The sequence below is a fragment of the Bradyrhizobium sp. LTSP885 genome (genome assembly GCF_000938305.1).
GTDB lineage: Bacteria > Pseudomonadota > Alphaproteobacteria > Rhizobiales > Xanthobacteraceae > Bradyrhizobium.
In genome coordinates, this window is the sequence record NZ_JYMT01000035.1 from 72,422 (window position 1) to 186,447 (window position 114,026).

Genomic DNA, 114,026 nt, shown 5'->3' on the forward strand with positions numbered 1-114,026 from the left:
TGCCGATGCGTTTGCCGATGTGCATGGGAACGACGAGGGATTGAACGAGGCCGATCGATGTCGCCGTCCGTACCAGACAGGATTTGCGGGCGCGAGCGGATAGGCCGTGTCTGCACACAATCTGCATAAGAATCCTCAACTCCTGCAGATCGCGCTCGCACCGTTTGCACAAATTCGATCCAAAAGGCGATCCAGCTCCGCTACGCCGATCCCATTGTTGTCTCCCGCCGCAATTGCCTTGTACAACAGCAGCGCCGACAGATGGCCTCGTGGCGCAGCCGCTGGATAGCGGCGGCATCAGTTTCGGAGAGGACTTGTGACCCACCGCATCCTTATCGTCGACGACGACCTGCATATAAGGGAGGTGATCCGCGTCGCCCTGAAGAAGGCAGGAATGACCGTGGCCGAGGCACGTGACGGCAAGGAGGCGTTGGTCCGGTTCGCCACGGACCGTCCAGACTTGATCGTCCTCGATATCGGCATGCCGGAATTCGATGGCCTCGACGTCTGTCGCGAGATCCGCAAATCGTCCGACGTGCCGATCCTGTTCCTCTCGGCCCGCGACGAAGAAATCGACCGCGTGCTCGGGCTCGAGATCGGTGGCGACGACTACGTGACCAAGCCGTTCAGCCCGCGTGAGCTCGTCGCGCGGGTCAATGTCATTCTGCGGCGCCTGACACCGCGCGCGAGTACGACAGAGACCGCCGCGCTGTCCAAAGGACACCTCTCGGTCGATCCCGAACAGCACGTCGCGGCATTCGCCGGCACGCCGCTCCACCTGACTGCGATCGAGTTTGGAATCCTGCGGGCCTTCCTGACCCGGCCGGCGTCAGTCTTCAGCCGCGAGCAGATCATGAGCGCCGCCTATCAGCTCAACATCCAGGTCTCCGACCGCACCATCGACAGCCATATCCGGAATATCAGAGCCAAGCTTGCTGCCGTGAAGTGCGACAATATCATCGAGACCGTTCACGGCGTCGGGTTCAAGCTCGGCCGGTGCGAGCCACAGGCATGACATCCTTCCGCGCCCGCCAGAAGTGGCGACCGTCGCTCAGTCTCGTCATCTTCACTGTGCTCGCCCTGGTCGCGACCCTACCACTACTAGGGCTGTTCTTCTTTCGCCTCTACGACAACCAGCTCATTCACCAGACCCAGGCAGAGCTGATCGCGCAAAGCCGCGTGCTCGCTGCAATCTACGCTGAAGAAGTGAAGGCGCGCCTGGCCAATGGGATCCCGCTCGGCGCGGCGGTCCCACCGGAGGCCCTCCCTGATCCGGGTGACCAGGTGACACCGATCCGGCCTGCGCTCGATCTCGCCGGCAACGACCTGCTGCGACGGCGGCCCGATGCCCTGCCTGCGGCCAACCCGGCGGATCAGGCCTACATCGAGATCGGCGCCCGGTTGACGCCGATCATCCGCGAGACCCAGAAAGTTACGCTTGCAGGCTTCCGGATTTTGGACCCGCAAGGCGTGGTCATCGCAGGACGTCAGGAGGTCGGACAATCGCTCGCTCATATCGAGGAGGTGGCGACAGCACTGCGCGGCGAGTATAGCGCGGCGCTACGCATCCGCGTACCCGACAAGCCCCCGCCACCGATCTATTCGATCAGCCGCGGCGTCGGCGTTCACGTTTTCTCGGCGATGCCTGTCATCGTCAGCGACCGTGTCGCCGGCGTGATCTACACGTCGCGGACGCCCAGCAATATCTTCGAGCATCTCTATCAGGAACGCGGCAAGTTCTTGCTCGCCGGATTGGCCGTGATGCTGGCGACGATCGCGATCGGACTGGTGTTCTCACGTACCATTACGCGGCCGATGCGCGAACTGGTCGATCGCGCCGTGCGTATCGGCCGCGGCGATCGCAACGCGTTTCAGCCGCTGCAACACTACGGCACACGCGAGTTCGCCCAGCTCTCCGACAGCTTCCTCGACATGGCCCGTCAAATGTTGCGCCGTTCCGACTACATCGCCAGCTTCTCCGCGCATTTGACACACGAATTGAAATCTCCGCTGACGTCGATCAAGGGTGCCGCCGAGCTGTTACTGGATTCGCTTCAGAGCAAGTCGGATACGTTGACGCGGACGGAGCAGAAGAATTTTGTCTCCAATATCCTCGGCGACGCCGAGCGATTAGATGCGATGAGTCACCGGCTGCGCGAACTGGCCCGCGCGGAAAGTGCCCCGCAGAACGAGCAGACCCAACTCTCCACCGTCATCGAAGGCCTGAAGAGCCGCTTTCCGACCCGGATCATCACTGCCAGCGGTTGCCTCGAGCGCTCGATCGGCATGTCCGGCGAAAAAGCCGTGATCGTGCTGGCGCACCTCGTCGACAACGCCATCCGTCACAACGCGAGGTCGCTCCAGATCGAAGCGACTGATGAAGCCGCCACCATCAGGATCACGGTAAGCAACGACGGCGATCCGATCTCCGACGCTAACAGCGACAAGATCTTCGACGCCTTCTTCACCACCCGCCGCGATACCGGCGGCACCGGAATGGGGCTTGCGATCGCACAAGCCGTCATGGTGACCCACGGTGGCTCTATCGGACTTCTGCCGCCCGACAGAGGCGTCGCCTTCGAGCTGCAGTTTCCCGCTGTCTGATCGGGCTTAGACCCGCTCGATGATGATGGCCGGCGCCATGCCGCCTGCGGCACACATCGTGACCAGGCCACGTTTGAGGTCGCGCCGCTCCAGCTCGTCCAGCACCGTTCCGATCAGGATCGACCCGGTCGCACCGATCGGATGACCGAGCGCGATCGAGCCGCCATTGACGTTGACCTTGTCGCGATCGAGCTTGAGGTCGCGGATGAACTTCTCGGCGACCACCGCAAACGCCTCGTTGATCTCGAACAGGTCGATGTCGTCGAGCGTGAGCCCGGCCTTGGCCAGCACCTTGCGCGCGGCCGGCACCGGCGCGTTCAGCATCAGCGTCGGCGAGTCACCCATATTGGCCATCGCGACCACGCGGGCGCGTGGCTTCAAACCGTGCTTGCGGGCATAGTCCGGTGACGCCAGCAGGATCGCAGCGGAGCCATCGACCACGCCCGAGGAGTTTCCCGCGTGGTGGACAAAATTGATGTCGAGCTCCGGATATTTCTCCAGGATCAGCTTACGGTAAGTCGTGCCCTTATCATCGAGCGCGTAGTCGGCAATGGCGGGGAATGCCGCCTTCAGCGCCGCGAGACCTTCCAGGGTCGTCTGCGGCCGCGGATACTCCTCTCGCTCGAGCGCCAGCGAACCGTCCTCGCGATGAACCGAAACCAGGCTCTTGTCGAAATGGCCGCCCTTGATCGCCGCCGCCGCACGCTTCTGGCTTTCAAGGCCGAGTTCATCGACGTCCTGCCGGCTAATCCCCTCCAGCGTCGCCACCGCGTCGGCACAGACGCCCTGATGCGACTGCGGATGGCGGGCGCGCAGACGAAGATTTCCGTTGTCCATCATGAACGGCCCTTCGCCGCGGCGGCCTTCCATCGACATCATTTCCGTGCCGCCGGCGATCACGAGGTCCTCGGAGCCCGCCATGATGGCGTTGGCGGCCATGTTGACGCTGGTGATGCCGGAGCCGCAGAAGCGATCGAGCGTGACGCCGCTGGCGCGCACGTCATAGCCGGCATCGAGCGCCGACATCCGCCCGAGGTCGCCGCTCTGCGGACCGCGCTGCGAGCTAGTGCCCCAGATGATGTCGTCGACATCGGCCGTGTTGATACCGGTTCTATCAGCCAGCGCCCGCAACACCGTGGCGCCGAGTTGCTGCGGATGGATGCCCGAAAGCGCACCCTTGCCGGCCTTGCCGATGCCTCGCGGCGTCCTGCATGCATCGATGATCAGCGCGTCAGCCATGGTGATTTCCTCTCGGCAATATTGGTTTGAGGCATTTGCCGCCGATCCCCGATCGGAGTCAATTCGCAGGCACAGGTTAGACGCGCATGGCGCCCCGCGCCTTCGGGTTGTCGCGTCAGCCATGCTCAGCCGAGCCATGCTTGACGCGCAAATTCGTTTATGCGCAGCTACTTGGAACAATAAGAGATTTCCGGGAGAGGAAATATGGGCGGGGTTCGGCGGGCGTTGGTCGGTTACGGCTTCCTCATCGCATCGGTCAACCTGGCGACAGCGGAGCCGATCAAGCTGCGCGTGGCCGACTCCTTTCCGAAGGGCCATTACCTCGTCAAGCTCGTGCTCGAGCCCTGGATGGAGCAGGTCCAGAAGCGCACCAACAATGCGGTGACGTTCGAACATTATCCGGCTCAGCAGCTCGGCAAGGCTGCCGACATGCTGAAGCTGACGCAGACCGGCGTGGCCGATATCGGCTATGTTGCGCCCGCCTATGTGTCCGACAAGATGCCGGTCTCCGAAGTTGCGATGCTGCCGGGCGCGTTCGATCACTCCTGCCAAGGCACGCTAGCGTACTGGAAGGCCGCGCGGAGTGGCGTGATTGCGGAGCAGGATTATACCGCAAACGGCATCCGCCTGTTGCTCGCGGTGAGCCTGCCGCCCTATCGCATCCTGACCGTGAAGCACCCGGTTAAGGACGTCGCAGATCTCAATGGATTGAAGCTCCGCTCGACCGGCGGCGCGCAGGATCTCACCTTGCGCGCCATCGGCGCGGTGCCGGTGCGCATGGCAGCGCCCGATGCGTATGAGTCCCTGTCGCGGGGCACGATGGACGGACTGCTGTTTCCGCTAGAAAGCGTCGTCGCCTACGGTGCCGACAAGCTCGTGAAATATTCCACCGACGGCTTCGGTTTCGCGAGCTTCGTGGTTGCCTACTCGATCGGCGAGAACGCGTGGAAGAAGCTGTCGCCCGAAATCCAGAAGGCGATGGTCGATGCGGCCGAGGATATCCTGCCCTCTGCCTGCAAGGAGGTTCAGAGAGCTGATAGCGAAACCATGAAGTCGATGGAGGCCGCAGGCGTCCACTTCGAGACCTTGCAGCCCGATGCGGTCGCCAGGCTCACGGATTTGACGAAGGGCGTCGGCAAGGCGTGGGCCGACGGACTCGATGCCCGCGGCAAGCATGGCAGCGACGCCCTGAAAGAATTCAGTGCGGCCGTCGCCGCTGTACCCGCCAAGTAACGCGACGGAGCCAAACGTGATCAAGGCAAGCCTGAAGGCTTTGACCGCCATCGAGAAAGTAACCTCGGCTGTCGCCGCCGCATTCATGTTCGCGATCATGATCATCGTCTTCTCCGATGTGGTGATGCGTTACGTCTTCAACCGGCCGTTCTCCTGGGCTTACGACCTGATCTCGCTTTACATCATGGCCGGCGCCTTCTTCCTCTCCTTGTCCGGCACTTACGCGGTGAATGGGCATATCAGCGTCGATATCCTGCTACCGCGCTTCTCGGCGATCATTCAGCGCTTCTGCGTCATCATCTCCAACCTTGTCGGCCTCGCGATCTTCATTCCGATCACCTGGCTCGGCTATCAGCGGGCGCTCGACAATTACGTATCCGGCGACGTGATGGCCGGCGCGATTCCCTGGCCGACCTGGGCGTCCGCGGCCTTCGTCCCGATCGGAGCCGGGATTTTGGCACTGCGGCTCGCCGTTCATCTCCTTGCCAACACCGCAAGCCTTTTGACGGGCGAGAACCTGCTGCCGCTGCCGGCGATCTCGGGTCATTCGGAGAAGGCCGCCGGAGGTTTCGAATGATTCCCGCCTTTGTCCTTGCGCTGCTGTTTGTCCTGCTGGCGATCGGAACGCCGGTGGCGTTCGCGATGGCGTTCTCCGGCGGGCTCGGCCTCCATCTGACCGGCGGCCTGCCGATCCTGCTCGGCGTGCTGCAGACGACGCCGCTGTCGGCCGTCACCTCCTATGAATTGATCACGATCCCGATGTTCCTCCTGATGGCCGACCTCGTGCTGCTGTCGGGTGTCGCCGATGATCTGTTCAAGACGGCTGCGGCCTGGGTCGGACGCATCCCCGGCGGCCTCGGCATGGCGACCGCCCTTGCCGGCGCCGGCTTCGGCTCGATCTGCGGCACCAGCACCGCATCGGCCGCAACGCTCGCCTCGACCAGCCTGCCCGCGATGATCCGCCAGGGCTACGAGCCGAAAATGGCCGCCGGCGTCGTTGCAATCTCGGGCACGCTCGCCATGCTGCTGCCGACCTCGGTAGCGCTTGTCATCTTCGGCCTGCTTGCCGAGATGAATATCGGAAAGCTTCTGATCAGCGGCATCATCCCGGCGATCTTCGTCACTATCATCATCATGTCGACGATCTATATCCTGGTATGGCTGGATCCCTCGCGTGCGCCGACGGTATCGGCGGTGTCATGGTCCGAGCGCTTCAGCCTGTTGTGGCAGGTCAGCCCGATGGTGATCCTGTTCACGATCGTGACCGGCACCATCTATCTCGGGATCGCGACACCAACGGAAGCGTCGGCTTTTGGCGCGTTCGGTGCTTTCTGCCTCGCCTGCTGGAAGCGCAAGATCAACATGAAGTCGCTCTATCTGACGTTACGGCACGCGGCACAGGGCACCTGCATGATCGTGCTGATCATCATGTGCGCGCATATTTTCGGCTACTTCTTCACGCTCACCCAGGTCACGCAGAGCATTGTCGGCTGGGTCGGCGCCCTCGACGTCTCGCGCTGGGTTATCATCGCGCTGATCCTGTGCGGCTACATCGTTCTGGGCTCGTTCATGGACCAGATTGCGATCCTGGTGCTGACGGTTCCGATCGTGCTGCCGCTGATCAAGTCGCTCGGCTTCGATCCGATCTGGTTCGGCGTCATCAAGATCGTCACCGCGGAGGTCGGCATGATCACGCCGCCGATCGGACTGAACTGTTTTATCGTGGCGCGCTATGCCGGGCGTCCCGTGGGCGAAGTCTTCCACGGCACGTTCCCGCATTTCATCGCGCACTTGTTCGCGATCGCGATCTTCGTGGCATTTCCGGACATCATCCTCTGGCTGCCGAACCATATGCGACGCTGAAGAAGCCATCGGTTGAGATGGCCATCTGCTGGGAGATCATCATGAAGCTCTATTCTCGATTGCTCACACCTGCCGGCGTTGGCGCGGCCATGCTGGCGGTGTCTGCCTCGTCGGGTCTGGCGCAAGAGAAGATCACGCTGCGCCTTGCCGATAGCCTGCCATCCGGCCACGTGATTCACGAACTCGTCGGCAAACCGTTTTCGGAGCTCGTCACCAAACTGACCAACGGCCAGGTCACATTCCAGCATTTCCCGTCGGAGCAGCTCGGCAAGGCCAAGGACATGGCCCAGCTCACCGCACTCGGCGTCGCTGACGTCTCCTACATCGTCCCATCCTACTCGTCAGACAAGTTTCCGCTGACGGCAGTCGCCGAGTTGCCCGGTATTTTTGACAGCGAATGCCAGGGATCGCTCGCCTTCTACAAGATTTCGCACAATGGCGGCGTCCTGGAGACCAAGGAATTCGCTCCCAATCAGCTTCGCCCGCTGGTGACGCTGGCGCTACCGGCCTATCAGGTCCAGCTTGCGACCAGCCGGGAGATCAAGACCGCAAAGGACCTCGAAGGGCTGAAGATCCGCACCACTGGCGGCGCGATGGATTTGATGATGCGCTCGATCGGCGGCGTGCCCGTGCGGATGGCAGCTCCCGAAATCTATGAGTCCTTGACGCGCGGCACGCTCGACGGGCTGATCTTCTCCTACCAGAGCTCGGCGTCCTACGACTTCGGCAAGATCCTGAAATCCGGCACCGAGGGGCTGAACTTCGGCACCGCGATCTTCACCTATTCGATGGGTGAGGCGAAATTCAAATCGCTGCCGGAGAACGTCCGCAAGGCCCTGGTCGAGGCCGGCGAGCAGACCACGCGTGAGGCTTGCAAGCGCTTCGAGGACGGCGAGAAGGCCGCGACCGACAAGATCAAGTCGCAGGGCATGAAGGTCATCACCTTCGGCGCCGACGACAAGACCGTGTTCGACACCGCCTTCAAGTCCGTCGCACTGGATTGGGTGAAGGACGTCGACAAGCGAGGCAAACCCGGCACCGAGGTCTTCAAGGCCTTCACCGAAGCGTTGGACGCAACCCATTGAGCGGAACGCCCACCAAAGAGACGCCATCCCCGCCGGCAGGTCCGCTTGCCGGCGTCAGGATCATCGACCTTACCAGTGTGATGATGGGGCCCTATGCGACCATGATCCTCGGCGACTACGGTGCCGACGTGATCAAGGTCGAAAGCCCTGATGGCGACGTCATGCGCCACGCGGCCCCGATGCGCCATCCGGCGATGGGCGCGATGTACCTGCAGGGCAACCGCAACAAGCGTTCGATCGTGCTGGACCTGAAGAAGGCGGGCGGGCGCACGGCGTTGCTGCGGCTCGCCTCAAGCGCCGACGTGTTCGTCCACAATGTCCGTCCCGCGGCGATGGCGCGGTTGAAGCTCGGGGCCGACGACCTGCTCGCCGTCAACTCAAAGCTCATTTACGCCAGCCTGCACGGCTTCGGCGAAACCGGCCCCTATGCCGGCCGTCCCGCCTATGACGACCTGATCCAGGGGCTGACCGCCCTGCCCGCGCTAACGGGCACGATCACCGGTGAGCCGCGCTACTCGCCGGCGACAATGGCCGACCGCATTGTCGGCCTGAACGCGGTCCACGCCATCCTCGCGGCGCTGTTTCACCGCGAGCGGACCGCTGAAGGCCAGGCCATCGAGATCCCGATGTTCGAAACCATGGCGCAATTCGTGCTCGGCGATCACATGGCCGGCCGCAGCTTCGAGCCGCCGATCGGACCGCCGGGCTATTCCCGGCTGCTGTCGCCCGACCGCCGCCCCTACCAGACCAGCAACGGTTATATCTGCGCCCTGGTTTATTCCGACAAGCAATGGAACGCGTTCTTCGCCAAGATTGGGCTTGCCAACGGAGCCGACCGCGATCCGCGCCTCAACAGCATTTCGGCGCGAACCCGAAACTACGATTTCGTCTACGACTGGTTCTCGCAGATGATGAAGACCCGCACGACCGCCGAATGGATGAGCTTCTTCGCGGAAGCGGACATTCCGCACGCGCCCCTGCACGACCTCGACGGCCTGATCGACGATCCGCATCTGGCGGCCGTCGGACTGATCCAGTCGCTGGAGCACCCGACGGAAGGAACGCTACGGGTCGCCGGCCCCGCCGCTACCTGGAGCAAGACGCCGCCGTCGATCAGGAGCTACCCGCCGCGGCTTGGCGAGCACGGTGAAGAGATCCTGCGCGAGGCCGGGCTTGCCGAGGCAGAGATTGCCTCTCTCGTCGCCGATGGCGCATTGGTCATGCCCGAGAACTGATCATCGTCCGCGCGCCGCCAAAATCTTCTCGGCCGCGCGAAGATGCGGCTTGTCCAGCATCTTGCCGTCCATCTTGGCGACGCCGGACGGATTGCCCGCAAACACGGCCACAACGCGTTGCGCCCACGCGACCTCCTCATCCGTCGGCATGAACGCCGCGTTGACGATATCGACGTGCTTGGGATGGATCACGACCTTGGCCTGAAACCCGTCCTGGCGTGCGGTGATCGCCTCGGCCTTCAACGCATCGAGATCGTTGATGTCGGTCGCGATGGTATCGATCGCCACGACGCCCGCGGCAGTTGCGCCAAGCAGGCAGAGATCGCGGGCCAGAATGAACGGCGAATGGTAGCGGCCATCGGTGCGGTTGCGCGTGGCGCCGAGCGAAGCTGCAAGATCCTCCGCACCCCACATCATGCCCCACAGTCGCGGGCTCATATTCTCGAAATCGAGGATCTTGAGCACCGCCCGCGCCGTTTCGGTCGCGACAGTCACGATCCGCGTGGTCCCCAGCTCGATCCCGAAGGCAGCCTCAAAGGCGTCGAGATAGAGCGCGAGCTTGTTGACGTCGGTGGCTCCAGCACATTTCGGCAGCACAATGCCATCAGGCCTTCCCGACATCACGGCGGCCAGGTCACCGAGCGTCATGTCCGTGTCGAGCGCATTGACGCGGATGTAGAGTTTCTGGGCCGGGCCTCGTTGGTCGAGCATTTGCCGCGTGATGCCGCGCGCCACGACCTTCTGGTCCGGCGCAATGGAATCCTCGAGGTCGAGGATCAGCGCATCGGCCGCGGTCTTCTTCGCGCTTTCGTATTTCCGGGTGCTGTCGCCGGGAACGAACAGGAACGATCGCATCGTTTATGCCTTCGGTTTGCAGTGCATCAGGCCGGTCCGGCGGCAGCTTGCGACCACCTCGCCACGCTGATTGGTCATGGTGTGCTCGAATTCGACCAGTCCCTGGGTCGGCCGCGACTTGCTGGCGCGCTTGCTGATGATCTTGGTATGAGCCTTCAGCGTATCGCCATGGAAGACGGGCTTTGGGAACTTGACGTCGGTCATGCCGAGATTGCCGACTGTGGTTCCCAAGGTCGTGTCGTACACGCTCATGCCGATCATGATCCCGAGTGTATAGAGGCTGTTGAACAGCCGCTGGCCAAACTCGGTCTTCTCAGAGAAGTGCGCGTCGAGATGCAAAGGCTGCGGATTCATGGTCAGCAGGCTGAACATTGTGTTGTCCATCTCGGTCACGGTCCGGCTGAACTCGTGATGAAATTCCCGCCCGACCTCGAACTCTTCAAAATACAATCCAGCCATTTATCGTCCCTTGTAGTTGGGCGTCCGCTTTTCGACGAACGCATCGAGGCCTTCCTGACAGTCTTCCGTCGACGCGACCACCACGAAGCTTTCGGCTGCGTTCTCGACCGACCTACGGAAATCGGCATCGACCGCGCGCATAAAGGCATCGCGGCCGATCTTCACCACGATGGGCGACTTCGTCGCCAACTTCCGCGCGATCTCGCGGGCCCGGTCGAGCGCCGTGCCCTTCGGCACGACTTCACTGAGCAAGCCCATGCGATAGGCAGTTGCGGCATCGAAGGGTTCACCGAGGAACAATGGGCCGAATGCCTGGTGCTTGCCGACCAGTCGGGGTAACTGCACGAAATGAATCGCCGGGATCAGGCCGACATCGATCTCGGGGTAGCCGAAGGTCGAGGCATCGCCCGCGATGATCATGTCGCAGGAAATCGCGATCGTCATGCCGCCCGCCCGAACCGCGCCGTCGATCGCCGCAATGGTTGGCTTGCCCATGCGATATTGCGTGTCGTTCAGCGCGAAGTACAGACGCTCGAGGAATGCCTTGACTTCGATCGCGGGCTTGCCCCTGACGATGTCGAGGTCGAGGCCCGCACAAAATACCTTGTGCGCGCTGTGGATGACGACCGCGCGCACCGCACCGTCGTCGCGGGCTTTCGCGAGCGCCGCCAGCAGGGCGTCGATCAAGGGTATGCTGAGCGCGTTGACCGGGGCACGATCCAGCGTGATTTCCGCGATGTGGTCGGCGACCGCGTAACGAACAAGGTCTGTGCTCATGATATCCTGCTTTCTATCTCTTGGCCTGGCGCACGGCGCCTGACAGCAGCAGTTCGTCGATCTCGGCAGGACCAAATCCGGCCTCGGAGAGGAGCCCACGGCTGTCTTGTCCAACGTCCGGCGCCGGACAGAGGTGATCCTCGGACAGGCTCGCGATCCCCGGCGTGCGTGGCGTATAGACCGCTCCGACACCGGGCGTATCCTGACGGACGGCCGCCTTGGTCGCCTCGACATGAGCGTTACGCAGCCATTCGCCGGGATTGAGTATCCGTTCCGCGATGATGTCGGCGGCATGCAGCCGCGTCAGCCAGGCGTCGGTCGGCTGGGCGAGGAAGACTTCGCGCAGCTGAGTGATCAAGGCATCGGCCGAATCGGCACGCCGGGCGAAATCGGCGAAGCGCGGATCGCTGGCGAGATCGTCGCGGCCGATCGCGGCGCACAGACGCTTGTACTGCGGCTCGTTCACCAGCGTCACCATCATCCAGCCGTCCTGCGTCTGGTAGGTGCCGGCCGGCACGTTCAGCGCCCGCGGCGTACCGCCTTCGAGGATGAACTCGGCGACCTTGTGGCCAAGCAGGGCCGATGTCGCCTGGCAGAGATTGACGTCGATCCAGCGGCCGGTGCCGACCGTCGCCCGTGCGAACAGCGTCGTGGCAATGGCCTGGAAGGCGTAGACGCCGGTGACCACGTCAGAGATCGTGGTGCCGACCCGATGCGGGACGCCGTCGGTCCCGACATTGATCGAGACCAGCCCGGAAAAGGCCTGCGCGACCGAATCCGAGCCGGGCCGCTTTGAGTATGGCCCGCCCTGTCCGAAGCCGCTGACGGACAAATAGACCAGGCCCGGATTGTCGCGCGACAGGCTGTCGTAACCAAGCCCGAGCCGTTCGGCGACACCGGGCCGGAATCCCTCAATCAGAACATCGGCCTCTTTGGCCAGCCGCTGGGCGATCGCAATCCCGTCCTTGTGCTTCATGTCCAGACACAGGCTGCGCTTGCCGCGGTTATAGACAGCCGACAGGGTCGTGTGATTGCCGTAGGTCGTTCCGAGATAGCGCGACCAGTCGCCTTCCGGCGGCTCGACCTTGATGACATCGGCGCCATAGACCCCGAGCAGCATCGCGCAATAGGGCGAGGCGATGCCCTGCCCGAAATCCAGCACCTTCAGGCCCCGATACGGCGCCTCGTGCGTCGGCGTTAACTTGCCCGCCATTCGTCCTCCCACAGCTTTCGAAGAACCCTACAGCGCCAGATAGCGCTGCCGGATGTTGTCGTTGGCTTTCAGCTCTTCGATTGAGGATGTGTAGACGATCTGTCCCTTGTCGATAACCGTCACGTGGCTCGCAAGGCCAAGGCAAAAATGCATGTTCTGCTCGGCGATCAATATGGTAGCCCCGGTGCCGCGGAGCTGCCGCAACAGCTCGCCGATGCGCTGTACGATGATCGGCGCCAACCCCTCGCTAGGTTCATCCAGCAGGAGCAGCGCCGGATTGCCCATCAGGGTGCGCGCGATCGCCAGCATCTGCTGCTCGCCACCCGACAGCCGTCCGGCGATACGCTGCCGTAGCGGTTCCAGCAGCGGAAATACATCGTAGACGCGGCGGATCGACCATTCGTCCTCGCCGTTCGGCCCCTTCTTCTGGCCGATGACGAGATTGTCCTCCACCGTGTGCTCGGGGAATATCTGCCGGTCCTCAGGCACGAAGCCGAGCCCGGCCCGCGCGATATGATGCGGCTTCATCCCGGACACGACGCTGCCCCGCAAGGTCACCTTGCCGCGGCGCGCGGGCGCCAGACCCATGATCGCCTTCATGGTCGTCGACTTGCCGGCGCCGTTGCGGCCGAGCAACGCCATGGTCTCGCCTTGCCGCACCGACAGGCCGACGCCGAACAGGATCTGGCTGGTGCCATAGTAGACGTCGAGGTCCTCGACCTGCACCACCGGCTGCGCGCTCATGCAGTCGCTCCCGCATGGTCTTCGCTGCCGAGATAGGCCTCGATGACGGCATCATCTTTCCGGATCGCGTCAGGGGTACCGGTTGCAAGGATCCGGCCGTAGCACAGCACGACAATCTGTGGCGCGATCTTGAACACGATATCCATGTCGTGCTCGATGAACACGACCGTGATCTTCTGCGTCTCCCAGAGCTCCCGCACCTTGTCGATCATGCGCCAGCGCTCTTCGGTGCCCATGCCGGCGGTTGGCTCATCCAGCAGCAACACCTTGGGCTCGAGCACCAGCGCCAGCGCAATGTCGAGCAGCTTCTGGTCACCGTGCGACAATGTCGCCGCGGTCCTGCTCCGCTTGTTGGCAAGGCCCAGTAGCTCCATGGCATGCTCGGCGCGGTCGCGCGTCTCAGCCAGCGGAAAACGGCGATGCAATACGCTGGCGCGGCGCTGATCGGCGCAGACTGCGGCCAGCATGGTCTCCTCGACCGTCAGCGACGGGAAGATGCTCGCGACCTGGAAGGCACGCCCGATGCCGTGGCGCACGATCTCCGGCGGCGTCCGGCCCGCCATGTCGACGCCGTTGAGCAAGATCTGTCCGGCGTCCGGCTTCAACGCCCCCGTGATCAGGTTGAAGAACGTGCTCTTGCCGGCGCCATTGGGCCCGATCACGGCGGTGAGCGAACCATCGGCAAAGTCGAGCGAGACGTTGTCCGTCGCCTTGACGCCACCAAAGGATTTCGAGAGGGCGCGGATCTCCAGCATGGCTAGCCGTTCGCCTCCCGCAACCCGCCATAGCTGTTCCACGATGTGGCGACGAGCCAGCCGCAATCCACCGGCACATTGGCGCCGGTCATGGCGGACGCCGCGTCCGAGGCCAGGAACGCGACCACACGGCCGATCTCCGCAGGGTCGACCAGGCGGCGCAAGGCAGCGTTCGCGGCCAATGCGGAGACATCCCGCTCGCCGCGATCGATGGCATTCTTCAACGCCGGCGTCAGCGTGTAGCCGGGCGATACGGCATTGACGCGGATACCTGACGGTCCCCACTCGGCCGCCAGGCATTCGGTGATGGCGATCACCGCGGCCTTCGCTGGCGCATAGGCGTGCAGAGGCATCGACCGCATGCCGGCGATCGAGGCGATATTGACGATGATGCCGTGCTTGCGCGCGATCATCTGTCGCGCAAAGGCGACGCAGGCGACATAGGTGCCGCGCTGATCGACGCGCACGACGTCGTCCCAGGAGGACATCGGCAGATCGTGCGGCCGAACCGGCACCTGGATGATCCCGGCGCTGTTGACCAGCACTTCCACGGGGCCGCATTCCCGCTCGATCGCGGCCGCGCAGGCCTCGACATCAGTCTCGTTGCCGACGTCGGCGGCATAAGCCTTGCCGCCAATCTCCGCCGCTACGGCCTGAGCCTTGGCTATGTCGCGGTCGACGACCGCGACCAAATTGCCCGATGCAGCTAACTCCCGCACGCAGGCCGCCCCGATACCGCTCGCGCCGCCGGTGACGACGCTGATACGTCCCTTGCTCATGGCGTGTGCTCTCCGGCTTGCCCGCGACGTTGCGCGACCCATTCGACGACGAAATCCATCAGGCCTTTCCGCAGGCCGATGGCAAAGAACAGGATCACAATGCCGAGCACTATGCCGTGATACTCGGTCAGGCGCGTGACGGTATCGTTAAGGATCAGGAACAGCATGGTGCCGACCATCGGCCCGAGGAACGTGGTGACGCCGCCGAGCATGTTGATGAAGATGGCTTCACCCGAGATCGTCCAATAGGCAAATTCGGGATAGGCGCCGGACACGAACAGCGCCATGATCATGCCGCCGGTCGACGCGAACAGCGCCGCCAGCACAAAGATAGTCAGCTTGGCGCGCCAGACATCGATGCCGATGAAGCTCGCCCGCGTGGCGTTGTCGCGGACCATCCGCAGCGTGTAGCCGAACGGCGACTGGGCGATCTGGCGCATCAGCAGCAGCCCGATCACCAGCAACGCGCAGCTCGCGATGTAGAGATGCAGATGGTTCGACAGGTCGATGCCGAGAAATGGCGGCCGCGGAATGCCGCCGCGCAATCCCTGGTCGCCGCCCGTCAGCGACTGCCACGACAGAATCGTCGAGTGGATCAGCATCTGGAACGCCAACGTGACGAAAGCGAAGTAGATGTCCTTCAGCCGCACGCAGATCGCGCCGATGACCGCCGCAATGACGCAGGTGATGGCCAGCGTGGCGACAAAGGCCACCGGGACCGGCACACCGGTCTTCTGCATCATCAGGCCAAAGCCGTAGGCGCCAAGGCCGAAGAACATGCCATGGCCGAACGAGATCATCCCGGTATAGCCGACCAGCAGATTGAGCGACGTCGCAAACAACCCGTAGGCCGCACAGCGAATGATGAAATCGAGCAATTGCTTGCTGCCGAAGAACGCAGGCAGCAGCGCCAGTATGATAAAGGCCACGAGCGCGATCAGGGCATCGCGATAGCGCTGCGGCCTGGCATCGATACGAGGCACATCGAGGGTCCGCGCATCCCGGCCGGCCTGCAATTCGGTCATGCGACCTCCTTGCCGAACAGGCCGGTCGGGCGCGACACCAGCACGATCACCATGAAGAGATACATCAGCCCCTCGGTGAACAACGGAAAACCGAGCGAGCCAAAGGAGCGGATCAGGCCAATCAGGAGCGCCCCGATCAGCGCGCCCAGGATCGAGCCCATGCCGCCGATCACGGTGACGATGAAGGACTCGATCAGGACCGAGAACCCCATGCCCGGCGTCAGCGAACGCACCGGCGCAGCCAGCGCTCCGGCCAGCCCCGCCAGCATGCCGCCGAGCGCGAATACGCCGCCATAGATCAGGCCCGTGTTGATGCCGAGGGCGGAGACCATCCCTGGATTATGCGCGGCCGCACGGATCACCTTGCCGATCCGGGTGCGCGCCAGTCCCAGTCCGAGAACAAGGGCTACGGCCAGCGCCACACCTATGAGCAGCAGATAATATGGCGGCACCACGCCGCCCGCGATGAACAGCGGCGGCACCTGGAATGCGGCCGGCATGCCCATCGACCTGAATTCCGGCCCCCAGATCATGCGCACGACGTCGTCGAAGATCAGCACGAAGGCGTAACAGACCAGAAGCTGCATCAGGACGTCGGCGCCGTAGACGCGGCTCATGAACGCACGCTCGAAGACCAGGCCAAGGATCGCGGTCCCCAAGGCGCCGCTTAGCATCGCCAGGGCAAAGCTGTCGGTGAGCTGGTAGGCCGTCATCGCGAAATAGGCACCGAACATGTAGAAGGCGCCGTGGCTGAAATTGACGACCTTGAGCACGCCAAAAATCAGGGTCAGCCCGACGGCGACGAGGAACAGCAACATCCCGATGATCAGGCCGCTGGTGGTTTGCGTCACCAGGCAGGCGGGACTGGTGAGACAGCCGGCGAGCGCGTCGAGGTCCACGGAAAATCATCCATTACGGCGCGCCGCAACCCCGACGCGCGACAAACATCAGATGGCCGGCGGAGACAGCTGATCGCGGCCTCCGCCGTGCATGCGGATCAGGTGTAACCCTTGCTCTTTTTCCACTCGGCTTCGAGCTCGAAGATGGTCTTCCAGTCACCGGCCTGCACGTCAGGTACGTAAGGCTCCTGAGAAATCGTGGTGCCCCACCCGATCGCGTAACCGACCAGCGTGTGGTCGTCGGCCCGCATGGTGACGGTGCCGTCGGCGCCGAACGGGCACTTGATGGTCAGTCCGGTCAGTGCCTCGGCGACCTTCTTGCCGTCGGCCGAATTGGCCTTCTTGACGGCCTCGCTGAGGAACATGACCGCGGTTGCGTTCTGCCAGGACCAATTGGTGGGATACTCGTTGTACTTTGCCTTGTAGGCGTCACCCCACGCCGCATTCTCCGGTGTCGGGGGAAACGTCTTGATATAGCGGTCTCCAGAGTGAATGCCCTTCGGCAGGTTCTTCACCACAGTGAGCGCGGTGTAGTCGGCCATATTGACCGCGAACACCTCCATCTGAGCGAACATCGCATAGATGTTGGCCTGGTCGATATAAGAGGTGAGATCGCCGCCCCACAGGCAGGAATACAGCGCCTGCGGTTTCGCCTGCAGGATCTTGGTCACCACCTCGGTGTAATCAGGCTGGAACAGTTTTGGCCAGGACTCGCTGATGATTTCGACGTCAGGCGCGAACTTCTTCAGGTACAACGTGAACTCACCGGTGGTGTCGCGGCCGTAGGCATAATCAGGCGAACAGGTCGCCCACTTCTTCAGGCCCTTCGTCTTGGCGATCTTCGCCGCATAACTGGCGCCGACGATCGAATCGTGAATGCCTTGCCGAACGCAACGGAACGCGTTCGGGATATGCTGTTTGGGATCGGCGGTCAGCGACGAGGCTTCCGAGCAGGTGTGGATGCAGAGCACGCCGAGATCGCGCGCCACCTCGTGAACCGCAAACGATCCCGACGAAGCCTCGCCATCAAGCAGCATCTCGCAACCGTCGGTGTTGACGAGTTCGCGCGCGATACGGGCGGCTTCCTGCGGCTGCCCCTTGGAATCGCGGATCACCATCTCGATCTGCCTACCGGCAAGGCCGCCTGACGCATTGACCTTCTCGACTTCGAGCATCACCGCGTTGCGCGAGGATGTTCCGAGTTGCGCGACGCGGCCCGACAGAATGGTCGGCATGCCGATCTTGATGGTCTTGGCCTGCGCACGCGCCACCCATGGCGCGGCGAAAGTCGCCGCACCGGCACCCATCAGCGCAAGAGTCGCGCGCCGGCTGACGCCCGGTCTACGGGTTCTCGTCATTTTCCCCTCCCTGTGGGGTTTACGTTCCCAAATCCCTGTCGGAGATCGTTCCGTCTCCGTGTGCAGGATGTTTTCAGAGCAAGGGGGGTGACGTCAAGCCAAATATGAATTATGAGTCATAATTCATCGATGGAGAAAACGGCGCCGGAAATCGGCCCAACGGGCGGCGAATGATCAATCTTTCCAGTTTTATCGCGTTTCATGCGAGGCGGACCCCGGGGCGCTGTGCGCTGAAATATCGCGGGGAAGACATCTCCTACGCGAGCTTCAACCTGCGGATCCGGCAGGTCGGCGGCTGGCTTTCGACGCAGGGCATCGGTCCCGGCGATGTCGTTGCTGTGCTGATGAAGAACAGCACTGCTTTTCTCGAACTGGTGTTTGCGGCGAGCCATATCGGCGCGGTGTTCCTGCCAATCAACTATCGGCTGTCGGCCGACGAAGTCGGCTACATCGTCGGCAATTCCGGGACGCGGCTTTTGATCGCAGATGAGGAGTTTATGGCAATCGCAACCGGTGACGCGACTGTCGTACTGCTCGACGAGGTCGCGCAGTCCAGCGTCACGAGCCTCGCGTCCGACATCGCACCGGCGCCGATGCATGTGCGTCAGCCCCACGACCTGATGCGGCTGATGTACACGTCTGGCACGACCGATCGTCCCAAAGGCGTGATGCTCACCTACGAGAACATCTACTGGAAGTCGGCCGACCAAACGTTGGTGCTCGGATTGAATGCCGACACGCGACTGCTCGTCGTGGGTCCGCTCTATCACGTTGGTGCGCTCGACCTGCCGGGTATCGCCGTGCTCTGGCACGGCGGCATGCTGTGTATCCATCGGACTTTCGAGCCCGAGCCCGCGCTTGCCGCGATCGAGCGAGACAGACTCAGCGCCGCATGGTTCGCCCCGGTAATGACCACGGCCCTGCTCACCTGCCCGAACCGCTCGCGCTACGACGTCTCCAGCCTGAAATGGGCGATCGGCGGCGGCGAGAAGACGCCGGAGGCACGGATCCGCGCCTTCTCCGACTATTTTAGGAGCGCGCGCTACATCGATGCCTACGGCCTCACCGAAAGCTGTGGCGGCGATACCTTCATGGAGCCGGGCCGCGAGATCGAAAAGATCGGCTCGACCGGCCGCGCCATCGCCCATGTCGAGATCGAGATACGCGATGACGCCGGCAAGCGGCTGCCCGCAGGCCAGAACGGCGAGATCTGTCTGCGTGGCCCGAAGGTGACGCAGGGCTACTGGAAGGACCCGGAGAAGACGGCATCCGCTTTCTTCGGCGACTGGTTCCGCACCGGCGATATCGGCTATCTCGATGATGATGGCTTCCTCTATCTGACGGATCGCAAGAAGGACATGATCATCTCGGGCGGCGAGAACATCGCCTCCTCGGAGGTCGAGCGCGTCATTTACGAAATGCCCGGCGTACGCGAAGTCGCCGTGATCGGCCTGCCTGACGACCGCTGGGGCGAAAAGCCCGTTGCGGTCGTCGTGCTGGCCGACGATGCGAGGCTCGACCTCTCCGCCCTCACCGATCATTGCCGCATCCGCCTCGCCGGCTTCAAGATCCCGAAGCAATTGATCATCCGCGACAGCCTGCCGCGCAATCCATCCGGCAAGGTGCTCAAACGTGTTCTCCGCGCCGAACTCGAGGCCACTGCATGACGCAAGCGACATCCGCCAAGGTGGCCAAGCTCAACCGGGTCGAGCGCAACGCCTGGACCAAGCAGAAGATCTTTGACGCCGCGACCAAGATCGTCGGCAAATACGGCTACGCCGAAGCCTCCGTCGCCCGCATCACTGAAGCGGCGGGCGTCGCGCAAGGCACGTTCTACAATCACTTCGAGAACCGCCAGGAATTGCTCGATCAGCTGTTGCCAAAGATTGGGCTCGATATGGTCCGCTTTATCCGCGATCGCACCGGCACGGCCAGCGCGGCGCGGGAGGAGATCGAGCGTTTCGGCGCCTTCTTCGACTTTATCCGGGAGGTACCGGAGTTCCTGCGCATCCTCAACGAGGCCGAGTTCTTTGCGCCGGTCGGCTACCAGAAGCATTTCGATAACATCTCGAGCGCCTATGTCCGGATCCTCCAGCGCGCGCGGACCGCGGGAGCCACCAACGCTTTCAGCGACCAGGAATTCGAGGCCATCGTTCAGGTGTTGATGGGCGCGCGCGGCTATCTCAGCCGCCGCTATTCCTATTCCGAACACGGCGTCACGGCAGTGCCCGACTACGTCGTCTCGGCCTATCGGAAGCTGGTCACGCACGGCCTGTTCACCACTGGCGACAAGGAAAGAAAATCATGAGCGCTGACGGCACCATCCTCGTCACCGGCGGCAGCCGCGGCATCGGTGCGGCGACCGCGACCTTGCTCGCAGATCAGGGGCATCGCGTCGTTATCGTCGATATCGCGCCCGAACCGCTGGTCGGCACCAAGGCGATCCTCTGGCCTGATACATTCGATGTCGCGAGCGAGAGCGCCGTCGTCGCCGGTGTTGCCGACATCGAGGCAGCGCATGGCCCGATCACGGGCCTTGTCAATGCCGCCGGCGTATTCGGCAAGATGCACCCGATCGAGCGGGTGCGGATGGAGCAATGGGACCGCGAGGTCAATATCGATCTCCGCGGCACGTTTTTGGTCGCGCGCAGCGTCGGCATCGCAATGGCGAAACGCCGCCACGGCGCGATCGTCAATGTCGCCTCGGTTGCCGGCATGACGTCGGGTCCGATCCACGCCTATACCGCGGCCAAAGCCGGCGTCATCCAGATCACGCAGACGCTCGCCGCCGAATGGGGCCGTGCCGGCATCCGCGTCAATGCGGTGTCGCCGGGTTTCACCCGCACGGCAGCGCTCGAAGCTGGCATCGCATCGGGCGCCCTGAACAAGGACCTGCTGGCGCGCCCGACCGCGATGAACCGGCTGGTCGAGCCGATGGAAGTGGCGCAGGCGATCGCGTGGCTGCTCTCGCCGCTGAGCAGCGGCGTGACCGGCATCAACCTGCCCGTCGACGCGGGCTACATCGTCGGCACGACATGGGCCGCCTATGGCGGCCTGCCGGAAGCACCAGCGAGTTGAGGTTAGACCATGAACATCGAGTTCCCGCGCAAGACCCTCGATCTGTCCTCCGCCATCGCCGAGGGCGATATCCGCGTGCTGCTGATGGTGCTGGTGCACATGACCGGCGACGAGAAATGGCTGGAGCCTCCGTACAAGCCAAAGCGCGACATCCGCCTGATCCCCGATCCCGACGCCGGCGTGCCGAAGGAGATCCAGGACGAGATCCGCGCCGCAGTGCTGGACCTGTTTGCGCATGGCACGCCAAAGCCCGTCATCACCGATCCCGGCGACGAGCTGATGCTGAAGATGATGCGCGCAACCCTCGGCGAGAACGTCACGCCGGAATATGCGCCGCTGATGCGCGAGGAGATGGGCTTCATTCCCCGCGACGTCCGCTGGCAGACGCGCCCCTCCGATGAGAAGCTGACACAGCAGTACGTGCTGATCGTTGGCGCCGGTGTCTGTGCGATCGCGCTAGGCGTTGCGCTCGGGCGGCTCGGCATCCCCTACACGATCGTCGAGAAGCAGGACGAGATCGGCGGCACCTGGCACGTCAACCGCTATCCCGGCTGCGGCGTCGATACGCCGAACCACTCTTATTCCTTCTCCTTTGGTGCACGCAATCCGTGGACGCATTATTTCGCTCAGCGTCAGGAGCTGTTGGACTATCTGCTCAAGGTCGTGCGCGAATACGACATCCGTAAACATGTTCGCCTCAACACCGAACTCGTCGCCTCGCACTGGGATGAGAGCAAGCGGCGCTGGATCTCCACGCTCAAGACGAAGGATGGCGAAGCGACGTTCGAATCGACCGCGCTGGTCAGCGCCATCGGCCAGCTCAACGACCCCTCGCCCGCCCACTTTGAAGGAGACGAGGATTTCAGGGGCCTGAAGGTGCATTCGGCGCTGTGGTCCGACGACATCAAGCTCGACGGCAAGCACGTCGCAGTGATCGGCACCGGCGCGACCGCAATGCAGCTGGTGCCCTCGATCGCTGGTCGCGTCGCCTCTGTCACCGTCTACCAGCGCACCGCGCAATGGGCGCGGCCGGTGAAGGGCTATTCCGATCCGATCACCGAGGGCGCGCAATGGCTGCTCGCGCATCTGCCATTCTATGTGCAGTGGTACCGCTTCAACATGTTCTGGCGTTACGGCGACGGGCTGCTGCCGTTCCTGCGCAAAGATCCGTCCTGGCCGCATCCGGACAGCGCCGTCAACAAGGGCAACGACCGGCATCGCCAGGAGCTGACCGATTTCATCCTCTCCGAATTGAAGGATCGTCCCGACCTGATCGAGAAATGCGTGCCGACCTATCCGCCCTATGGCAAACGCATCCTGCTCGACAACAACTGGTTCAGGACGCTGACCAAGCCCAATGTCGAACTCGTCACTGAGACAATCGACGGTTTTGCACCCGACGGGATCGTCACCGCCGACGGCAGGCTGCGGCCGCACGACGTCATCGTGATCTCGACCGGCTTCAAGGTCTCCGAGATGGCGGCACGGCTCAACATCACCGGACGTGACGGCAAAAACCTCAGGCAAGCCTGGGGCACCGACAATCCGACGGCCTATCTCGGTCTCACCGTACCGGACTTCCCCAACCTGTTCCTGATGCTCGGGCCTAACTCGGGGCCCGCACATGGCGGCAGCGTGATCTTCCAGTCGGAATGCCAGAGCCGCTACATCTCGGCCTGTCTGGTCGAGATGATCGAGAACAACATTGCAGCGATCGACGTGCATCACGACGCGCATGATCAATATATCCGCGAGATCGATGCCGAGCATGAGCAGCTGATCTGGACGCATCCGGGCATGACGACCTACTACCGCAACAGCCGTGGCCGGGTGTTCTCGGCGATGCCGTGGCGGTTCGTCGACTACTGGAAAATGACTCACGATCCTGATTTCAATCAGTACCGCCAGACCAGAGCGTGACAGGGACGCTGACCTGAATCGGCCTCTCGTTAACTTGACAGACGGCGATATCTGCCGCAGCATTTCGACACTGCACCTGTTGAGGTGCCGGAGCGCTTGCTCCCCGCGTCGCAGGAATTGACGGCTGATTCTATGGTTGGCCGGCACGCAGCAGAAGCGGACGGATGTCCGTCGGCCCACCCTTGGAGAGGAGCATGACGCCACCGGCGCAAGCCAGCGACCTTGCTCAGCAGCAAGGTATCGGCGCAACTGAGGCGAACAGCAGCTGCTAGCCGCATTGCGCTGCCGACAATCCAAGCATATCCGCAGGACGAGAGCGCGAAGGCCAAGCGCTGATCGATCCCGAGATGATACTGGCATATCCCAGACATGCTTCGCTAAAACGAAGTTGCAGGGCCCCGCGATGCTTGAATGCACCGGGGCCCATTCGTTCGGCCTCCCCCTCGATCGCCGCGTCGCATTGCGTCACCGCTGCGGATCGGAAACAATTGTCCGAGCCAAGTGAGGATCCAAGTGAGGATCGACCTGGGGATCGATGATGGAAAAGCCGCGGGTACGAATTTACACCGACTACAAGAGCCCCTACGCCTACGTCGCCAACCAGCGTCTGTTCGAACTCGAGGACACATACGGCGTCGATCTGGAATGGCTTCCCTACACCTTGCGCATTCCCGAGTTCATGGGCACCGTCGAAGAGCGCACGCCGCACTTCTGGCGCAAGGTGCGCTACCTCTACATGGACGCGCGGCGCTTCGCCAACGCGCAAGGGCTCGTCATGAAGGGCCCGCGCCGGATCTATGACGCGTTTTATTCCAGCGCGGGCATGCTGTTCGCCCAGCGTCACGGATTGTTTCGGCCCTATCACGACACGGTCTTCCGGCGGTTCTGGAACCACGACCTGGAAATCGACGAGCTGTCGGATATTTCCGGCGTGATATCCGCGATCGGCGGTTCCGCCGCCGACTTCGAAGCCTATGTGCGCGGCCCGGCCCGTGCGGAGCATGACCGCATCATCGATGAAGCCGAGGCGCTCGGCGTGTTCGGCGTGCCGAGCATGGTGTTCAACGGCGAGCTGTTCTGGGGCGGCGATCGGATCGACATGCTGATCGAACGGATCGAAAAGCCGGAGACCATCGCGGTCGCGCTGGGAAGCAGGCATCGCAAGTAGACTCAGAGCTTGTGGGGCGAACCGCGATAGCCCTCGATGTCGACATATTCGAAAAACTTGCGCGCTTCCGCCAGGCATTCGTCATTGGTCAGCGCCCGCTTGGCGGGATCGTCGGGCACTGGATCCTGGATTGGAAACCGATAGCTCCCGAACTGCAGCTGAAGGCTGTCCAGATTGGCCGCGCCGGTCTTGAAGATGTCATAGGCATCGTCGGTGCACAGGAACGAGGTGATCGACGGATCGCGATCGGTGAAGCTGGCCGAACGAAAGAACGGCTCGTTGCCATCGTTCATTGTCTTGATGAAACCCAGATTGCCCTGGTTCAGCCGGTCGAACTCCGCGATTCCGACCTTCGATGCCGGGATCGGCACCGGAGCTCCGGCGAAGCTCCCGGTGACGTTACCGTCCTTGTCCTTGACCGGCGTGCGGTTCGCCAGATTATACATGATGTTACCGATCTTGTAGGCCGTGAAGTCGTTCTGCATGTAGACGATCTGCTTCACGCCGGCGAGCGACATCACGCCGGAGCACTGCGCACAGGATTCCAGCGACGTGTACAACGTCACTTCGCTCAGCAACGCGGCATGCGGCTTGGCCTCGACATGCGGGCCGGTCTTCCAGTCGTCGAAGATGTCAGTCAGACTGAACAGCCGCCGCACCAACCGCGCTTCGGCATGCTCCGCCGAGCTGCGGAAGAACGCATTGTGGTTGAAGTCGAAATCGATGATGTGGCCGAGGCCGTCGACCGCGACGCAGGCGATGTTGTGGCCGAGATAGCGATCCCAGCTGATGTGGCTGCGGTCGTCGCGCTCATTGAGATCGCCGCGATAGCGGTTTGGTGCGGACGGATCGATTTGCCTTGCTCGCTGCGGGTAGCTGCCGATCGGGCCGTTCTTGTTGCCGTTCCAGAAGCGCAGGATCAGCTTCATCAAGAGATAGCTGTAGATGCGGTGGCGCTCCTGGCTCTCCGGCCGTTCCAGCTCCTTTGCATCCTGACTGTAGTCGACGTGAACGATTTCACCGAGCGGCCTGGTCCAGTAGTGCTTGAGAGGGTCCTGCTGGTCGAAGCCGGGATCGAGCGGATCGGCCTGATCAGCCGCCGCAATCGAGGTGCCAGCAGCGAGCGCGCTTGTGGCCGCTGCCGTCGTCACGATGAAGTTACGCCGATTCAGTTTATCGCTGTCGCTCATCGACATCTCCCGCGGCAAATTGGACGGGGCAGTATCTCAAATGGATCCGCACAGGTCGGTTACGTTTAAAAAATGCAGTCTCGCCGAAGCACATTCAGGAAAAGAGAACATCGCATTCATCGGAGTAACGCCCCATACTAACATCCTATGGTTGCAATTGAAAGCGTCCGCCAAGACTTTCCGCACGGCCAAGTGATCACCTCCTTGCCAAAACGGCCCAGCACCCGGTGCGTTCGAGCACCGGCTTCAACGCAGCGCGGCTGGCGCCATCAAGCGCGGCAAATTTCTCGCGGATTTGCTGCAGGCATTTGACCTGGTATTTGAACGGTGCCAGCGCATAAGGCAGCCCCCACACATTGATCTCCAGCCGGTCGAGCCCTTTCGCGAAGGCATCCGCATTGGCTGCCAGGAACGGCAAATAGAGCTCGCCGGCGATCCGCAGCAACGCCTCGGTGAACCCGCCAAGCGCTTGCGCGCGCGGAGACCAGGCGCCCTCGACACCGGATGCGTCATCGAGCCGGCGCACCCAATGGTCGGTGAAGGGCGCCCGCTCCCGCATGATCCGCATCGGCGCCGGGTCGGTCGCCATTTCGCTGAGCTGGCCGAACCAGGCAAAGTCCGCCAGCGACGGCCGGCTGCCGAACAGATAGTTTGTCATGCCGACATGCGGCTCGAAGGCTGCCAGGATGCGGCGGTAGCTCTCCTCGAGCAGCGGCCTGTTCTCGGCGGTCGCGCCGAGAATGACCATGCGCGAGATCTGCCGCTGCCGGAATTCCGCGACCTCCTGTGGGCTGCCGGCCTCGGCCTCCGATGTCGACCATTCCTCGGCGCCCCAGCGCGAAACGTAGGCCTGGTCTTCCGCGTCCCACCAGCGATAGAGGAACAACGGCTTCACCGCCCATTCGTCGGCCAGATCTTCCAGCAGATCGCAGACGAATGCCACCGCCTTGTCGTCCGGGATCACCGAGCGCCCCCGGTGCCGGGCCTCGAGGTCGTAGGCAAGCGTCGTGGTCTCGCCGCGATAGCTGCCATCAGGATATTGCAGCACCGGGATCAGCATCGGCTTCAGATGCGCGGTCGCCGCCCGCAGCGCCTTGGTCATGATCACCCAGTCGTGCGGAATCCGCCGGTAGCGCATCAGCGCGCGCAGCTTGATCGCGTAGGGCGATGCGGTCGATCCGATCAGGCGGTAGCGGCCGTTTGTCATGGCAAGCCTCGGCTCTTTTCCTCGATGCCGACATCGTACCCGCCGCACTCCAACGGCGCATTCGGATTTTGCCCGCCAGACCTGCAAATAAGCAGACGAGGCGCGCCTTGCCGCCGTGCGAATTCTGCTATCTTCGCGGCCAATCAACGGGCTCCGGCCCGCGCCACGCTCAGGAGAGAACGCCATGAATCCGCCCGTCAGCTCGCCCGCGATCAAGGTCGTCAAATCGGTTCGCGAGCAGGTGAGCGCCGAGGAGTGGCAGGCCCGCGTCGACCTCGCCGCCTGCTATCGCCTGACGGCGATGTACGGCATGACGGAGATGATCGCCAACCACATCTCCTGCCGCGTGCCCGGCACCACCGACCAGTTCCTGATCAATCCCTACGGCATGCTTTACGAAGAGATCGACGCCTCCAGCCTGATCAAGGTCGACGTCCAGGGCAACACGCTGTTCAACGCTTCCGACTATGACGTCAATATTGCGGGCTTCGTCATTCACAGCGCCATCCACATGGCCAAGCACGACATCGACTGCGTCGCACACACCCACACACCGGCCGGCATGGCGGTCTCCGCGATGGAATGCGGGCTGCTGCCGATCGCGCAGACCTCGATGCGCTTCCTGCACATCGCCTATCACGATTTCGAAGGGATCGCCGACAATGTCGACGAGCGCGAGCGGCTGGTCCGCGACCTCGGCGACAACGAGGCGATGATCCTGCGCAACCACGGCCTGCTGGTTGTCGGCCAAACCGTACCGGCCGCCTTCAACGTGCTGTTCCGCCTCGAACGCGCCTGCCAGACTCAGGTGATGGCGCTGTCCTGCAACACCAAGCTGGTCTATCCGCCGAAAAATATCCTCGAAGACACCTATGAGCGGATGCTGCCCAAGCCCGGCCGCACCGCACGCAACGGCGAACTCGCCTGGCCCGCGCTGCTGCGCAAGCTCGATCGGGCTGATCCGTCGTATCGGGATTGAAGCCGAGCGTTTCGTTTCGCGCATCAGACAGCCCATTCGCGGTGTCATCACCCGCGCATGCGGGTGACCCAGTATTCCAGAGGCGCCTGGGTTCAACCTGAAAGGCCGCGGCGTACTGGGTCGCCCGGTCCATGTGAGCAATTGCGCACAGGCCGGGCGATGACACCGTGGATAGGACGCAGCTTCGCGTTCTCGCGACGTGTTTTGCCCGAGCTTTGCTCTTCGTTCCGCCCTCTCCTCAAACAGAGGGCGCAGGGAAAGCCGGGTGCGCGCTGCACCCGCGGTCCCGTGTGCAATAGTAGTAAGCAACGCACACGAGCATACAGGTTCAGCGGAGGCACTCCGGCTTTCCCTGCGCGATGGGTTACGGCTTATACGTGCTCTCCCCGGCGAGACTAGGCTTGCTTGTCACCGCCCCCGCAAAGACGCTGTCGCGTCTTGCGAGAGGACACCAACCACTGGGGCGTCCGAACCACACGACTTCACCGTCCGCTTCACGCGCTCTCGTCAGTCGCGCACTCAGCGTCCACCGCATCTCACCGCAACGTCCGTGACGATCGCGAGCGCCCCTCAATCGGGTGAGACGGGCGGATTAAACGGCTGAGTTGGGGGGCGTGTCAAGATAGAATACTGAAAATCCGAATCATTTTTTCCAAGGCAGATTGACGGCTCTTTGCTGAGTTGCCCGGTCGGGTTGAGTTGTCGCAGGCGCAGGATCCATTTTCGAGCTTGCGTTTCGGAGGGAGGGAGAATCCCCCAACGCTGTATCTGATCTGCCGATGGATCCCATCTGAACAAGCTGGCTTATCCGGCTACGGTACGATCCCTAGCTTCTCGTCATGTCCAATCCAGGCCTGTCGAGAAAGCCATGAACCAATCATTCACGCCCGTCCGTATCGGACGCCACACCCTGCCCAACCGCCTGGTCATGGCCCCGATGACCCGCAGCCGCGCGACATTCGACGGCACGCCGGGAGAATTGGCTACCGAGTATTATGCGCAACGCGCCAGCGTCGGCCTGATCGTCACCGAAGGCACCCAGCCATCGGACGACGGACAGGGCTATCTCGCCACACCGGGCATCTACACATCAGCGCATGTCGCGGGGTGGCAGAACGTGACCCGAGCCGTGCACGACAAGGGCGGCCGTATCTTCATCCAGATCATGCACGCCGGACGCATGTCGCATCCCGACAATACGCCGCATCATCGTCAAGCCGTGGCACCGTCAGCGATTGCGCCGGGAAGTCAGATGTTCACCGCGAAGGGGATGCTGGACATTCCCGTGCCCCGCGCGCTGACGACCGAGGAGGTGCGCCGGACCGTCGCCGACTTCCGCCATGCGGCGCGCAGCGCCATCGAGGCGGGCGCTGACGGCGTCGAGATTCACGGCGCGAACGGCTATCTCGTCCAACAGTTCCTCGCTCCCAACGCCAACACGCGCACCGATGAATATGGCGGCTTGATCGCGAACCGCACCCGTTTCGCCATCGAGGTCGCGACTGCGATTGCCGACGAGATTGGCGCGGACAGGACGGCGATCCGCCTGTCCCCCGGCATCACCATGTGGGGGATCGACGAAGGCGCGGAAGGTCCGGCGCTCTATCGCTATCTGGTCAACGAACTCGACAAGCTTGGTCTTGCCTATGTGCACGTCCTCCATGCCGGCAACGAGCAACTCGTGAGCGACATCCGCGCGCGGTGGAAGCAGGCGCTGATCGTGAACCGGCCTGGTCGTCCGCGCGACCAGATCGGTGCTGACATCGCATCGGGCCTGGCCGATCTGGAAGCCTACGGCCAGATGGTCCTTGCCAACCCGGACTTCGTCGCACGGTTGAAGACCGGTGCACCGATGAACGAAGCGGATCGCGCCGGTTTCTTTGGCGGCGACGCGCCGGGCTACACCGACTATCCCGCGCTCGAGGCGGCCACGGCGGCGTAAGTCTGCGTGCCTACCTTGCAGTGAACGAGTTGGAGGATGACATGAAGGTCGGTGTGAGCGGTGCCAGCGGCCATCTGGGCAGAGCCGTCATCGCAGAACTGCTGCAACGCGCCGGCGGACACGAGGTCGTGGCGATCACGCGCACGCCCGAAACCGTCTCTACACCGGCCCAGGGACGATTCGGAGACTACGACCAGCCCGAAAGCCTGGCGCAGGCCTATGCGGGTCTTGATCGTCTGCTCATCATCACAACCGTCGCTCCCGAGCCCGGAAAGCGCGGCGCACAGAATGTCGCGGCCATCGACGCGGCCGTGAAGGCGGGAGTCAAGCATATCGTCTTCATGTCGGCCGTGGGCACGCGGCAGGAGGAGGAACCGGCGCGCGGCGCCTCCTACTGGCGGGGCGAGCAGCATCTGATCGCGACGGCGCCGGCCTGGACCATCCTGCGTATGAACTTCTATGCCGAAGCCTTCCTCCAGATGGCGCAGGGGACGCTCGATCAGGGTGTGCTGCCCGGCCTCGCCGAAAGCCGGGCTGCTTTCGTAGCGCGCGATGACGTGGCGGCCGCGGCAGCGGGAATCCTGATCGGCGACGGCCATGCAGGCGCGATCTACAACGCGACCGGCCCCGAGCGCCTCTCGGGTGCGGAGCGCGCGAGCCTCATCGCCGAAATCACGGGCCGACCGCTTGCGTTCCGTGTCATCACGGAAGAGCAATTGCGCGCCGGACTGACGCGGGCGGGCCTGCCGGCGGGGGCCGTCAACATCGTCGTCGGCATCCAGGCGAGCTTCGCAGCGGGTGTGTTCGACATTGTCACCGGCGACGTCGAGCGCCTTGGCGGCCGGCCGCCCAAGCCTCTCCACGACGTGCTGGCCGGGGCGCTGACGTCTCCTTCGGCCTGAAGGCTTGCACCGCGCAAGCGCTGCATAACGCTCCAGGCCGATTTTGCAAGCGGAAGGGACGCGCTCCCCGCCGGTCAGATTTTGACGAAGTTGATCGCTGCAAGCGCGCCAAAAGGCAGCGAAGCAAGCGGTCCGCCGACGTCGAGCACACCGAGGTCGACGGGGAAATAGCCGGTCTGTTCGACAAGCTTGCGAACCTCGGCCTTGGCATCGGCATCGTCGCCCGAATAAAACAGCACCCTCTGGCCACCCGACACTGCCGGCTCCGGCAGGACGCTGACATCGAAATGATTGAACGTCTTGACGACGCGCGCACCGGGAACAAACTCGCGGAACATTTCGCTGGAATGCCGGCCCCCGAGATCGATGGCCTTGATGCCGTAGGCAGCGAGCGGGTTGCTCGGGTCCTTGGCATCGGGCGAATTCGGGTCAAGAAATTCGACCGGATTGGTGCCGTCGATCACAATGCGGCCGTTCCAGGCCGGCAGCCCGCCGAGCACCTTCTCGAGATCGACCCAGCGCAACGCCACCAGAACGATATCGGCGCTTGCGGCTTCCTCCACGGTGCCAGCCTTGATCGAAGGGCCAAGCTCCGCCACAAGCCCCGCCAGTGATTCCGGACCTCGGCGGTTGGCGATCGTCGCCGAGAGTCCGCTCCTTGCCAGCAATCGCGCCACGTTCGAACCGAGGGCGCCCGCTCCGATAATTCCGATACTCATCCATTACTCCTGTTGTTGGTGGGGTCGAGTAGCTTCGAAACGGCAGCCCCCAAATGCTGTCCGCTCCAACACGTCTTGCATCGACGTCGAATAAGAGATTATATGTCGATGACATAGTGACATTTTGATGCAAAAAGCAGCTCACCATGTCAGTGGCATAGTGAACCTCCCAAGGCGCGCCACCTCAGAGGCGATATCCCCGATTGTGACCTTTGCCAGTTCGTTCTCGAGCCCCTTGCGCGCGCGCATCAATGTCGGCTGCATCGCCTCCAGAATGTTGCCGCCGACCGCGCAGCTCTCGCAAGGCGGTGTCCGATGCAGTGAGAACAACTCAGTGTCCTCCACGGCCTCATAGACGTCGAGCAGCTTGATCTTCTTCGCAGCTCTCGCGAGCATCGTTCCACCACCCGCACCGAGCTGCGACCGGGTCAATCCCGCATCGCTCAGGCGCGACAGCAGCCCCCGGATCACGACCGGGCTCGTATTGGCGGAATAGGCGAGATCTTCGGAACGCATCGGCTTGCCATCGCCCACCGCAAGCGCGGTGAGGATGTGAACGGCGACGGCGAAGCGCGTACTCGTTGGCATGACACATTCCGAAAGTGTGTCGATGCTACTATTACATATAATCGACGCTGTCAATGCGCTTTTCCCCGGCACACCATCTATCGGTCTGACCGATATATATCATCTAAATAAATCGGCTATTGGCATGGCGGGCGGCGCCCTAGCTTCTCCTCACTTTCAACCCTCACCCAACGGAGACCAACATGAGTGCAACTTCCATCCAATCAGCCCGTCCCTCGCGCCGCATCGGTGCCTGGACGCTGCAGGGCATCCTCGCAGCAGCTTTCCTCGCCGCCGGCGTCGCCAAACTGGCCGGCGCTCCCTTCATGGTCGACATCTTCGAGCAGATCGGACTCGGTCAGGGGTTCCGCATCGTGACCGGCGTCGTCGAAGTCGCTGGTGCCGTCGCACTGCTCTTCCCCGGCCTGGCCTCGATCGGCGCGCTGTGGCTCGGAGGCACCATGGTCGGTGCCGTGGCGACCCATCTGTTCGTCCTGCACAGCAGCCCGGCCCCGGCGATCGTGCTGGGAGTGCTCAACGCGGTGGTCGTCTATCTGCGCCGCGATGAACTCGTTGCCCTGCTTCAGCGGATCAAGGGCTGAGCCTTGAAACGCAGCAACGGCCAAACCTTGGGAGAACGACAATGACGACCAATGCAGTGTTCACGCGTCCGATCCGCGCCGAAGAGACGTCCCGGAAGATGACCCTGCGCACGCGTGGACACTCGCATGGCCGCGTCACCCGGCTGGTCAGTCCGGGTGACATTGGCGAACGGATCAAGCCGTTCGTCTTTCTCGACTACTTCGACGCCGATCCGGCGACCGCGCCAAAATTCGGCTTTCATCCCCATTCAGGAATAGCGACGCTCACCCTCATTCTGTCCGGGCAGGCGTCCTACAAGGAGACCACCGGCCGCGAAGGCGTCATCGAGACCGGCGGTGTCGAGTGGATGCGCGCCGGCAGCGGCGTTTGGCATACCGGCGGAATGTTCGGCAACGAACGGATCAAGGGCTTTCAGCTCTGGGTCGCCATGCCGCCCGAACTCGAACTTTCCGACCCGCAAAGCCAGTATCTTGACGCCTCCGATTTCCATCTTTCCGGTCCCGCGAGGGTGATCGCAGGCGAGTATGACGGTGTGAAAAGCATCGTCGGCTCGCCTCAAGGCATCACCTACCTCGATGTGCGCCTCAAGGCCGGCGAGCGCTGGATTTTTCAGCCGGCCAAGGGACACGACGTCACCTGGATCGCAGCGCATCAGGGGATCGTGACGACTCCGGAGCAGGTCTCGATGGGCGAACTCGCCGTGTTCGAAGAGGGCAATCAGCCGATCGCGTTCGAAGCGCTCTCCGATGCCGGCTTCATCCTCGGCTCCGCGGTCAAACACCCCTACGACCTCGTGACCGGGCACTACTCCGTGCACACCAACGCGGAGTCCTTAAGAATTGGCGAGAGCAACATCGCCGAGATCGGCCGCCGGCTGCACAATCAGGGTGTCTTGCAGGGTGTCTTGCAGGGTGTCTTGCAGCGCACCCCGGCGACCGCCAGACGCTGAGGCCGAGAGAGTTCAATCCAGTTGAATACTCACGATGGAGGAAACGATGTTTGGATCAGATGGAGTTCAGCTTTTGCGACGTGTGGCCCATGCCCGGGAGTGCCGGGACAGGTCCGATCGACGCTTGCCGCTGCGACCGGACCACTTCCCGGTCGAGGCAAGAGGCCGCGAGATCGTCACGCAAGACGGCGTCACTATCGCGACAGCAGCCGATCCGGCGATGAGCGAAGAGATCGTCCGGCGCTTGAACCGAGGTTATTGGAGCGACCAGGAGGATCAGTGGGCGCTCTGACCAGAACGGGACGGCCGCTCCCGCTCGAGAAGTTGTCGTCCGGCCGACGCAGCCTCAATGGTTGATACGACCGCCCATCGGGCTGTACATTCGCGCGATTAGTATCGGTTTGGTCGATAGGTAGATCCCATGCTCGACGCCGTCTCGCTAGATCAACTGCGCACGTTCATCGCTGCGGTCGATCAGGGAAGCTTTTCCGCCGCCGCCCGCAAGCTGCTGCGCGCGCAGTCCGTGGTGAGCGAGACGATCGGCAATCTCGAGGACCAGATCGGCGTGCGGTTGTTCGACCGTTCCGGCCGCTATCCCAAACTGACCTCAGCGGGATTGGCGATCCTGGCCGATGCGCGCAGCATCATCACCGGGGTCGACTTGCTGAAGGCCCGTGCGAAGGGCATGTCGGGAGGCCTGGAGCCGGAATTGTCCGTGGTGATTGACGTCTTTTATCCGATCGACGCGATCACCCAACTGGCCAAGGAGTTTCGGGAAAAATACCCGGGCGTGGGGCTCCGCATCTATGTCGAGGCGCTCGGAGGCGCCATCAAACCCGTGCTCGACGGCCGTTGCAGCATCGGCGTCATCGGATCGCTCCCGGTGATTCCGGAGACGCTGACGTATGAGCGGTTGCCCGGTATCGCGTTTCTCATGGTTGCGGCCCGCGATCATGCCCTGACCTCCTATCGCGGCAGGATTCCCAGGGAGGTTCTCGGAAAACATACCCAGATCGTTCTCACCGACAGGTCGGAGCTATCATCGGGACGTGAATTCGGCGTGATGTCGGCTGCGACGTGGCGGCTTGCTGATCTATTCGCCAAGCATCATTTCCTGCTCAAGGGTCTCGGGTGGGGCGGAATGCCCTTGCATGCCGTGCGCAAGGATCTGGAAGAGGGGCGGCTTTCCGTGCTGCCAATCGAGGACGTGCCTCCGGATGGTTTGATCCTGCCGATGTCGGCGGTGTGGCAGACCAAGTCACCGCCCGGCCCCGCCGGCCGTTGGTTTGTCGATCGGCTCAAGGAAATTCCGATGGAAACGGGCAAGGTGCCGAAATCGCCGGTCACCAGGAAAACGGCAAGGCGGTCTGCGAAAGCCTAGCCGCCTTTAACGGTTTCCATCGCAAGGACGTCGCGGGCCAAAAGGGAGCCGACCGACTCGACGAGATGTTCATAGGCACGGTCGACAATCTCGTCCAAAGATCTGGTCTTTGCGAACATCTGCCGGGCTTCAGCCAGCAACCGGTCGCGGGTCGGCATATGAGGCAGACGCAAATCGACCCGCTGTTGCAATAGAACAAGCGCGTCCCGCACCGACAATCCGGTCTCGTAGACTGACGATTTGATATCCATCGCGATCGATTCAGGACTGAAACATGCAGCGAGCTGCTCGGCCGTTCGTTTGACCACGCGCGACGCCAGGGGATGCTCATTGCGCAGAACGCGCTCGGGCGGCTTCCTGAGATCCCAGACAATCCCGAGCCACGACAAGGCCACCAGAGCATAGTAGGTCACATCGACCTCCCACCAGCGGAAGCCTTGCCTGGCGCTGCTTTGGTAGGCGTGATGATTGTTGTGCCACCCCTCACCCATCGTAAGCAGGGCCAGCAGCCAGTTGTTGCGGGAGTCATCGCCGGTCACGTACCGCTTGCGCCCGCGAACATGCGCAAGCGAGTTGATGCAGAACGTCGCGTGATAGAGCAGCACGGTGCTCCAGAGGAAACCGACCACGAGCCCCGACCATCCGCCGATGAGGAAGCACAGACCCGCGATCACGAACGCCGGCAAGAGTTCAAACCTGTGCAGCCACAGTAGCTCGGGATAGGACGCAAAATCCGAAACCTTCACCAGATCGGTCGCGTCATGCTGCCGATAGAATATCCAGCCGACGTGGCTGTACACGAAGCCCTTGTGCCGGGGCGAATGGACATCCTGCTCGGTATCGGAATGAAGGTGGTGATGCCGATGTTTTGCGGCCCACCAAAGCACGCTTTTCTGAGCGGTGCTTTGGGTCAGGAATGCGAGGATGAACTGGAACGTCCGGCTTGTTGCGTAGGCTCGGTGCGAGAAGTAGCGATGATACCCGGCACCGATCGCAAACATGCGCAACCCGTACAGAGCGACGCAAATCGCAATTGCCTGCCACGAGACGCCCGACCAGATCGCCGCGAAGCACCCTGCGTGGACCAGCAGGAATGGAAGGACCTGCGGGTACATGATGTCGTCGTGATCATCCAGATCGATATCGGTGGGCACGTTCGCGACCTCGATTTCCCTGATGCGCGGGCCCACGGCTCAAGGCCTGGCGTTGGCGGCATCGCGCGTTGTCATAGAAAACCCCGCGGCCGAAAACCAGTCGCGGGGTCACGAAACCAGAGGCTTTGCCAGGACATCCTGGTCAAAACAGCACAGAGGCCAAGTCGTTTGGCCGACACTCGACCGGTAACATATGGCCGTTGCCGGATCGCGGTGCAAGGGCTCCCCGTTCTACCCCGGGATTCCACGGCTCGGGCCAACCTACCCCACGCTCGTTCGCCTCGAACAGACGACACTCGGTCGCAGCTCAGGGCGGCTCGAAACAATGCGGCACCCGCTCAGTCCGCCTCGACCTTGCGTCCACAGATGACGCTCACCGCCTTGCGGGCAAACTCCCTCAGCTCAGTGCGGCGCGCTCCGGCGCGGGCGCGGATGGCGATGCTGTGCATTGTCGCTGAGGCGAGAAGCGCAAGCGCTTCGGGGTCGGCATCAGGCTTCAGCTCCCCTCGCTCACGCGCGGCGCGGAAACGGGCTTCAAAATCAGCATCGATCTTGCGGAGACCCTGCGCGACGCTGCTCCGAATCGCGGCATCCTCGACAGATTCGGCGACGGCGGTCCCGAGCACAAAGCAGCCGCGCGCGCTGCCCTTGCCCGAAAAATAGATCGACAACGCGGCGTCGTAGGCCAGCATCAGCGCTTCCGCCAGCGGACGGTCCTCCGCCAGAGCCTCGTGCGTCGCCGCCAGGCTGATCTCCCAATAGCGTGCGAGCGCCTCGAGATAGAGCGCGTGCTTGTTGCCGAATGCGGCATAGAGGCTCGGCGGATTCATGCCGGTCGCGGCCGCGATGCTGTCCAGCGACGTCCCGGAATAACCGGTCCGCCAGAAGGTGTCCGTTGCCTGCTTCAGCGCCGCCTCGGCGTCATAGGCCCGCGGCCGCCCCCGGCGCGCCGGTGCCGTTTCGATCTTTTTTCCCGCCATATCGCAAAACACCCTGTTTGCCTGCTGGCCGCATATTTATATAGATCGTTACAAAAATCAATAGAGCGGCTTCTTGATTGTCGCATCGCTCTGGTTTATTTGTAACGAACGTTATTAAATTAGACTGAGGAAGGAGCTTTCGATGCGGTTCGATCTTTCACTGTTCGCGGGCTGCCCGCTCGTGCCTTTCCTCCGCAGGACGCGACCGGCCAATTGATAACCGCAAAGCCCCTCAACCAAGGAAGATGATCATGACAATCTCAGACACGCTTCGCGATACGAGGATTCCCCTCAACCACGGAACCGGTGCAATCCCCGCCGTCGGGTTTGGCACGCTGATCCCGGATCCGGTCGCAACCAAACAGGCGACCAAGGCCGCGCTCGAGGCGGGATTTCGACATCTCGACGGCGCCGAACGCTACCGCAATGAAGCAGCGGTCGGCGACGCCATGCAGGACGCGTTCAAGGCGGGAAGCGTTCGGCGCGAAGACGTGTTCGTGACCACGAAGCTATGGAACACCAATCACCGCCCGGAGCGGGTCAAGCCGGCCTTCGATGCCAGCCGCAAGCGGCTGCAGATCGACGATGTCGATTGCTATCTGATCCATACGCCCTTTGCCTTCCAACCCGGCGACGAGCAGGACCCGCGGGATGCGCGGGGTCAGGTGATCTATGATCCGGGCGTCACGCTGGTCGAGACATGGCAGGCGATGGAGCGCCTGGTCGACGACGGTCATTGCAAGTCGATCGGCCTGTCGGACATCACGTTGGAGAGACTGCGCGAAGTGGTTGCGGCGGCGCGGATCAAGCCTGCGGTGGTGCAGGTCGAATCGCATCCGTATCTTCCCGAATGGGAGCTGCTCGATTTCTGCCGGGAGCATGGCATCGTGCTGCAGGCGTTCGCAGCATTGGGACATGCCATGCAGCCCAACGTGCTGGCCGATCCGGTGATTACAGCTATCGCCCAGCGTCTGCACAAGACACCGGCTCAGGTTGCGCTGGCCTGGGCCGTGCAGCGCGGCACCGCTTTCCTGACGACGTCGACGAAACCTGCGCGCATCCAGGAAAACTTCGACATTTCGGCCCTGCCCGAGGATGCCATGCAGGAAATTCGCGACCGCATCACCACGAACATCAGGTTCAACTCGGTGGTGAAGACCGGCGTGCCTGGATTTATTCCCGGCACGCGATGAGTTCGATCGATGGCGCGGAGCCGGAAGGATGAAAGCTCCGCGCTGGGCGCGCGTGCCGGTCAGCTTCCGAGTTGAATGGTGCGCTCGAGGGCCGCGGCGAAGCCGTTGAGGGGGACAGTCACGACGACAGCCTGCCCGTTGTTGATGTTTTGCACGGCAACGGTGAGGACCTTGGCCCTGCCCATGGTCTCGGTCACGACCGTTGGAAAGGACACCGGAAGCAAACAGCCTTGCGCTGTGCACGTCGAGAAGCGCGCCTGCTCCAGATCCTTGCCATCAAGCTTGAGGATGGCGCCGGCGTCGAGCTTCAGCCCAAATGGCACCAGCATGTTGCCTTCGGTCTTTCCATCCCTGGGAAGCAGTTCGATGGCGAAGACTTGCTGGTTGGTCTCCTTGGAGAGCTGCGCCTGGCTCAGGGTGCAGAGCCTTGTGCCGTTGTCGACCAGACATTTGACGATCCAATCGCCGTAAGTCTCTGATATCGCGGAAACGCCCTTGGGAAGTTGTACGGCTACTGCGGACGTCTGGCTCCGCGGACCGATCGGAATCGAGACGGCACCTCCATCGGCTTCCAACGTATTCGGAGCCCGAGCGGCTTGTGCTGAACCGAAGATGGCAATGAGGGCGAGAGCTGCGATCGCTCGAAGATAGCTCTCTGCTGCGTTGGCTTTGACCATGCACCGACCCTGTCTCATCACGCCCGCGTCCAATTTTTGCTCTTTGCGTGGGCAAAATTCCCACGTAGATGGGACACGTGTACTTGGAGAGCTTCAAACATGCAAGAGATTATCGCCGCCGGTGTGATTGTTGCGATTGTTGCATTCTGCGGCGGGTACTTCTGGGCAGTGGCTCGCGGCGCCAAGACCGCAAGCAAGCAGCAGCGGAGATGATCAGTCGGTAGGATGGGCGGAGCGCAGCGATACCCATCACCTCATATCCGCGGCGCGGCTGATGGGTATCGCTACGCTCCACCCATCCTACGCAGCTAGCGAAGCGTCCCGAAGAACTTGCGCACCTCGCCGACGAACAGCTCCGGCTGTTCGAACGCGGAGAAATGCCCGCCCTTCGGCATTTCGCTCCAGTGCCTTATGTCGGTGTAGCTCGCCTCCATCCACTTGCGCACCGGCGTGACGATCTCCTTGGGAAACACGCTAACGCCGGTCGGAACCGTGACCTTGTGCACGGTCCGCCTGTTCGGCCCAAAGCTTTCCCAATAGAGCCGCGCCGACGACGCGGCTGTCGCGGTGACCCAGTACAGCATGACGTTGTCGAGCAACTCGTCGCGGCTGAGGATGTTTTCGGGATGGCCGTCACAGTCGGTCCAGGCCCAGAATTTTTCCAGGACCCAGGCCGCCTGCCCGCTTGGTGAATCGGTCAGGCCATAGCCGAGCGTCTGCGGCCGGGTCGATTGCTGCTTGGAATATCCGGAATCCCAATCGGCATAGTATTTGATGCCGTTGAGGGCGCGGGTCTCCTCCGGCGTCGGCTGTCCCTCGACATTGGGGCGGGTCGACATCGCGAGTGTGATGTGAATGCCGGCGCAGTGCGCGGCATCCTGGGCGCCGATTGCGGTCGTCACCGCCGAGCCCCAATCACCGCCCTGTGCAAAATACCTGCTGTAGCCGAGCCGCTCCATCAGGACAGCCCAGGCCTTAGCGATGCGGTCGACGCCCCAGCCCGCCGTGGTCGGCTTGCCGGAAAAGCCGAAGCCCGGTAGCGACGGGCACACCACGTGAAATGCGTCGGCCGCGCTGCCGCCATGCGCGGTCGGGTCTGTCAGCGGTTCGATCACCTTGTGGAATTCGACCACCGATCCCGGCCAACCGTGGGTGATGATCAGCGGCACGGCGTTCGGATGCTTTGAGCGGACATGGATGAAGTGGATGTCGAGCCCGTCGATCTCTGTCGTGAACTGGCTAAAGCGATTGAGCCGCGCCTCACGCGCGCGCCAGTCATAGTCCTCGGCCCAGGTGCGGCAGACGTCCTTGATCCAATTCAGCGGCGCGCCCTGGCTCCAGTCGGAGACGAGTTCCGCCTCGGGCCAGCGCGTCCGGCGCAGCCGGGTGCGGAGGTCCTCGAGCACGTCGTCAGCGACGGAAATGCGAAACGGATTGATGGCGGTGGTCATGGCGTCTCCCGGGGGGCTGGGCTCCCCCGAAAGATAGGCGCGATGACGCTATTTGCCGAGGGCCGTTTCCAGGAGAGCCTGGGCCTGCTTTGCGGCCTGGGCGAATGCCGGCTGCTCCGGCGCGTGCTGGACGAAGCAGCGCTTGAAGGCGCCGTCGGCCTGCTCGCGCAGATTGCCGAGCATGTCATACGCCTTCTTGTCGCTCTTCTTCTGGCGGAATTTCTCTTCGGCTTCTTCCGCCCGCTTGTTGATGTCGGCGCGGATTGTGGTGCATGCCGGAACCTGCACGGCAGGCGTGATCTCGCCATAGGCGACATAGACCTTGCCGTTGGCGCGCGCCGTCACGAACACCTCATCGGCCTTGTCAGGGGTCTCGTCCTGGGAGCGGCCGGCCAGAAAGGCATAGGTTGAGGTCGCTGAAGCCGGCTTGGCGATCGGCAGCTCGTTGAAATTGATCACGGCGGCATCGGTCGAAATCGCCTGGGTGTAAAGGCCCTCAAACCTCAACGCCGCATCGATCTGCTGCGGCACATTCTTGCTTCCCTTGTCCCACCACGCCTTGTGCTCGCGCAGCCAGCGTGTGAACAGGGATTCGGTCGTGACAACGATATGGGCCTTTGGCTCGACAAAGCTGCCATCGGGGCGCTTGTCGCCGATCTTGCCACCGTCGAGGCCGGCGTCGGCATCGAAGCGCAGGCCGTCCAGCATGCCGAACCCCTGATCGCCCTTATATAAAGTGTCGAGGTTGAGCTGGGCCGGCGCGAAGCCGGTGCGGACCGGCTCGGGCAGCATGGCGGCCATTTGCGCCTTGAGGTCTTCGCGCGCCCCGGCCTCCGCCTTGTCGGCGGCGTCATCGACCTTGAGCTTGGCGAATTTGGCGATCGCGGCGTCACGCGTCGCGATGTAACGGTCCTCCGGCGACACGGCATTGGCGTGCGAAAGGACCAGGATGGGGGAAAGAACGAGGGCAACGCGGACAATAAAATGCATGCCCTGTGGTCGCCCGCAGGGCATGCAAGGTTCAAAGGTCACGAGGGTACTTTCAAGTCATCTCGTGCCGGCAGCAGCAGCCGGCACGGGATTTCGTCATGGCGGCAAGTCAGGCCGCCTTGATCAGGCTGCTTTGGCCTTTGCCACGTGGGTGGCGATCGCATCCATCAGCGGCGGCGACAGGCAATCAAAGGGCTCGAGCCCGAGTTCTTTCAGGCGCGACCTGATCCCGGCCATATCGGCCGGCTTGACGCCGGACTCGATCACCGACGACACGAAGGCCGCAAAGCCCGGAGCAGCCGAGCCTGATTCCTGGAACAGCTCGGGATGGACGAAGTCGAGGCCGTAGAACGGATGGCCCTTGTTCTCGATCCGGCCGTACATATGCGTGCCGCAGCCCTTGCAGGCGTGGCGCTGGATTGCCGCCGAGGCATCGATGATGTGCAGCTTGTCGCCGTTCTCGAGAACGGTGACGTTCTCGCGCGGCACGACCGCGACCACCGAGAAGTCTGCGCCGGAGGGCTTCCAGCACTTGGTGCAGCCGCAGGCGTGGTTGTGGGCGACGTCGCCCTTGATCCCGACCTTGACCTTCTTGTCCGCGCATTTGCAGACCAGGGTTCCACCGGCGAAGTGGCCCGAGCCTTGTTTGACGCCGTTGTCGACCGATGGGTGGATATGAACAGTCATTGGCTATCCTCCTACTGCTTGCTGTTTTGATTTCAGAACACGACGACCGAGCGGATCGATTTGCCCTCATGCATCAGGTCAAATCCCTTGTTGATCTCTTCGAGCTTCAGCACGTGGGTGATCATCGGATCGATCTGGATCTTTCCATCCATGTACCAGTCGACAATCTTCGGCACGTCGGTGCGACCGCGCGCGCCGCCGAACGCGGTGCCCTTCCAGACCCGGCCGGTTACGAGTTGGAACGGCCGCGTCGCGATCTCCTTGCCGGATTCCGCAACGCCGATCACAACGGAGACGCCCCAGCCGCGGTGGCAGGCTTCGAGCGCCTGGCGCATCACGGTGGTGTTGCCGGTGCAGTCGAAGGTGTAGTCGGCGCCGCCATCGGTCAGGCCGACCAGATGTTGGACGATATCGCCCTCGACCTTCTTCGGGTTGACGAAATGCGTCATGCCGAACTGGCGGCCCCAAGCTTCCTTCGAGTCATTGAGATCGACGCCGATGATCTTGTCGGCGCCGACCATCTTGGCGCCCTGGATCACGTTGAGGCCGATGCCGCCGAGGCCGAACACCACGACGTTGGAGCCCGGCGTCACCTTGGCGGTGTTGACCACGGCGCCGACGCCGGTGGTCACGCCGCAGCCGATGTAGCAGCTCTTGTCGAACGGCGCGTCCTCACGGATCTTCGCCACCGCGATCTCGGGCAACACCGTGAAGTTCGAGAATGTCGAGCAGCCCATATAGTGGAACACCGTCTCGCCCTTGTACTTGAAGCGCGAGGTACCGTCGGGCATCACGCCCTTGCCCTGCGTGGCGCGGATCGCCGTGCAGAGATTGGTCTTCTGGCTCAGGCAGCTTTTGCACTGCCGGCATTCGGGCGTGTAGAGCGGGATCACATGATCGCCCGGCTTGACCGACGTAACGCCGGCGCCGACTTCACGCACGATGCCCGCGCCTTCGTGTCCCAGAACCGAAGGAAAGATGCCTTCGCTGTCGAAGCCGTCGAGCGTGTAGGCATCGGTGTGACAGATACCCGTCGCCTTGATCTCGACCAGGACCTCGCCGGCCTTGGGCCCTTCCAGGTCAAGCTCGACAATCTCTAGCGGCTTCTTGGCCGCGAAAGCGACGGCGGCGCGTGTCTTCATCGAAGTCTCTCCAAACCGTAAAACATCTCGTTATCCGCACCCGATCCAGACCCATATCCAGATCCCGTGCGTTCAGTGTCCCATGCACGAAGATTCCGCCTTGGTATAGGCATCGGATTTGTCTTCATGCTTCGCCGGACGCACGCGCCCGACCGCATCATCGGAGCGGGCTCGCAGATAAATGTAGAGGTCGTCCATGTAACAGGCGACGTTCGGATTGTCGCCGAACGCCGGCATCACGTTCTCCTGCGACGTACTGACGTTCTTGCGCCCGCTGGCGACCACGCCGAGGAAGTCGGCATAGTTCATGGTCTTGAGCGAGTCCTTCAGTGCCGGCGCGTAACTCGAACCCATTCCGTCGGGCCCGTGGCAGACGTGGCATTCCGAGTGGTAACGGCGATAACCGGAATAGGTGTACCAGTCCACGGTACCGTCAGCCGTGACCTTGTAGGTCGGGTTGCCATCCTTATCGAGATATTTGCCGTCCTCGGATTTGACCGCGGTCGGGTCGCCCGGAGCCTCGGCGGAAGCAATTCCTCCCGTTGCCGCAAGCAGGACCGCGGCAGTCACCAACCAGATGATACGCAAGAGCTTGTCCTTCAGGATTCGGTAGCAGGCGAACCGGCGCATGGAGTCTATTAGCCCATGCGCCGGAACGAGGTTGGATCAGCTCACTGCGGCAGCTGGAACACGGTCAGTGTTCCGCCGAGCGCGGTGTAGTTGCTGAGAGCCGCATAGCCACCGACGGCGCCGAGGCCGGCGGTCGGATCGGTCAGGCCGGCTGCGAGGCCGATACCGGCCCAGCCACCGACGCCGGACAGCACAGCCACGAACTGCTTGCCGTCATGCTCATAGGTGTTGACGTTGCCGATGATGCCGGACGGGGTTTTGAACTTGTAGAGCTCCTTGCCCGTCTTGGCGTCGACAGCCTTCAGGTAGCCTTCCAGCGTGCCGTAGAACACCACACCACCGGCGGTCGCGAGTGCACCCGACCAGACCGAGAACTGCTCCTTGTTCGACCAGGCGATCTTGCCGGTTTTGCCGTCCCAGGCGATGAAGTTGCCCATGTTGGTCTCGCCGGGAGGCGGATACATCGACAGCGTCGCGCCGACATAAGGCTGACCTGCGGTGTAGCTCACCTTGAACGGCTCGTAGTCCATGCAGACGTGGTTGGTCGGCACATAGAACAGCTGCGTATCCGGCGAGTAGGCTGCCGGTTGCTCATCCTTCGAGCCGAGCGCGGCCGGGCAGATGCCCTTGACGTTGTGGTCTTCGCCGCCCTTGTCGGTCGACGCAGTGTCGAGAACCTTCGGCCGGCCATAGGTCGGCGAGCCCTTGTTCATGTCGACGCCGGAGGTCCAGTTGACCTTCGGATCGTACTTTTCAGCGACCAGCAGTTCGCCGGAGGCGCGGTCGAGCGTATAGCCGAGCCCGTTGCGGTCGAAATGGGTCAGCAGCTTCCGCGGCGTGCCGCCGATGCTCTGATCACTGAGGATCATTTCGTTGACGCCGTCATAGTCCCATTCGTCGTGGGGCGTCATCTGGTAGACCCACTTGGCAACGCCGGTGTCCGGATTGCGGGCCCAGACGGTCATCGACCATTTGTTATCGCCGGGACGCTGTTTCGGATTCCAGGTCGATGGATTGCCCGAGCCGTAATACACGAGGTTCAGTTCGGGATCGTAGGAGATCCAGCCCCAGGTGGCGCCGCCGCCGATCTTCCATTGATCGCCCTGCCAAGTCTTCAAGCTCGAATCCTTGCCGATCGGCTTGCCGAGCTCGGTGGTCTTGTCGTCGACCAGGATCTGGTCGTCAGGTCCTTCCGAGAAGCCACGCCAGACCTGCTTGCCGGTCTTGATGTCATAGGCAGTCAAGTGAGCTTGCACGCCGAACTCGCCGCCGGAGATGCCGATCAGGACCTTGTCCTTGACCACGAGCGGCGCCGAGGTGCCGGTCGCGCCCTTGGCGGGATCGCCGTCCTTCACCGACCACACGACCTGACCGGTCTTGGCATCGAGCGCAACCAGCGTGGTGTCGGCCTGATGCAAGAAGATCTTGCCGTCGCCATAGGCAACGCCGCGATTCACGGTGTCGCAGCACATCACTGGAATGACGTTCGGGTCCTGCTTGGGCTCGTACTTCCAGACGATCTGGTTGTCCTTGGAAAGGTCAAGAGCATAGACCTTGTTCGGGAACGGGGTGGAGAGATACATCATGTTGCCGATGACGAGCGGTCCACCTTCGTGGCCGCGCAGCACGCCGGTCGAAAACGTCCAGGCAACCTGCAACTTTGCGACATTCGAGGCGTTGATCTGATTCAGCTTCGAAAAACGCGTGTTGGCGTAGTCGCCAGCCGGCATCACCCAGTCCTTCGGGTTCTGCGCCATCTTGTGGAGTTCGTCGTTGGCATTGGCGGCTCCGGCGGCAAATGCCGCTATGACGCCAAGACTGGTCGCGTAAAGCAACTTGCGCATCGTGGATTCCTCCCAGTGTTAAGAGCTCAGGGTTTCCGTCGAAACGGCCCATTTCTTCGATTTTCGTTCCCTATGCGTAGCCTGATCGGTGCTGCACGACTTGCCCAAGAGCGAACAGCCGCTTGCTTGACAGCGAAACTTCATCAATTTTTTGGGCTGCGCCTGAAATCGCGAGAAGGCTGCTTCATGTTGCAGAGCATCAATCGGCGATCTGCAATGTTCCATCGCCCGATCTCGCGCGATCCAAGGTTGCGCTTGACGACGCCAGAACTAAGTCGGAGGATTGGCCGACAATGACCGGGAGGAATCCCGCCGACCCCCTCAACGTCTGCAAAACGAGGGAAAAGGCGCGGCTCACGGGCCAGGTCTCGCGCCAAGAGCAGTCACGTTTGGGGATCGAATCGGTGGCTGGAAAAATGTCCGATACTGTCCATTCGCTCAACACGACCGGATTGACGCCGAAGCGTCAGATCCAGCGCTGGTCGGACGCGCTGACCGATCTGTGCGGTCAGTTCGACGTCGACGCCCTGGAAGGATCCTCGTTCGAAGGGCGGATCAACTATACGAGCGTGTCGCGGCTCAAACTGTGCCAGATCGAGGCAAGCCAGCATCGGATCGCGCACACTGTCTCGCGTATCAGGTTGAGCGAGCACCCCTACATCAAGATCCTGTTCCAGACCTACGGCGTATCGCATTTCGAGCAGGAAGGCCGTCACTTCGACATCGTGCCCGGCGATTGCTTTGCCTACGATGTGTCCTGCCCGCACACCATTATCAGCCCGGCGCTGACCCGCCATGAGGTCGTTATCGTTCCCAAGGACCTCCTGAAGGAACGCGGCTTCCAGCTTTCCAAGATGGCGCCCTGCAAACTGTCGGCGCGCAACGGCACCGGCCGCATCGCCTATGATTTCGTCCACGCGGCCTTCGGTGAGGCGACCAAGCTGTCTCCCCTGAATGCCGTCGGCGTCGCCGATTCGCTGATCGACCTGCTGCTGCTGCCGTTGCGCGAGACCGGTGCGATGCTCGATCGCGGCAGCGCCGAGGCGACCTATGTCCGGGCCCAGGGTTTCATCCGGGAGCATCTGCGCGACCCCGATCTCTGTATCGACCGCATTTCCGCGGCGCTCGGCTGCTCGAAGCGCTATCTGCACATGCTGTTCAGCGACCGCGGCATGACGGTCAGCGACTACATCTGGCGGGCCCGGCTGCAGCACTGCCGGCAGGAACTGGAAACCCAGAACGGCAAGACGATCACGGACGTCGCGTTCTCGTGGGGCTTCTCCAGCTCCTCGCATTTCAGCCGCGTGTTCCGGAAATATTTTGGCATTGCGCCCTCCTCGGTCAACAAGGGCCACCACGGCGGCATGCCGGCAGAAGTGGTGCTGGAATAGCATTCTCGCCCGGCGTGGGCGTACGCCGACCGACATTTCTCGTCATGCTGTCCAGACTCAAGGAATGGGCGCGTAACCTCAAACGGGACAGTTACGCGCTCTATCTCGCGTCACGCGATCCTCGCGTGCCCTGGTACGCCAAGGCGCTCGCAATCGCGATCGCGGCCTACGCGCTTTCGCCGATCGACCTGATTCCGGACTTCATCCCCGTGATCGGCTATCTCGACGATCTGATCCTGCTTCCGCTCGGCATCTGGCTTGCGGTTTCGCTCGTCCCGCCTGACGTGATGGCCGAGTGCCGCATGCGCGCAAGCGTGGCCCTGCAGCGCCCGGCAAGCCGGGCCGGAATGATCGCGATCATTCTGCTCTGGATCGCCGGCGCGTTCGCGTTCGCATGGGCAATCAGCGTCCACTGGCCGCGCTAGACCTAGAACGTCGCCTTCATGCCGGCGTAGAACGCACGCGGCCGCGCTGGGCTCAGCGAACGGGGATCGGTGAAATTTGCGCCACCGTTGGCATAATTGGGCAATGCACCCGTTTCAAAGAAGGTGCCGTAGCTCGCGTAGCGATTATCGAAGATGTTGTCGACGCGACCGTAGATCTGGAACGTCTTGTTGATCTGATACGAGGTATGGGCGTTGAACACGGCGTAGGACGGCAGCTTCGGCTCCTGATTGGATCCATCGCCGACGAAATACTGGCTGCTGACCCAGATTGCATCACCGCCGACCTTGAACGCGTCGGTAATAGCATAATCGAAGCCGGCCTTGACGCGATGACGGGGAATGGCCGGGATCTGGTTACCGGGCAGGACCTGAATGATCCCGTTGTTCTGCTCGGCAGCCGGGCTGTTCGAGCCGAGCTGGAGCGCGTCCAGGAAGCGAGCGTCAATGAAGGAATAGCTCGCATAGACCTGCATCGCCTTCGACTTCAGATTGACCTCGGCCTCGATGCCCTGCCGGCGAGTCGCGCCGACGTTCTGGAAATAGCCGAAGCCCTGCAGCGTCGGAGATGGAATGGCCAGGATGTCGTCGGTGTTCTTGGCGCGAAAGCCGCCAAGCTTCCAGCTGAGCGTGCCGAGATTGAGCTCCTTGGTCCCGCGCAAGCCTGCTTCCACCGTATGCGAGACCACCTGCTTCAGGTCGGGGTCGGACACCAGGAACGCTGCGATCGTGCAGGGATTGTTGGGGTCGGCGCAGCCCAGTTCCAGCGGCGTCGGGGCGCGATTGGCCTCCGAATAGCCGGCGTAGAAGGTCAGTTCGGGCGTGATCTTGTAAGTGGCGCCGATCATCGGATTGAAACGGTCGTACTCATGGTTGCCATTCAGCGCGGTCCCAAGCTGGTCCTCCAGCACGATACGGGCCGAATTGAACCGGCCGCCGCCGGTGATCGAGAACGCATTGGTCACGTCGAACGTATCGAGCGCATAGATGCCGGTATATTGGTTGGTCGTCCGCAGCGACACCGGCCCGATCGTGATCGGACTGCCGGATGGACCGAGGAAGATGCCGCTGCCTGATACGACGTAATTCGTGCCGATGGTGCCGAGCTCGGCACTGGCATTGAACCAGGTGACGCTGGTGTCGAAGCTGCCACCGACGGTGAAGCGGTTGTCATGTCCGAACAGCTTGTCGTCGTTGGTTGCCTGCAGGGACAAGCCACCCGTCGTTGACCGTGTCGAGGTTCGGTCGATCTCGCCCAGCACCGCATCGGAAGGGAACGGATTGGCAAGCTGGGTACCATTCAGGCCGAAGGCAGGCGTCGTGTCATCGCCGAAGCACAAAAATCCTGCCGGGGTGCTGCAGGGCTGCGTTCCGGTTGGATTGCCGTCCTGGGTATCCTGCTTGAAAAAACGCAGATGCGCTGATCCCTCGATGGTCCAGGTCGGCGTCGCCTCCACCTTGCCGGTCAGATTGAAATAGCCGACTTGGTTGTGTGAGGTTTGCGGCGTGGTGTAGGTCGCGCCCCAGTATTGCTGCAGCAGCTCGGCGGGCACTGTGGCCGCGGCGCCAAATTTGTTGTCGGCGACCCCCATGTTGAGGTGGAACTCGTTGACGTCGTTCTTGTAGGCAACATCGCCGTAGAAACGCCTTATGTCGGACTGCGAGAAGTTGCGGAAGCCGTCGTCGTGCACGCCCTCGATGGCGCCGTAGACGGCATAGTTGTTGTCGACCTGCTTGCCCCACTGCCCCGAGCCCTGGATGCGGCCGAATGAGCCGCCCATCACGTTGATCTCGGTGCCCTGATAGCTGAAACCATCCTTCATCTGCATATTGACCGCGCCGCCGAGCGCGTTCAGGCCGAAGGCGGGATTATTGGTCACGACGGTGACCGACTTGATCGCAGCGGTCGGGATCAGGTCCCAGTTGACGGCGTCGGCAAACGCTTCGTTGATGCGAACCCCGTTCTGGTAAACCGCAAGCCCCTGCGGCGTGCCCGACACCGGCGAAGCGACAAACCCACGGAACTGCACATCCGGCTGGAATGGATTGCCGGCCACCTCGTTGATGGTGATGGAGGGCACGCTCTGGAGCAGGGCGTCAGTGATGTTTGGCGAACCAGTCCGCTCGATCTGCCTGCTGTCGACGATGTTGACGCTGGCCGGGACCTTGTCGGCATCGATCTCCGATGCTGACGTGGATGTCGATGCAGGCGCAGTTGGTATGACAACCCTCGGCCGGGCCCGAACGATGCGGGTCGCGTCTCGCGGGCGGCCGCGCTTCACACCATTGCCCGGCGACGTCACCTCGACCGGCGGCAGGGTTTCAATCCGCTCCGACGCACTCTGAGCATAGGCAACGTCGTGTCCAACGACCACGCCCGTCGCAATTGACGCGACCACCACAAACCGCACGCCGCCCATCCATCCCACCCGTTGCAGCCCGGCTTATTGATCCCCACCGGTTCTTGCAGCGATACTAGTGAGCAGAACGAGAGCTGCGCTACCATTAATTGTTCCCGAAAGATTCGGGAAAAAATCCCGATCGAGGTCGGCGATCTGGTTCCCTTAGGGTTGTGCGGCCTTTGGAACGAGCGCTTCGACCGTCACGCCATCGTCACCGGAATTGACGTTGAGCGTCCCGCCCAGCGCGAGGATTCGTTCGCGCATGCCGGTCAAACCAAGCCCGAGCTTGTGGTCGGGCCGCAGACCACGTCCATTGTCGCTGACGCGCACCAGCGCACAACCTCGGCTGCCATGCACGCCGGTCTGCCGTTCCGCAGCTTCGATCGAAATATTGACCGCGGTTGCTTCGGCGTGCCGGAAAACATTGGTAAGCGCTTCCTGGACGATACGGTAGATGGTGAGGTCGGCGGTCTCGCCGGTGTCGCCGAGCGCGTTCGAAATGCTGCTTTCAATTTCCACATCGGGATGCGTCTCGCTCCACATTCGAATCAACGCGCCGAGCGCTTCGCGAAGTCCCAGTTCAGCGAGACCGACCGGACGCAATCGTTCGAGGATCCGGCGGGTGAATTGCTGGAGCGCGTTGACCTGTTCGAGGATTGCGTTGCCGTGCTTGCGGAATGCGGCCGGATCAGACTTGTCGGCCTCCGACAGCCGCGTCAAGGCGCTGGCATGCGCGCGCAGCGCAAACAGATAGGGTCCGAACTCGTCATGCAGTTCGCGCGCGATTTCCTTGCGCTCCGAATCCTGCAGCGAGACTGCGCGCTCGGCGAGCAGTCGCTTGCCCTCCACCGCCTCGCCCAGGGTTGCCGCAAGATGGTTCAGTTTGGCACAGATCGCGGCCAGTTCAGGCGATCCGCCGGGTTCGACGCGCACATCGTAAAACCCGGCCTCGATGTTGGTCATGGCCTCCGACAACGCCTGCAGTGGCGCAAGCGCGCGACCGACGACCAGCATGGTCACCAGCAACAGCGCAATCGCGATCGCCGAGCCGACTTCGAGCTGGGTGACGATGCCGTCCCAGATCTCGGCCATTTCATCGTCGGGATGCGAGGTGATGAGCAGCGACTGCGACTTGCCGTGAACGGAAATCGGCACCCGCACCGAGGTCTGCTCGGGATGCACCAGCGCGACGAACCACGCTGGCGGGGCGCGCAGGTCGCCCTCTTCCTCCGGACGCTCGCGCGTCTTGCCGGCCGCATCCCCCTCCCGTGTGATGCTGACGTGACGCAGCCGGCTGAGATCGTCGACGATCTGATCGAGCTGCGCGTCGGGATCCGGCGCCACGTTGAGACCGGCAACGATCGTCTCGACGAATTCACGTGCCAGCCGGATCACGCTCTGGTCTTCGGCCTGGACGCGAGGGCCCGCTTCAAGCACAAGCCGCGCGATGTTGATGCCCAGCCCGAGCATCAATATCAGCGCCAGCAGCAGGTTGATCCGCCCGCGCAAGGATAGTTTTCGCCACATTGCCTTGCCCCCGACCGTGAGGTCCTCCTCCCAGAGGATCGTTGACAGCCAAACTTGCCCGGCTATCTAATCGCAGCCTACTGCAATCCTGCAAAGCAGGTCGATGGGACAACGCTATGCGCATTCTGATCGTTGATGACCACCCCATCGTGGCGTCGGGTTGCCGTACGATATTCGCCGACGATCCCGAGATCGCCTTGCTCGAGGCGCCGGATGCCGAGAGCGGCGAGCGGGCTTTCGTTGCCGAAAAGCCCGACATCTGCGTGATCGACATCAACCTGCCGACCGTTTCGGGCTTCGAGCTGGCACGCCGCATCCTGGTGCGCGACGCGGCCGCACGCATCATCATGTTCAGCATGAACGACGATCCGGTGTTTGCCGCCCGCGCCATCGACATCGGCGCCAAGGGGTACGTCTCCAAGACCGGCGACCCCAATGATCTGGCAGAAGCGGTCCGCGAGGTCGGCAATGGCGGTGTCTACCTGCCGCCCGCGATCGCGCGCAGCGTCGCCTTCGCGCGGCCGACTTTCGCGCAAAATCCACTGTCGAAGCTGACGTCGCGCGAGTTGGAAATCTTGCGACTGCTCAGTTCCGGCAAGAGCCTGTCGGAGATCGCCTGGCTGGTTCATTCCTCGTATAAGACGGTCGCCAACACGTCCTCGATCATGCGCCAGAAGCTCGGCGTGCGCTCGTCGGCGGAGCTCGTGCGATTGGCGATCGAAAGCGGCGTCGCCTGAAGCTGCGCTCCTATCAAGGAACATGACGATGCAGACGGTTTCCCAGAACAAATCTCATGGCGGCACGCAAGGCGTGTACCGGCATCCCAGCCGCGAGACCAAGACCGACATGACTTTCTCGGTCTTTGTCCCGGACCATTCGGCCGGCGCAAAGCTGCCGGTGGTCACCTATCTGTCGGGCCTGACCTGCACCCATGCCAACGTCACCGACAAAGGCGAGTTCCGAGCGGCATGTGCCGAGCTTGGCCTGATCTTTGTCGCCCCCGACACCAGCCCACGCGGCGAGGGCGTGCCCGGTGATCCCGCGAATGCGTATGATTTCGGGCTTGGGGCGGGCTTCTATGTCGATGCGACCGAGGATCCGTTTGCGCGCAACTACCGCATGTGGAGCTATGTCACCGAGGAGTTGCCGCAGCTGATCGCCGAGCAATTCCCCGTCGATGCCAAACGGCAATCGATCCTCGGCCATTCGATGGGCGGCCACGGCGCGCTGACGGTGGCGCTGCGCCATCCCGATCGCTATCGCGCGGCGAGCGCCTTTGCGCCGATCGTGGCGCCTTCGCAGGTGCCATGGGGCAACAAGGCGCTGGGCGGTTATCTCGGCGGCAACAAGACTACATGGCGAAAGCACGATGCGGTCGCGCTGATCGAGGATGGCGCGCGATTCTCTGAGTTGCTGGTCGATTACGGCGACGCCGACCAGTTCCTCACCGAGCAGCTTCGGCCCGAGCTGCTGAAGGCCGCTTGCGAGAAGGCCAATATCCCCCTCACCCTGCGGCGCCAACCGGGCTACGATCACAGCTACTATTTCATCTCGACCTTCATGGCCGATCATCTGCGCTGGCATGCCGCGCGTCTGAAGGGCTGATCTCTCCTTGCCTATTTCAGCTGCGGCGCGCCGTAGCCCGGCGCGAGCAGGCGATTGCGAACGAGATAGTCGATCGCACGGGACCAGGATTCATCGGTGTTGCCCCGCATGTCGACACTCATGGCGGCGAGCAATTGTCCCGTCGGCACGTCGCGCAGACAGAGATTGACGTTGAGGATGAGGTTGGAGGCCTTCTGCACCACGCCGGTGATCGAGACATCGGCGCCGAGTTCACGAGCCAGCTTCACATCGCATCCGCCGCAGGCCTGAAGATTGCTGCCGTGCGCCGCAGCATTCACAGGCGCGATGTCGAGCAGGCGGAACTTGCCAGAGTCCGCCAGGTCCTTGCGCACCTGATCACCGATGCGACCGAGTCGCGCCTGCTCGTCGCTCCGCGGTCCGTTCACTTCTCCCTGCAGGCTGGTGTCGATCAACTCGAAATCGAACACCGCGATCTTGGGCGGTTCGACATGCGCCGCCGCCGATATCACGAGCATGGGTATGACCAGGATGAACCACGATCTCATGATTGTGAACCAATCGAAATTTGTAACCTCGCAACGACCAAAGGCGGGGGTTGCAAGCTAGGACAATTCGGTCATGTTGCAAATCAAGAGAAAAACGTGACGGGAGGATTTATGTTCCGGTGGCTGATCGGCACGATCGCGCTCAGCATGGTGGCAACTCAGGCGCTCGCGGCCGATCCGGTCGAGATCCACGTCGGCTATCTCGGCCATGCCGGCATCAAATCAACGCTCTCGCTGGTCGAACAGCCTGCCGACAATGACGGCATCGCCGGCGCGCGCCTTGCGATCGAGGACAACAATACGACCGGAAAATTTCTCAATCAGCGCTTTATTCTCGATGAAATCAGGGTCAAGGACAGCGACGACGTCGCCAAGGCCGCGACCGATCTCGCCGGTCACGTCGACTATATCATCACTGATCTGCCGGCCGACGCCCTGCTCAAGGTCGCCGACGCGTTGCGTGATCGCGGCACCGTGCTCTTGAACGTCGGCGCGATCGACGACCGGCTGCGCGAGCAGGATTGTCGCGCCAATGTCATCCATGTCGCTCCGACCCGCACCATGCTGGCGGATGCGCTCGCCCAATACCTGGTGTGGAAGCAGTGGAAGCGCTGGCTGCTGGTCTCGGGCTCGCATGATCAGGACAAGCTTTACGCCGACGCGTTGCGCCGCGCTGCGACACGCTTCGGCGCCAAGATCGTCCAGGAACGCACCTTCGAGGACACCGGCGGCGCGCGCCGCACCGACTCTGGCGTGACGCTGATCCAGCGTCAGATGCCGGTGTTCACGCAGCAGGCGCCGGCCTATGACGTCCTCGTCGCCGCCGACGAGAGCGAGGTGTTTGCGGACTATCTGCCCTACCGGACCTGGGATCCGCGGCCGGTGGCGGGCTCGGCCGGCCTGGTGCCGACGAGCTGGAGCGCGGCGCATGATCAATGGGGCGCGGTACAGATCCAGAACCGCTTCATGAAGCTGAATATGCGGCGCATGACCGCGCTCGACATGCAGGCATGGACCGCGGCGCGCATGATCGGAGAAGCGACAGCGCGCACCAATTCCGGCGACCCGAAGAAGGTCACGGCCTTCCTCAAGGGGCCGGATTTTTCGGTCGCCGCGTTCAAAGGCACGCGGCTGACCCTGCGGGACTGGAATTGGCAGCTCCGCCAGCCGATCCTTCTGGCCGACGGGCGCATGGTCGTCTCGGTCTCGCCGCAGGAAGGCTTCCTGCATCAGGTGTCCGAGCTCGACACGCTCGGTGTTGACCGGCCCGAGACGAAGTGCAAGCTGCAGTGAGGGAGATATAACGCATGTGGCGCCGCTGTCTGTTGACCGGGATGTTCGCCTGGCTCGCCGCCGCCGCGCCGGCGTCCGCATTCGTTGCCTACGTCTCCAACGAGAAGGGCAACACTGTTACGGTGATCGACACCGACAGCTGGACGGTGACAAAAACCATCAAGGTCGGCCAGCGGCCGCGCGGCATCGAGTTCTCGCGCGATGGCAAGTTCGTGATGGTCGCGGTCGGCGACGACGACACGATCCAGATGATCGATACCAAGACCCAGGAGATCGTCGACACCCTGCCCTCGGGTCCCGACCCTGAATTGTTCACCCAGGATGCTGCCGGCAAGACCATGTATGTCGCCAACGAGAACGACAACACCGTCACGGTGATCGACCTCGAGAAGCGCGCCCGGCTGGGCGACATCCAGGTCGGTGTCGAACCGGAAGGCATGGCCGTCAGCCCCGACGGCAAGATCCTGATCAACACCTCCGAGACCACCAGCATGGCGCATTTCATCGACACGGCGACGCGCCAGATCGTGGCCAACGTGCTGGTCGATTCGCGGCCCCGCTTCGCCGCGTTCAAGCGTGACGGCTCCGAATTGTGGGTCTCCTCCGAGATCGGCGGCACAGTGTCGATCGTCGATCCCGTCAAGCATGAGGTGACGGGCAAGGTCACCTTCGAGATTCCCGGCTTGCGCAGCGAGGCGATCCAGCCCGTCGGCATCGGCATGACCAAGGACGGCAAGACCGCTTTCGTCGCGCTCGGCCCGGCCAACCGCGTCGCGGTCGTCGATGGCGCCACCCACAAGGTCACCAAATATCTGCTGGTCGGACAGCGGGTCTGGCACATGGACTTCACCCCGGACGAAAAATATCTGCTGGTCACCAATGGCGTCTCCAACGACGTCTCGGTGATCGACGTCGCCGCCCAGAAGGTGATCAAGACCATTCAGGTCGGCGAGTTGCCCTGGGGAATCACGATCGCGCAGCCATGACAGCAACCGACGCGCACATCTCGAGCCAGCCTCTGCCGGACGCCGCCTCCGAACCCGGCGCAGCCGTGCAGCCCGCGCTGTCGATCGACCATGTCAGCCACAGCTATGGTCCGCGTCACGCCCTGATCGACATCAATTTCACCGTCGCGCCGGCCAGTTTCACCGCGCTGCTTGGCCTCAACGGCGCCGGAAAGAGCACGCTGTTCTCGCTGGTGACGCGGCTGTTCGGCATCCAGACCGGCCGGATCGGCATCTTCGGCCACGACATCAGCCGCACGCCGGGCGATGCGCTGCGGCTGTTGGGCGTGGTGTTCCAGCCGCGAACGATCGACCTCGATCTCTCGCTGACGCAGAACCTACTCTATCACGCCGCGCTGCACGGGATCTCGCGGCGCGAGGCGCGGTTGCGCAGTGCCGAGGTGCTTGATCGTATCGGCCTCACTGAGCGCGCCGGCAGCAAGGTGCGTGACCTCTCGGGCGGCCAGATGCGCAGGCTCGAGATCGCCCGCGCTTTGCTGCATCGGCCGCGCCTGTTGCTGCTCGACGAGGCCACCGTCGGGCTCGACGTCAAGGCGCGCGCCGACATCCTCGATCACGTCCGCCAACTCGTCACCGAACAGGGCATCGGCGTGCTCTGGGCGACGCATCTGTTCGACGAGATCATGCCTGGTGACGATCTCGTCGTGCTGCATCAGGGCAAGATGCTGGCGCACGGCCAGGTGTCGCGCGTGATCGCTGACGCCGGTGCCCAGGACGTCAACACCGCGTTCATGCGCCTGACCGGGACAACGACGCTGTCAGGGAGAGCGCCGTCATGAGCAGCACGACCGTGCCCCCAGCGCGAAGCGGCTTCTCGCCGTCGGAATACATCATTTGCCTGAACGGCATCGTGTGGCGCGAGGCGCTGCGTTTCCTGCATCAGCGCGAACGCTTCATCTCGGCGCTGGTCAGGCCGCTGGTGTGGCTGTTTATTTTCGCCGCCGGCTTCCGTCAGGTGCTCGGCATCTCCATCATCCCGCCCTACGAGACCTACATCCCCTACGAGGTCTATATCGCGCCCGGCCTGATGGCGATGATCCAGCTCTTCAACGGCATGCAGTCCTCGTTGTCGATGGTCTATGACCGCGAGATGGGCAACATGCGCACGCTGCTGGTGAGCCCGCTGCCGCGCGGCTATCTGCTGTTCTGCAAGCTGCTCGCCGGCACCGCGGTCTCGCTGCTCCAGGTCTACGCCTTCCTGGTGATCGCATGGTTTTGGGACATCGCGCCGCCGACCATCGGCTATCTCACGGTGTTGCCCGCGCTGGTGCTGTCCGGATTGATGCTCGGCGCGCTGGGCATGCTGATCTCGTCCGGCATCAAGCAACTCGAAAATTTCGCCGGCGTGATGAACTTCGTCATCTTTCCGATGTTCTTTGCATCGTCGGCGCTCTACCCGCTCTGGCGCGTGCAGGAAGGCAGCCCGATGCTGTATTATGTCTGCCTGTGCAACCCGTTCACGCATGCGGTGGAGCTGGTCCGGTTCGCAGTGTATGGCAAGATGAACTGGGTTTCGCTCGCGGTGGTCGGCGGCTGCACGGTGGTCTTCATGATCGGCGCGATCATTGCTTACGATCCATCACGCGGCCTGGTGCGTCGCGGGCCCGGCGGAGGCGAGGCATGAGCACAGCTTGGCGGATCAAAGATTGGCGGATCGGACTCGGCGCGCTGTTCGCCGTCACGCTGTCGGGCCAGATGGCGCTAGCCGCGGACCCGCGCTATCCGGACTGGCCATGCGCGCAGGCCAAGGTACCTGAGATCTCGCTCGCCGCGGTCTGGGCCGGGCCGCCACTGGACGACGCTGCGACCAAATGGAAGGGCGATCCGAAGATCAGCGCGCTGGCGGCAAGGCTTTCAGCGCGCCGCGTCTCGCTCGAAGACGCGCAGAAGGAGATCACCGAATTCCTGTCGGGTTCGGCGGCCGACAAGACCAATGCGGGAAAGCTGCTGTTTGCCGGCCTGTTCGATACGCTGAACGCGCAGCGCGCATCTGTCATGAACGGGCTCGAGCGCGTGATGCGCAAGCAGCGCGAGGCCGCGGACAAGGTCCGTTCCGATACGCTTGCGCTTCAGGCGCTGCAGGACGCCTCGCCGCCGGACCAGGCCAAAGTCGATGCGCTCGGCAATCAACTGGTCTGGGAGACGCGGATCTTCGAAGACCGCCGGCGCGTGGTCAAATTTGTTTGCGAGGTTCCAACCGCCATCGACCAGCGCCTGTTCGCACTCGGGCGCACGATCCAGCAAGAGATGGACTAACGCCTGCGGCAATGGAACCCGGGCATCGGGAAGGTGTGGCTCGGACGGCGCTTCCTGGGAACCAACCGCGCCGCCCGCCCGTTGTCTCCCACTATCTCTGAAATTGGGAGGCCTCGATGAGAGCAGCTAAGATCGCCTTGAGCAGCCTTGCGGCCGCAAGCCTGGTCATATCAGCGGCTTTGGCCCAGCAATCCATGTCGGGAATGGTCACCAAGATTGACCGATTGACCGGAACCATCGCCATCCAGCAGACGCAAACCGGCACCGTTGGCGCCGCTGGCGGCGCGGTTCAGGAGTACAAGGTCCCGAAGGGGCAGTCGCTCGAAGAGTTGCACGCCGGCGACAAGGTGACGTTTACCACCACAGACAGCAGCGGCGGCAAGACGATCGACAAGCTTGAGCGACAGTAGCGGTTCGCAATTCGGGCGCGGACGCGGGGATCATTTCGCCTCGTCCGCGTGCGGCTCGGGCTCCGCGTTCGCTAGCGGCAGGTTGGCACGCTCCCAGCCGTCGGTTCCGTCCGGATACCACGCGACATTGCGATAGCCATAGGACAGAACGCGCTTGGCGGCGTTCCAAGACATCCAGCAATTCTCCTGACAGTAGATCACGAGCAAGGTTGCGTCGTTGCCGGCCAACGCGTGCGCCAACCCTTGCCGCAAATAGTCCTCTGTCGAGGCCGCGAGCTTGCCGTAGCCGGTATCGGGCAGCCAGGTACTGCCGGGGATATCAAGGCGCGGCTTGTCTCGCCACACCGTGCCAGTCGGCAGGTTTGCGGGCTTGGGCGCACGCGGCAGCACGTCGATGAACACGCCGGACTTGTCGCGCCAGATCGTCTCGGCCTCTGCGGTCGTGAGCACGCGCGCACCGGCCAATGTCGCGGGCACCGGCGAACGGTAATCGCCGCTGCGGTAATCCTCGGGCTCAGCGGGCCTGTCCTGTGTGCGGCCGGGCGCTGCAGCGACCAGCATCGCAACAAGTACGGCTGCGAACAGCCTGATCATGGCGATTTGGTTGCGGTCTCCGCACCGAGCGGCCGGTCATTCTCGTCAAGCAGCGGAACACCGAAGTCGAGCAGGATCTTGTTGATCGCCGGCTGGTTCTCCTGGATCAGCCGATTGAGCTGCCGCTTCCAGTTCTGGTCGGCCCCGCGCACCCCCATGCCGATGCGATAGACCAGCTTCGGTCCCGTCGTCTCCTTGACCAGCGGCGTGACATGCAGCGGCGGATTGGATTTCTTGGCGTAAAAGCCCGCCATCGGCCCCCACAGGACGGCGACATCGATCTCGCCCTTGGTCAAGTCGGTGATCATCGCCTCCGCTGAGGAGTCATAGCGCGTGTCGATCATCAACGGATACGGCTTGGCATTCGCCATGAGACCGGCGATAGCCATATTGGTCGCCGGCGGCGTACCCGCGACGATGCCGATGTGCTTGCCCTTCAGCCGTTCATCCTCCAGCGTCGTGACCTCGTCGAGTCCACTGCCCTGTTTGGTGACCAGCGCATAGGCCGTGCGGTAATAGGGATTGGTGCCTTGCACGAGATCGTCGCCTTGCGGGAATCCCATGATCACATCGCAGCGATGCGATCCGAGCGTCATCCGCACGAAGCCGGTCGCTTGCGGAAAATACATGTAGTCGAGCTTCTTCTGCAGTTTTTCGGCGAACAGCTCGCCGAGCTTGTTCTCGAACCCCTCTCCCTTGTCGTTCGAAAACGGCAGGTTGCGCGGATCGGCGCAGACGCGCAGCACCTTGGGATCGACGAGCTCGATGGACAATTCGCCGCTGTCGTTGACCTGCGCCCGCGCGACATCGCGCCCGGCGAGACAGGCAACGACACCGATCAACGCCAACAGCATGGCGCCGCGTCCGACACTTCTCATCACCTGGTCTCCTCTAGATCGGATCGGTCGCCGCCAGCCATGGATTGCCCGGCACACCATGACGTGCAAAACGAAGAAGCCTCGTGACGGCGTCGCGTTGCTTGCTGCAATGCAAACCGGAACGCGAGGCAATCGATCGCGAAGACCGGTGAAACTGAGGCGGAAACATGGCTCATGGCGGTCCGGCGATTGCGCTGCTGTTGATGCTCTGCGCTTCGACCATAGCGCGGGCGCAAGAGCCGGAATTGCCTGTAAGCGAAGTCGCTCCCGGAATATTCGTGCACACCGGAGCGACCTCGCTGATGACGCGCGACAATGACGGCGCCATCGCCAATGTCGGATTCATCGTCGGCGACAGTGCGGTCGCGGTCATCGACACCGGTGGCAGCGTCCGCGAGGGGCGGCAATTGATGGCTTCCGTCCGCAACCATACCGACAAGCCGATTCGCTACGTGATCAACACCCATGCCCATCCGGACCACGGCTTTGGCAATGCGGCTTTCGTCGGCGACGGAACCAGCTTCGTGGGCCACAAGAACCTGCCCCGCGCGCTGGCCATGCGCGGGCAATTCTACCTCGACGGCTTTCGCCGTACGATGGGCGACGCGCTGATCGATGAGGTGCGCATCATTCCCCCGACCCTGCTGGTCGCGGATACGCTGAAGCTCGACCTTGGCGGACGGATCCTCATGCTCAAGGCGTGGCCGCCGGCCCACAGCGACAATGATCTGACCGTGCTCGATGAGCGGACCAGGACCCTGTTTGCCGGCGACATGGTGTTTCTCAGCCATATTCCCGTGGTCGACGGCAGCCTCAAGGGCTGGCTGCGTGCGCTTGACGACCTCGCTGCGATTCCCGCGCAGCGTGTTGTTCCCGGTCACGGAGCCGTGAGCGAATGGCCCGCGGCGCTCGCCGGCGAACGACGTTATCTCGACACGCTGGCGGCGGATGTTCGCGCCCTGATCGCGAGCGGCAAGCCGATCACGGCGGCGGCCGAGCACGCGGCCGAGTCCGAACGGTCCCGCTGGGAGCTATTCGACGACTACAACGCACGCAACGCAACTGCAGCATTTTCAGAAATGGAATGGGAATAGCCGTTGCAGTGTCCTATAGTGATGCTGCTGCATAGGATTTGCGACCATGCCTCGACATCGCATCCAACTATTTTGCGCCGCTGGTCTTCTCGCGATCGCGCTGGGCATGCATGCCGCGCGCGCCACGGAGGCCTATGACCCCTGGCCCGGCCTCGTCCAGGACATCTTCAACAACCGTCCGATGAACGATGGCAGCGACATCATCGGCATCGAAATGCCGATGCGTGCGGAGGATGCCGCAATCGTCCCCGTGACGCTGCGCACAAGACTGTCGCCCGGCGACGGCCGCCGCGTCGTGGCGATCACGCTGGTGATCGACCAGAACCCCGCGCCGATGGCCGCGAAGTTCGAGCTAGGGCCGGACGCCAATGTCACGGAGATCTCGACCCGCGTCCGCGTCAACAACTACACCGACGTGCACGCCGTCGCCGAGCTGAGCGACGGCAAGCTTTATGTGACCAAGACTTATGTGAAGGCCTCCGGCGGTTGCTCGGCACCGGCGGCCAAGAATGCCGAGGAAGCGAAAAACCGGATCGGCCAGATGCGCTACCGGCAATTCGCAAGGCTGGGCGAGGGTCCGGCGACCAGCATGCGCGAGGCCCAGATCATGGTCGGCCATCCGAACAATTCCGGCCTTCAGATGGACCAGGTCACCCAGCTCTACATTCCGGCCTTCTTCGTCAACAAATTGCGGATCTGGCAGGACGACAGCCTGGTGCTCGCGATCGAAGGCGGCATCTCCATCTCGGAAGACCCCAATATCCGCTTCACCTATGTTTCGAACGGTGCGAAACACGTCCGCGCCGAAGCCGGGGATACTGACGGGCACGTCTTCGCGCACGAATGGAAAGCCGATGATTCCGGGACCTGACGGCGGGATGTAGCCGCTAGAAGCACCTGACTTCGGCTTCCGCCTGCGCCCGGCGCAAGTCATTGAGGGCGTTCGAAGCCTGCTCGGACGAGCGGAATTGACCGCCCAAATTTCCCTGCACCTGCGACATGCTCAAGACGGTTTCGGCCGTGACATAGCGCTCATAGGGGACCAGCGACGCGACGACATCGATCGAACAGGAACACTGCTCGATCGCCTGCCGGCTCTCGCCATTGGCCTTCATGCAACCGAACACATATTCTGCCCGTGCCGACGTCGGATAATCGTTGATGTCGTCAGCCCGTACGCCCGACCCCATCGCGGCAAACGCGACCAGGGCGGCGACAATCGGTCGTAGCATACCAGCTCGTGCCATGGTCCTGCTTCCTCTTCTCTTGCCGGAAGCTATGCTATGAGTCGAAAACAGAAAAGAAAACATTTGGGGAAGTGGCTCACGAGACGATGATTGGTTCAATTCGCACGCTGCTGGCTGCGGCCATCCTGACGTTCATGCAGGTCGCCGCCCCCTGCAGCGCGGAGACCATCCGCGTTGCATCGCAGAAAACCGGGACACTGGCCTGGGAGCTGGCCGTCATCCGTTCGCATGGCCTCGACAAGAAGGCCGACCTCGCAATCGACATTGTCGAACTCGCCAGCCCCGAGGCCGGCAAGATCGCGCTGCGCGCCGGCAGTGCCGATGTGATGGTGTCCGACTGGCCCTGGGTGTCGCGCGAGCGCACGCTCGGCGCCAAGCTGCAGTTCTATCCTTATTCGAGCGCGCTCGGCGCCGTGATGGTGCCGTCGGCGTCCCCGATCAGGACGCTTGCCGATCTCAAAGGGCGCAAGCTCGCCATTGCCGGCGGGGCGATCGACAAGAACTGGCTGTTGCTCCAGGCGGCGTTGAAGCAGGACGGCATCGACCTGAAGTCACAATCGACCATCGTCTATGGTGCGCCGCCGCTGCTCGCGGCCAAGACGCTCGACGGCGAGATGGACGCGGCGCTCAACTACTGGAATTTCTGCGCCGCGCTCGAAGCCAAGGGCTTTCGCCGTCTTGCCGGCATGGAGGACATCCTGCAAAAGCTCGGCACCAAGGGACGCATCGCGATGATCGGCTACGTCTTCGACGAAACCTGGGCCAATGCCAACAAGGACACGGTGGCCCGATTCATCGCGGTGACGCGCGCGGCAAAGGAGATCCTCGCCACGTCGGATGCCGAATGGGATACGATCGCCCCGCTGACCGGCGCACCCGATGCCACCACCCTGCATGCCTACCGCGACCGCTATCGCGAAGGCATTCCGCGCCGCTCGATCGCCGACGAGGAAGCCGATGCGCGCGTGCTCTACCGCGTGCTGGCACAGGTCGGCGGCCGCGACCTGGTCGGCCCGGCGAGCGAGCTCGATCCCGGCACCTTCTATCAAGCGATCCCCGGAGACTGATGTGCTGCGTCTGTTGTCATTCGCGCTGTTCGTTGCGACCTGGTGGATTGCCTCATTCCTGGTCGGAGAGACGAAGCTGCCGGCGCCGCCCGCGGTCATGACCGCGATGATGTCAGAGGCGCGATCCGGCGCGCTGTTTCTCAATCTCGGTGTGACGCTCGCCCGTGTCGCACTGGCTTTCACGCTTGCGATGGCCCTCGGCTCGGCCATCGGCTACCTGATGGGCCGTGTCAGGCTGGCCAACCGGCTCGGCGATCCCTGGCTGATCCTGCTGCTCAACCTGCCCGCGCTCGTCGTCATTGTGCTGGCCTATATCTGGGCCGGGCTGACGGAAGTCGCCGCCATCGTGGCCATCGCCATCAACAAGCTGCCGACCGCAGTCGTCACCTTGCGCGAAGGCGCACGCGCGCTTGATCCCGCGCTGGACGAGATGGCAACGGCCTTTGCGTTGCCGCGTGGCCGCGCCTTCCGGCATGTGATCCTGCCGCAGCTCGCGCCCTACATTGCGGCTGCGGCGCGGTCCGGGCTCTCGCTGGTCTGGAAGATCGTGCTGGTCGCCGAGCTGCTGGGCCGGCCGAACGGCGTCGGCTTCGAGATCGGCGTCGCGTTTCAGCTGTTCGACATTCCGCTGCTGCTGGCCTACTCGCTGAGCTTTGCGGCCGTCGTGCTCGTGATCGAAATCCTGCTGGTGCAGCCGTTTGAAACCAGGCTATCGCGGTGGCGGCTCCGTGCAGCTTGACGTCGATATCAGGAGCAAGAGCTTCGAGAACGTGGCCGGGAAACGGCACGACGTGCTTGATGGCATCACATTTACGCTGAACGCCGGCGAAGTCGGCGTGGTGTTTGGCCCCTCCGGTTGCGGCAAGAGCACGCTGCTGAAGATCCTCGCCGGGCTCGACCACGATTATCAAGGCCAGGTGGCGCGCCCGCCCGGCGCGCGACTGGGCATTGTGTTTCAGGAGCCGCGGCTGCTGCCCTGGCGCTCGGTCGAAGAGAATGTGCGGCTCGTCGCCCCGCATATTGAAGACATCAGGCTGTCGACCCTGTTCGAGGTGCTGGAGTTGAGCGCCCATCGCAACCATTTTCCCGGCGAGCTGTCGCTCGGCCTCGCCCGCCGCGTCGCGCTGGCGCGTGCGTTTGCCGTCGAGCCTGATTTCCTGATCCTCGATGAGCCGCTCGCGTCACTCGACAATGCGCTTGCGGGGCGGCTCCGCGACCAGATTGCGACGCTGGTCGCCAGCCGACAGATGATGACGCTGCTGGTCACGCATGATCTCGATGACGCAGTCCGCCTCGGCGACCGCCTGTTCTTCCTGTCGGCACGGCCGGGACGAATCCTTCACGTCGAGACGATCGCGACGCCGCGTGCGAAGCGAAGCGAGCCGGAGATCGACGAAATCAAGATGCGCCTCTCGCAGTTGGACCTTGCAAATATGTGAGACGCGTTCATCTTTGCGCAAACTCCAGGGAGGTTTCCGATGTCGCGTGTGTCGATCGTTGTTGCAGTCTCATTGCTCGTCCTGCCCGGCGCGTTGCTCGCGCAGACCAAGGGCAAGGGCATTCGCCTGTGGAATCTGACCAGCGCGACCATCTCGGGCTTCGAGCTGTCACCGGCAGGCAAGACTGAGTGGGGACCCAACCAGACGCTGAACGACAAGGACAAGGAGGTCGACCACGACGAGCGCCTGCGCATCACCGGCGTTGAGCCCGGCCGTTATGATGCAAAGGTCAGCTACAGCGGCTCAAAGCAATGCTTCGTCCGCGATATCGAGATCAAGGCCGACGCCGTGTTCTCGGTCTCCGACAAGGATTTGAAGGACTGCAACAAATAATATCCAGAGCTTCGTTCCGATGAAGGAGTTCCCCCGCCGCAAGGGGCGCGTTCCCAAAACATCGAAAACAACCCCATGCAAAGTAGCCGGCGGCTGCCGGCGTTCGACAAGGCAACTGTCGACAAGGCAACTTGACACGTCGGGCAACTCAGGGATATATTTCCAATATTCCGAAATCGTATATCCTACTCTCCCACACCAAAGCGATACCTAGGCCGCCGGCGTGTCGCCGCCGGCACGGGCGTGGTCGTTAGGATGCGGATATTCGCAACGCCATTTCACCGCGGTCCATTTCGGATGCTCGCCGATCCATTGCGCGATGTAGGGCTGCGCGGCCATCGCGCATTGCTGCAGCGAACCGTTCCAGTCGTAGACCAAGTGCTGCTCCTCGCAGGTCGCGGGCGACAGCACGGCACATACGGTGATGATCAGATCAATCGGATTCATGCGTAATCCTCAAGCGTGCCTCCCTGTCCATAACACGGTGAAATTCGCAATCGGGCCATCGAGGGTTTCACAGCCTCGTGAGAGGACGCGGGAACCTAGAAATTGACGCCGAACACCAGCCGTGCCTGGTGGCGTTCGAAATTGACGAGATCGAGCGCGGCGTTCGACCCGGCAAGGCGGCCCCAGGCCTGGACGCTCCAGGTCGCGGTCAGGCGTGAGCGGTCGGAAATCTGGAAATACGCCGTCGGACCGACGAACAGCGCCTGCCCCGCGAGATCATCGAGGCCGATCCCGCCATACTTTCGAAAGTAGCGCACTTCGCCGCCGAGCAGAATGTCCGGCCGCACCTTCGCCATCAGCCCGAACGCCGCGCCGATAGTAGAGTCCTGCTCCGCGGCACCCGTCAGGGCCACGCGCGTCCACTCCGGTTGATAGCTCAGGTTGATGGCCGCCACCGCAACATTCGGGATCACCTCACGATCGAACGCCAGCGTGAACTCGGTGCCGTAGCTGCGGACCACGGCGGCCGTCGTCTCATCGACGCGGTCGGCATGCGTTTCCACCGCCAGCGTCATGCCGAACGGCGCGCCCTCGCGACCGAGAAACCGGTAGCGAAGATCGACCGAGACGTTCTGCCACGACAATTGGCGGCGATCGTCGAAACCGGGGACGCCGTTGATGTCATGCGCCATGAACGTGGTTCCGAGCTCGACGCGAAAATTCTGCACGGGGACGAACTCCAGCTCCAGTTGCTGGTTGAAGGCACGATAAATACCGCCGTCCTTGGCGAAGCTTCCGGTGGTCTGGCTCTGGAATTCGCGCTCACCGACAGTGCCGACGTCGGAGCCGATCATGAAGCCGAAGATGTGCTCGGTATCGATGTCCTCGGCTTGCGCAGCGAGCGGCAGCAGTGCGGCAACAGCGATCGCCGCTGCGCGGTGCGCGCGTGTTCGACAGAGAATTTTGATTCCGGGAAACACCCGACGTGAACTCGCACCGTTGCCTGGAAGTGGACCCTAGGACAAACTGCGGCCGGTCGGCAAATCGAGCGCTTGGCTCAGCCAAGGCTAGCGGCAATCGATGGTTCAGGACGAAGCGCGACGCCTGCCACGGCTCGATGCAGCACGCTGCACGAGCCGGGCAGATCGCCTCAAGTCACTTGCGCGCTGCGCAGGCGTACATGTTGATTTCCATGCCCACCGGCACTTCGACGATCTTCGGAGTTTTCCAGGTCATTCAGGTGCTCCCAAGCAAATTTGGCGTGAAATTGGCGCCGCGGCGGAAGCTAGGACCGCCTCCGGCACGGTGCAAGCCGCGATGGCGGCGGCCGACTTCACTGCTGGGCATGCCACCTTGTCCGGTAGCCTCATGACGTCAGCCTGGATTCGAACCAGTCAGGAAAGTCAGACATTGTTCTGTCAGGCTTTTTCCGACCGCGGCTGCGCCACGAGCGAGCTAGCAGACCGGCTCATTCCGCGCGAGTCTTGTCCAAGAGTGAAATCGCAACTTTTTTTCTTGTGTGCCGGACGTTCCCTACGCCCGGCTACCAACACCCCACCGCAACCGGCGCCTGAGCTTATCTGAGCAGGCGCAGCAACGCCCGGCCGGCGTGCGATTTCAGCTCCTTCGCATCCAGCGTTCCGTCCTTGTCGGGATCGGCAGCGTTGAAGCGTTGCTCGACGATCGCAAGATATTCATCGAGCGTCAGGGTGCCATCGTGATCGGGATCTGCGGCAGCCAGTTCCTTTGCGGTCAGCCGCCCCCGCAATTCGCGGACGTCGAGCGTGCCGTCATGATCAGGATCCAGCTTAGCAAACAGGTCGGCAGCGGCCTTCTTGGCTTCGGCAAGATCGACGGTGCCGTCATTGTCCGGGTCGAGCTGCTTGAGCGCACTGCCACGGCCGGATGCCGCCAATACGGGACCGGACAGGACTGCCACAGCCAATGTCAAAGCAAGCGATCGGCGCGATATCATCTTTCGTCTCTCCTGAGGGGAGGCCCCGACAAGGATGCGGAGCTTTGCCTGTAAGTCGTGACCGACCATAACAGTTTCGGCGCGCGTGCGCACGAACCGTAGGATTTCCGTGATGTCGTCAGGTTTCGCGTGGACGCACAAGATACTTGTGATCATCTCCCCCGCTCGCGATTGCATCGCAGCATGAGAGCCCGTGAGGTCAGTGCGGAGCGAATGGCGCCGCAGCTGGCGTTGAGTATTCCACGCTGCGGTAAGCCGTGGATGCATTTGCGAAAATCCGCATGCGCGAAGGCTGCCCATTCCGGCAGCAACACCTTGCTCGCGATTTCGTGTTGACGCGTTTTGGTTTCCGGCCGATGGTTGCACCTGCAACGTCAGGAATAGGCGTGCATAAAAAGGTCCATTGGGAGGAAGTGATGAAACGCATTGCGCTGGCCGCAAGCCTCGTAATTCTTGCATCCTATGGTGCAAGCGCCCAGACCAACGAGCAGTTGGTCAAGGGGGCGACTGATACATCGAATGTTCTCAACTACGGCATGGGTTACAATCTTCAGCGCTTCTCGACGCTGAATCAGGTCAACAAGGACACCGTCAAGAATCTGGTTCCGGTCTGGAACTACAGCCTCAACGACGACCGCAGCGAGGAATCGCAACCGATCGTCTATCAGGGCGTCCTCTACGTCACCACGCATAGCGCCACGATCGCGATCGACGCCAAGACCGGCAAGCAGATCTGGAAGACCAAGGTCGAATATCCCGCCGAGACTCCGCGAATCGTTTGCTGCGGCATCATCAACCGCGGCGTCGCGATGTATGACGGCAAGCTGTTCCGCACCACGCTCGACGCCAACGTGATCGCGCTCGATGCCAAAACCGGCAAGGAGTTGTGGCGGCAAAAGGCAGCCGACATCAAGGAAGGTTATTCGATGACGGTGGCGCCCTTGGTCGCCGACGGCGTCGTGATCACCGGCATCTCCGGCGCCGAATTCGGCACCCGCGGCTTCATCGACGGCTGGGATCCAGCAACCGGAAAGAAACTCTGGCGTACCTACACGATCCCGACCCCCGACGAGCCGGGTGGCGACACCTGGAAGGGCGACACCTGGAAACTGGGCGGTGGATCGACCTGGATCACCGGCTCCTACGACGCGGAGCTGAACACGGTCTATTGGGGCATCGGCAATCCCGGACCGTTCAATGCTGCGGTACGTCCCGGCGACAACCTCTACACCTGCTCGGTGCTCGCGCTCGATCCGAAGACCGGCAAGATCAAGTGGCACTACCAGTTCTCGCCGAACAATCCGTTCGACTATGATTCGGTCGCCGAAATGGTGCTCGCTGACATAAACGTCGAGGGCAAGCCGACCAAGGTGCTGATGGATGCCAACCGCAACGGCTTCTTCTATGTGCTCGACCGCACCAATGGAAAGCTGATCGCGGCCAATCCCTATGTGAAGGTCAATTGGGCCTCGGGCGTCGACCTGAAGACCGGTCGGCCGATCGACACCGATATCGTCAAGGATGCGCGTGACGGCAAGAAGGTCACCGTCTATCCGTCGATCCTCGGCGGCAAGAACTGGGAGCCGATGTCGTACAATCCGCAGACCGGCCTTGCCTATGCCAATACGCTCGCGTTCGGCGGCAAGTACAAGTCCGAGCCCGCGACCTACAAACAGGGCGAGTGGTATGTCGGCATGGACCTGACCGATCCCTGGGAATGGGGTGATGGCCCGCGCGGTCACCTCAAGGCGATCGATCCCATGACCGGCAAGGCGAAGTGGGAAGCGGCAAGCGACATTCCGCGCTTCTCCGGCGTGCTATCGACCGCAGGCGGCGTTGTGTTCACGGGCGCATTGACCGGCGAATTCGAAGCCTTCGACGCCGACAGCGGCAAGAAGCTCTGGCAGTTCCAGACCGGCTCCGGCATCGAAGGACAACCGGTGACCTGGCAGCAGGACGGCGTGCAGTATATCGCCGTCACCAGCGGCTATGGCGGCGTCTATTCGCTGTTCTCCGGTGACGAGCGGCTCGCCAAGGTACCACCCGGCGGCTCGCTGTGGGTCTTCGCGGTCAAGAACTGAGCGCAGGACGCACGTGACTGAAAGAGTAACTCTGTTGACGGCGGCGATCTTCGCCGCCGTCGCGACAGCCTCGGTCGTGCTGATCCCGGCTGCCGCACAACAACCAAGCGCCAGCGAGCTGCAGGGTCAAGCCGATCAAGGCAGAGTGACCTACGCGAAGAACTGCTCGCACTGCCATGGGCCCAACATGGTCAACTCCGGCACCATCACGCCGGACTTGCGCGCATTTCCCGACGACAGAGCGCGCTTCCTGACCACCGTGAAAGGCGGCAAGAACGGCAAGATGCCGCCATGGGCCGATATCCTCAGCGAACAGGAGATCGCCGATGTCTGGGCGTTCATAGCGAGCCGGAGGACTCCATGAGAGCTTTCCTTGCGGGGGCGGTGACGGTGCTCCTTCTTTCAGCGGCGGCGACGGTGCATGCCGCCGACGAGCCGCTGAAGGTATGTCTCGACGAGGATCTGCCGCCGCTGTCTGCACATCATCGCGGCAAGCCCGACTCCGGTTTCGACGTCGCGCTCGCGCAAGCGATCGCGGAGCGTCTCGGACGCCCGCTCAAGATCCAGTGGTTCGAGAGCAAGCTCGACGAGGATTCGAGCCCTTCGCTCGAGGCCAACGCGCTGTTGTCGGACGGCCGCTGCTCGCTGGTCGGCGGCTATGCCCTCACGGAGGACTCCCTCGCCGTGCCCGGCGTCAAGACGGCAAAGCTGCCGGACTTCGACGGCGCCACGCGCGACGATCGCCGCCGGCGTATTCCGGTTGGCGCGCTGATACCGAGTAAGCCTTATATCTATTCGCCCTTGACCATCGTCCTTGGCCCCAAGGCCAAGGACCGCAAGATCACCGGCGTCGGCGATCTGGCTGGCCTGCGCATCGCGATTGAAAGCGGCACGCTGGGCGATGCCATTCTCATGACCTTCGACAAGGGGAAGCTGATCGACGACATCACACACCTTGTCCCGGGCCGCAGCGATCTGCTGGGCGAGCTCGAGCACGGCGAGCTTGATGCGACGCTGCTTGACTTGCGCCGGTTCGATGCCTACCGCGCAAGTCATCCCGACACCAGGATCACAGCTTCGGGTTACGAATATCCGATCGGCGCCAACCGCGGCTATGTCGCCCTCGACAGCGACCGGGTGTTGCTGGACGCCGTCAACAAGGCGCTCTCGGACCTGCAGGCTGCCGGCACGATCGCCCAGTTCGGCCAGGCCGCCGGCCTGACCTACCTCGCTCCGCGCGAGCCCTTCGTCCTCGGTAATGTCTGGCTGAAGGTCTTGAACCGATGACGCCGGCGGGTCCGGCCGCTTACTTCAGATAGCTTGCGAGGCTGAGGCTCTGGATCTTGGCGATCGCCGAATAGGACGCCGTGAGCTGGGTCTGATAGGTCGCAAGTTGCGCCGTGACGGCGGCGACGTCGACATTGGTGAGGTCGCCGGACAGGGTTTGGGTGAAGTTCTGGTAATCGGTCTGGCTCGCACTCGCCGTTTCGATTTGCGACGCCGAGGTTGAGAGCTTTGCCTGGACCGTGGACACCGAATCCAGCGCGGTGCTGGCGAGATCGAGCGCCTGCGTGATATTGCTCGACGTCAGCGTCGTGCTGTTGCCGACGAACTTCAACAGCCGCATCACCTGCTCGAAGGCCGGGTTGTCGGCGGTGACGCCGTAGGGGACCGTCTGGCTGTCCGAGACACGCACCGATGCGATTTCGCTGTCGCCCTTGTAGTAGCTGGTGTCGGCTGTGGTCAGCGAACCGGTACCGGTCGCAAAGCTGGTCAGGTCGGCCGGCGCCGCGTCCGTGTCGGCGCCGCCGAAGATGTATTCACCGTTGTATTGCGTGTTGAGCGTCGCCCCCATCTGCGACAACGCCTGCTGGGCATAGTTGATCACCGACGCGGTGACGGTGCTGCTGCCGGTGGTGGCGGCGCTGAGCTGGGTGCGAAGCTGCGTGATGATGTCGGTCATCGACCCGACCGCCGAATACATCACCTGCACCTTGTTGTCGGCGAGCTGCGCGGCGTCGATATAGGACTGCGAACGCGTCACCGAGACCTGCAGGTTGACGACTTGTCCGGCGCTGGAACCGTAACCGCCGAAGTCCTGCGACTTCAGCCCGGAGGATTCCTGCTCCTGCTCATTGGCCATCACCGCCTGCACGCGTAGCGCGCTGGTGATCATCAGGTCCGACTGCGCGAAGGTGGCAACACGCATCACCATGACAGCAACCTCACTCTCAGCCCGAGGCCTGCACTGCGGTGATCAACGACGTGAACATGGAGTTGATCACCTGCAGCAATTCGGAAGCGGCCGAGTACTTGTTCTGCAGCGAACTCAGGTTCGCGGTCTCTTCGTCAATATTGACGCCGGACTGCGACGATAGCGAATTTGCGTAAGTCGATTGCGTCGTCTGCTTGGTCGCGTAAGTTGCCGATGCCTGCGTCGCCTTGCTGGCGGCGCTGGCCACGATCGAGGCGGCGTAATCGGTGAACGAACCGGTGGTGGCCCCCAACCCGCCGGCCATCGCAAAATTCGTCGATCCCGTCAGCGCGCTCTCCAGCGCGTTGACGACCGTCGCCGAGCCGGACGCCAGGACTTGATTTCCAACAGTCAGCGTAGCGGAGCTGTCGAGCGTCGCGGTCGGCAGCGCTGCTGCTCCGCTGAGAAGGTCGCTGCGAACCGCGATGTCGGATGCACCGGTCCCCGTCACCAGATCGTTGAGGCCGAAATAGTCCGACATGCCTTCGCCGGAACTCCCGACCGAGCTGGTCATCTCGTTGATCGAGACACCGTTGCCCGAGCCGGTTGCCGTGAGCGTCAGCTGCCCGGTCGAATTGATCGATGCCGAAACCCCCGAGGTACCGCTATTGATCGCAGAGACGAGAGCGCCCACGGTCGTATAGGACGCCAAATTAAAGTCCTGATACGATACGAGATTGCCGCTCTGGCTGGCAACCGCGATACGCACCGTGCCGGTCGCCGACAGCGCCGCAGTGCTGCTCGTCGTTGCCGTTCCCGTCAGGCTGGTCGGCGGCGGCACCGATGTGCCCTGGTTCGACACGGCGTTGAGGCTCGATTTGAGCTGCTGGGCAAGCTCGTCGAGCTGCGACTGCGCGCCCGGCAGCGTTTGGTCACGCAGCGTGATCAGAGCGCCGACCTTGCCGGAAGATATCTGCGAGGTGATGTCGACGCCGTTCACCATGATGCCGCTGAAGCCGCCGCCGCTGTAGGTGGTCGACGCCGCGACGTTCGACGCCGGCGTATAGCTCAATGGGTGCGCCGTACTGTCAACCAGCGCCTGCCCCGAACCGGTATAGACCTGCAGATCGCCGTTCGATGCCGTGAAATAGCTCACATTCATCATGGTCGAGAGGTCTTGCAGCGCGCTGGTGCGCTCGTCCTCGAGGTCGGCGGTCGACTGACCCGACGCAGCCACCTGCTTGATCTGCGCGTTCAGGTCGTTGATCTGCTGCAGGTCTGAGTTGATGCCGGTAACCGAGGACGCAATATCCTGGTCGGCGTTGCTACGCAGCGTCTGGATGCCGCTCGAGGTCTGCTGCAACTGTGTCGTCACAGCATCGAGTGCGCTGATTGCATTGGACTGCAGCGATGGGCTGCTCGGCGTGCTCGCCAGCGACGACAGGGCCGACTCGAGTGACGCCAGGCTATTGGCGAGCGAGGTGCCGGTCGAGGAGCTGGCGGCGCTCGTGCTGCTGCCGAAGAGCTGTTCGAGTTGGGTGAGGTAGCTGTTACTGGTGTCGGCGGAGCCGAGATCGGACGTAGCCCCGACCAGCGCCTTCAGGAGCAGCTTGTCGACGGTGCTGGTAATTCCCGTGACGACGACGCCGGTACCGACGCCGGCGGTCACGCTGCTGGCCTGGTTGGCGGTCTTCTGGGTGTAGCCCTTGGTATCGGCGTTGGAAATGTTTGCCGAGGCCACGCCGATTTGCACCTGCGTGGCCGCGATTCCGCTAAACGCAATACTTGCAGCGCTACTGAGCGACACGGCTAACTCCCCTCGCGCCGGCCCGATCAGGCCCGGACGTTGGTGCCAAAGGACATCGACGGGGTGACGCGGCGACCCGCGGCACCGTAGGGCGACACATTGGCGATCTGCTCGCGGATCGCGTGCATGATCGCCTCGATCCGGCGGTTGCTCGCATCGATCGCCGCGCGCAGCCGCATCACGTTCTCGTCCATGGCCGCCCGAAGCCGCAGGATGCGTTCCATGAGCTGCTCGCGCAGCACCCGATCCTGGACGTTGAGGCTCGCCGCCTTGCCGACCGCTTCGGCCACGGACTGCTCGAACAGCGTGGCAAGGCGATTCTTCTCGTCGACATGCTTCAATCGCGAGGCAGGCAAGCCCTTGGCGAGCTCGACGTTCTCCTCGTTGACGATCTCGATCAGGCCGTCGATCAGCGCGATCAGCGATCTAGCGCGCTCGTCGTTGCCCGCGGGACTGATCTTGGTATTGCGTGCCGGTGTCATCTTGTCGCTCCCGTTCATGCTAGTGTCCGCGACGCAGGGCACGGACGGATCGTGCATTGCGCCCATAGGCGGTGATCGCTGTAGCCCGGACCGTGGCCCGGTTGATTTCCCCGTCGATCCGCGTGCATTCGCGCATCAGCAGGTCTCGCAATGTTCCGATGTCGTCGAGCAGCGCACGGAGTTGCGCCCGATCGTCGGGGCGAACCGAAGCGGCCTTCGCCTTCAGCCGCTCAAGCTTGACCAGCAAGCGGTCATTCTTCCTGGCTGATATCATCGCGACACCGCCGAAATCAGCGTATCGAACATCTTGTTGACGGTCGTGATGACCTGCGAGGCTGCCGAATAGGCCTGCTGCGCCGAGATCATGTTGGAGAACTGGCCACTGGTGTCTGTGGTGCTCGATTCCAGCTCGCTACCGTAGACCGTGCCGGCGCCGTTGGAGCCCGAGGTCTGCAGCGTGGCGTTGCCGGACGTCACCGTTGCGGAGTAGATGCCGTCGCTGGCCGCGTTCAGACCATTCGGATCGCTGAAGGTCGCAACCGCAATCTTGTAGATCGCGATCGTCTGGCCGTTGGAATAGGTGGCATCGACCACGCCCCCCTTACCGATCGAGATGCTGCTCAACTTGCCGTAAGGAAGGCCGTCGGGCGTGATGCCGGTGAGATCGACCGAGGGCGTCGTCTCGCCCGATGCATATTGGGTCAGGCCGTCGGTCTTGTTGGCGGTGCCGAGGTTGAGCGCGATGCTGCTATTGGTGGCCCCGTCGGTCCAGCCGGTCACTGTCATTGTCGGCGGGCTCGGCGTCGTCGACTTCAGTGACCCGTCACTGTTGAAGACGATCGCTACCGTGCCAGTGCCCGCCGTGCCGGTGGTGGTGCTCGAGTCGGACGCGAGCGTCGGGTTGCCGAAGCTTGCGCTCCAGGTATTGGCCGCGGTTTTGTCCCAGGTAATCTGAACCGAATTCGCCGTCCCGAGCGAGTCGTAGACCGTCATCGAGCTGGTGAAGGTCGCGCCGATCGCGGCGTCCGACGGCAGGTTCGCCGCGATCGTCGCCTTGGTGGTCGGACTGCCGCTGGTGGAGGCAACCTGCGTGTTGATCGGCGACAGGCTCGAGGCCGAAGCGTTGCCGACGATATTGCCCTGCGCGTCGGTGCGCCAGCCCTCGAGGTAATTGCCGTTGTCGACGAGATAGCCGGCATTGTCGGTGGTGAACGCACCGTTGCGGGTATAGCCGGTGGTGCCGCCAGACGTCGCGCTGGTGGTGACGAAGAATCCAGAGCCCTGGATCGCGACGTCGGTCGCGTTGGTGGTCGCGGCCAGCAATCCCTGCTGGGTGATGTTGGCGCGGCCGGACACCGTGACGCCGCCGGACGTGTATGATGTCGCGCTGCTCGATGCCGTCACCAGATCGTCGAACATTGCCGACGTGGTCTTGTAGCCCGTGGTATCGGCGTTGGAGATGTTGTCGGAAATCATTGCCAGCGACTGGCTCTGCGAGTTGAGCGCCGAGATCGCCGAGGAAAGTGCACCAGTCAAACTCATGATAAAACTCCGGATACGATCAGGACGTGACGCCGATAATGTTGGAGGCGCTGACGGGAACGCCGTTCACGAGCAGCGAAGGCGACGAGCCAGAGGCGTCGATCCCCGTTACCGTTCCAGTCATCGTCGTGTAGTTGAGCACCGAATTGCCGGCGGAGTCGGTCGCGGTGACCGCGATCGTGTACTGGCCGCCGTTGCTGAGCTGGGTGCCGCTGGTGGTCTTGCCGTCCCAGGTGAAGGTGTTCGAGCCGGCAGTTCCGGTGCCGGTGCCGCTGTACACGACGTTGCCGGATGAATCCGAGACCGTGATCGCAACGTTGGACGCAGCCGATGACAGCGAGTAACCGAACGTCGCCGAGCCGTTGGTCAGCTCCGCGGTATTGGTCTTCGCCTCGACCGTGTGGCCGATATAGTTGACCGAGTTGAGCGTCACGAGGCTCGAGAACGAGCTCGCCAGCGACGTCATGCTGGCGTTGGTCGACTGCTGCTCGGTGAAATTGGCGTAGGAGGTGAGCTGATTGATGAAGTCGGTCGTGCTGGTCGCGTTCAGCGGATCCTGGTTCTGCAACTCGCTGACGAGCAGATTGAGGAAATCGCCCGAGGTCATCCCCATCGACGCTGAGGTCGAGGAGGTCGAGGAGGTGGAACTCGCAGCGGAAGCGGCCGATGATACGGTCATGACAAAGCTCTCTTCGTCGCGGATTGCGCGACGGAACGCGTTTTGAGGATCGAGGTCGTGATTGTCGTTCGCAGATAAAACGGATGGCGCGCCGATTTCAGGCGCGGATTCATGCGAGCGGAATCACTTGATTAATCGGCAGAATTTGCCGCGTTGGCGGTGTCGCCGGGCAACGCAAGCAGCGTCGCCGCGCTCGACTGACAAGCGCTTCAAAGATCAGCTAAAGGCTGAAACCGGAGACGTTCAGAGCGACAGGCTGATGGTCAGGACGGGCTCGTCCAGCATCAATGCAAGCGGCGCCAGCGCGGGCAACAGGCTGAACGCCAGCAACAGCGCGGGCAGCACCATCCCGGGATGCATGGATTCGTCGGCGGGTTCCGCAACCTTCGCCTCGCCTTCGGGGGCGGCCGGTTCCCTGGGCAGTTTCGCCGCAGCGATGACGATGCGGTCGACAAGACCCGCAGGCGCGCGAACCGGAGGCGCGGTGAGCGCCCGGCGTGCCGCGCTCGCCTCTTCGTAGAGCGCCCTCGCCTCGGCCGAGGAAGCGAGAAGTTGCACCGCAACCAGACGCTGATCATCGGGCCAGCGGGACAGGTCATCCCCCAGCCGGTCGATCAGATCCTCGAATGTCGCAACATCCATCGCTCGCGCAGATCCAGCCTCGTCGCCAAGGCTGTCATAATCCATTCGCGGGACGGCGGAAATCAATTTCCGCCGGTGCGACATCACGCCCACCATCGTGTCCCCCCAGACGGTCATTTTCCCCACCAAAACGACGCGGCCGGGTGCCCCGCCGCTCCAGCAAGCGGGCTTCCCCGACCGATTCGCGCTCGGTTGCTGCTTAACGCCTGGCGGCCGATTCGGCCGCCTTGGCCTTGCCGGCGGCCGCCTCGACGAACTTCCAGGCGTCGCGGAGTTCCGTCAGACTGGCGATGATGCGCCGGAAGCCTTCCTTCGCCTCCGGCCGGCCATAGGAGCGCAGGCACGCCATGATCAGGGCGTTGTAGGTCTTGTAGAGACGATCGGCCATCGCGCCGCCGCGGGTGAAGTCAAGATTATGACTGAGGCCGCGCAGGATCGCGGTCGCGCGCGTCAGATGGGCATGGCCCTCCTCGAAGCGCTTTCCGTCGTGCGCCTCCTGGGCCTTCTGCAAAAATGTGATCGCGCCATCGCACAGCATCACAACTGCCTTCAGCGGCGGAACCGCCACCGCGGCAGATCGATAGGCATTGTTGGCGAGATAGGCAGCAGAACTATTTGTCATCAGTTACTCGAGTTCGCGTTCAAGAGTGCTTTCAGATAGCCAAGCGTGTTGTTGGCCGTTTCGATAGCTGCCTGATAGTTGGCGTACTGCGTTTGCAGCTGCGTCTGATAGGTCGAGGCATCGCTCTGGATGGTGCTGACCTGGGTCTGCATGTCGTCGTCAGAGGACTGCAGATTGGTGATCAGCGTCTGCAGCGATCCGCTGCTCGCAGAGCTGGTCTGAGCGATCTGGTAGATCTGCGACGCCAGACCGGAGGTCGACGTCACGTTGATCGATTGCGAGGTCGAGCCGGTATAGGTGAATGCCATGCCGGCGTAGATCGTGCCCGAATTGCCGATGATGGTGTCGCCGACTACCGAAAATTGCGAACTGTCGCCGCCGACGGAGGCGCCGGTCAGCGTGCCGGTCGAGTCCACCGACAGATCAAGCGTGAACGATTGCGGCGACGTCCCGGTGTTGACGACGCTGAGTTGGCTCGACGATGTCGTCGTTTGCGCGGAGAGAAGCTGGGTTACGCCAGCGAGATTCGTCGTCAGCACGGTGGCCAGGGTGCCGGTATTGAGTTGCAGCTCGTTGTTCTCGTTGAAGGACAGGCCGAGGTCGGCCATAGTCATCCCACCCACCGAGCCGCCCAGCACCTGCTGGAGCTGCGTCTGGATATCGCGCATCGTGCTGTCGCCGAACAGCACCGCGCTCGAGGAGGCCGTACCGTCCGAATTCTGCGCGGACTGCGCGATCACCTGATCGCGAAACGCATTGTAGTTCGTGACGAAGGTCTGCAGCGCCGTGGTGATCTGGCTGGTGTCGGTACCGATGCTGACATTCAAGGTCGTGCCGCTTGGCGTCGGCTGCAACAGGTCGAAGGTGACACCTGTCAGGACGTCGGACACGTCGTTGGTGTTACGCGTGATCGAGACGCCGTCGAGGGTGAACTTTGCGGGTTGAGATTTCTGCAGCACGTCGGTGAATGCACCGGTCGAGCCGGTGACGCCCAGTTTGTTCAGGACGTCGTCGCCGGTCGTGGACGAATAGGTGATATCGGCAGCGTCCTGGGTCCCGGTGAGCACCAGTTCATACGAGCCGCTCGACACTTGAACGACCGAGGCCTGGACATTTGTGGTCGAGGTCTGGGCGTTGATGGTGTCGGAAATGTCCTGCATCGACATGCCGCTGGTGACCGTGATGGCCGTGCTGGTTCCGCCTGCCAGCCCCAGCGAGAACGTTCCGGAATAGCCCAGCGCCGTCGTGGAGCTCGACTGCGACGAGCCGATCACCTTCTGCGCGGTCGCAAGCTGGGTGATCTGAAGGGTGTGGTCGCCGGTTGCCGAGCCGCTGGTGACGCTCATCGACAGCGCGGATGAGGCACTGAGATCGCCGGTCGAAGAGATCGTCGCCGCACGCGTGGAGAACGCGTTGGTCGCGAGCGGGTTGACGATCGAGGTGCTGAGCGACGACAGCCCGCTTGCCAACGTCGAAAGCTCGGTCTGCAAGCTCGTGTAGGCCGTAACCTTGGCCTGGTTCGCGGTGATCTTGGTGGAGATCGAGGTCGCCTGCGCCAGCTTGGCGTCGACCTCGGACTGGATCAGGGTGGTCCAGTCGATACTGGTCGAGTTGGTCGTGCCGGTCGTCGTCACCGTATCCGACGAGCTCGGCGAAGTGGTCGTGCTCGAGGTGGCGCTGCTTACCGTCATGTCAACACGTCCGCCGCAATAGGGATCGGGCCGGCGTTAGGCCGGCCCGATATCTCTTCAATTAGCCGAGAAGCTTGAGCAGATACTGCGGCATCTGGTTCGCTGCAGTTTCGGCCGACACCGCGGCCTGGGTCTTGACTTCGGCCGACGACAGGGTCGCCTGCTCGGCGGCGATATCGACGTCCTTGATCACCGAGTTGGCCGACTGCAGGTTCTGGGTCTGGGTCGAGATCGAACTTGCGCTGAAGTTGAAGCGGGACTCCTGAGCACCGATCGTGGCACGCGCGGCCGACACGCTGTCGATCGCGGTATCGAGCGCTGACAGGGCGCTGGTGGCGCCGGACAGGGTCGAGACGTCGAGCGAGGTCACGCCGAGGGAGGACGAGGTCAGGCTCGTGAGCGTAATCGTGATGGTGTCGGCCGCGGTCGAACCGACCAGCACCGCGACGCCCGACGAGAACACGCTCGAACCATCCAGCAGGCTCTGGCTGCTATAGCGGGTACCGGTGGCAATGGAATCGACTTCGCCCGTGAGCTGCGAGAATTCCGAGTTGATGTAGGCGCGGCTGGAGTCGGTCACGGTGCCCGAGGCAGACTCGGAGGCCAGCGACTTCATGCGCGCGAGGATGTCCGAGATGTTGGAAGCGCCGCCGTCGGCGGTCTGCAGGATCGAGGTCGCCTGCGAGGCGTTGGTCGCGGCCTGCTGCAGGGTCGTGATGTCGGAGGAGATGCGGGTCGAGATGGCAAGGCCGGCCGCGTCGTCGGAAGCCGAGGTGATGCGCGAACCGCTCGACAGCTTCGAGAGCGCGCTGCTTTCCTGCGCCGAGTTGATGTTGAGGTACATCACCGCAGAGTTGGCGGCGGTGTTGGTGGAAATTACGGGCATGTGGAGCTCCTGTGGTGATGGGCATGACATGCCGCATCGTGAAAGAAGAGAGGTGACGACGCGGATCCAGCCCCCGTCCGTTCGATCAAACGGAAAGGCTGCCGGTGGTCAGGCGCGAAATCTTCAGAAGCCGGATTTTATGGTTAGCAATCGGTAAACGCCGTGCGGAGGTCGCGCTCGTGCCGTCGCAGCATCTCGCGCAACTGTTGCCGCCCGCGCTTCAACAGCGACTCCACCGCGGCCACGGTCGTGTCCATGACCTCGGCGATCTCGCCGTTACTCATGCTCTCGTGATAGGAGAGGATCACCGCGACACGCTGCTGCTCGGGCAGCCGCTGCATCGCGACCTCCAGAAGATGGCTGATCTCGTTGCGTTCGATGACGGAGCTGGCATCGAGCTGGGTGTCGGCGACCTCGGGCACGGCATCGACATTCTCGGTGCGCGGCTTGCGGCGCAGGTCGATGCAGCGGTTGCTGACCACCCGATAGAGCCAGGTCGAGAACTTGGCGCGGCCGTGCTGCCAGCGGCCGCGATGCGTCCAAACCTTCAGCATCGTGTCCTGCACGACATCCTCGGCATCGGCGGCATTCCCGACGATGCGCAGCGCGATGGCGTAGGCGCGATCGACGTGACGCTCGACGAGAAGACGAAACGCCACCTCGTCGCCGGCGGCGAGGCGGTCCAGCAGATCCTTGTCTTCATCCTGAATCTCGACGGTGTCGAGCGGGACTGCGTCGACAACGGTCGGAACGTCGCTCCAGGGGGAGGTCGCATCGATCGGCGCGACCGCGGCCTTCGCGACCTCGATCTCGGCCGGTGCCCTCATATCAAGCGCGTAGGTCATTCCCCTACTCTCCAACCCATCGCCGCTGGCACACATCCCATGCGGCTTCTAATCGTTGAACGGAGAGGTCAGGCAATCCAGGCGAACTTTTTTCGTTATTTTTCAAATACTTAGGTGGAATTTTTTGCCGACCGCCCGGCAAAAGATGCCGCCTCGCCGCCGCGCAGGCAGACGATCGGCATGATCTGGAGCTGTCGTTCAGCATCGTGTTGAATTCCGTGGCAGGAATAGTCGCGCCTGAAAACGCTGTTTCACACGTATAAACACTACGCGAACACGTGCATGCGTCAGGCATGCGGGTGGTTCGTCAGCACGTGGTCGAGATCTTGCTTTCAACGATCGCGACTAGGCAAATTTTTCCGAATCACCAATTCGACGTTATCGAATTTTTTGAATCTGTCAGTCGCGAAGCGTGCGTTTTGGAATCTGGCGTCGACTTTTTTGAATCAGCGCGCCTGATTTGTCGCACGATTGCGTTCTACGCACGGGGCTGGCGGGGGTTTTGCGCATGACGATCGTGACAGTCGACGCTCAGCGTCGCGCGCGAAATGTTTCTGCATGTTCGTTCGATGTTTTCGATACATTTCTGTTGCGCGCGTGCACGACGCCAGATGGCGTATTTGAAAGGGTTTTTCAGCTTTCGAATATTTCTGAAAAATTTCCAAATATGTCTGTCAGTTTCGTCCAACATCGAATCCAGGCCGAAGCGCGAGCGCGCAAACTGGCGTCAGAGCAGCGCGGCTCGACGGAAGTCCACATCTCCGACATCTATAAGTACTTTCCCTTCAAGCTGTTCGGCCTGACCCGCGACGAATTGCCGACTCTCGCCGAAGCCGAATTCGAGGCCGAGCTGCAGCTGTGCCGCGCTAATCCGGAAATGATTCAGCAATATTTAGACATGAAACGTGGCAGTTTTCGCGTCGGCTTCATTTCAGATACCTACTGGAACACGGAGCAGCTCGCACGCCTCCTGCAGGCATGCAGTCCAGGACTGACCTGGGACTTCCTCTACGCCTCCTGCGATCACGGCGGCAGCAAGAGCGAAACGCTGTTCAAGACCTACCTCGCAGAGCAAGGCATCGACGCGGCCAGTTCGTTCCACATCGGCGACAACGATAGCGCCGACGTCAAGGGCGCCCGCCGCCACGGCATCCGCCCGCGCTATTATCCGCAGGCGAGCGCGACATTTGCGTCGAAGCTGCAGCGCGAGACGTCGATCTTCGAGTTGTTTTCTCCCGACCAGCCGTCGCGACTCGATCACGGTGCCCGCACGCTGCGACGCGCGGTGACGGCACAGAGCGCGGAACGTACTCCGGGATTCCATCTCGGCGTTGCGGTGCTCGGACCGGTGATGGCAGCGTTCGACGCGTTCATCGAAACGCGGCGTGCCGCTCTGGTCCAGCAAGGGGCGCGCGTCTCAGTCGGCTTTCTCGGCCGGGACGGCTTTCTGTCGCATCGGATCTGGCAGGACGCGCACGACGGCACCGGCGCCTATCTCGAGATCAACCGCCGCATCAGCCTGGTCGGGTCCGCGGATACACTCGAACCTCTCTGTGAATTGCTGAGCCGGGTCGTCAAGATTGACGCAGCGACCTTCGCCGATATCGTCAAGGTGCAGCCGCCAGCGGTCATGGCTTTCTTCGCGAGATACCCCGACGGTATCGCGAGCGGCCGCGAACTCACCGACGCCCTGCCCGATTTGATGGACCCGTGCGAAATCACCGATATCGCCGCCGGCGTCCGCACACGGCTGCTTGCCTATCTGCGCGCGAATATCCCGGATTTCGACAGCTGTACCGACCTGATCCTTGCTGATCTCGGCTACTCCGCGAGCGTACAAAAGTCGCTGCGGCGCATCTTCGATCGCGAAGGCATCAACATCCGCCTGCATGGCGCCTATCTGCTGACGCTCGATGATGCGTTCGACGACATCGCCGATGACGACAGCGCGGAAGGACTGATCTCCGACCGCGTCGTCACGCCTCACATCAAGCGGATGCTGATCCGCAACGTTGCGCTGCTGGAGCAGCTCTGCTGCTCCGCCGAGGGGTCGGCGCGGGACTATCGCGACGGCGAGGTCTTGCGCGAAGGCGACCAGCGCCCGGCCGCGCAACTGGCGCTTGCCGCCGAAATCCAGTCCGGGGCGCGGAGCTACGCGTCGCGCGCCCGCGAGCTCGCGCCGCGCTACGCCTTGCAGCCCTACGCCGACCCGGCCATCACCGCGCGCTGGGCGGCCGCCGTGCTGGGCCGCTTCCTGCTGCTGCCCGACGATGACGAGCTCGTGCTTCTGAGCGGCTTCAAGCATGACGTCAATCTCGGCACCCAGGCGCTGGCGTCACTGCTCGACGCCGGCTTCGTCAACGATCTCGTGATCGCGCGCGGCATCGCCGCCGCCTGCACGGCGCCGGCGCCACCGATGTGGCTTGCCGGCAGCTTTGCCGCCCTGTCGCCATCGCACGCTTACCTTTACGTGCTGTTTGGCACCAATCGCCTGCCGCCGAACGTGTTCGGCGAAGCCCAGTGCGGCACGCTGCAGGTCGGCCTGTTCAAGAGCGACGGCCAAGCCTCGCTGGAAGGCATCAACGTCTATCATACCGGGTTCGGTGATCTGCGCCTGCGTATCCCGCTGGCGCGCCGCATGACGGTCGCAACGATCGCGCTGCCGCTGGCGAAACTCGCGCGCGAGGGGATGCTCCACGGTGTCACCGTCCAGTACGGCAAGAGCGCCGCGAAGGCGGCAGACAGCCCGGACGTGAAGGCGATCGCTGAGGGACGGCTGGTCTATGCCGGCTTCGAAAGGAGCGGTCGTCACTTCCGTGCCGGCAGCGACGACGGCACGCTGCTGATCCCGGTCGATGCCTTCGAAGACGACGTCGCGATCTACACCGTCGCGCTGACATCGCTCAGCCACGACCGCATCCTTGCGGTCGGAGACCACAACGGCAGCGGCGCGCCCTCGGTCACGCTGAACTGGCGCAATTCGGACATCAATGGCCTTTGATTTGTCCGCCTGATCCGGCCGCCCCGCACGTAAAAGTTAACGAGGGGTGGCGTGGGCATGATATCGGCTGACACGATGCAAGCGGACGGCTTGCAGACAGATCTTGACCAGATGCTGTTGTCGAACGGCATCAGGCTGAACGCTGCCCAGCGCCGGCGGCTCGACTGGCTGGTGCAACGGCTCGGGACCGCGGTCCTCAGCCAGGGCGGCTCCGTCCCGGTCCGCAATAGCGGCGTGGTCATCGTTGTCGAGCCGCCAAGCGGCCCCGCCGCCGAGACGCTTTATCGGTCGCTGCGCGCCGATTGCGCGGTCGTGATCCCCTTCGGCGAGAATCCGGCCTTCGATTTCCTCAAATCCAAGCTGACCGACTTCGGCACGATCGGGCCGAGCTTGGACGGCTCGCATGAGATGTGGTGGGGCGGGATCAATTGGCGCGCGATCGCCCCCGAGGGTGACACTCGGACCGTCGCTCCCCTTCGCGTCGTGTCCTGCTATCCCCGCGCATTCGGGGACGATCATGCGAACCAGCTTCGCGACAAACTGGCCGAGTTCCAGATCGCCTCCGACATCGCGCCGATCGACACCGTGGTCGACGGATGCATGAGCGCATCCGAGAAGGCCGCCTTCATCCTTCGGATGTGGCAACAACACCGCGAACCGCTGCTCTTCATCGAGGCCGACGCAACGCTCAGCGAGCCGCCGCTGCTGCCTTCGAACCTCGATTGCGATATCGCGTTTCACAAGTGGAACCGGTGGGAGATGTCGGCGCGTACGCTCTACATCGGCCGCTCGGCCGCCGCCGAAGCGCTGCTGCGCAACTGGCACCACATCGCGACCGCATATCCGTCAGTCTGGGAAGGTTACCTGCTCGATCAGGCCTGGAGCCTGACGTCGTCGCAGATGTCGCTCGACACAGTCTGGCTGCCACGCTCATATCATGCACCAACCGAAGACGCCGGCACGCCGCGCCACACCACGGTCGTTCACAATCTGCCCGCCGACAACGCCGATCTCGGACCTGACGCCGAATTCGCCGCTGCCATGCGCGGCGCGCGGCGCGCCAGCCGCAGCGGCGGCCGCGACTCCATGATCGTGGTGACGTCGCAGGCGGCGGCGACCGATGCGATCACGGTGATCATGCGCGATATCGCCACCAGCGATGCGCGCGAAGTGGCAGCCAGCATCGAGGCGGTGACGGGCGCGTTTGCCGCCGACTGCGGCGGTTTCGGCCGGCTCGAGCTCTCGCTGTGCCCCTGGCAGGACGATATCCGCGCGGCAAAGTCGGCGGCAAATAGCGCCAACAACCGGATCATCGAAATTGCGCCGTGGCAGACGCTGCCTGCCGATCTGTTCCGCGCGGTGGCGCAAACCCGGGATTCCGGAAGTGTCGTCGTCATGGCAGGCCAGCGCAGCTGATACGGGACGAGAAGGATATCGCATCATGAAGACCATCATCCTTCTCACCGGCGTCGCCGACCAGCAGATGGCGCTGAGCACCCTGCTGAGGGCGCATAATCCGGCGCTGGCATTCCGCGGCGCCACCACGGCCGACGAACTCGCGGCGATCGAGCCCGAGGTGCTGCGCGACGCCAGGCTGCTGTCGTTCACCACCAGCGTCATCGTCCCTGAAAGCACGCTGGCGGCGCTCGGCTACGGCGCCTACAACTTCCATCCCGGCCCGCCGCAATATCCCGGCTGGGCGCCGGCGCATTTCGCGCTCTATGACGGCGCGCGCATGTTCGGTGCGACCGCGCATGCGATGGCCGGACGGGTCGATGCCGGTCCGATCATCGGCGTCGAGTCCTTCATCATCCCCGACAAGATCAGCGTGCGCGGGCTTGAGCAGATCGCCTATGTCCGGCTGGCCCATCTGTTCTGGCGGATGTCGCGCGATCTCGCCTGCGATCCCGCGCCGCTCGCCGAGCTGCCGATCGCCTGGTGCGGACACAAAAGCACGAAGCAGATGTACCGGGAGATGTGCGATCTTCCGCCCGGCATCAGCGCCACCGAGCTGGCGCGCCGGATCCGTGCCTTCCACGACGATTTCCGTGGCATCCCGCTGACCTTCGCCCTGCACGGCACCCGCTTCCAGCTCGCGACGGAAGCCGCGCAGGTGGCAGCGGCGCCGGAGGTGGTCTCGCCGCCGCTTGCGGTCGCGTCTTGAGGAACGGGCTCAACGCCACGTCGCGCAGAACAGCTGCCGTGCTGCGCGACAGCCAGACCTAGCCGGCGCGAGCCGCGATCTCGGAATCATGCATCGGCGAGCGCTGCTTCACGCGCTCGAGGCCGGACTCGATGCCAAGCCGGTCGAGCAAATCCGCGTCGCGATCGCGCTGCGGATTGCGTGTAGTCAAAAGCACGTCGCCGATAAAGATCGAATTGGCACCGGCCAGGAAGCAGAGTGCCTGCAATTCATCGGTCATGTATTGCCGGCCGGCGGAGAGCCGCACCACGCTTTGCGGCATCATGATGCGGGCGACCGCGACGAGGCGCACGACGTCGATCGGATCCGGCCGCTCGGCGGTGGCGTTGACCGGCACGCCCTTGACCTCGTTCCAGAGATTGATCGGCACGCTCTCGGGATGAGCAGGCATGTTGGCGAGCAGCACGAGCATGCCGAGCCGGTCGGTGACCTGTTCGCCCATGCCGATGATGCCGCCGCAGCAGACCTTGATGCCGGCTTCGCGCACATGGCTGAGCGTGTCGATGCGATCCTGCAGCGTGCGTGTGGTAATGATCTGGTCGTAGTGCTCAGGCGACGTGTCGACATTGTGATTGTAGAAGTCGAGCCCCGCGTCGTGCAGCCGTCCCGCCTGTGCCGATGTCAGCATACCCAGGGTGACGCAGGTCTCCATGCCGAGACCCTTGACGGCGCTGACCATCTCGCAGACCTGGTCAAGATCGCGATCCTTCGGATTGCGCCACGCCGCTGCCATGCAAAAGCGCTCGGCGCCGGCATCCTTGGCGCGCTGTGCGGTCGCGACCACGTCCGCCTTGTCCATCAGCTTCGACGCCTTCAGGCCGGTGTCGTAATGAACGCTCTGCGAGCAATAACCGCAATCTTCCGGACAGCCGCCCGTCTTGATGCTGAGCAGGCTCGCGGTCTCGACATGGTTGGGATTGAAATGGGCGCGATGAATCGTTTGCGCGCGAAACATCAGGTCGGAAAACGGCAGCCCGTACAGCACTTCGGCCTCGGTGCGGGACCAGTCGCTGCGGACCGAGTCGGAATTGCTGTCGCCGCGCCGTTTTGCGCCTTCACTGTCGATCATCACGCTCATTCTCCAATTTCGGGCATTCACGGTCTTGCCGAACGATCCGGCCATTCAAGCGGATGTATCTGATCGTGAGATATGCGTCCATTCCATGGCGGAGGATTCCGACGAGCGTTCCGCGTGCCGAAATGAGGTAATATCTGACGGCATGCCGCGGCCCGGACGCCACGGAGTGCTGGCGTCCGGTCTTGGGTGGCTCAGGGCACGATCGGCGGATGATAGGTGAAGGTGGCCATCAGGATCGCTGCCAGCAGCATCACGATCGGGAAGTGGATGAAGAACTGCACCGACGTGTAGCCGATCAGGTCCTTCGATTTCAGCCCGAGGATGCCGAGCAGCGGCAGCATCCAGAACGGGTTGATGAAGTTCGGGAGCGTCTCAGCGATGTTGTAGACCATCACCGTCCAGCCCAAATGGGCGCCGACATCGTTGGCGGCCTTCATGATGTAGGGCGCCTCGATCACCCATTTTCCGCCGGCGGAGGGTACGGAGAAGCCAAGCAGCGCCGAATAGATTCCGACCAGGAAAGAAAACACGGTCGAATTGCTCGAGGCGCCGACGAACCAGTGCGCGATCGTGTCTGATAGCGTCGTGCCGATGCTGTTCGGGACCTTGGTCAGGATCTGGGCAATACCTGCATAAAACGGAAATTGCAGCAGCACGCCGGAGACGCTCGGCATCGCCTTGGAGAAGGACTCGACCAGGCTGCGCGGGCGCCAGTGCAGGATGATGCCGAGAATGAGGAAGACGAAATTATATGTGTTGAGGCCCGACAGGGTGATCAGCGGATTGCCGGACTGAAACGTCTGCCAAAGCCAGCCGCAGGCCAGAAGTGCGATCAGGATCGTCAAGAGCGGACTGAACTCCAGCCAGTCGCCGGGGCGCGACGGCTTTTTGGGCTCGATGCGATCGTCGCCGAGAGCGACGCCGAGATCCTCCGCCGTCTTTGCCTGCTCCGGTGCCGGCGTCGTGAAATAGCAGATCACGGCCGAAACCACCGTCACCATTGCGACGGTGACCATGTTCTGCCAGGTCAGGATCGTCTCCGAGAAACCGATGACGCCGGTGATCGGCAGAAGCGACGCGGGAATGCTGCCGGCATTGGCCTGGAGCTGTGCTGCCGAAGAGGTGATGCCGAGCGTGAAGCCGCAGCCTAATCCGAGATAACCGGCAGCGCCGGCTGCCCGATAGTCGAGCCGGATGTCCGAGCGTCGCGCGATCTCGCGCACCAGCAGACCGGAAAAGATCAGGCTCAGGCCCCAGTTCAACAGCGACAGGGCGATGCTGAGCATACCGACGAAGACCACTGCGCCGCGTCCGGTCTTCGGCACACTCGCCAACCGCGACAGCAATGCGGCCACCGGCGGCGACAGCGCAACGACATAACCGCCGATCGCAACCAGCGCCATCTGCATGGTGAACGGAATCAGGTTCCAGAAGCCGTCGCCGAACGCGCGGCTGACCGCGAGCGGCGAACCGCCATGCAGGATCGCACCAACGGCGACGGCGATGACCGCGATCAGCACGAAGACATAAGCATCCGGAAACCAGCGCTCCGCAAAAGCCACCAGGGCTTGCGAAAATCGCGCCATGATGTTGTCTGGCCCCCGTTTTCGCAGGCCCACAGTGATCGTGCGTTGCCTTCGTCATAATTTCCCCTTCCGGTGATGCGGTTACAGCCCTAAGTCCTGAGTTGGTGGTCACAGCGCCAGCGTGAGGTCGGTCAGCGGCACGGCCTGGCAGGCGAGGCATTGCCCCTCGCTGCCGTCGACAGGACTGAGATGGGTGAACTCCCCAGCGACGACCTGCACGGCGCAGCTCTCGCATTGGCCGACGCGGCAGCCGCTTGGCAGCGCGACGCCGGCCGCATTGGCCGCGTCGAGCAGCGTCCCCTGCTCCGGTCGCCACGAAAAGCTTTGCTCACTGTTGGCAAGCCGGATGGTGCGCGGCGCAAGGTCGCTCGGCACCGACGGCGGCGACACAAAGCTCTCGGCGAAGATGTCGAAGCGCGGTATGCCGAGCGCCGTCACGCACGCGATCTGAGCCGCGACGAAGTCCGGCGAGCCGCAGATGTAGACCAGCGGTCGGCGCCTCGACAGCGGCCGCATCAGTTCGGAATCGAGACGGCCTTTGCGCAACGAACCCGGACTGATCGCGTCATGCGGGAACGGTGCTGAGTAGAACGTCACGCGCTTCAGCTCCGGTGTGCTGGCTTCCAGCTCCGCCAACCGTTGCGCGAAGGGATGCTCCCGGCTGCTGCGGCAGCCATGCAGCAGCAGAATCTCGGAAACGCGATCTTGCGGCTCGACATGCTGCAGCGTTTCGAGATGGCTCATGAACGGCGTAATGCCGATGCCGGCCGCGAGAAGGATCACGGGACGCGCGCCCTTCAATGGCGGCGTGAAGATGCCGCCCGGGGGCTCCAGCACGACCTCGTCCCCGACGGCGAGACCATGCAGACGATCCGGCATGAAGAACGGCGCGTCGTCGCCCCGCGATTCACCGGAGAATCGTCCCTTCACCGCAATCGAAAGGACATTTGGCGTATCGCCTGATCCCGTCAGCGAATAGGCCCGCCCTTCCGGAGCGTCGGGCAGCAACGTCATGACGTGTTGGCCCGGCAGGAAGTCGGGCAACGGACCGCCATCATGCGGCAGCAGGTCGAAGGCGACGACATTGTCGGCCTCGGCGCGTCGCTCGCTGATCACGAACCGCCGCTGGCCGCTCCAGACACCGCGGCTTGCCACCGCATCGCGCCTGATATCGCAGACGATTGCGCGCAGCGGAACCGAGCCGCTGACGGGGTCACGCGTGTCGTCGTGCAGCACCGCGTTGATGTTGCGGCTGCGATGACCGGAGGCCGCGGAGCCATCCCGGCCAAGCGGCGGACAGTCTTCCCACCAGCCGAATTCGGCAACGACGACCCGCGCGTCGAGCGCCGCATTGAGCCGTACCTTCAAACGGACGGCGCCGCCGCGTGTCTCGACCACGGCCCAATCACCTTCGACAAGTCCACGTTGCTCAGCGAGCAGCGGACTGATTTCGACTGCGGGATCGGGAGACTTCCGCCGCAGCGAGGCGACATGCCGATAGGAGGAATGAACGAACCATCCACTCTTGGCGGTGCTAAGCGCGAGCGGGAAGCACTCGTCTGTCCCTCCTGCCAGCGGGCTCTCCGCGGTCTCGGCGTGATCGGGCAACGGATCATAGCCGTGTCCCAACATCAGCTCTGAATAGAGTTCGACACGCCGGGTCGGTGTTGCGAAACCGGCCACGATTCCATCCTCGCGCACGACAGCGTATTTCTCGTTGCGGAAGGTCTGCGGGAAGCGGCGTCCTTCGGGATGGTCGCGCAAATCGTCGATACTGACACCCAGCGGAGCTAACTGATAATTCCACCCGGCCTTGATATCGCCGCCGAAGAACAAATCGTCCATCCCGAGCTTCAGCCCAAGCGCCGCAGCGATCTCGTAGTCAGCCTTCACCGCGCCGATCGGCTCGACCACGCGCGGGCGAAACTGCACGGTTTCGACGGCGGCCTGCGTGATCTCAAAGCCGATCTTCAGCGCATCGCGTTCCCACGGCATGCTGGCCGGCAGCACGAAGTCAGCGCTTTCCGCGGTCGGGTTCATGAACATGTCGATATGAACCTGGAATTCGAGCGCGTTCAGCGCCTCGCGGTTGCGTTCGGAATGGCCCTGCGAGACGACGAAATTGGTGCCGAAGGCGACCAGCGCGCGCACCCGATAGGGTTCACCCTCGAGCACCGCTTTGCTGAAGTCCCGCGCCGTGATCCATCCCTTTGCGGGCGGGCCGAGCGGCAGCTCGGCGAGGCCAAGCGCCTTGGCCTGCTGTTCCGGCGACAGGATATTGTAGTCGTTGAGCGTGCGGGTCGGCGGCGGGACCGGCCAGCGATTGCCGCCGGGTCGGTCGCAGGCCCCGGTCAGCGCATAGAGCGAAGCGATCGCGCGTTCGATCGCGGTCGCGTTGGTATGCTGACCGACGCCGGTCCAGGAGTGGTAGGCGAGCCGCGGCCGATCGGCGAACAGGGCATTGAAGGCTTCGATGTCATCGACGCGAAGCCAGGTCAGATCAGCCACGCGCGCGGGCGTGTAATCCGCAACCCGCTCGGCCAGCAGTTCGAACGCAGTTGCCGCTGAGATCAGCCGGCCGTCGCGCGCGCGGATCGACAACGCGCCGCGAAGTTGGCCGCCGGCTTCCGGCGCGTAACGGGTATCGCAAGGCACAGGCGAGCCCGCCGCATCGAGACGAACGAACGCGCCGGCCTTGCCGTCCGTCCACAATTCGTCGGCGCGCAGGAAGCGTCCGGTCGCGCGATCGACCAACAGAGGTCCGTTGGTCCAGCCGTTGACGAACTCCGCATCATAGTTGCCTGTTGCAATCAGGTGTCGGATCGCGCCCAGTGCAAGCGCGCCGTCGGCGCCGGGGCGGATGCGCAGCCAGAGGTCCGCCTGCTGACCCGATCCGTTCGGTTTTGGATCGACGACCACGACCTTTGCGCCGCGCCGGCGCGCGTCGGCGATCCGCGTGGCTTGCGCCAGCCAGGTCCGTGCCGGATTGTGGCCCCACAGCACGATCGCGTCCGCATTGTCGTAGTCGGGAAAGCCGATGCCGCGGCCGAACGTCAATGCGTGGGCATAGTCCTTGTGCCAGCCGCAGATTTCGACCGCGTAGATCAGGTTGGGACTGCCGAAGCCGCGAATGAATCGCTCGACCCACTCAAAACTGTCCACCATCGGCGTGCCGCTCGGGGTGGTGACGCCAAAGGCAACCGCCTCGGCGCCGCTCTCCGCCCGGATTGTGCTCAGCTTGTCGGCGATTTCGGTCAGCGCCTCGTCCCAGGACACCTCGATCCAGCCCGGGTCGGCCGCGTCCCGCGGACGGGTGCGCTTCAATGGCACGGTCAGGCGACGGGGACTGGCCACGATTTCCGGCGCCGCACGTCCCTTCGCACAGAGTGCGCCGCCGGTTGGATGGTTATTTAATACCTCCACACCAACGAGACGACCGTCCTCGACGACGCTGACTGCCCCACAGCGCGAGCGACAAAGCGTGCAATAGCCGGGCAGCCGTTGTTTCACCTCAGCAGCCTCACAATCCCGCGAAAAGTGACGCATTTTAGTAATGCGTTACACATTTACGTCACACGCTACTGATTTCGTCAAGGCCAAGTAATAGGCTAGGACGAATCGGAGTTCCCAACGAGAGGCGGTCGCGGCCACCCATGGACCAGAATTTGCGAGAACAGGTGCTGCAACGCGTGCGCGCCGAGATCATTTCCGGGCAGAGTCTTCCTGGCACGATGTATTCAGTCCCGAGTCTGGCGGCGAGCCTGGGCGTCTCGAGCACGCCGGTACGGGAGGCGCTGCTTGAATTGAGCCGCGGCGGCCTGGTCGAGCCGATGCGCAACCGTGGCTTCAAGGTCGTCGAACCGTCGCTGACCGAGCTGCACAACCTGTTCGACATGCGCGAGGTGCTGGAGCTGCATGCGGCCAGGCTCGTCGCCGCAAATCCTCCGCAAGATCTTCCAGACGTGCGTGGCTGGGCCGACGAGATCGCAAGGGCGGTCGAGACCGACGACGTGCAGCTCTATCTGGAAGCCGATCGCAACTATCATCGCGCGTTCATCGCGGCCGCCGGCAATGAACTGCTGACCGATCTGGCGATGAACCTGCGGGACAAGATGCGGCTCTACGGCATCAGCTCGCGCGCCGGGCGGGAGCGGCAACAGGCGTCGGTCCCCGAGCACTACAGGCTCATCGACCTCGCGCTTGCCGGCGAGGCCGAGGCACTGGCCACCCTGCTCAGGAGTCACATTCGCTCCTGGGAGCCGATCTTCGCCGACGCATTGCTGCGCTCGAAGGAAAATGCCCGCGAGCCGTTGCTGAGGCAGGCGCGCAGTTGATGAAGCAGCAGATGGACCCTGCGGGGAATCGTACCGGAGCAGATTCGCTTCAGGGACGCGTCCGTAGTCCACGCCAAAGCACGATCGTACGGCCGAGCATGATCATCGGGCGCTCGACCATCCGGTAAACCAGCAGGGACACCATCAAGGTGAGCGCGATGCAGATCAGCATAACGACAACGTCGCTGATCTGCCCGGTCAATGGCAGGAACCGGTAGACGGTCACGTTGACGCACCAGTGGAACAGGTACATCGAGTAGCTGATCATTCCGATCCGCGCGAGCATCAGGGAACGCGGACGGCCGAACCTGACGGCAGCAAGGAAGACCACAAAGGCGAGCATGTAAGCGGCCAGGATCGGCAAGCGTCCTTCCATGATGAAGTTGTCACCGCGCGCCAGGGAGAAGTCCGAGATCGATAGCAGCGCAGCAAACTGCGCGATGGCAAGGACCAATACGGATATACGCGCGCTCTGGACCCGCTCGACAAGCCACAGGCGCAGCAGCAGGCCCAGGAACAGCGACGACAGATGCATCCCCAGATACTGGACCGGCAGGTTCGCCACGCCATGCATTCGAAGCTGAACTGGGAGCACCGTTGCGGCAATCAGGGCCAGGCTAAGCGCGGACAGCACGCCGACATGTCGTAACTTGTCGACCGAGAACAGCAGCGCGACGAGGACGTAGAAGACCAGCTCGATGAACAACGTCCAGTGGATCGGCGAGAGCCAGGGTTGGCCGAACAGCGTCGGCGCCATCGTCATGTTGGCGAGCACGGTCGCCATACCCGGCGGCTCTGCGGCAAGCCACGCCATCGTCGCGAGGACTGCCAGCGCAAACCAGAATGCAGGGTAGAGCCGAAACACCCGCGAGATCGCGAATTGAGCCAGCGGCCGCTCGCCCCCGATGCTGAATGGCACGACGAAGCCGCTGATCAGAAAGAAGAGCGCCACTCCGAAGCGGCCGAGACTCACATGATGGACCAGCGTATCGGCCACCGCATTCATCGGGCCGGCGGCGGGCGGGGTCTGCCTGAGCAGGTCGCCAAACAGATGCTCGATCATGACGCCGAGGGCTGCGATGGCCCGCAATCCGTCGACGTTGGCGTAGCGCTGTTGTGTCATGCTGGTGCTCATGTTGAAACGAGCCCGAGCGCGCGGCGGGTCGCCGCATCGAAGCCGGGTCCGATCTCGTCCTCGGCCAGCGCGAAGCCACCTGTGCCGGCATAGGTCCAGCCCGCCCAGGCGAAGCCGTGCGCCTCGGCGAGTTCGCGCATGTCGCGCAACCAGCGCTCGCGTGCGGCCGAACCATCGACGGTTTTTTGATAGGGCGTTCTGTGCACACCGAACTCGCCCAGCAAGATTGCGTGCGCAGGCAGGCGGCGCGTCATGCGCCAGGCCGTCACCTGTCGAAACGTTCTTTCGAGACTTGATCGATCGAAGCCGGAACCGACGTAGCTTGCGAGCGTCCGCTTCGCTTTCTGCGCTTGCTCCAGTTCGGAGCGGTCGAGTCCGAGAGAGGCCAGGCGCCGCTCGGTTGCCTGGCTCATGACATCAACCGACGCGGGTGCCGGATAGGCGATCCCGTCGAGAGAATAGGCGGGACTGCCGCGTACTCCCTGATGCGTGAACTGCCAGGGCGAATAGTCGTGATACGTATAGATCAGGCGCGCATCGCCTGCGAACCGATGCATGTCGATTGCCGTCAAGGCGGTGGCAGCGTTCATCGCACCGCCACCAAGCACGAGCGGCAGCTTCGCCGAACCGCTGCGCGCGGCGGCGTAAGCGGCCTCCAGCATGGGTTGCCATGCTGCCTGGGTGATCTCCGGCTCGTTCATCAGCTCAAGCGCGAGCCTCGGCGGACCAGCAGCCGCCCTGCCCTCGGCGACCTGCTCCAGACGGCCGGCGAGACGACGTTGCAATGCCAGCACGGCTCGGAAATTCGGCGTATCGACACCTGCGGTCAACTCGGTGGGCCGGTATGCCGGATTCATCGCACTCGGGTGCAGATCCACGATCACGCCGAGATCCGTGTCGAGCAGGTCACGGACGGTATCGATGAGACGATCGTCCAGGCGGTCGCGGCGCGCGCCATCGGAGAGCAGGAAGGGACCGACATCGACGACGAGACGCACAAAATCGAATCCCGCGGCGCGAATCGCGCGTCGCTGCTCCGCGTCGAAGCGAAACCGCGGGGCCGAGAAAGGAGCATCGCCATAAGAGCCGGCCGCATCGACGTCGGCCCATCCCAACGCATGCGAGACCCCGATCCCGCGTCGGAATATTGGGATGTCCCCGGCGGGCTCGGCCGTGGCCCGCAACGCCCCAAACGGAGCGAGCGTCGCAATGCCGGCGATGCTGCCGAGAACGGACCGGCGGGTGGTCACGACGACGCCTCCTGCCGATCGCGCGGCTGCGAGACGCCGACGTCGCCGGGATGGCGCGCCGTCAGGGCACCATCGAGCACATTCATGTCATCCTGGCCCGCAAAGCGCGCAGCGAGGCCGCGGAGCGAAACATCCCTGAGGTCGGGATCGATCATTCGCGACGGCACGAAATGGACATCGCGCCATCCCCGGGTCTCGAAAGCCTGCACATAGTCGGTCGGGCGTTGCCGGTTCGGCTGCCCGGGAAACCGGAACAGCCGGTAGATCGCCTCGGGGTAGCGATAGATGTTGTTGGGATCGTGCTCCCGGATCCAGCGCGAATGAGTCTGCAGATCGATAATGTGAACCGTCTCGCAGCCGGGTCTCGCGACCCGCGTCAGACCCGCGACGGCATCCGAAACGTTGTCGTAGTGCTCGAAGGCAGCGCAGCTGACGATCAGGTCGAAGGTCCGTCCCTCCGCGAGGCGCGGGATATCGAAATCCCGCCCAACGGCATAGCCGAACTCATGGGTGCCAGAGCCGGATGTGATAGCCCGCGCGCGCTCCCGGTCCTCCTCCGTGGCTTCGGCAAAGCGATCGAGCAGCAGATCGTAGAAGGCTGGATCCTCGCCGGCGGCAAGGTCGAACACGTCGATCGCATGATAGGATCGCGCACCCATCGCGAGAAACAGCGCGCCGTTGCCGCGCGACGCCCCGGGACTTAGCTCCAGCACGTCCCGTCCGCGCAGATCGAAATTCGGCGGCATGAAGCGGCGCAGCGAGGCGAAGATGTCGATGATATAGGCGATCTGCCCTTCGACGTCGGATTTCGCCACGGTGTTCGGCGTGACGTAGCCGCGCAGCGTGTACTTGCTCCATGCAAGGCCGAGGAAGCCGAGGCCGACGATGATCATTTCCAGGTTTCGCAAGGCACTCGTCATTATCAACCTCCAAACTCGAGATGCTTCTTGACGTTGGCCACGCTGCGAAGCGCAATGCGCGGTTTCCAAACCGGAAGTGCGCTCTCATAGACCTCGATGGTACGATCGACGATCGGGCTCCATCCAAAGGAACTCATGATCCTCGCCGCACGCTCCTCGCTGCTCTGCACGCTATCGGGAGCGGCAAGCTTCCCCTTCATCGCGTTCGCGAGAGCATCCACGTCGCCTAACGGGAAGTAGTTCTCCGCCCCGAGATCGAGCGCGAGATTCGCATCGATGTCGCTTGCCAAACACGCAGTGCCGTGGCTGAGCGCCTCGAGCAGCACGATCGGCATTCCTTCATGGCTCGACGGGAGAACGAACAGGGCCGCGTGCTGATAGAGCTGCGAAAGGGTCTCCCCGCGTTGGAAACCGGTCATCACCACACCAGGCGTCGCCGCCGCCGCCTTCTCGACCGCGCGCAGATAGCTGCCATTGTGATCAGCCGTGCCGACAATGATCAGCTTCGCATCAGGATCGTTCATGCGGGCGAACGCGTCGATCAGATCGAGTTGCCGCTTCTCCTCGACAATCCTGCCAACGCACAGGATGTATCGCTTCGGGGTCACCGCGATGTCGTCGAGGAAAGAGGTCCCGAGTTTCGGGAGATCGCTTTCGACGCCGTTCGGGATGAAAGTCGCGGCAACACCGAAATTGCGGCGGACCGCGTCGACAATGGCCTTCGACACGCCGATGTTCGCATGCGAAAACGTCATTCCCATCATTTCGCCGGCGCGCAAAACCCGCTTTGCGAACCATCCCCATTTCTGACGGTCGTAGTCGAAGCCGTGATGGGTCACGACGACACGAAGGCCGAGCAGGCGGGCGAACGGGGTCAGCAGGGCTGGCCCGATGGCCTGGATATGGACGAGATCCGGGCCCCGTTGGGCCGCGACGCACAGACCGAAGGCGGTGTGCAACAGCGCCTCGAAGCTTTTCGATCGGGGCGACCAGATCGGCGTCACGGTGACGTCTTTCCAGACGAAGGACCGCAGCGCCGGGAGATATGGCTTGCGTCCGAGCACTTCGACTTGCCAGCCGCGCTGCGCCATTCGCACCGAGAGCGCGGCGACATGGGTTTCAACCCCGCCCTGAACCTCCGGGATGCCCCGCAAGCCGAGGAAGATCACTTTTCTCCGGTCTGCTCCGCCGGCTGGTATGAAGGTGTACATCAGTTGACCACCGTGTCGTACAATTCCATCGTGCGGTCGCGGTACTTATCGGGAGAGAACTCCTGACGCACCCAATTGCGGCCGTTGGCGCCAAGCCTGTTTCGCTCAGTTCGGGACATGCCGGCGACAACGGACAAGGCATCGGCCAACATTGCGACGTTGCCCGGCTCCACCAGAACACCGGTCTCGCTGTGAACGACCAGCTCTGGAATGCCTCCGATTTGTGTGCCGATGACCGGGCGTCCGAGTGCGTAGGCCTCAAGGACGCTGACGGGTGCGTTCTCGTACCATTCAGACGGCAGAACCAGCGCACGCGCCTCTCCGATCAGCCGCTTCAGCTCCGGCTTGTCCAGATAGCCCGCGAAGACGACGTCGGCGCCGATATTTTCCGCGAGATGGCGCAAGGCCGCTTCTTCGGGGCCGGTTCCGGCCACGACCAGCCGCTGCCGTGACAGCGCGGCGGCACGTATGAGTGTGGCAAGCCCCTTCTCCGGCGCGAGCCGTCCGGCATAAACAAAGTAGTTGCCTTCGTGGCACCACGGCGTGAACTGGTTCGCGTCGATGCAGTTCGGGATGTATGCGATCCGCTTCGCATCCCAGCCCCACTCCACCAGCTTGTCGCGGTAGAAGCGGCTCGGGGTGACGAGACGGTCGATCTTGTCGCGGTAAAGTCCAAAACTGCGGTGAACCAGGGTCTCCATGAAGACCAGCCCGCTCAGCACAGCCGAGTCCTTGACGCAGCGATTCAGCAGGACGTTGTGGATTCCACCGCCGCGGCATCGCTCGCACACGCGGCCCTGATTCAGCATCTTGTAGGCAGGACACGCCAGCTTCAGGTCGTGCGCTGTCATCACGATCGGTACGCCCTCGGCCTTGAGGACTTCGAAGATCGATGGCGAGATGTGGTGGTACACATTGTGGGCATGCGCCACCGACGGCGGCGCGCGACCGATCAGGGCACGGATATTGCGGCGCGCCTCCAGCGAGAAGATGATCTTGGCAGCCTGCCTGGCCTTCGTGAGCGGCCCGCTGCTCCGGCCGTACTCGATCTCGGAGACGAAGTACTCGGACCAGGGACTCGGCAAATTGTCAGGATGCTCCATCGCGAAGGGCACGACATCCCAGCCGGCATCCGCGAACAGATCGATGTGATCGAGGAAGACGCTCTCGGCGCCGCCGCGCCGGTAGAAGTAGTTATTGATGGCCAGAAGCCGCCGCGCGCTCGTCATCGGGCGTCCTCTTTGAACCCGAACCTGTCAAGCGCCGCGTCGACGGTCAGCACGCAGCAGCCACGTTCGATCGCGTGCGCGACCAACCGCTCGAACGCAGCTGGGGTGCAGCCGTAGGGCGTCGGCGTCGGCGAAATATCGTGCGTAAAGAAGATCAGCCAGCCTGGATCGGCGACCAGCGCGTCGACCCAGCTAACCAATCCGGACACATGCGCTTCGGGTTGCCGTATCTCGACCGCCCGAAGAAAGGTCGGGTCGGTCGGGCCGCGATTGATCGCCTCGCCGCCCGCGCGGCAGGTCCGGTACGAATAGGCCAGCATGGGCCGTTTGCCGAGGCAACCGCTGTTGTAGGGATAGGCAAAATTGCGCCGCCGCGACCGCGGATCGATCGCGTTCAGGTAGCGTTGATTGCGCGCAAGGTCCGCGGCCAGAAAAGAGCGGTCGACATGCCGCAGATCCTGGTGGCCAAAGGTATGGCAGCCGATCTCGTGACCGCGCGTGATGAGTTCCTTGCAGCCGGCCGCATCGATCAGAGTGCGATCCGGCTCGACGCGGCCTGCCAGGCCACCGGAAATATAGAACGTGCCGCGCACCCGATGCGCCTCGAGGATCGTTGCGCCGGCGTGGAGCGCGGAGTCGGGCACATCGTCGAACGTGAAGGAGACGATCGGTTTCCGGATCGGGACCCGGATGACCTGCCAGGGCGTGGCCCGGATCAGCCTGTTGGTCAAACGGCCGGCGAGCCGGTCGATCGGCTTCGGCAGGCGAACCGTGCCTCCCCGCGCGCTTGGAACAATGGATGGGCTATGCATGGGCCGGCTCCCTGTGGCTCAACTCGACGTCCGGCACCCGGATCTCGTGCGCGCTCGCCTGGAGACGAAGGCCAAAGATCGCAGCGATCAGCATGAACCAGACGAGGCTGCCGGACTGGAAGTACAGGCTCTCGACGCAGGCCGAGAACACACCGTAGAGCCAGATCCGGATGAAGAAGCGGGTCAGCGCAGGATCGTTGTCCCTGGTCTCTGCCCTGGCCACATCGCGCAGCGGTAGCCAGACGAGCAGAGCCAGGGTCAGCAGGAGGCCCGGGATGCCGGTCGTGATGGCGGCATCGAGGTAGGCGTTGTGAGCATTGAAGGCACCGACCGCCCAATTCATGCCACCGCCCGCCTTGTAGACCATCTCGTCGGTCTGCCAGAACAGCTGGAAGCCGTAGCCGGTCAGCGGCTTGTCCATGACGGCGGAGGCACCAACGCGCCAAATGTCGATGCGATTGGTGAAGGTCGGATCGATCCCGAGATCAGCGACCAGCGTGCGCATCGCAGGCGAAACCGAACAGCCGATCGTAACGGTGTTGAAAACTGCGAGTGCGAGAAAGACCATCGGGATCCGGATCGCGCGCCAGCGCTCGAATATCCAGGCGACGACGAGAATGCCGGGCAACGCTGCGCTGGACGATTTGCCGCCGGTGTGGGCGAGGAACACGACCGCAAGCAGCGTGATCGCTCCGCCTGCGATGCGGCGGCCGGTGCCGTAAAGATAGAGGCCCGCGAAGCTGATCATCACCATCGCGGCGGCTGCGGAATTCTTGTGCGCAAAGTGGCCGCGCCAAAGCCCGGCATTCATCGGCTCGCGGACCTCGCTGGCCTGATGGATCGCGAGATGCGGCCACATGATGACGCCGAGATATGCGAGAGCCAGCGTACCGAGGCAGCACATCGAGAGCAGACCCGCGAACTGACGCTCCGAACGCGGCAGCAGCAGGAAAATTCCGGCGTTCACGATCGTCAGCGTCGCCAGCACGACGCGCTTGAGCCCAATGTCGGGATGCGCCGAGATCGCCGAAACGATCGCAAACCAGAGCAATGTCGCGATCAGAACGCCGCGGGGACGCACGGCGAGATGCCGTACCGGTGAGCTGAAAACGGTCAGCCAGAGGCTGGCAGTCAATCCCAGGAAGACGATCTGGTTGATCGTGCTCGACTTGTCGGCTGCCGGATCTCCGCTATCGGCCGCGGAAAGATCAATGAACGGCGTCAACGTGATCAGATAGAACAACAGCGTCGCCACGAACAGCGGTGGCCCCAGAACGCCGATACCCGAGCCCTTGCGAATGTCATCGGTCTGCATCACGCGGCTCCCTTTCTGCCGAGCCGAAACGCACCGAGATAGCCGAGGCCCGCGAGCACGGCCGCGGCAAGAAGCAGGCCGAGCGCCGCGCCCGCGGCTGCGGCGACAATCGGGCGCGGAGGCCAGGTCGGACGGAACGGAACGGCTGCGGGTGAGATCACGCGCACGTCGCTCGCGTCGGTCTGCTGTCGCTCGGCGGCCTCGCCGGCGCGCTTCAGGACGGTCTGGTAGAGCGCAGTCTTGGCGCTGGCTTCGCGCTCGAGCTCGCGCAGCTTCACCTTGGCCTGGTCGTCGACGGCCACGTTACCGCGCAAAGTGCTCGTCTCCTTGTTCAGCGTGTCGAAAGCCGCTCTGGCTTGGTCGACCGCAATACGAGCCGCGCGACGGAGCCGCTCGGTCTCGGCCTTGATCGCGTTGCTGAGGGCGCCAGCTTCGGCCAGCGCGTTCAGCAGGGCCGGATGGCGCGGACCCAGCGTCTGCGAAAGCGTCGCGATCTGGCGGCGCAAGGCCGCCTCGTCGGCGAACAGTCCGGACAACGTCTGCGACTGGACCGCACCTCCCTGCACGCCGTAGAGCGAGACCGATTGCGAAACTTCGCGGTAACGCGCCTCCGCCTCGGCCAGCCGCGCCTTGGCATCGGTCAGCTTCGCGTTCATCTGCTCCATCGAGTCGGAACTGAGCGCCTGCCCGGACTGCCCTTGCTGCAGGCCATTGGCGCGGCGGAACGCTTCGGTCTTGTCTTCGGCCTCGGTCGCCGCGGCCTTGAGCTCGTCCAGTCGGGCGACCAGTCCTTGCGCGGCCCGCCCGGATCGCTCCGCGTCCGCACGAACGACTTCTTCGCGGAACGTTTCAGCGATGGAATTCGCGAGCCGAGCCGACATCCCCGGCTGGCTCGCCCAGACCGACAGCGTCACGACGTAGGAGCGCTCCTGTCGTGTGACGCTGATCCGCTTGGCCAGCGCGCTCATGAAATCGATCTCCGACACGCCACGATCGAACAGCGCGCCGAGGTCGAACAGCCGTGGCTTGTCCGCAAATTCCGGATCGGTCTTGAGACCGAGCTTGTCGACGACACGACGCAAGACATTCCCGGACGTGATCATCCTCATCTTGCTCTCGACATCCAGGATCTGGCTGTCGCTCTGCAGGTTCGTCGCGTAGAGATCGTTCGGGGTGACCAGCAGGTTGGATGTTGCGATCGTAAGGTCCGTTATCGCGGTGAATCGGGGTGTCAGGAGCTGCGTGAGCCCGACGCCTGCGATTGCGCCGGCGAGAATCGCAATCAGGATCCATAGCCAGCCGCGCAGCACCCAGCCTGCGACCTGGAATGCATCGATCGCGATGCCAGGCGCGGCAATCGCTACTGCCGCCCCTCGATGGGAAAGCCCGTCATCGCGTTGCGTCTTGCTGGTATCGGTCACGGTGTACATCTCGATCGACTTCAATGGGAGGGGACATTCGCGCCGGGTCGTCCGGCAAAGTCGCAGCCGCGCGAGCCGCCGAGAATTTCGGCGAGAGTCTTGCTGTTTGTCGGATTGATCGGAGCGATCGCCGGTATGCTGGGCTTGCGACCACGGGATGCGCTCACGCTGTCGAGTGCGATAATGCACAGGTCGGAAGCAATCATCGTGATCTCGATCACGATATCGTCGACGAGCGAGTCATTGCGCAGATCTACGGCAGGAATCGACGAAGCGCGGATAACAGCGAGCGGCACATTTGCGATGTGCATCATGACGGCCTCCATTTTCTCTTTTGCCCAAACATCGATTTTGTTTGGTGTGGCCGCACTATCCTCCTCTCGCCGATGCAGACAACTTTAAGTGGATCTTAGTGTTAACCGTGTTATCAACATCGTTGATGACATCATTTATGGTGATGCCTCCATCAGCATTTATGCCGACGATCAATTCGTTCGACCGTTGATTGAGTTGTCGCGCGTCCATCCGCTCGCAACAGACGAATGATTGTGATTTTTCTTTGCGCGACTCGTTGCGACAAACTCAACAGATCGCTGCGTAATTTCCACGTGCACACGTCATCGACGACGACGATCGACAACAATCGGTGCATCGTTCGCAAGTCATGCAATTGCGTGGTCGCCGATCGCGCAGACGTCAGTGAAAGGCGTCGTCGAGACTGTCGTCCGACGTTAACGCCAATTTCGAAGAGCGTTGCGCGCGCGATATCAACTGCATGCAGGCCTGATAATGTTGCCTCGTGTGATCCGCCGACAACGAGGACCGCTAGACCAGTGCTACACCTGAAAGCTGTTAGCCGAACAATCTCGACGGCCACTCCGATGATCGTGAGCTATCTGCTCTCAAGCGGATCCCTGGCCTCGGCCAGTCTTGCCCAGCTTGTGACGTTCGCGATTCTGGCGCGCGCGCTCGGGCCGGCCGAGTTTGGCCTGTTCGTGCAGATCACTGCCGTGACCGCTATTGCGGTTCAGATCTGCGGTCTCGGCGCTTCGGACTGCCTGCTTCGCAGGGTCTCGCGCGAACCCGGAAGTTATCCGAGCCTTCTCGGCCACAACCTTCTTCTGATCGGCTTCACCGGACTCCTCATCGTGTTCGGCGGCGTTACGGCGATGTCGTCCTGGCCTCACATCGATACCGACGTCTCGACCATTGCCATGCTGTTTGTCGGCAACGTCGTGCTGGTCCGGGTCATCCTTCTGGTCGAGACCGTATTCCTCAGTCTCGGCGAGGTCCGCTCTGCAAATCGCTCGGTAGTCGGCTTTGCTCTCATGCGCATGGCCACGGCGGCCATCGCCTGCATCGTCTTCGGCGCGTCGAGCCTGTCGGAATGGGCGATTTGGCAATTCTGCGGCCACCTGCTCTACACTTTGGTCGCCGCGGCGTGGCTGCGGCCACTCGGCCGGCCCCGCTTCGTGATCCTGCGCGAGGAATTGCGCCTCGGTATTCTCTTCAGCTCGCAGTTCGTGGTGCGGGCGGTCCGATCCAACGTCGACTTGTTCGTGATCGGCATGCTTGCGCCGGTCGAGACGGTCGGCAGCTACGGCGTGGCGCGACGCATCATGGACAGCAGCTATCTCTCGATCGACGCCTTCAACCGGCTGGTCTATCCGCGCTTCGCCCGCGCGAGCCGCGACGGCCTCTATTTGGCGCTGCCCGCAGCGAAGCGCTCCCTCGGCGCCGCGCTGGCGCTTGGCATCGCGACGTTTCTCGTCCTGTTCGTGCTGGCGCCCTATCTTCCGCTGCTGTTCGGCCGGGACTATCACGATCTGACGTTCTTCGTGCGCTGCCTTTCGGGCACGATTGTCCTCGTCGGCGCCTGGGCGGTGGCGGTCGACCTGTTGGGCGCATCCGGGCGACAGGGCGCGCGGGCCCTTATCCTGAACAGCACCAACATCCTGGGCAGCGGTCTTATCGCAGCAGCCACGTGGTTCGCCGCACCAATCGGTACGTTCGTCGCACTCTATGTCATCGAGGGATCCGTCGTCATTTCCGCGTGGCTGGTTCTGCTCGAGCTCTCGCGCCGGAGCCGCCAGGACGCGGCAGCGCCCACCGCTCGCGTGTTGTCAGAGCCGCTCTCCCCTTAGGGAGCGTCGTGCACGACCCGGCTGTCGATCCAGGCCGCAGGCGCCTGCCTTCTGTGGAAGAAGCCAAGCGGCAACGCCGCGGCGTGGAAGAACCACGCGACGACTGCGTAGAGGCCAAGCGACAGGCTTCGCTGCCGCAGGCTCATCAGCCCGATGACGCCGGCGATCAGACCGGCATCGATCGCGAGTCCCAAAGCGGGGGTCGCTGTCGCGAACGGCAGCGCGACCATCGCGATCAGCCAGACATAGACCGCAGCCCAAAGCTTCAGCTCGGGCAGATCCTGAATCAGTTGCTTCCATTGCGGCTTGCCGAACGCCGCCCGCAGCAACTCGCCGATTCCTCGCAAGTAGCCCGATTTCCAACGCCGGACGAGAAGTGCATAGGCGTTGAGCGCGTGTCCGAAATGGCGGACGAACGGACGGTCGAGACGATGCAGGGTCCAGCCTCGCGCCCGCAATCTCACGCCAAGATCGAACTCCTCATAGCCGTGCAGATTGCGGTCCGACAGATATCCGGCCTGCTCGACGGCCTCCCTCCGATAGAGTCCGCCGCCATTCATGCGATCGATCGCCCCGATCCGGTTCTCCGGCGAAATCCTGCGGCCGCGCCGCACATATTCGAGGCTCGTATCGTTCATCTCCTCGACATGGCCGGTCACGCCGGCCGCGTCGGGATTGGCCGCGAGATAGGCGAGCGCTTCGGGCAGGAAGTCCGGATCGAGCAACATGTCGCCGTCCATCAGGCAGATGAACGGCTCACGGCTGTACTGGAAGCCGAGTTGCGGACCGATCCCGCAGCTCGGACGGATCGCCGGTTCGAGCTGAACGACGCGGGCCTGATAATTCGCCGCAACGGCGAGCGTATCGTCGCGCGAACCGCCGTCGGCCACGATGACCTCGCCACCGATCCCTCCGAGCGCAGCCAGCACGCTCTCGATCGCGGGGCCGATCCTCGCCCCCTCGTTCAACGTCTTGAGGATGACCGATACCGCCATCGCAACCGCCCGCCTTAGTAGAAATCAGACATGAGCCGGCTCCAGTCCTCGCCGGCGAGGCCACCGACATAGACATCACCGCGCGCGACAGCGTCGCTCACTTCCGGCAACCGTGTCAGCACCATGACGAAGGCCTTGTGCCGGAAGACAAGCCAGCGCTGAAGCGCGAGCCCAGCCATCAGCGCGGGCTGCGCACGACCGCGGGCTTCCACATGGCCGGCGCGGTCGAGATCGCGAAACATCGCGTCCAGCACGGCGGTCTCCTGACCGGGCAGTGACAGGATATTGAGAACATGCGCAGTCCGCCCCGGCGCCGCATAATAGACGAAGCAACCGATGATCGCACCGGTGCGGTCTTCGACCGCGCGGATCGTGAACGCGCCGAGCGTGGTGTTCTGCGCGGCCAGGGACACCAGCCATGAGAGCTCGTCCTCTGACCACAAAGGTCGCACCGCGAAGTGAGCGACGAGCCGGGGCGCATGCTCGAGGAAGGCCAAGACAGACATCTCCGTCACCTTCGGACCGGCCGGGTCGGCGGCGTCCTTTCCGGCGAGCCGGCGGCGCAACAGAGCGTCAACGGGACGTGCGAGAGCTGCGAGACCGGGGTCCCTGCGGCGCAGCAGGCGCTCTACGAGACGCTGGGCCAAGGCACCCAGAGGACGGAAGCTGCGCGACCATTCGAGGTTCTGTACGGTGATCGGCTTTCCGCCAATTGCCAGCAGATGGCTGCAACTCGTCGGCGAAGCGCTGTCGCAGAAGGAGAAGTCGGCGCGCTTGGGCCGCAAGGCAAGGATGAGCTGCGCCGCGCCGGCGGCTTCGGCGTTGGTCATGAAGACACCGAGAAGCCGCCCGGGCACAACATTTCCGCAGACGACGAAACGCATCGGGACGGCGAGTAGCGCGCTGCGGATGCGCCCGTCCTGCTGCTCGTAGACGTTTGTGCCCGCCACCTCGCCGTAGGACGGAGACCCCAGGGTCAACGCACGCAGATAGTCTTCAAGATCCGGCCCCGCCGGCTTGTCGGTCTCCCTGAATATCTGGAGGAATAGCCGAGCGACCGCGGGCACGTCCGCGGCGGTCATTGGCCTGACGGCGCCCTTCCGCTTGGCGCGCACATCAACCGGCGTTTGTGCCTCGAGTTGCGACATCTGTTGAATTCAGCATGCTCGGCTAGTTAATCTCTCGTCCGATCGTAACGGCATCGTCAAACGTCAGTATCGATGGTGTTCAAATCTCGATGACCTTGTCCCAGATCACGCCAGTCTCATGGTGCGCTCGGGCGGTCTTCGTACTGGCACGACAAACCGATGTCTCTGTCCGATTGCGCCGTATGGGCGCTCTTCGTTGTCGCGTCTGCGCCAACCCTCCAACTTCAAGCTTGTGTCGTCAAGAACATCAACTTGTGGAGGTTAATGCGCCTCGGCTCGAAGCCGACGGCGGCGCGCCGGGAGCTTCGGCCAGCGGAACTCGTCATCGCGGATCGCGCGCATCGGGCTCCGGATGCGAATGTGGTCCGGCGTGGTCGCGGTGCGCAGATCTTGCCCGGCCTTGAGCAGCGGAACGCGATCCGCCGGGTCTTCGCTCAGGCGCGCGGCCAGCGTCACTCCAGCGAAACCTCCGCCGATGATGATCGTGTCGTATTCGTGTTCAATCGCGTCGGGTCACTTCCGCTGGCGTATAATTCTTGAGATGGCTGCCGAGACGCGCGATCAAGTCGCTCACCTCGATCGCGTCGTTGAAATGCGCGACGACGACGCCTTCGGGATCCAGAAGATAGGTAATCGCGGTGTGCGGCACGTCGTAGCCGCCGTCATCAGGAGACGGGGCGCCGCGTCTGGCGAAGACGCGGAAATTGCGCTTGGCATCGTCGATCTGTGCCCGCGATCCCGTCAATCCGAGAATTGACGGATACGCCCGCAGGTAGTCGCGCATCACCTGCGGATTGTCGCGATCCGGATCGACCGTGATGTACAATGCCGCGAGCCGGACAGAGATTTCGCCGAGTGCGTTCAGCGCAGCGGAGAGCTTCGTCAGTGCCCGCGGGCACACGACCCGGCAATGTGTGAAGCCGAAGAAAACCAGCACGAAGCTGCCGCGGAAGCTCCCGGCGTCAACATCGCGGCCGTTATGGTCCGTCAACTGGAATGTACCAAGGATCGCCGGCGGTTCGGTGGAAGGCGGGACTTGCATGCGATCACGCTTCAAACGTCATGACGTAGGCTCCGGGACCCGCATCGAGATGCCTGAGCCGGAGACCGTCTTCGGTGGGCTGAAAGTCGACGTCGCCGCTCGTTTTACCGGGCAAGTCCGACTCTCCGCGAGCGATCACCGTGCCATCACGATGCAGGCTCCAGCGGCCGCGCGATCGCAAATTGCCGAGCACCACCTCGCCGTTGGACGCAACGCCCCGTCCATCCAGGGAAAATTCCAGCCGGTTGGCAACCGCGTCGAACCATGCCTTCGACACATCGAGATCGTCAGACACGCGCGTTAGCGCTGGCTCGGCGAAGCGCGACGCGTCCCAAGGTTCGTTATAGAATCGCCACAAGCCATCGGGAATGTTCAGCCTTGCGTATCCCACCAGCACGTTGCCGGACATCGGTTCGATCATGGTGGCGTTTCCGTCCGCGTCGGTCGCGGCGTCGTTGCGCGGGTAGTGCAGACCGCCATCGCTCCAGCGCGGCGACATGTGCCGATCGGCGTGTTTGAGCAGGCCACGCAGCGTCGTGTCGTCGCCCATCTCGGACGCCCATGCGGCCATCCATCCGAAATCGCAACTGTCGCTGACGATGGTCTGCCCCATGACGAGGGGGCGCTCGCCGGTGATCACCGAGAATTCGCCGTCCGACCCGGGCTTGAGGAAATCCTTCGCCTGGCCGGCGTAGTGCGCGTGCACGAAATCGCGGTTCCACATGTTCATCAGCGCTCCGCACCAGGCGTCGACCCATACGGCCTTGCCGATGTTCGGCCGCACCACCTTGGTGTCCTGGGCGAGCATGATGTTGTAGTGGCCGTTGTCGCCGATCCTCCCGAAATCCTTCCAGGCCTGTTCGTACCCGCTGACGACATCGGTGGCGATCGATCCGCCGTAGACGAGGTCGTGGAGCCGGAAGCCGAGGATCGCCGGCTGATTGCAGATCTGGAACGTGCAGTTCGGTTCGCAGGCGACGCCCAGATATCCGCTCTCAACCATCTGCCAGTAGAGATGCGCATTGAGTGACTTCTCATCATAGACGAAACGCTTCTCCTCGCCGCCCCAGAAATAGGACCAGAACCGGAGTGTGAGCGCGCCAGGCTGCGCATAGCGGTCGTCGTCGAACAGATAGTGGTACATCAGCGCCATCGACTGCAGGTATGCGCTGTACATGATGTTGTCGCGGATGACCGGGTCCCACTGCTCGACATACAAGGAGCTGAGATGCGCGTTGAAGATGCTGCCGCCCCGGCTGACGTCGCGCCAATACATCCACACTTCGGGAAGCAGCATCTTGCCGATCAACCGCTCGAAGATCGGCTTGAACACACCCGGTGCGGCGGGCAGTCTGTGCCGGTGCGTGAGAGCGAGTGCATAAGCCATGTAAGCCAGCTGGAATCGGTAACCGCCAAAGTCCTCCTGCCCGTACCCCTTGCCCTTCATCAGGTCCCATTGGTTCGGCGGTTGACGGGACAGATTCGCGAAATGCCTGAGATGGCCGATCTGAAGGCGGTCAAGGCCTGCCGCGGGATGGGGCGAGCCGCCGGGATTGTTCATCGATTCGTCCTTCCTGACCGTCGCTTGCGACGTTTTCGCTTGGCCGTCATCGCGGCGCGGCGCGGCGGTCCTCATTTCTAGCGGTATCGCCGATGGCCCGTACAGCGTCAAATTCCACATTGAGTTCCGTCGCAGCCACCGACGGCCATGAAGCCGGGACGCGACTTGACGGGCGGCCCCCACGCGACGCGAGCGACAACACACCCCGACGGGCAACTCACCAAAAACATGTCAAGCGCGCGCGGCAAAGCCGGGTTGTTTCCGGTTACACCTGTGGTCCTACCCCGGTGCTTTTTGTTGCACCGGGCCCATGGGTGCAATCGACACCCGGCTTTCCCTGCGCCCTCTACTTCATAAGGGGGCAAACGAAATGCAAAGCTCGGACAATTATGTCGCGAGAGCGCGGAAGTATGGCTACCAACGAAGTATGGCTACCAACCGCGCGCCAGTCGAGTTAACGTTGCGGCTTGTCTTTCTGGTCCGCAACCCAGACGTCGCTCTGCTTGATCTGTTCGATCAGCGCCTCCGGGCTGAACTTCCGAAAGCCCGCCGGCAGTTCGAACGACGATGCGGACTGCGGTTCGTCTCTGATATTCTCGACCGCAATGACCGTCCCGTCCTCACGCTTGATCCGCAGCGGGATCCTTCGCTCTCGATCGACCCAGCCGAAAAACGCCGGTCCTGCTCCGACGACAACGTGAAAGACAGCCGTAGTGCGGCCCTGGATCATCTCCTCGCCCGTCCGCTCGCAGTGCCAATCACCGTTATCTGCCAGTCCGGCGAGATGCGCCATCGCCTGCCACTGCCGGCACGGCTCGTCGGGATCAACAGGAACCAACAACCGGGTGAGTTGGCTCGACTGCCGGGCATCCATATAGATCCCTGCGCCGGGCCGCACGAAATAGGCCGACGGTTTTGCCGCATCGACCAGGAAGAAGCCATCGGCAAATTCTGGCGTTTCTATCCTGATCTTGCCGTCGAGAAGGCGCAACCGTCCCGCCGGCGTTGTCGCGGCATCACGCTGCACGACGATATCGGCGGAGAATTGCTGCGCCCGTGCCGCACCCAAGCCGCCCAGGATGGCCACGCCGAACGCCACAACCCAGAACCGCACCGTCCGATACAGGGGAGCCAAGATCGCGCTCTCGATCATTTCCAGCATCTCAACCAGGGAAAAGCGACGCCGACCGGACCGCGGGGTCCGATCGGCGCCATTTTGCGGGATCACGTGAGGTCCCGATTACTCGAGATAGGAGATATCCGAGCGCTTTTCGAAGTCGAACGCGTCGAACATGTCAGCGAGCGCCGGGCTGTTGGTCGGCACATACTGGTTGCCCCTTGCGTAAGTCGGGTTCGGCAGGTTGTCGCGGCTGCGGTTCGTGAGCGGCTTGAGGTCCCAGTTGCGCTCGATGAACTTCAGCAGCGACGCGTGGTCACCGTAGTTATGGTAGATTTTGCCGCCGGTCGAATAGGGCGACAGGATCAGGATCGGCAAGCGCGGTCCGTCACCGAAGAAATCGATCGACTGGATGTAGCCCGAGTCCCAGTAACCGCCGGCCTCGTCCCAGGTGATGAACACAGCCGTCTCCGCCTTCAGCTTCGGATTGGCTTCGAGCGCACTGAGGACGTTGGTGACATAGGCTTCGAACAGATCGACCTTCGAGCTCTGCGGATGACCGTCAAGCAGGCCATCCGGTTTGCCGAACGCCACCGAAGGCAGCTCGTTTTTCTCGATCGCCGTGATCAGATCGGCGGTGTCCTTGACATGCGCCGTCCGTACCGTCGGGTCGGCCATGATCGAGGTCGCGTATTGGAACGGGTTGCAGATCTGGCAGTAGGCCACGCCGAGCGCGTGAGCCGGATCCGCAAGAGCCGCGGCGCTCAGGTTCGGGTTGGCCGCATTCGCGGCCACCGCTGCGTTCGAGAGCGCAACGGCGTCGTTATACGCGCCACCATAGTAGGTCCACGAAACCTTCTTCTCGATCAAGGCGTCGCCGATCGTCCTGACCGACGATGGCGGGAGGTTGCTGCCACCCGAGAGCGCGCCGTTGGGCAGGAAGCCCGGGTTGGTGTTGTTGAGCATGTAATAGTGGTTCGGCTTGCAGTTCGGTTCCGCCGCGTAGGGCAGCGCCTCGAGGTAGCTGACGATCGGCTTGACGCCCGGCTGGCTGAAGTCGCCGCAATTGCTGAAATTGCCGTCAACTGTGTATCTGTTGACGGTGCCCGCGACCGGATTCGGATTCGCAATCAAGCTCGCCGGTGGCGTGACCGGGTTGCCCTTGCCGTCGCTCCAGAAGCCTGCATCGCCAGTGCCGAGCAGGAAGTGGTTGGCGCCAGTGCCGCCATGGAACGACTGATGGAAATTGTCGCCCAGGGTGAAGCGGTCAGCCAACGTCTTCAGGACCGGAGCCTGCCCCTGCTCGACGTTGTAGAAGCCCATCTCATTGCCCTGGCTCTTGTTGCTCGCCGAGTAGGTCGCCATGACATGGGGGAACAGATCGTTCAGGCAGCCCGAGTTGTTGCTCTTCGAGGCGGTCGCCGCGCTGCAATCCTCCTGTTGCCAGTCCTGGTAGAAGCGGTGGGTCGTGTCACCGGTGTAGTCGTCATCGCTGATATTGGCTCCCTGCAGCAGGAACGGTCCGGCGAGGCTGCCGGCGCCCGGAACACGGCTATCGAGAACGCCCTGCGGCAGACCGGAGGCGCCGGTCGTCAGGATGTCGAGGTCGCCCTTGTCCATGTCCTTCTCGACGCCAGCTTCCGCGATCGTCTTGAACGGGGCGCCGGTGTCGCTCTGTGCCTGCGGAGTGCCATTGGTGTTGGGCTGCGGCATCAGGTTGGCCGGGTTATAAGGTGTCTTCGCGATCGCCGGAGCACTGACATAGTAGGACGGCTGGCCCGCAGCCGAGAACTGCTGCGCCTTGGCAAAGTTCGGGCCGGGCGAGCCGTCCTCGTTGACGATGCCCTTCGACAGCAGGTTCGAGATGGTCTCACCCCGGCCCTTCGGCTTGTAGACGCCGAACGTGTGATCGAGACCGCGATTCTCACCGATCAGGACGATGACGTGCTTGATCGGAGACGCGGTCTTCACGTTGCTGGCCGGATCGTGGTCCTTGTTGTGTTCGCCGCGCTCGGCGTTATCAGCGTCGTGATGATGCGCATGCGAGCGCTTGTCCCAATCGCTGTGGCCGCCAAAATTCGCGGCGTAAGCAGCTGTGGTCACGACGATCGTGGAAGCAATGCAGATCGCGGTGGTGGTTCGCCAGCGATCTCTCGAGTTGAAGGGCATATCGACTCCAAACGGTTGTTGTTGTTAGCGCCGCCGGTAACTAGTGCATCAACATGACGCAGACATATCGCTGCGATGAAACGACGCACGACGCGCGCGATGATCTCCGATTTTTTCTCGATGCTCGCGCGCGCCGAAACAGTCGACGAGTCACGCGCGCGCCTTCCGTCGCCGGCGATGTGCCGGCATGACGGAAAGCGGCGCGCCTGTTCGATGCGCGTTAGCGAGCCACGCGCCTTGATTGCAGGACTTGACGAAGGGCCATGTAGTGCTGGTCATGCACGGAGGGATTGAAGAGCGACCATTGCTCAGCGCCAGCCAGCAGCGAAGGCACGGCAGCAGCCATGAGATAGCGATAGTTCCTGTAGTCGGCGGCGGCGTCCGCGGTTCGCCCATCGCCGACTTCAATCTCGATCCGCCGCAGCAGCAAGACAACCTCCTTGAGCGCCCCGCGTGCGTTCATCCGCTCCTCGCCGCCGCCCGAGACGCTGGTGTTCTTGCGATCGGGATATTGCTCCGTCAGCTCACGCAACTCGCCGCCGATGGTCTCGACGGCCAAACCAACGACATCCTTGTCGCCGGCGGGAATCGCGGTCCCCAGCACGGTTGCAAAGTCGTTGATCTCCTTCAGCGAAGCGGCAGCGCCTTCATGTTCATAAGGCTGCGTGCCATCTCCCACGGCGGTGAGGTAAGCCGCCAGATCCTTCCGGTCCTGCGCCGTCAGGCCAAGTGCGAACACCGAATCAAAATGCGCCACCACCTGATCGTAGCTATCGAAGCGACCGTCATGAAAGTATGGCGCATTGAAATCGGCGTTGCGCAGCGTCGGCGTCTTGAACAGACCGCCCGATCCCACGTCATGCTGCCTGTGATCGACGAACGAGCCCGACGGAACATGGCATCCGGCGCAGCTCATCCCGGGATCGTGCGGAAACGGCTTTGCGAACAGCGCTTCGCCGCGCCGCTCCGATTCGCTGATCTTTCCGATCAGCCTCCCGCCCGGACCGAGGCTCGGATTGGGCAGGAAATCGATATCCTGAAGATAGGCGACAATGGCGTCGACAATCACCGGCGACGGCTCGGATCCGGCAAACTCGTTGACGATGACGTTGCGAACGAAGTCGTGCAGCGAGGCCATGCGACCGTCGGCGCCATAAGGCGCCAGATAGCGCGCGCCGCGCAGGCTCGGGATTCGCACGGGGTCCAGCACGCCATTGTCCGCCTTCGGATTGAACAGCGGCCCGGTCGTGTCGAAATTGCCCGGGCGCGTCGACATCCTGGGCATGAAGAATTTGGCGTTGCCGGCACCGTTGACGTGGCAGGTGCCGCAACTCATTCCGGCCTGCTGCGCGACGCCACCAAGGATCGACGGAGAACTGAACGCCAGATTGCCGA

General features: G+C 62.9%; 110 protein-coding genes (2 of these 110 running past the window's edge). 44 read left to right on the forward strand and 66 right to left on the reverse strand.

The features are described from left to right. Positions 1-25, reverse strand: partial view of a glycoside hydrolase family 3 N-terminal domain-containing protein gene (locus UP09_RS21835; RefSeq protein WP_044540343.1) — the 5' end (the start) only. It extends 1,280 nt beyond the left edge of the window; only the first 25 of its 1,305 coding nucleotides appear in the window; its start codon is at positions 23-25; the stop codon falls past the left edge of the window. A 291-nt stretch (positions 26-316) separates the two neighbouring features. Here UP09_RS21835 and UP09_RS21840 point away from each other — a divergent pair, with 291 nt between their 5' ends. After that, positions 317-1,015: a response regulator transcription factor gene (locus UP09_RS21840; RefSeq protein ID WP_044540344.1), complete on the forward strand. Its 699-nt coding sequence runs from the start codon at positions 317-319 to the stop codon at positions 1,013-1,015. Beyond that, the gene (locus UP09_RS21845) at positions 1,012-2,604 is read left to right on the forward strand and encodes an ATP-binding protein (RefSeq protein WP_044540345.1); all 1,593 of its coding nucleotides are present in this window, start codon (positions 1,012-1,014) and stop codon (positions 2,602-2,604) included. Before UP09_RS21840 ends, UP09_RS21845 begins: the two co-directional genes overlap by 4 nt. Before the next feature lie 6 nt (positions 2,605-2,610). Here UP09_RS21845 and UP09_RS21850 read toward each other — a convergent pair whose 3' ends face one another. Beyond that, complete coding sequence (locus UP09_RS21850; RefSeq protein ID WP_044540346.1) at positions 2,611-3,843, reverse strand: acetyl-CoA C-acetyltransferase; 1,233 nt, start codon at positions 3,841-3,843, stop codon at positions 2,611-2,613. A gap of 204 nt (positions 3,844-4,047) precedes the next feature. On the opposite strand from UP09_RS21850, the gene UP09_RS21855 reads away from it, so the two are divergent. From UP09_RS21855 to UP09_RS21875, 5 genes are read left to right on the forward strand one after another with little or no spacing between them, the layout of a single operon-like run. Further along, positions 4,048-5,076, forward strand: coding sequence for a TRAP transporter substrate-binding protein (locus tag UP09_RS21855; RefSeq protein ID WP_044540347.1), 1,029 nt, complete (start codon positions 4,048-4,050; stop codon positions 5,074-5,076). Between the two features lie 16 nt (positions 5,077-5,092). After that, complete coding sequence (locus tag UP09_RS21860; RefSeq protein WP_156164717.1) at positions 5,093-5,653, forward strand: TRAP transporter small permease; 561 nt, start codon at positions 5,093-5,095, stop codon at positions 5,651-5,653. Next, positions 5,650-6,939, forward strand: a complete 1,290-nt coding sequence (locus UP09_RS21865; protein ID WP_044540348.1) for a TRAP transporter large permease — start codon at positions 5,650-5,652, stop codon at positions 6,937-6,939. The genes UP09_RS21860 and UP09_RS21865 overlap by 4 nt, the downstream gene beginning before the upstream one ends. A gap of 41 nt (positions 6,940-6,980) precedes the next feature. Further along, positions 6,981-8,024, forward strand: coding sequence for a TRAP transporter substrate-binding protein (locus UP09_RS21870; protein ID WP_052833180.1), 1,044 nt, complete (start codon positions 6,981-6,983; stop codon positions 8,022-8,024). Continuing rightward, positions 8,021-9,259, forward strand: coding sequence for a CaiB/BaiF CoA transferase family protein (locus tag UP09_RS21875; protein WP_082070230.1), 1,239 nt, complete (start codon positions 8,021-8,023; stop codon positions 9,257-9,259). Before UP09_RS21870 ends, UP09_RS21875 begins: the two co-directional genes overlap by 4 nt. Here UP09_RS21875 and UP09_RS21880 read toward each other — a convergent pair whose 3' ends face one another. From UP09_RS21880 to UP09_RS21925, 10 genes are all read right to left on the reverse strand, one after another. Further along, entirely contained in the window at positions 9,260-10,114 is an 855-nt protein-coding gene (locus UP09_RS21880) for an HpcH/HpaI aldolase/citrate lyase family protein (protein WP_044540350.1), read from the reverse strand. A gap of 3 nt (positions 10,115-10,117) precedes the next feature. Next, the gene (locus UP09_RS21885) at positions 10,118-10,573 is read right to left on the reverse strand and encodes a MaoC family dehydratase (RefSeq protein ID WP_044540351.1); all 456 of its coding nucleotides are present in this window, start codon (positions 10,571-10,573) and stop codon (positions 10,118-10,120) included. After that, positions 10,574-11,350 carry an enoyl-CoA hydratase/isomerase family protein gene (locus tag UP09_RS21890; RefSeq protein WP_044540352.1) on the reverse strand — a complete coding sequence of 259 codons (777 nt, stop codon included), beginning with the start codon at positions 11,348-11,350 and terminating at the stop codon, positions 10,574-10,576. It abuts the gene before it with no gap. A gap of 13 nt (positions 11,351-11,363) precedes the next feature. Then, positions 11,364-12,563 carry a CaiB/BaiF CoA transferase family protein gene (locus UP09_RS21895; RefSeq protein ID WP_044540353.1) on the reverse strand — a complete coding sequence of 400 codons (1,200 nt, stop codon included), beginning with the start codon at positions 12,561-12,563 and terminating at the stop codon, positions 11,364-11,366. A gap of 27 nt (positions 12,564-12,590) precedes the next feature. After that, positions 12,591-13,307 (reverse strand): ABC transporter ATP-binding protein, encoded by a 717-nt coding sequence (locus UP09_RS21900; protein WP_044540354.1) that lies wholly within the window; start codon positions 13,305-13,307, stop codon positions 12,591-12,593. Continuing rightward, positions 13,304-14,062, reverse strand: coding sequence for an ABC transporter ATP-binding protein (locus UP09_RS21905; protein WP_044540355.1), 759 nt, complete (start codon positions 14,060-14,062; stop codon positions 13,304-13,306). Before UP09_RS21905 ends, UP09_RS21900 begins: the two co-directional genes overlap by 4 nt. A gap of 2 nt (positions 14,063-14,064) precedes the next feature. After that, entirely contained in the window at positions 14,065-14,841 is a 777-nt protein-coding gene (locus UP09_RS21910) for an SDR family NAD(P)-dependent oxidoreductase (RefSeq protein WP_044540356.1), read from the reverse strand. Continuing rightward, the gene (locus UP09_RS21915; RefSeq protein ID WP_044540357.1) at positions 14,838-15,866 is read right to left on the reverse strand and encodes a branched-chain amino acid ABC transporter permease; all 1,029 of its coding nucleotides are present in this window, start codon (positions 15,864-15,866) and stop codon (positions 14,838-14,840) included. The genes UP09_RS21910 and UP09_RS21915 overlap by 4 nt, the downstream gene beginning before the upstream one ends. Beyond that, positions 15,863-16,765: a branched-chain amino acid ABC transporter permease gene (locus UP09_RS21920; protein ID WP_044540358.1), complete on the reverse strand. Its 903-nt coding sequence runs from the start codon at positions 16,763-16,765 to the stop codon at positions 15,863-15,865. Before UP09_RS21920 ends, UP09_RS21915 begins: the two co-directional genes overlap by 4 nt. Positions 16,766-16,863: 98 nt before the next feature. Next, the gene (locus UP09_RS21925; protein WP_044540359.1) at positions 16,864-18,123 is read right to left on the reverse strand and encodes an ABC transporter substrate-binding protein; all 1,260 of its coding nucleotides are present in this window, start codon (positions 18,121-18,123) and stop codon (positions 16,864-16,866) included. 170 nt (positions 18,124-18,293) lie between these two features. On the opposite strand from UP09_RS21925, the gene UP09_RS21930 reads away from it, so the two are divergent. The 5 genes from UP09_RS21930 (at position 18,294) to UP09_RS21950 (ending at position 24,289) form a co-directional block, all read left to right on the forward strand. Then, the gene (locus UP09_RS21930) at positions 18,294-19,790 is read left to right on the forward strand and encodes an AMP-binding protein (RefSeq protein WP_044540360.1); all 1,497 of its coding nucleotides are present in this window, start codon (positions 18,294-18,296) and stop codon (positions 19,788-19,790) included. After that, entirely contained in the window at positions 19,787-20,431 is a 645-nt protein-coding gene (locus UP09_RS21935; protein ID WP_044540361.1) for a TetR/AcrR family transcriptional regulator, read from the forward strand. Before UP09_RS21930 ends, UP09_RS21935 begins: the two co-directional genes overlap by 4 nt. After that, the gene (locus tag UP09_RS21940; RefSeq protein WP_044540362.1) at positions 20,428-21,201 is read left to right on the forward strand and encodes an SDR family NAD(P)-dependent oxidoreductase; all 774 of its coding nucleotides are present in this window, start codon (positions 20,428-20,430) and stop codon (positions 21,199-21,201) included. Before UP09_RS21935 ends, UP09_RS21940 begins: the two co-directional genes overlap by 4 nt. Positions 21,202-21,210: 9 nt before the next feature. After that, positions 21,211-23,121, forward strand: a complete 1,911-nt coding sequence (locus tag UP09_RS21945) for a flavin-containing monooxygenase (RefSeq protein WP_044540363.1) — start codon at positions 21,211-21,213, stop codon at positions 23,119-23,121. Positions 23,122-23,659: 538 nt separating this feature from the next. After that, positions 23,660-24,289 carry a 2-hydroxychromene-2-carboxylate isomerase gene (locus tag UP09_RS21950; RefSeq protein WP_044540364.1) on the forward strand — a complete coding sequence of 210 codons (630 nt, stop codon included), beginning with the start codon at positions 23,660-23,662 and terminating at the stop codon, positions 24,287-24,289. A gap of 2 nt (positions 24,290-24,291) precedes the next feature. Here UP09_RS21950 and UP09_RS21955 read toward each other — a convergent pair whose 3' ends face one another. Further along, positions 24,292-25,479: a twin-arginine translocation signal domain-containing protein gene (locus UP09_RS21955; protein WP_197082716.1), complete on the reverse strand. Its 1,188-nt coding sequence runs from the start codon at positions 25,477-25,479 to the stop codon at positions 24,292-24,294. 196 nt (positions 25,480-25,675) lie between these two features. Further along, complete coding sequence (locus tag UP09_RS21960; protein WP_044540366.1) at positions 25,676-26,686, reverse strand: glutathione S-transferase N-terminal domain-containing protein; 1,011 nt, start codon at positions 26,684-26,686, stop codon at positions 25,676-25,678. 184 nt (positions 26,687-26,870) lie between these two features. On the opposite strand from UP09_RS21960, the gene UP09_RS21965 reads away from it, so the two are divergent. The 3 genes from UP09_RS21965 to UP09_RS21975 all read left to right on the forward strand — a co-directional run bounded on the left by UP09_RS21965 (position 26,871) and on the right by UP09_RS21975 (position 30,509). Beyond that, positions 26,871-27,665 (forward strand): class II aldolase/adducin family protein, encoded by a 795-nt coding sequence (locus UP09_RS21965; RefSeq protein ID WP_044540367.1) that lies wholly within the window; start codon positions 26,871-26,873, stop codon positions 27,663-27,665. Between the two features lie 868 nt (positions 27,666-28,533). Continuing rightward, entirely contained in the window at positions 28,534-29,607 is a 1,074-nt protein-coding gene (locus UP09_RS21970) for an alkene reductase (RefSeq protein ID WP_044540368.1), read from the forward strand. 41 nt (positions 29,608-29,648) lie between these two features. Next, on the forward strand, positions 29,649-30,509 hold the full coding sequence (locus UP09_RS21975; RefSeq protein WP_044540369.1) for an NAD(P)H-binding protein: 861 nt from the start codon (positions 29,649-29,651) through the stop codon (positions 30,507-30,509). 74 nt (positions 30,510-30,583) lie between these two features. On the opposite strand, the gene UP09_RS21980 is transcribed toward UP09_RS21975, so the two are convergent. Together UP09_RS21980 and UP09_RS21985 are read right to left on the reverse strand one after the other, a co-directional pair. Further along, positions 30,584-31,228, reverse strand: coding sequence for an NADPH-dependent F420 reductase (locus UP09_RS21980; protein ID WP_044540370.1), 645 nt, complete (start codon positions 31,226-31,228; stop codon positions 30,584-30,586). Positions 31,229-31,369: 141 nt separating this feature from the next. After that, on the reverse strand, positions 31,370-31,816 hold the full coding sequence (locus UP09_RS21985) for an Rrf2 family transcriptional regulator (protein WP_044540371.1): 447 nt from the start codon (positions 31,814-31,816) through the stop codon (positions 31,370-31,372). A gap of 182 nt (positions 31,817-31,998) precedes the next feature. Between UP09_RS21985 and UP09_RS21990 the strand changes: the two genes are divergently transcribed. From UP09_RS21990 to UP09_RS22005, 4 genes are all read left to right on the forward strand, one after another. After that, entirely contained in the window at positions 31,999-32,397 is a 399-nt protein-coding gene (locus UP09_RS21990; RefSeq protein WP_044540372.1) for a DoxX family protein, read from the forward strand. 41 nt (positions 32,398-32,438) lie between these two features. Beyond that, positions 32,439-33,347 (forward strand): pirin family protein, encoded by a 909-nt coding sequence (locus tag UP09_RS21995; RefSeq protein ID WP_052833172.1) that lies wholly within the window; start codon positions 32,439-32,441, stop codon positions 33,345-33,347. Positions 33,348-33,393: 46 nt separating this feature from the next. Next, a complete protein-coding gene (locus tag UP09_RS22000) occupies positions 33,394-33,639 on the forward strand; it encodes a hypothetical protein (RefSeq protein ID WP_156164719.1) in 246 nt (81 codons plus the stop codon). A 129-nt stretch (positions 33,640-33,768) separates the two neighbouring features. Further along, a complete protein-coding gene (locus UP09_RS22005; RefSeq protein ID WP_044540374.1) occupies positions 33,769-34,728 on the forward strand; it encodes a LysR family transcriptional regulator in 960 nt (319 codons plus the stop codon). Here the strand turns inward: UP09_RS22005 and UP09_RS22010 are convergent. Then, positions 34,725-35,843 carry an acyl-CoA desaturase gene (locus UP09_RS22010; RefSeq protein ID WP_044540469.1) on the reverse strand — a complete coding sequence of 373 codons (1,119 nt, stop codon included), beginning with the start codon at positions 35,841-35,843 and terminating at the stop codon, positions 34,725-34,727. The genes UP09_RS22005 and UP09_RS22010 overlap by 4 nt on opposite strands. A 377-nt stretch (positions 35,844-36,220) precedes the next feature. After that, positions 36,221-36,862, reverse strand: a complete 642-nt coding sequence (locus UP09_RS22015) for a TetR/AcrR family transcriptional regulator (RefSeq protein WP_044540375.1) — start codon at positions 36,860-36,862, stop codon at positions 36,221-36,223. 251 nt (positions 36,863-37,113) lie between these two features. Here UP09_RS22015 and UP09_RS22020 point away from each other — a divergent pair, with 251 nt between their 5' ends. Next, positions 37,114-38,055, forward strand: a complete 942-nt coding sequence (locus UP09_RS22020) for an aldo/keto reductase (RefSeq protein WP_044540470.1) — start codon at positions 37,114-37,116, stop codon at positions 38,053-38,055. A 59-nt stretch (positions 38,056-38,114) separates the two neighbouring features. Here the strand turns inward: UP09_RS22020 and UP09_RS22025 are convergent, their stop codons facing one another. The 7 genes from UP09_RS22025 to xoxF5 all read right to left on the reverse strand — a co-directional run bounded on the left by UP09_RS22025 (position 38,115) and on the right by xoxF5 (position 45,476). Next, the gene (locus tag UP09_RS22025; protein WP_044540376.1) at positions 38,115-38,732 is read right to left on the reverse strand and encodes an invasion associated locus B family protein; all 618 of its coding nucleotides are present in this window, start codon (positions 38,730-38,732) and stop codon (positions 38,115-38,117) included. 308 nt (positions 38,733-39,040) lie between these two features. After that, positions 39,041-40,183: an epoxide hydrolase family protein gene (locus UP09_RS22030; RefSeq protein WP_044540377.1), complete on the reverse strand. Its 1,143-nt coding sequence runs from the start codon at positions 40,181-40,183 to the stop codon at positions 39,041-39,043. Between the two features lie 48 nt (positions 40,184-40,231). Next, a complete protein-coding gene (locus UP09_RS22035) occupies positions 40,232-41,173 on the reverse strand; it encodes a hypothetical protein (RefSeq protein WP_044540378.1) in 942 nt (313 codons plus the stop codon). Positions 41,174-41,296: 123 nt separating this feature from the next. Further along, a complete protein-coding gene (gfa, locus tag UP09_RS22040) occupies positions 41,297-41,860 on the reverse strand; it encodes an S-(hydroxymethyl)glutathione synthase (protein ID WP_044540379.1) in 564 nt (187 codons plus the stop codon). A 32-nt stretch (positions 41,861-41,892) separates the two neighbouring features. Continuing rightward, the gene (locus tag UP09_RS22045; protein WP_044540380.1) at positions 41,893-43,002 is read right to left on the reverse strand and encodes an S-(hydroxymethyl)glutathione dehydrogenase/class III alcohol dehydrogenase; all 1,110 of its coding nucleotides are present in this window, start codon (positions 43,000-43,002) and stop codon (positions 41,893-41,895) included. Between the two features lie 72 nt (positions 43,003-43,074). Further along, positions 43,075-43,590: a c-type cytochrome, methanol metabolism-related gene (locus UP09_RS22050; protein WP_044540471.1), complete on the reverse strand. Its 516-nt coding sequence runs from the start codon at positions 43,588-43,590 to the stop codon at positions 43,075-43,077. Positions 43,591-43,673: 83 nt separating this feature from the next. Next, the gene (xoxF5, locus tag UP09_RS22055) at positions 43,674-45,476 is read right to left on the reverse strand and encodes a lanthanide-dependent methanol dehydrogenase XoxF5 (protein WP_044540381.1); all 1,803 of its coding nucleotides are present in this window, start codon (positions 45,474-45,476) and stop codon (positions 43,674-43,676) included. A gap of 416 nt (positions 45,477-45,892) precedes the next feature. On the opposite strand from xoxF5, the gene UP09_RS22060 reads away from it, so the two are divergent. Together UP09_RS22060 and UP09_RS22065 are read left to right on the forward strand one after the other, a co-directional pair. Continuing rightward, entirely contained in the window at positions 45,893-46,867 is a 975-nt protein-coding gene (locus UP09_RS22060) for a helix-turn-helix domain-containing protein (RefSeq protein WP_044540382.1), read from the forward strand. 44 nt (positions 46,868-46,911) lie between these two features. Then, positions 46,912-47,292, forward strand: coding sequence for a YkvA family protein (locus tag UP09_RS22065; RefSeq protein WP_044540383.1), 381 nt, complete (start codon positions 46,912-46,914; stop codon positions 47,290-47,292). A gap of 2 nt (positions 47,293-47,294) precedes the next feature. Here the strand turns inward: UP09_RS22065 and UP09_RS22070 are convergent, their stop codons facing one another. After that, on the reverse strand, positions 47,295-49,730 hold the full coding sequence (locus tag UP09_RS22070; RefSeq protein WP_044540384.1) for a TonB-dependent receptor: 2,436 nt from the start codon (positions 49,728-49,730) through the stop codon (positions 47,295-47,297). A gap of 144 nt (positions 49,731-49,874) precedes the next feature. Next, a complete protein-coding gene (locus UP09_RS22075) occupies positions 49,875-51,239 on the reverse strand; it encodes a histidine kinase (protein WP_044540385.1) in 1,365 nt (454 codons plus the stop codon). Between the two features lie 116 nt (positions 51,240-51,355). On the opposite strand from UP09_RS22075, the gene UP09_RS22080 reads away from it, so the two are divergent. Both UP09_RS22080 and fghA read left to right on the forward strand, forming a co-directional pair. Then, positions 51,356-51,976, forward strand: a complete 621-nt coding sequence (locus UP09_RS22080) for a response regulator (protein ID WP_044540386.1) — start codon at positions 51,356-51,358, stop codon at positions 51,974-51,976. 22 nt (positions 51,977-51,998) lie between these two features. Next, positions 51,999-52,844 carry an S-formylglutathione hydrolase gene (gene fghA, locus UP09_RS22085; RefSeq protein WP_044540387.1) on the forward strand — a complete coding sequence of 282 codons (846 nt, stop codon included), beginning with the start codon at positions 51,999-52,001 and terminating at the stop codon, positions 52,842-52,844. A gap of 11 nt (positions 52,845-52,855) precedes the next feature. Here the strand turns inward: fghA and UP09_RS22090 are convergent, their stop codons facing one another. Further along, positions 52,856-53,371, reverse strand: coding sequence for a DUF3280 domain-containing protein (locus UP09_RS22090; RefSeq protein ID WP_044540388.1), 516 nt, complete (start codon positions 53,369-53,371; stop codon positions 52,856-52,858). A 111-nt stretch (positions 53,372-53,482) separates the two neighbouring features. On the opposite strand from UP09_RS22090, the gene UP09_RS22095 reads away from it, so the two are divergent. The 6 genes from UP09_RS22095 to UP09_RS22120 all read left to right on the forward strand — a co-directional run bounded on the left by UP09_RS22095 (position 53,483) and on the right by UP09_RS22120 (position 58,355). After that, positions 53,483-54,664 carry a lanthanide ABC transporter ABC transporter substrate-binding protein PedA1 gene (locus UP09_RS22095; protein WP_044540389.1) on the forward strand — a complete coding sequence of 394 codons (1,182 nt, stop codon included), beginning with the start codon at positions 53,483-53,485 and terminating at the stop codon, positions 54,662-54,664. A 14-nt stretch (positions 54,665-54,678) separates the two neighbouring features. Then, entirely contained in the window at positions 54,679-55,650 is a 972-nt protein-coding gene (locus UP09_RS22100) for a YVTN family beta-propeller repeat protein (protein ID WP_044540390.1), read from the forward strand. After that, positions 55,647-56,468 (forward strand): lanthanide ABC transporter ATP-binding protein PedB/LutE, encoded by an 822-nt coding sequence (locus UP09_RS22105; RefSeq protein ID WP_082070233.1) that lies wholly within the window; start codon positions 55,647-55,649, stop codon positions 56,466-56,468. The genes UP09_RS22100 and UP09_RS22105 overlap by 4 nt, the downstream gene beginning before the upstream one ends. Then, positions 56,465-57,313, forward strand: coding sequence for a lanthanide ABC transporter permease protein PedC (locus UP09_RS22110; protein ID WP_044540391.1), 849 nt, complete (start codon positions 56,465-56,467; stop codon positions 57,311-57,313). Before UP09_RS22105 ends, UP09_RS22110 begins: the two co-directional genes overlap by 4 nt. A gap of 71 nt (positions 57,314-57,384) precedes the next feature. Further along, positions 57,385-57,945, forward strand: coding sequence for a hypothetical protein (locus UP09_RS22115; RefSeq protein ID WP_044540473.1), 561 nt, complete (start codon positions 57,385-57,387; stop codon positions 57,943-57,945). Between the two features lie 116 nt (positions 57,946-58,061). Beyond that, positions 58,062-58,355 (forward strand): copper-binding protein, encoded by a 294-nt coding sequence (locus UP09_RS22120; protein ID WP_044540392.1) that lies wholly within the window; start codon positions 58,062-58,064, stop codon positions 58,353-58,355. Positions 58,356-58,385: 30 nt separating this feature from the next. Here UP09_RS22120 and UP09_RS22125 read toward each other — a convergent pair whose 3' ends face one another. Then, on the reverse strand, positions 58,386-58,949 hold the full coding sequence (locus tag UP09_RS22125; protein WP_044540393.1) for a PQQ-dependent catabolism-associated CXXCW motif protein: 564 nt from the start codon (positions 58,947-58,949) through the stop codon (positions 58,386-58,388). After that, positions 58,946-59,827, reverse strand: a complete 882-nt coding sequence (locus tag UP09_RS22130; protein WP_044540394.1) for a substrate-binding domain-containing protein — start codon at positions 59,825-59,827, stop codon at positions 58,946-58,948. The genes UP09_RS22125 and UP09_RS22130 overlap by 4 nt, the downstream gene beginning before the upstream one ends. A 167-nt stretch (positions 59,828-59,994) precedes the next feature. On the opposite strand from UP09_RS22130, the gene UP09_RS22135 reads away from it, so the two are divergent. Further along, on the forward strand, positions 59,995-60,921 hold the full coding sequence (locus UP09_RS22135; protein ID WP_044540395.1) for a quinoprotein relay system zinc metallohydrolase 2: 927 nt from the start codon (positions 59,995-59,997) through the stop codon (positions 60,919-60,921). 46 nt (positions 60,922-60,967) lie between these two features. Further along, positions 60,968-61,792, forward strand: a complete 825-nt coding sequence (locus UP09_RS22140; protein WP_044540396.1) for a quinoprotein dehydrogenase-associated SoxYZ-like carrier — start codon at positions 60,968-60,970, stop codon at positions 61,790-61,792. A 16-nt stretch (positions 61,793-61,808) separates the two neighbouring features. Here the strand turns inward: UP09_RS22140 and UP09_RS22145 are convergent, their stop codons facing one another. Then, on the reverse strand, positions 61,809-62,168 hold the full coding sequence (locus UP09_RS22145; protein WP_044540397.1) for a hypothetical protein: 360 nt from the start codon (positions 62,166-62,168) through the stop codon (positions 61,809-61,811). A 134-nt stretch (positions 62,169-62,302) separates the two neighbouring features. Here UP09_RS22145 and UP09_RS22150 point away from each other — a divergent pair, with 134 nt between their 5' ends. Genes UP09_RS22150 through UP09_RS22165 form a run of 4 tightly spaced genes read left to right on the forward strand, consistent with a single transcriptional unit; the run spans position 62,303 to position 65,067 of the window. Next, entirely contained in the window at positions 62,303-63,235 is a 933-nt protein-coding gene (locus UP09_RS22150; protein WP_245302139.1) for an ABC transporter substrate-binding protein, read from the forward strand. A 1-nt stretch (position 63,236) separates the two neighbouring features. After that, entirely contained in the window at positions 63,237-63,974 is a 738-nt protein-coding gene (locus UP09_RS22155; protein WP_044540399.1) for an ABC transporter permease, read from the forward strand. Then, positions 63,964-64,674, forward strand: coding sequence for an ABC transporter ATP-binding protein (locus UP09_RS22160; protein ID WP_044540474.1), 711 nt, complete (start codon positions 63,964-63,966; stop codon positions 64,672-64,674). Before UP09_RS22155 ends, UP09_RS22160 begins: the two co-directional genes overlap by 11 nt. Positions 64,675-64,713: 39 nt before the next feature. Then, positions 64,714-65,067 carry a hypothetical protein gene (locus UP09_RS22165; RefSeq protein ID WP_044540400.1) on the forward strand — a complete coding sequence of 118 codons (354 nt, stop codon included), beginning with the start codon at positions 64,714-64,716 and terminating at the stop codon, positions 65,065-65,067. Between the two features lie 210 nt (positions 65,068-65,277). Here the strand turns inward: UP09_RS22165 and UP09_RS22170 are convergent, their stop codons facing one another. The 4 genes from UP09_RS22170 to lanM all read right to left on the reverse strand — a co-directional run bounded on the left by UP09_RS22170 (position 65,278) and on the right by lanM (position 67,489). Continuing rightward, complete coding sequence (locus tag UP09_RS22170; protein ID WP_044540401.1) at positions 65,278-65,514, reverse strand: hypothetical protein; 237 nt, start codon at positions 65,512-65,514, stop codon at positions 65,278-65,280. A 95-nt stretch (positions 65,515-65,609) separates the two neighbouring features. Then, positions 65,610-66,494 carry a DUF6662 family protein gene (locus UP09_RS22175; RefSeq protein WP_502689070.1) on the reverse strand — a complete coding sequence of 295 codons (885 nt, stop codon included), beginning with the start codon at positions 66,492-66,494 and terminating at the stop codon, positions 65,610-65,612. A 175-nt stretch (positions 66,495-66,669) separates the two neighbouring features. Beyond that, positions 66,670-66,750, reverse strand: a complete 81-nt coding sequence (pqqA, locus tag UP09_RS22180) for a pyrroloquinoline quinone precursor peptide PqqA (protein ID WP_035721241.1) — start codon at positions 66,748-66,750, stop codon at positions 66,670-66,672. Between the two features lie 340 nt (positions 66,751-67,090). Continuing rightward, positions 67,091-67,489 (reverse strand): lanmodulin LanM, encoded by a 399-nt coding sequence (lanM, locus tag UP09_RS22185; RefSeq protein ID WP_044540402.1) that lies wholly within the window; start codon positions 67,487-67,489, stop codon positions 67,091-67,093. Between the two features lie 416 nt (positions 67,490-67,905). Between lanM and UP09_RS22190 the strand changes: the two genes are divergently transcribed. From UP09_RS22190 to UP09_RS22200, 3 genes are read left to right on the forward strand one after another with little or no spacing between them, the layout of a single operon-like run. Beyond that, a complete protein-coding gene (locus UP09_RS22190; RefSeq protein WP_044540403.1) occupies positions 67,906-69,570 on the forward strand; it encodes a methanol/ethanol family PQQ-dependent dehydrogenase in 1,665 nt (554 codons plus the stop codon). A 13-nt stretch (positions 69,571-69,583) separates the two neighbouring features. Beyond that, positions 69,584-69,934, forward strand: a complete 351-nt coding sequence (locus UP09_RS22195) for a c-type cytochrome (RefSeq protein ID WP_044540404.1) — start codon at positions 69,584-69,586, stop codon at positions 69,932-69,934. Then, the gene (locus UP09_RS22200; protein ID WP_044540405.1) at positions 69,931-70,857 is read left to right on the forward strand and encodes a substrate-binding periplasmic protein; all 927 of its coding nucleotides are present in this window, start codon (positions 69,931-69,933) and stop codon (positions 70,855-70,857) included. The genes UP09_RS22195 and UP09_RS22200 overlap by 4 nt, the downstream gene beginning before the upstream one ends. A 19-nt stretch (positions 70,858-70,876) precedes the next feature. Here UP09_RS22200 and UP09_RS22205 read toward each other — a convergent pair whose 3' ends face one another. The 11 genes from UP09_RS22205 to UP09_RS22255 all read right to left on the reverse strand — a co-directional run bounded on the left by UP09_RS22205 (position 70,877) and on the right by UP09_RS22255 (position 80,960). Then, complete coding sequence (locus UP09_RS22205; protein ID WP_044540406.1) at positions 70,877-71,785, reverse strand: flagellin; 909 nt, start codon at positions 71,783-71,785, stop codon at positions 70,877-70,879. A 16-nt stretch (positions 71,786-71,801) separates the two neighbouring features. Then, positions 71,802-73,571, reverse strand: coding sequence for a flagellar hook-associated protein FlgK (gene flgK, locus UP09_RS22210; protein WP_044540407.1), 1,770 nt, complete (start codon positions 73,569-73,571; stop codon positions 71,802-71,804). Positions 73,572-73,597: 26 nt separating this feature from the next. Then, positions 73,598-74,053, reverse strand: coding sequence for a hypothetical protein (locus UP09_RS22215; RefSeq protein WP_044540476.1), 456 nt, complete (start codon positions 74,051-74,053; stop codon positions 73,598-73,600). A 19-nt stretch (positions 74,054-74,072) separates the two neighbouring features. Continuing rightward, complete coding sequence (locus tag UP09_RS22220; RefSeq protein ID WP_245302119.1) at positions 74,073-74,300, reverse strand: hypothetical protein; 228 nt, start codon at positions 74,298-74,300, stop codon at positions 74,073-74,075. A 23-nt stretch (positions 74,301-74,323) separates the two neighbouring features. Next, on the reverse strand, positions 74,324-75,595 hold the full coding sequence (flgE, locus tag UP09_RS22225; RefSeq protein WP_044540409.1) for a flagellar hook protein FlgE: 1,272 nt from the start codon (positions 75,593-75,595) through the stop codon (positions 74,324-74,326). Positions 75,596-75,614: 19 nt separating this feature from the next. Further along, positions 75,615-76,274 carry a flagellar hook assembly protein FlgD gene (locus UP09_RS22230; RefSeq protein WP_044540410.1) on the reverse strand — a complete coding sequence of 220 codons (660 nt, stop codon included), beginning with the start codon at positions 76,272-76,274 and terminating at the stop codon, positions 75,615-75,617. A 243-nt stretch (positions 76,275-76,517) separates the two neighbouring features. Then, positions 76,518-77,033 (reverse strand): hypothetical protein, encoded by a 516-nt coding sequence (locus UP09_RS38855; protein ID WP_349643920.1) that lies wholly within the window; start codon positions 77,031-77,033, stop codon positions 76,518-76,520. Positions 77,034-77,115: 82 nt separating this feature from the next. Continuing rightward, complete coding sequence (locus tag UP09_RS22240) at positions 77,116-77,538, reverse strand: flagellar export chaperone FliS (protein ID WP_044540411.1); 423 nt, start codon at positions 77,536-77,538, stop codon at positions 77,116-77,118. Beyond that, positions 77,538-79,229 carry a flagellar filament capping protein FliD gene (gene fliD, locus UP09_RS22245; protein WP_044540412.1) on the reverse strand — a complete coding sequence of 564 codons (1,692 nt, stop codon included), beginning with the start codon at positions 79,227-79,229 and terminating at the stop codon, positions 77,538-77,540. The genes UP09_RS22240 and fliD overlap by 1 nt, the downstream gene beginning before the upstream one ends. Before the next feature lie 61 nt (positions 79,230-79,290). Continuing rightward, on the reverse strand, positions 79,291-80,115 hold the full coding sequence (locus UP09_RS22250; protein ID WP_044540413.1) for a flagellin: 825 nt from the start codon (positions 80,113-80,115) through the stop codon (positions 79,291-79,293). A 143-nt stretch (positions 80,116-80,258) separates the two neighbouring features. Then, positions 80,259-80,960: an RNA polymerase sigma factor gene (locus UP09_RS22255; RefSeq protein WP_044540414.1), complete on the reverse strand. Its 702-nt coding sequence runs from the start codon at positions 80,958-80,960 to the stop codon at positions 80,259-80,261. 508 nt (positions 80,961-81,468) lie between these two features. On the opposite strand from UP09_RS22255, the gene UP09_RS22265 reads away from it, so the two are divergent. From UP09_RS22265 to UP09_RS22275, 3 genes are read left to right on the forward strand one after another with little or no spacing between them, the layout of a single operon-like run. Continuing rightward, positions 81,469-83,961, forward strand: a complete 2,493-nt coding sequence (locus UP09_RS22265; protein ID WP_044540478.1) for a hypothetical protein — start codon at positions 81,469-81,471, stop codon at positions 83,959-83,961. Between the two features lie 57 nt (positions 83,962-84,018). Further along, positions 84,019-85,377 carry a hypothetical protein gene (locus UP09_RS22270; protein WP_052833173.1) on the forward strand — a complete coding sequence of 453 codons (1,359 nt, stop codon included), beginning with the start codon at positions 84,019-84,021 and terminating at the stop codon, positions 85,375-85,377. A gap of 22 nt (positions 85,378-85,399) precedes the next feature. Further along, entirely contained in the window at positions 85,400-86,125 is a 726-nt protein-coding gene (locus tag UP09_RS22275; RefSeq protein ID WP_044540480.1) for a formyltransferase family protein, read from the forward strand. Between the two features lie 58 nt (positions 86,126-86,183). On the opposite strand, the gene bioB is transcribed toward UP09_RS22275, so the two are convergent. From bioB to UP09_RS22290, 3 genes are all read right to left on the reverse strand, one after another. Next, positions 86,184-87,233 (reverse strand): biotin synthase BioB, encoded by a 1,050-nt coding sequence (bioB, locus tag UP09_RS22280; RefSeq protein WP_044540481.1) that lies wholly within the window; start codon positions 87,231-87,233, stop codon positions 86,184-86,186. A gap of 200 nt (positions 87,234-87,433) precedes the next feature. After that, positions 87,434-88,828, reverse strand: a complete 1,395-nt coding sequence (locus UP09_RS22285) for a short-chain fatty acid transporter (RefSeq protein ID WP_044540416.1) — start codon at positions 88,826-88,828, stop codon at positions 87,434-87,436. A 108-nt stretch (positions 88,829-88,936) separates the two neighbouring features. Next, positions 88,937-92,374: a molybdopterin-dependent oxidoreductase gene (locus UP09_RS22290; RefSeq protein ID WP_044540417.1), complete on the reverse strand. Its 3,438-nt coding sequence runs from the start codon at positions 92,372-92,374 to the stop codon at positions 88,937-88,939. Positions 92,375-92,505: 131 nt separating this feature from the next. Here UP09_RS22290 and UP09_RS22295 point away from each other — a divergent pair, with 131 nt between their 5' ends. Further along, positions 92,506-93,162 (forward strand): GntR family transcriptional regulator, encoded by a 657-nt coding sequence (locus tag UP09_RS22295; RefSeq protein WP_245302121.1) that lies wholly within the window; start codon positions 92,506-92,508, stop codon positions 93,160-93,162. A gap of 49 nt (positions 93,163-93,211) precedes the next feature. Here the strand turns inward: UP09_RS22295 and UP09_RS22300 are convergent, their stop codons facing one another. The 9 genes from UP09_RS22300 to UP09_RS22340 are packed head-to-tail and all read right to left on the reverse strand — an operon-like array spanning position 93,212 to position 102,769. Then, a complete protein-coding gene (locus UP09_RS22300) occupies positions 93,212-94,297 on the reverse strand; it encodes an acyltransferase family protein (protein ID WP_044540419.1) in 1,086 nt (361 codons plus the stop codon). Next, a complete protein-coding gene (locus UP09_RS22305) occupies positions 94,294-95,547 on the reverse strand; it encodes a glycoside hydrolase family 5 protein (RefSeq protein ID WP_044540420.1) in 1,254 nt (417 codons plus the stop codon). Before UP09_RS22305 ends, UP09_RS22300 begins: the two co-directional genes overlap by 4 nt. Next, on the reverse strand, positions 95,544-96,467 hold the full coding sequence (locus UP09_RS22310; RefSeq protein WP_044540421.1) for a methyltransferase domain-containing protein: 924 nt from the start codon (positions 96,465-96,467) through the stop codon (positions 95,544-95,546). Before UP09_RS22310 ends, UP09_RS22305 begins: the two co-directional genes overlap by 4 nt. Before the next feature lie 2 nt (positions 96,468-96,469). Next, complete coding sequence (locus UP09_RS22315) at positions 96,470-97,678, reverse strand: glycosyltransferase family 4 protein (RefSeq protein ID WP_063840155.1); 1,209 nt, start codon at positions 97,676-97,678, stop codon at positions 96,470-96,472. After that, positions 97,678-98,907 carry a glycosyltransferase family 4 protein gene (locus UP09_RS22320; protein WP_044540422.1) on the reverse strand — a complete coding sequence of 410 codons (1,230 nt, stop codon included), beginning with the start codon at positions 98,905-98,907 and terminating at the stop codon, positions 97,678-97,680. Before UP09_RS22320 ends, UP09_RS22315 begins: the two co-directional genes overlap by 1 nt. After that, entirely contained in the window at positions 98,904-99,719 is an 816-nt protein-coding gene (locus UP09_RS22325) for a polysaccharide deacetylase family protein (protein ID WP_052833174.1), read from the reverse strand. The genes UP09_RS22320 and UP09_RS22325 overlap by 4 nt, the downstream gene beginning before the upstream one ends. Beyond that, positions 99,712-101,034, reverse strand: coding sequence for an O-antigen ligase family protein (locus tag UP09_RS22330; RefSeq protein WP_044540423.1), 1,323 nt, complete (start codon positions 101,032-101,034; stop codon positions 99,712-99,714). Before UP09_RS22330 ends, UP09_RS22325 begins: the two co-directional genes overlap by 8 nt. Then, positions 101,034-102,455 carry a GumC family protein gene (locus UP09_RS22335; protein ID WP_197082718.1) on the reverse strand — a complete coding sequence of 474 codons (1,422 nt, stop codon included), beginning with the start codon at positions 102,453-102,455 and terminating at the stop codon, positions 101,034-101,036. The genes UP09_RS22330 and UP09_RS22335 overlap by 1 nt, the downstream gene beginning before the upstream one ends. A 20-nt stretch (positions 102,456-102,475) precedes the next feature. Beyond that, a complete protein-coding gene (locus UP09_RS22340; protein ID WP_156164721.1) occupies positions 102,476-102,769 on the reverse strand; it encodes a hypothetical protein in 294 nt (97 codons plus the stop codon). A 567-nt stretch (positions 102,770-103,336) separates the two neighbouring features. Between UP09_RS22340 and UP09_RS22345 the strand changes: the two genes are divergently transcribed. Next, positions 103,337-104,599: a lipopolysaccharide biosynthesis protein gene (locus UP09_RS22345; protein WP_044540425.1), complete on the forward strand. Its 1,263-nt coding sequence runs from the start codon at positions 103,337-103,339 to the stop codon at positions 104,597-104,599. Here the strand turns inward: UP09_RS22345 and UP09_RS22350 are convergent. The 8 genes from UP09_RS22350 to UP09_RS22385 all read right to left on the reverse strand — a co-directional run. Continuing rightward, positions 104,596-105,594 carry a glycosyltransferase family 2 protein gene (locus UP09_RS22350; RefSeq protein WP_044540426.1) on the reverse strand — a complete coding sequence of 333 codons (999 nt, stop codon included), beginning with the start codon at positions 105,592-105,594 and terminating at the stop codon, positions 104,596-104,598. The two genes, UP09_RS22345 and UP09_RS22350, sit on opposite strands and share 4 nt — an antisense overlap. 14 nt (positions 105,595-105,608) lie before the next feature. Beyond that, on the reverse strand, positions 105,609-106,742 hold the full coding sequence (locus UP09_RS22355; protein WP_052833176.1) for a GNAT family protein: 1,134 nt from the start codon (positions 106,740-106,742) through the stop codon (positions 105,609-105,611). Between the two features lie 261 nt (positions 106,743-107,003). After that, complete coding sequence (locus UP09_RS22360) at positions 107,004-107,198, reverse strand: hypothetical protein (protein WP_044540427.1); 195 nt, start codon at positions 107,196-107,198, stop codon at positions 107,004-107,006. A 43-nt stretch (positions 107,199-107,241) separates the two neighbouring features. Next, positions 107,242-107,784, reverse strand: coding sequence for an SCO family protein (locus UP09_RS22365; RefSeq protein ID WP_044540428.1), 543 nt, complete (start codon positions 107,782-107,784; stop codon positions 107,242-107,244). 4 nt (positions 107,785-107,788) lie between these two features. Then, positions 107,789-109,528: a linalool dehydratase/isomerase domain-containing protein gene (locus tag UP09_RS22370; protein ID WP_210166773.1), complete on the reverse strand. Its 1,740-nt coding sequence runs from the start codon at positions 109,526-109,528 to the stop codon at positions 107,789-107,791. 271 nt (positions 109,529-109,799) lie between these two features. Continuing rightward, on the reverse strand, positions 109,800-110,498 hold the full coding sequence (locus UP09_RS22375; RefSeq protein ID WP_052833177.1) for a hypothetical protein: 699 nt from the start codon (positions 110,496-110,498) through the stop codon (positions 109,800-109,802). Between the two features lie 87 nt (positions 110,499-110,585). Beyond that, positions 110,586-112,631 (reverse strand): alkaline phosphatase family protein, encoded by a 2,046-nt coding sequence (locus UP09_RS22380; protein ID WP_044540429.1) that lies wholly within the window; start codon positions 112,629-112,631, stop codon positions 110,586-110,588. A gap of 220 nt (positions 112,632-112,851) precedes the next feature. Next, a protein-coding gene (locus tag UP09_RS22385; RefSeq protein ID WP_044540430.1) for a cytochrome c peroxidase crosses the window boundary here: on the reverse strand, positions 112,852-114,026 show its 3' portion. Its footprint extends 205 nt past the window's final position; 1,175 of the gene's 1,380 nt are visible here — the last part of the coding sequence; the start codon falls outside the window, past its right edge; it ends in the stop codon at positions 112,852-112,854.

Excerpts from the sequence above, each read along its gene's own strand:
- UP09_RS21845 (WP_044540345.1), top strand. The coding sequence starts at position 1,012 with ATGACATCCTTCCGCGCCCGCCAGAAGTGGCGACCGTCGCTCAGTCTC.
- UP09_RS21850 (WP_044540346.1), bottom strand. The coding sequence starts at position 3,843 with ATGGCTGACGCGCTGATCATCGATGCATGCAGGACGCCGCGAGGCATC.
- UP09_RS21855 (WP_044540347.1), top strand. The coding sequence starts at position 4,048 with ATGGGCGGGGTTCGGCGGGCGTTGGTCGGTTACGGCTTCCTCATCGCA.
- UP09_RS21865 (WP_044540348.1), top strand. The coding sequence starts at position 5,650 with ATGATTCCCGCCTTTGTCCTTGCGCTGCTGTTTGTCCTGCTGGCGATC.
- UP09_RS21870 (WP_052833180.1), top strand. The coding sequence starts at position 6,981 with ATGAAGCTCTATTCTCGATTGCTCACACCTGCCGGCGTTGGCGCGGCC.
- UP09_RS21880 (WP_044540350.1), bottom strand. The coding sequence starts at position 10,114 with ATGCGATCGTTCCTGTTCGTTCCCGGCGACAGCACCCGGAAATACGAA.
- UP09_RS21885 (WP_044540351.1), bottom strand. The coding sequence starts at position 10,573 with ATGGCTGGATTGTATTTTGAAGAGTTCGAGGTCGGGCGGGAATTTCAT.
- UP09_RS21890 (WP_044540352.1), bottom strand. The coding sequence starts at position 11,350 with ATGAGCACAGACCTTGTTCGTTACGCGGTCGCCGACCACATCGCGGAA.
- UP09_RS21895 (WP_044540353.1), bottom strand. The coding sequence starts at position 12,563 with ATGGCGGGCAAGTTAACGCCGACGCACGAGGCGCCGTATCGGGGCCTG.
- UP09_RS21900 (WP_044540354.1), bottom strand. The coding sequence starts at position 13,307 with ATGAGCGCGCAGCCGGTGGTGCAGGTCGAGGACCTCGACGTCTACTAT.
- UP09_RS21905 (WP_044540355.1), bottom strand. The coding sequence starts at position 14,062 with ATGCTGGAGATCCGCGCCCTCTCGAAATCCTTTGGTGGCGTCAAGGCG.
- UP09_RS21910 (WP_044540356.1), bottom strand. The coding sequence starts at position 14,841 with ATGAGCAAGGGACGTATCAGCGTCGTCACCGGCGGCGCGAGCGGTATC.
- UP09_RS21915 (WP_044540357.1), bottom strand. The coding sequence starts at position 15,866 with ATGACCGAATTGCAGGCCGGCCGGGATGCGCGGACCCTCGATGTGCCT.
- UP09_RS21925 (WP_044540359.1), bottom strand. The coding sequence starts at position 18,123 with ATGACGAGAACCCGTAGACCGGGCGTCAGCCGGCGCGCGACTCTTGCG.
- UP09_RS21930 (WP_044540360.1), top strand. The coding sequence starts at position 18,294 with ATGATCAATCTTTCCAGTTTTATCGCGTTTCATGCGAGGCGGACCCCG.
- UP09_RS21935 (WP_044540361.1), top strand. The coding sequence starts at position 19,787 with ATGACGCAAGCGACATCCGCCAAGGTGGCCAAGCTCAACCGGGTCGAG.
- UP09_RS21940 (WP_044540362.1), top strand. The coding sequence starts at position 20,428 with ATGAGCGCTGACGGCACCATCCTCGTCACCGGCGGCAGCCGCGGCATC.
- UP09_RS21945 (WP_044540363.1), top strand. The coding sequence starts at position 21,211 with ATGAACATCGAGTTCCCGCGCAAGACCCTCGATCTGTCCTCCGCCATC.
- UP09_RS21950 (WP_044540364.1), top strand. The coding sequence starts at position 23,660 with ATGGAAAAGCCGCGGGTACGAATTTACACCGACTACAAGAGCCCCTAC.
- UP09_RS21955 (WP_197082716.1), bottom strand. The coding sequence starts at position 25,479 with ATGAGCGACAGCGATAAACTGAATCGGCGTAACTTCATCGTGACGACG.
- UP09_RS21960 (WP_044540366.1), bottom strand. The coding sequence starts at position 26,686 with ATGACAAACGGCCGCTACCGCCTGATCGGATCGACCGCATCGCCCTAC.
- UP09_RS21965 (WP_044540367.1), top strand. The coding sequence starts at position 26,871 with ATGAATCCGCCCGTCAGCTCGCCCGCGATCAAGGTCGTCAAATCGGTT.
- UP09_RS21970 (WP_044540368.1), top strand. The coding sequence starts at position 28,534 with ATGAACCAATCATTCACGCCCGTCCGTATCGGACGCCACACCCTGCCC.
- UP09_RS21975 (WP_044540369.1), top strand. The coding sequence starts at position 29,649 with ATGAAGGTCGGTGTGAGCGGTGCCAGCGGCCATCTGGGCAGAGCCGTC.
- UP09_RS21980 (WP_044540370.1), bottom strand. The coding sequence starts at position 31,228 with ATGAGTATCGGAATTATCGGAGCGGGCGCCCTCGGTTCGAACGTGGCG.
- UP09_RS21985 (WP_044540371.1), bottom strand. The coding sequence starts at position 31,816 with ATGCCAACGAGTACGCGCTTCGCCGTCGCCGTTCACATCCTCACCGCG.
- UP09_RS21990 (WP_044540372.1), top strand. The coding sequence starts at position 31,999 with ATGAGTGCAACTTCCATCCAATCAGCCCGTCCCTCGCGCCGCATCGGT.
- UP09_RS21995 (WP_052833172.1), top strand. The coding sequence starts at position 32,439 with ATGACGACCAATGCAGTGTTCACGCGTCCGATCCGCGCCGAAGAGACG.
- UP09_RS22000 (WP_156164719.1), top strand. The coding sequence starts at position 33,394 with ATGTTTGGATCAGATGGAGTTCAGCTTTTGCGACGTGTGGCCCATGCC.
- UP09_RS22005 (WP_044540374.1), top strand. The coding sequence starts at position 33,769 with ATGCTCGACGCCGTCTCGCTAGATCAACTGCGCACGTTCATCGCTGCG.
- UP09_RS22010 (WP_044540469.1), bottom strand. The coding sequence starts at position 35,843 with ATGTACCCGCAGGTCCTTCCATTCCTGCTGGTCCACGCAGGGTGCTTC.
- UP09_RS22015 (WP_044540375.1), bottom strand. The coding sequence starts at position 36,862 with ATGGCGGGAAAAAAGATCGAAACGGCACCGGCGCGCCGGGGGCGGCCG.
- UP09_RS22020 (WP_044540470.1), top strand. The coding sequence starts at position 37,114 with ATGACAATCTCAGACACGCTTCGCGATACGAGGATTCCCCTCAACCAC.
- UP09_RS22025 (WP_044540376.1), bottom strand. The coding sequence starts at position 38,732 with ATGGTCAAAGCCAACGCAGCAGAGAGCTATCTTCGAGCGATCGCAGCT.
- UP09_RS22030 (WP_044540377.1), bottom strand. The coding sequence starts at position 40,183 with ATGACCACCGCCATCAATCCGTTTCGCATTTCCGTCGCTGACGACGTG.
- UP09_RS22035 (WP_044540378.1), bottom strand. The coding sequence starts at position 41,173 with ATGCATTTTATTGTCCGCGTTGCCCTCGTTCTTTCCCCCATCCTGGTC.
- gfa (WP_044540379.1), bottom strand. The coding sequence starts at position 41,860 with ATGACTGTTCATATCCACCCATCGGTCGACAACGGCGTCAAACAAGGC.
- UP09_RS22045 (WP_044540380.1), bottom strand. The coding sequence starts at position 43,002 with ATGAAGACACGCGCCGCCGTCGCTTTCGCGGCCAAGAAGCCGCTAGAG.
- xoxF5 (WP_044540381.1), bottom strand. The coding sequence starts at position 45,476 with ATGCGCAAGTTGCTTTACGCGACCAGTCTTGGCGTCATAGCGGCATTT.
- UP09_RS22060 (WP_044540382.1), top strand. The coding sequence starts at position 45,893 with ATGTCCGATACTGTCCATTCGCTCAACACGACCGGATTGACGCCGAAG.
- UP09_RS22065 (WP_044540383.1), top strand. The coding sequence starts at position 46,912 with ATGCTGTCCAGACTCAAGGAATGGGCGCGTAACCTCAAACGGGACAGT.
- UP09_RS22070 (WP_044540384.1), bottom strand. The coding sequence starts at position 49,730 with ATGGGCGGCGTGCGGTTTGTGGTGGTCGCGTCAATTGCGACGGGCGTG.
- UP09_RS22075 (WP_044540385.1), bottom strand. The coding sequence starts at position 51,239 with ATGTGGCGAAAACTATCCTTGCGCGGGCGGATCAACCTGCTGCTGGCG.
- UP09_RS22080 (WP_044540386.1), top strand. The coding sequence starts at position 51,356 with ATGCGCATTCTGATCGTTGATGACCACCCCATCGTGGCGTCGGGTTGC.
- fghA (WP_044540387.1), top strand. The coding sequence starts at position 51,999 with ATGACGATGCAGACGGTTTCCCAGAACAAATCTCATGGCGGCACGCAA.
- UP09_RS22090 (WP_044540388.1), bottom strand. The coding sequence starts at position 53,371 with ATGAGATCGTGGTTCATCCTGGTCATACCCATGCTCGTGATATCGGCG.
- UP09_RS22095 (WP_044540389.1), top strand. The coding sequence starts at position 53,483 with ATGTTCCGGTGGCTGATCGGCACGATCGCGCTCAGCATGGTGGCAACT.
- UP09_RS22100 (WP_044540390.1), top strand. The coding sequence starts at position 54,679 with ATGTGGCGCCGCTGTCTGTTGACCGGGATGTTCGCCTGGCTCGCCGCC.
- UP09_RS22105 (WP_082070233.1), top strand. The coding sequence starts at position 55,647 with ATGACAGCAACCGACGCGCACATCTCGAGCCAGCCTCTGCCGGACGCC.
- UP09_RS22110 (WP_044540391.1), top strand. The coding sequence starts at position 56,465 with ATGAGCAGCACGACCGTGCCCCCAGCGCGAAGCGGCTTCTCGCCGTCG.
- UP09_RS22115 (WP_044540473.1), top strand. The coding sequence starts at position 57,385 with ATGGCGCTAGCCGCGGACCCGCGCTATCCGGACTGGCCATGCGCGCAG.
- UP09_RS22120 (WP_044540392.1), top strand. The coding sequence starts at position 58,062 with ATGAGAGCAGCTAAGATCGCCTTGAGCAGCCTTGCGGCCGCAAGCCTG.
- UP09_RS22125 (WP_044540393.1), bottom strand. The coding sequence starts at position 58,949 with ATGATCAGGCTGTTCGCAGCCGTACTTGTTGCGATGCTGGTCGCTGCA.
- UP09_RS22130 (WP_044540394.1), bottom strand. The coding sequence starts at position 59,827 with ATGAGAAGTGTCGGACGCGGCGCCATGCTGTTGGCGTTGATCGGTGTC.
- UP09_RS22135 (WP_044540395.1), top strand. The coding sequence starts at position 59,995 with ATGGCTCATGGCGGTCCGGCGATTGCGCTGCTGTTGATGCTCTGCGCT.
- UP09_RS22140 (WP_044540396.1), top strand. The coding sequence starts at position 60,968 with ATGCCTCGACATCGCATCCAACTATTTTGCGCCGCTGGTCTTCTCGCG.
- UP09_RS22145 (WP_044540397.1), bottom strand. The coding sequence starts at position 62,168 with ATGGCACGAGCTGGTATGCTACGACCGATTGTCGCCGCCCTGGTCGCG.
- UP09_RS22150 (WP_245302139.1), top strand. The coding sequence starts at position 62,303 with ATGCAGGTCGCCGCCCCCTGCAGCGCGGAGACCATCCGCGTTGCATCG.
- UP09_RS22165 (WP_044540400.1), top strand. The coding sequence starts at position 64,714 with ATGTCGCGTGTGTCGATCGTTGTTGCAGTCTCATTGCTCGTCCTGCCC.
- UP09_RS22170 (WP_044540401.1), bottom strand. The coding sequence starts at position 65,514 with ATGAATCCGATTGATCTGATCATCACCGTATGTGCCGTGCTGTCGCCC.
- pqqA (WP_035721241.1), bottom strand. The coding sequence starts at position 66,750 with ATGACCTGGAAAACTCCGAAGATCGTCGAAGTGCCGGTGGGCATGGAA.
- lanM (WP_044540402.1), bottom strand. The coding sequence starts at position 67,489 with ATGATATCGCGCCGATCGCTTGCTTTGACATTGGCTGTGGCAGTCCTG.
- UP09_RS22190 (WP_044540403.1), top strand. The coding sequence starts at position 67,906 with ATGAAACGCATTGCGCTGGCCGCAAGCCTCGTAATTCTTGCATCCTAT.
- UP09_RS22200 (WP_044540405.1), top strand. The coding sequence starts at position 69,931 with ATGAGAGCTTTCCTTGCGGGGGCGGTGACGGTGCTCCTTCTTTCAGCG.
- UP09_RS22205 (WP_044540406.1), bottom strand. The coding sequence starts at position 71,785 with ATGGTGATGCGTGTTGCCACCTTCGCGCAGTCGGACCTGATGATCACC.
- UP09_RS22215 (WP_044540476.1), bottom strand. The coding sequence starts at position 74,053 with ATGACACCGGCACGCAATACCAAGATCAGTCCCGCGGGCAACGACGAG.
- flgE (WP_044540409.1), bottom strand. The coding sequence starts at position 75,595 with ATGAGTTTGACTGGTGCACTTTCCTCGGCGATCTCGGCGCTCAACTCG.
- UP09_RS22230 (WP_044540410.1), bottom strand. The coding sequence starts at position 76,274 with ATGACCGTATCATCGGCCGCTTCCGCTGCGAGTTCCACCTCCTCGACC.
- UP09_RS38855 (WP_349643920.1), bottom strand. The coding sequence starts at position 77,033 with ATGACCGTCTGGGGGGACACGATGGTGGGCGTGATGTCGCACCGGCGG.
- UP09_RS22240 (WP_044540411.1), bottom strand. The coding sequence starts at position 77,538 with ATGACAAATAGTTCTGCTGCCTATCTCGCCAACAATGCCTATCGATCT.
- fliD (WP_044540412.1), bottom strand. The coding sequence starts at position 79,229 with ATGACGGTAAGCAGCGCCACCTCGAGCACGACCACTTCGCCGAGCTCG.
- UP09_RS22250 (WP_044540413.1), bottom strand. The coding sequence starts at position 80,115 with ATGCCCGTAATTTCCACCAACACCGCCGCCAACTCTGCGGTGATGTAC.
- UP09_RS22255 (WP_044540414.1), bottom strand. The coding sequence starts at position 80,960 with ATGACCTACGCGCTTGATATGAGGGCACCGGCCGAGATCGAGGTCGCG.
- UP09_RS22265 (WP_044540478.1), top strand. The coding sequence starts at position 81,469 with ATGACGATCGTGACAGTCGACGCTCAGCGTCGCGCGCGAAATGTTTCT.
- UP09_RS22270 (WP_052833173.1), top strand. The coding sequence starts at position 84,019 with ATGATATCGGCTGACACGATGCAAGCGGACGGCTTGCAGACAGATCTT.
- bioB (WP_044540481.1), bottom strand. The coding sequence starts at position 87,233 with ATGATCGACAGTGAAGGCGCAAAACGGCGCGGCGACAGCAATTCCGAC.
- UP09_RS22285 (WP_044540416.1), bottom strand. The coding sequence starts at position 88,828 with ATGGCGCGATTTTCGCAAGCCCTGGTGGCTTTTGCGGAGCGCTGGTTT.
- UP09_RS22290 (WP_044540417.1), bottom strand. The coding sequence starts at position 92,374 with ATGCGTCACTTTTCGCGGGATTGTGAGGCTGCTGAGGTGAAACAACGG.
- UP09_RS22300 (WP_044540419.1), bottom strand. The coding sequence starts at position 94,297 with ATGAGCACCAGCATGACACAACAGCGCTACGCCAACGTCGACGGATTG.
- UP09_RS22310 (WP_044540421.1), bottom strand. The coding sequence starts at position 96,467 with ATGACGAGTGCCTTGCGAAACCTGGAAATGATCATCGTCGGCCTCGGC.
- UP09_RS22315 (WP_063840155.1), bottom strand. The coding sequence starts at position 97,678 with ATGTACACCTTCATACCAGCCGGCGGAGCAGACCGGAGAAAAGTGATC.
- UP09_RS22320 (WP_044540422.1), bottom strand. The coding sequence starts at position 98,907 with ATGACGAGCGCGCGGCGGCTTCTGGCCATCAATAACTACTTCTACCGG.
- UP09_RS22325 (WP_052833174.1), bottom strand. The coding sequence starts at position 99,719 with ATGCATAGCCCATCCATTGTTCCAAGCGCGCGGGGAGGCACGGTTCGC.
- UP09_RS22330 (WP_044540423.1), bottom strand. The coding sequence starts at position 101,034 with ATGCAGACCGATGACATTCGCAAGGGCTCGGGTATCGGCGTTCTGGGG.
- UP09_RS22340 (WP_156164721.1), bottom strand. The coding sequence starts at position 102,769 with ATGATGCACATCGCAAATGTGCCGCTCGCTGTTATCCGCGCTTCGTCG.
- UP09_RS22345 (WP_044540425.1), top strand. The coding sequence starts at position 103,337 with ATGATCGTGAGCTATCTGCTCTCAAGCGGATCCCTGGCCTCGGCCAGT.
- UP09_RS22350 (WP_044540426.1), bottom strand. The coding sequence starts at position 105,594 with ATGGCGGTATCGGTCATCCTCAAGACGTTGAACGAGGGGGCGAGGATC.
- UP09_RS22355 (WP_052833176.1), bottom strand. The coding sequence starts at position 106,742 with ATGTCGCAACTCGAGGCACAAACGCCGGTTGATGTGCGCGCCAAGCGG.
- UP09_RS22365 (WP_044540428.1), bottom strand. The coding sequence starts at position 107,784 with ATGCAAGTCCCGCCTTCCACCGAACCGCCGGCGATCCTTGGTACATTC.
- UP09_RS22375 (WP_052833177.1), bottom strand. The coding sequence starts at position 110,498 with ATGATCGAGAGCGCGATCTTGGCTCCCCTGTATCGGACGGTGCGGTTC.
- UP09_RS22380 (WP_044540429.1), bottom strand. The coding sequence starts at position 112,631 with ATGCCCTTCAACTCGAGAGATCGCTGGCGAACCACCACCGCGATCTGC.